The sequence below is a fragment of the Pedobacter sp. KBW01 genome, from assembly GCF_003852395.1.
In the GTDB taxonomy this organism is placed as follows: domain Bacteria; phylum Bacteroidota; class Bacteroidia; order Sphingobacteriales; family Sphingobacteriaceae; genus Pedobacter.
In genome coordinates this window covers 28187-143529 of sequence record NZ_QAJQ01000013.1, presented here as the reverse complement: position 1 = coordinate 143529, position 115343 = coordinate 28187, and the positions used below count along the sequence as shown (strand labels likewise).

The window sequence follows — 115343 nt, the reverse complement described above, 5'->3', positions numbered from 1 at the left end:
ACTTATCTCTGCGATATTTTCCATAAAACATACATACGTTTGCGGCGTTTAATTACTTTTGCAATATTATGCTATTTCAATTTATTACTGATTTCCTTAAACACCGTTTAACAGCAAAGAGCCGACACGGAACGCATTCGCCATTTGTGTATAAGCTCGCTGATGAGGTAATTTACGATTTTAACGACAAATCTGAATACAAAAACATAGAAGAACAGCGAAAAAAACTTTTTAATGACGATTCCATAATCACGGTTACAGACCTCGGTGCGGGCTCTCACTTGAATAAAAACCGTACAAAAAAGGTAAGCCAGATTGCCAAAAATGCATTAAAAAGTCCGCGTTTGGCCAAGCTTATTTATCGCCTGGCAAAAGATACCAACCCTAAAAGTGCGATTGAACTGGGTACATGCTTGGGTATTACCACTGCATATCTGGCCAAAACAAATGCCAACGCAGAGATTATTACCATTGAGGGCTGCCCGCAAACGGCAGAACTAGCCAGAAAGAACTTTGATGCGCTCGATTTAAATAATATTGAACTGCATGTGGGGAATTTCGATGAAATTTTACCCGATATTATTGCGCACCAACCCAACCTGGATTTTGTTTATATTGATGGTAACCACCGTAAAGATGCTACCTTGAACTACTTCCATTGGTGTTTGCCAAAAGTTAATGAAAATTCGCTCCTGATTTTTGACGATATTTACTGGAGTGAAGGAATGAAAGAAGCCTGGACAGAAATTAAAAATCACCCCGATGTTACCGTAACCATCGATTTGTTTTGGATCGGATTGGTTTATTTTAAAAAAGGACAGGCTAAAGAACATTTTAAACTTAAGTTTTAAATCCATGCAGGCAGAACCGAAATTAGCAGGTATTCAAAAACGATCGGCATTATTTATTTTGCTGCTCAGCCTCTTTTCGGGAATTGCAGCTTATCTGCTCTCGCTTCTTTTTAAGATGGATGCCCTCACGCACATTATGTTTGGGTGGGATGTATTCTGTCTGGTTCTTATTATCCTCCACTGGTACATGTTTTTTCATACTTCGGCAGCCGAAACCCATTTAAAAGCAAAAATGCAGGATGAAACCCGGGGCGAAATTTTTGCGATTGTGGTGGTTTCTACCTTTGCCGGTTTACTTGCGGTAATTTTGTTATTGATAAACAAAGATATTGAGCCAATAGATTTGGTCATCGCAATACTGGGTATGTTTTTATCGTGGTTTTTGGTACATACTACCTTTACTATGCGCTATGCCCATTTATATTATGGTGATAAGCGGAAGGAAAAATCAGAAAAGGGAGGTTCGGGATTAGAATTTCCGGGTGATGATGAACCAGACTTTATCGATTTTGCTTATTTTTCTTTTGTTTTGGGCATGACTTTTCAGGTTTCGGATGTCGAAATTTCTGACCGTACCATCAGGAGATTGTCGCTGCTACACAGTTTAATTGCCTTTATTTTCAATACCGTAATTGTAGCACTTACCATTAATGCGGTTGCAGGACTCAGTAAGTAAAACCATTGTAGCCCAAATTACGGCATTTCATAAAATTTGATTTTAATACTATTGTTATACTGTATCTATGCGTTACGTATACTTAAGCCATACTTATAGCTGGCCTTACAATTCCTTTAGAACAAGATAGATTTTTAACCAAATTCCTGGCACAGCTGTATGATCGGTGCTATCGATTTTTCATATTGGCTGGTTTTTGACATAGATGTTATAGCTTTTTTTCTATCTGTAAATCAATTGATTGCGTTTTTTAAACTGACGTTTCAGTTGTGTAACTTGTTTTTAAGTTGTATAACTGAAAAATAAGTTATATATTTGGTTATGGAAGAATTAACCAAGACAGAAGAGCGCATTATGCAGGTTTTATGGAAATTGCAAAAGGCATTTGTAAAAGATATTATCGAAGAACTGGATGACGAACCCAAGCCACCTTATAATACTATTTCATCGATAGTGCGTTTACTGGAGAAAAAGGGATACGTAAACTACAAGGCTTATGGTAAAACTTACGAATACTTTCCTGCCATTACAAAAGATGAGTATGCCAAAACAACCTTTTCGAAACTGTTTTCGGGGTATTTCGATAATTCTCCGGCCAGCCTTTTATCGTTTATGGTAAAAGAAGAAAAGTTAAGCGAAAAAGATATAGAAGAAATTAAACAGTTAATTAACCAAAACGACCGGTCATGATTTTAATTTATCTCCTTAAAGTTTCGGCATGTACAACGTTGTTTTTTGCCGTTTATCATTTTTTGCTTGCCAGGTTTACGTTTTTTAACCTCAACCGTGCCTATCTGTTATTGATGCTTGTATTGAGTTTTAGCATTCCGGCACTAACAATAGAAAGCCGCCACGAAGTACTGAGGAGCAATCAGGAGGTGCCAGCTAAAATAGGTTACAGCAACGATGGTTTTACAGAACAGGATATTGAAGCTGAAGGAGGTAGTGCCGAGGTAACCGTTAACTGGAATGAAGTGATAACATACGTTTACTACTCCATTCTTGCTTTTTTTATTTTGAGGATGTTCTTTATGATGGCGCGTATCCGGTTTCAGTTGCGCAAACAGGTAACCGACAGGGATGGTACCATTCTTTTAGTAAATAGCCAGTCGGACATTAAAAACTGCTCTTTTTTTAACCAGATTATTATCGATTCATCATTGCCATTTGAAGAAAAGAAACTGGTTGTCAAACACGAAATGGTACATGTAAAGCAGTTACATATTTTAGATAAGCTTTTGGTTAATCTGGTAACGGCCATCTTGTGGTTTAACCCTGTTATTTATTTCTGGCGCAATGCGATTGACCATAACCACGAATTTCTGGCCGATAGGGAAACATCCAAAGTTGCAGATAAAAAGGTGTACGCTTCGCTGCTTTTAAATCTGGCAATGCCCTGTCAAAACCTGGCGGTTAACAGTTTCAGTAAACTTCCATTAAAAAATAGAATTATGATGTTGTACAAAGAACCAAATGCAAAGCTGCAAAAGCTTGCCTATTTAGCCATTATTCCTGTTTTAATGATCTGCTGCATGGCATTTATAAACAGGAAGGAAATTATTGTAGAAAAAGCATTGGCTACGAACCAGACTTCTGCCGATGCACCAAAAAAACCGAATGTTTACGCGCTAAATTATTTAAAGAGCAGTATAGTAGTTAACCCGAAAGCACGTAATGCTTTTGACGAAGTAGAACCTGTATTGGTAATTGATGCCGGGCATGGTGGTAAAGATGGTGCGGTAACTGCTTTGGATGGACAAAAGGAAAAAGACCTGAACCTGCGTGCGGTAAATATTTTAAAAGAAGAAGCTGCCAAAAGGGGTATAAAAGTAATACTAACCAGAACTACCGATCAGTTTTTACCGCTTAGTGATCGTTTACCTAAACAAGAGGCTACTGCTTTTGTATCCATTCATCACAATGCCAATTCGCCAGCCAATACCCAGGTTCCTTTTGGCGGCATAGAAGTTTATGTTTCCAAGCTAAACAGCAATATTAAAATAGCTGAAGATTTAGGAGCAGGTATTTTAAGTAAACTGAAAAACCTAAACGGTTTAGCGGTGAGAGATTCGTTAAAGAATGCAAACTTATTCTTACTGAGAGAATCAAAAGTGCCAGCTATTTTAATTGAACTGGGTAATATCTCTGACAAAAAAAGTCTGGATTACATTAACGAGGATAAAAATATCAGACGTATTTGCAACCTGATTTTAGATGGATTTGTAGATTTTACTAAACGAGGCTGCTAAATAAAGATTATGGAATGGTTAACCTATCTGCTTAAAGTTACTGCCTGCACGGTATTATTCTTTGGGTTTTATGTGGTTGTTTTAAGAAAGCTTACTTTCTTTAAAATTAACCGTTTTTACCTGCTGGCTACTTTATTACTCAGTTTTGTTATTCCGGCTTTGCAATTTGAAGTTAAGCGCAAAATAGCCGTGGTAGAAACAGAAATACCGGCCAACGTGCCCGAATTAAAACCGATAAGTATGGCTCCTGCACAGCTTATCCAGCCGGTAATGTTAGAGTACGATCAAAAAAAAGCTGAGGCTAAAATGGATTGGTCGGCGCTGATGTCTTATGCTTATGTAGGCATAGCTTCGCTTTTATTGTTGATCTGTTTATGGCGATTACTTAGCTTATTGAGGCATACCAGAGGTTCAATCAAAAACAATGAAGGCTTAAAACTGGTACCCAAAACAAAGGGATTTACCAACTGCTCTTTTTTTAATTATGTTTTTATTGATGCTGATAAATTGAGTGATGTTGATTTAGCTGTTTTGCTTAAACATGAGCAGGTACACGCAAGGCAATACCATTCAGTGGATAAAATTATCCTAATGGTTTTTAAATCACTTTTATGGTTTAATCCCATTGTTTACCTGTATGATAAGGCTTTAGAGCAGGTACACGAATATGAAGCCGATGAAATTACCTCAGCCGATTTTGGAAACCAGGCCTATGCCGGCTTATTATTGAAACTGGCGGTAAGCAAAAGTGATATCCCACTGATCCACAATTTTGTTAAAAGCCCGGTTAAAGATCGGATTAAAATGTTGTTTCACGCTAAATCTAAGAATATGAAAAAGTTATTTTATGTGTTATCATTACCGGTATTACTGGGGCTGGTTTATGGCTTTACAGTTAGTTATGTTGATGTTGCACTTACCAACAAGATTGAAAACAAGCAATTGCAACTTGATTATTCTAATGGAAAATGGATAAAAGGTGTAATTGTGAAAACTCGTAAAGATCTAGAATCAGTATTCTTTACGCTAAAAGCTACGAATGGGACTTATACCATATCATCAGGGTTTGTTGATGTAAAAATTGGAATTGGCGATGAATTAAGTGTTTTTGTTGTGCCTAATATAATACCTCCACATCCAATTGGAGAACCAGATAGATACAAAAAATTCGAAAACACGTATATGCCAAAAGCAATAAAAAATATGGATGGCAATATAATATTCGAATATGAAGATTATAATACATGGAAAAAATCAGCTAGATATGCAAATCTTTTATCGGAAGCAAATCGTATCAAAGGCAAAAAAATAAACGGAATAATTGAGCAAGTCCATTATTTTGGTGTAGCCAAAATAGCAGATGGGGTGTTATTAAAAGTTGGTGAAAAGCGCTACCGGGTTTACATAGAACCCAAAATTATGCGAACTTTAACATTAAAGCCAGGCGAAAATTTGGGCGTACTTGTTAATAAAGTTGATGTTTGGCAGGATAGCAAATATCCGGTTATAATTGTAGCGCGAAGGGAAATGAAAGCAACTAAAGTTACAACAGAAATTAAAGAACAAAAGCCATTGCGGTTAGTAAGTTCTGATAAACTAAAAGATAATGCCAGATTTTTATTGCCTGTTAAGCCCAAAATTATTTCCTTTTCCAAAATGACAGGTAATGCGAAGCAGAAAGTTTCCATAATGGAGAATGCGGAAATTGATATTAACAATAACAAGTTAAATGCTAAATATGTTGAGCTGGATGAAATAAACGGTACAATGGTAGCAAAAAATGCTTCGTTTATAAATTCAAAGGATAATTATCGGTTGAAATCTAATCTCATTACTTTTAATCTAAAAAAAGGTGGCTTTAGTTTCGATAGTGGTAATGGAGTAATGAAGACTTTTAATGATCTTGATGATTTGATGAGTTCCATCTCTCAGAAACATTATTATGATGATGTTAAAGTACAATATAGTGCACAAGATTCAGCTCAGATGAGTCGCGATAAATCTGTTGTATCCCTATTCGGAAATGCTAAATTGATGTATAATGGAGTGGTTTTATCTGGCGCCAAAATTGTTTATAACAAGCATAACAATTCGGTAATGGTCAATAAAGCAACTATGATTTCAAGTGATAATAAGGTTATCAAAGCCGATAGTTTATTTTTCAATTTAAGAACGGAAAAGGCCAAATTATATGGTGCCGGTTTTAACCGATAGATGTTGAGATTTCTTTTCTTTTTGTTTGCACTATGTTCTGTTTTACCCTCCCGCGCTCAGTTTAGTATTTCAGGCAAAGTGGCAGATCAGGATTTTAAAGCCTTGCCTTTTATTACAGTTAAAATTTCCGGGCCTCAAAACCGGATAAACTATACACAGACTGATAGTTCAGGTATTTACCATTTTAGAAAAATGAATAGTGAGAGGTATTCTGTTATTTTTTCGGCGATTAATTTCAAGACTGTTAGCAGTGATTTAAATTTAACGGCCGATACAACCATTAATATACAGCTTTTTGCCGCAGAGGAAACACTTGCCGAAATTAGGGTTGCAGCAAAGCAGGTATTAATAGAAAAGAAAGCAGATAGAATAGTTTTTAATGCTGAGCATAGCATTGCTGCCATTGGAACCGATGCACTGGAGTTGCTATCAAAAGTTCCTGGAGTAAGGGTATTGAACGATAAGGTTTCACTGGTAGGAAAGGGTGGTGTAAGTGTGCTGATTGATGATAAGCTGATACAACTATCAGGCGATGATTTATCAAACTATTTAAAATCAATTTCATCGGATAACATTGCCAAAATCGAAATTATTACCAATCCGCCGGCTAAGTACGATGCACAGGGAAATAACGGCCTGATTAATATTGTATTGAAAAAAGTTAATGCTGAAGGTTTTAAGGGGTCCTTAAATGGGTCGCTTACAAGGGCTACTTATTTCACCGGGGCTGTTGGGGGAAATCTTGGGTTCCGTAAAAACCGTGTGGCGATAAATACAAACTTTAATCTCAGAAAAGGATCTATTGTGCCCTTTGAACTGAGCAATGTTTTTTATCCGTCGCAAAACTGGAACATTGTTAATAAAGACCGCAATTTTAGAACAGTACCCAGCGCATCAATTTCTCTGGACTATCAGTTTGCTAAAAAAGCCTGGCTGGGCGCATCCTATAGTGGAGGTTTAACCAATTTCCACTCGGAAGAAAATATTAAAACCAATATTTATGACAAAATGGGCGGTTTAGATTCGGTTTTGAACTCGGATGCAAATGCCCAAATCAGGTCTCATTACCATTCGGCCAATCTATACTTCAAACAGATTTTGGATTCGGCGGGAAAGCAACTCCTCATTAATGCCGATTGGTTTAAATATGGCGATGATAAGAACAGGTTTTTTAACAATACCAGCTTTTTTCGGGATGGTGGGGTTATTTCAAATTCATTCGCCGAATATTTATCGGGCAGTAAACAGGGCATCGATTTATATACTTTAACTGCTGACGCACATTTGCCTTATAAAACCTTCAATTTATCGTTAGGAGCAAAACTCAGCTTTATCGAAAATCAGAGCGATCTTGCTTTCTATAAAATACGAAATGGAGCCTACCAAATTGATGAGGCTCAGCGCAACCGCTTCAACTACCAGGAAAACACGCAGGCTTTATATGTTAATTTCAATAAAAGCATAAAAAAATGGGATTTTCAGGCTGGTTTGAGGGGAGAGTATACACATATTGAAGGTGTTTCGGTTAATGAGCAAAATGAGAATAGTTATTTCAAGCTTTTTCCTACGCTTTATATTACTTATCGGGCAAATGATAAAAACACATTTTCTGTTAATTATGGCCGCCGCATTAACCGACCTGCTTACCGGAAATTAAACCCTTTTCGCTGGTATAGCAATCAGTATGCTTATACGCAAGGCAATCCAGTTCTGCAGCCATCTTATAACGATAACATCGAGCTTTCCTATACGCATCATAGGTACAGCACTTCGTTGTCTTTCAGCAAAACCACAAATGGATTTAATGATGTTAACTTTATTGATGCCGCCACGAATATCCAGGTTTCTAAACCGGTTAATTTTATAACTGGCTATCATTATCAATTAAGTAATGCAATTACCTTTAACGCGATAAAGGGCTGGGAAAGTATCAGTCAGCTTGATGTTTTTTACAATGTAGCTAATTCCAGCATTAGGCAAACCTTAGGTAGTTTGAACGGATTTGGTGCTTATTTTTCTACCCTTAACCAGTTTGTTTTTAACGAATCGAAAACCATTTTGGGTGAGCTAAGTTTCTGGTACCAGTTTCCAACAATTGACGGGCTGAACAAAAATAAAAACCAATATAATCTTGATCTGGGGCTTAAAACTTTATTGCTTCATAAAAAGATACAATTGGGTATTACCGCCAGCGATGTTTTAAAAACAAACCAATACCGTTTTAGCGGCCTGGTAAACAACATCAGTCAGGAATACCATAACTATTACGATAGCCGTCAGCTGCGGATTACCTTCCGTTATAATTTTGGTAACGAAAAAATTAAGCAACTGGATAGGAAAGAGGGTAATGAAGAGGAAAGGAAAAGGAATAATTAAGGAGGTAAGATGGAAGAGATAAAGTAATTTCAGTGTTTTCTATGCCTCCGTGGCTCAACATTCTGGATGACAAGATAATCCCCATCATCCATATTGTTCAATCCTTTAAAACGCTTCGGCTAAACTGATATAAAACCCGCTTTGGCGTTTTTCGTTCGGCAGTTTTTCGCCTATACCATAATCGAGCCTAACACTCAGGCCTTTTGCCGGATCGAAAAAGTATCGGCCTCCAACGCCGTAGTTTGGCTTTAGCCCATTGCCATTAAATTGCCCATTAGCAAATACTTTACCCGTACCTGCAAAGGCTACAATACCAAAACGGTTCATAAAACGGTAGCGGATTTCGGCCTGTGCAGCCATTAAGTTTTCGTCGCGGTAACGGCCACTGTAATAACCCCGCATCATTTGGTCGTTTCCTAACTGCTGCAATAAATAAAATGGTGTGCTTTTACTTTGTATGGTATAAAATATTCCCTGTACACCCAGGACCACTTTAGGAGCTAAGCTAAAGAAACCACGGAGGTCGAGCTTTATTTGTGAGCCATTGAAACTTTCTCCGCCAAAAAAATCTGGAGCGTACTGGTAGGTTGCCCTACCAAAAAAACCTTTGGTTGGGTAATTGTTACTGTTGCGGGTATCGTAACTCTGCGATGCTCCAATCCAAGCTACCGAACCTCCTTCTTTATCCAAAATCTGTGGATTGGTGGTGAAAATGCCGCCAGCTTCCTTGTCTATAAAATGGTAATTCTCAAAACCTAATGAAACACCTGTATAGGCTTTGGGTAAGGTGTTCATTTCTGCATCGAAAAGTGTTTTAAAAACTCTTTGATCTAATTTATCCTCGTCTGACTTTTTAGCGTTATTGCCAATACCATAAAAATTAAATGGCTGGTTTTTAAAACGGATATCGCCAATAAAGTGGTATTTGTTTCCTTTTGTCCAGGAATCTCCCTTAAGCATAAAATTAGCTGTCTTTTTGGTAGAATAGGTGGTGTTTAATGCGAAATTGGAACTGCGGTTCAGCGTATCCTTGCGGTCTATATAAAATGAATAAATAGCACCAACACCAAATTCAAATCCGGTTTCCTGACTGTAACCAAAAGCGGGTAGAGGTAAGAAGCTGGCTTTGCGCGTAGTATCTTTTTCGTTCGAGAGCATTTTCCTGATGAGTTTCATTTGTGCAAAAGCACTTCCTGAAACGAGCGCAAGTAAAATAATCAGATAATATTTTTTCATCGGTGCAAAGAAAAGGAAATTTAGTTATATGTTGGTTAACTGGTTAATTGTTTAAATTGGTTAACTGACTCGCAAAGGGTTAGTTCATTGGTCATTTGTTCATTGATAACTGCAAACTGCCTATTGCAAATTGGTTAGTTCATTTGTGATTGATTATTAAAGCTAGGTCTTTGGTTATTGTATATATAAGGTATACCTTATAATACGTATTACTTCAAAAAGATCCTTCGACTTCGCTCAGGATGACGATCACAAAGTGATGATTGGCTATTTATGTGGATTAATCGACGCCAAACGCTACGCGCAAAACGCTAAACACATTTACGTTTTAACCTTTCGGCCTAAATACCTATTTTTGCGGCAAACAATACAAAACGAAATGAGCAATACTAGAGGACCAATATCTCAGTTTATGGAGCGCAATTATCTCCATTTTAATGCTGCGGCAATGATGGATGCGGCTAAAGGATACGAAACGCATTTAGATGAGGGTGGTAAAATGATGATCACACTTGCCGGTGCAATGAGTACTGCAGAATTGGGTATTTCACTTGCAGAAATGATCCGCCAGGATAAAGTGGCCATTATTTCTTGTACTGGTGCCAACCTTGAAGAAGATATTATGAACCTGGTTGCACATTCACACTATAAACGTGTACCAAATTACCGCGATTTAAGTCCGCAGGATGAGTGGGACTTATTAGAAAACCATTACAACCGCGTTACCGATACCTGTATTCCGGAAGAAGAAGCTTTCCGTCGTTTGCAAAAGCACATCCACAAAATCTGGAAAGATGCAGATACAGCAGGTGAAAGATATTTTCCTCATGAGTTTATGTACAAAATGCTGTTAAGCGGCGATTTGGAACAATACTATGAAATTGACCCTAAAAACTCATGGATGCTTGCAGCTGCTGAAAAGAATTTACCAATTGTGGTACCAGGATGGGAAGATTCTACCATGGGTAACATTTTCGCCTCGTATGTAATGAAAAATGAATTGAAGGCAACTACCATGAAAAGTGGTATTGAATATATGGGTTGGCTGGCTGATTGGTATATTGCCAACAGTGACGGCAAAGGAATTGGTTTCTTCCAGATTGGTGGCGGTATAGCGGGCGATTTCCCGATTTGTGTAGTGCCGATGTTATACCAGGATATGGAAATGGAAAATATTCCGTTCTGGAGCTACTTCTGTCAGATTTCAGATTCGACCACTTCTTACGGATCATATTCGGGTGCAGTGCCGAACGAAAAGATTACCTGGGGTAAACTGGATATCCACACACCTAAATTTATTGTAGAAAGCGATGCAACAATTGTAGCACCGTTAATGTTTGCGTGGATATTAAAACAATAATTGCAAGAAATAAATAAACCAAATTGGTTTTTGGTATGCCCATTTAAGATAATGCATCGAAAATGGGCATTTTTATTGCCTGAATGGCTCAAATCGACATTTGTTTAGAATGATTATAAATTGTATTTCCAGTCACTATTATGTCATGGGATTTATTAATAAGTTATACTTTTGTTCAAGTTTTGATGGGGCTATCTGGGTTCAAGCATCAATTTCACAACAAAAAGTAAATTAAATAAGTATAAAGTGTTCATTATGAGAGATATCTCGATGATTTTAAAAAGCGTTTGGAAGTCGTTATTCGTGTTTTCAGCAATTTCCGTAATAGCGGTTTCTACCGTAAATGCGCAGGATGCTAAAGAAGGAAGAACGCTTTTCAAAGCAAAATGTTCTTCGTGTCACGCGTTAGATCACAAAGTTGTTGGTCCGGCATTAACGGGAGTAAGTGATCGTCACCCTGAAGCGTTCCTGTTAAAATGGATTCCGAACAACGCGGCAATGATTGCTGCAGGTGATCCGGCAGCTGTTAAACTATTTAACGATAATGGTAAAGTACCAATGACTACTTTCCCTGAGTTAGATGAAGCAAAAGTAAAAGATATCTTAGCTTACATTAAAGAAGGCGAGCCTAAAGCTGCTACTCCAGCAGGTGGAGCAGTTGCTGCAAAAGACGAATCTACTTCAGGTTTATCAATTGCGGGTATTGTTGCCATTGTAATTGTAGCTATTGTTATCCTTGTAATTTTAGGTCGTGCAAGTAAATTACTTGAGCGTTTGATTTTACAAAAACAAGGTATCGAAATTGAAGAAGATGTGCCATTAAAAGTAGGTGTGCGCAAGATGTTCAAAAACAAGAAATTTGTGATGTTCTTTATCTTGTGTTTAATTATCTGCTTAGGTTCTTTCGGTTGGATGGGTATGTGGGAAACCGGTGTTCACACTGGATATCAACCAGTTCAGCCAATTAAATTCTCTCACGAGTTGCACGCAGGTATCAATCAGATCGATTGTCAGTATTGCCACTCCGGAGCATTTAAATCTAAAAATGCATCTATTCCATCATTAAACGTTTGTATGAACTGCCACAAAGCGGTACAGGCAAGAGATAAATATGATGGTGAGATTTCTCCTGAGATCAAGAAAATCTACAGTGCTTTAGGATACGATCCTGAAACACAGAAATACGATGAGAGTAAATCGAAGCCAATGGAGTGGGTACGTGTACACAATCTACCTGATTTTGCTTACTTCAACCACTCTCAACACGTGGTAGTTGCAGAAGATGCAATTCGTAAAGCAAAAGGATTACAGCCAACTGAGCCTGTTTGTTTCGCTTGTCACGGTCCGGTTAATACAATGGAAGAAATTTATCAATATTCTCCGTTAACCATGAAATGGTGTATTAACTGCCATAAAGAAACAGATATTTCTGGTCAGAAAAACAATGCTTTCTACGCTAAGGTTATCGAAGCGCACGAGAAAATTAAAAAAGGCGAGAAAATTACACCAGCTTTATTGGGTGGTTTAGAGTGTGGTAAGTGCCACTATTAATAGATTAGAGTTTAGTAAGAACATTCGAATAAACAGTAATATAGCTTAAATGGAAAGCAACAAAAAATACTGGAAAGGCTTAGAGGAGTATAACAATACACCCGATTTTGTTAAAAATAACAAAAACGAATTCGCCGAGCCACTTCCAATAGAAGATGTTTTAAATGAAGCAGGGTTAAGTACCGTTACCCCACGCCGCGACTTTTTAAAGGCGTTAGGCTTTGGTTTAGGTGCGGTTACATTAGCTGCCTGCCAAAGTACACCGTTAAAAAAATCAATCCCTTATCTGGTAAAACCAGAAGAGGTTACACCTGGTATTCCTAACTTTTATACTTCCAGCTTCAACGGCCAGAGTATTTTAGTTAAAACAAGAGAGGGGCGTCCAATTAAAATTGAACCGAATCCAAATGCAGGTTTATACAATTGCGGTACGGATGCAAGAGCGCAAGCTTCGGTTTTAGATTTATACGATGTATCTAAACTAAAAGCACCAGCTTTAGTAAAAGGTGGTCAGACTGAAGAAACTACTTGGGCAAAAATCGACAGCTTTGTAAAAGGCGAGTTGGCAAAAGCACAGTCTTCAGGTAAAAAAATCCGTATCGTTGCATCAACAGTAAACAGCCTGTCTACTAATGCAGTTATTGCAGCTTTTGTTGCCAAATATCCTGCTGCTAAACTGGTTCAATACGATGCTGTTTCTTATACAGGTATTATTCAGGCTAACCAAAACAGTTTTGGTAAAGCCGTTTTACCAAAGTATAACTTCGATAAAGCCGATTTAATTGTAAGTTTCAGTGCCGATTTCTTAGGTACGTGGATCAGTGGTGAAGAGTTTACTTCACAATACACTGCTAACCGTAACTATAAATCGTTAGAAAATAAGAAAATGAGCCGCCACATTCAGTTCGAAGGTGGAATGAGCTTAACCGGTACCAATGCCGATACCCGTGTTCCGGTTAAATTATCGGAAGAAGGACCTGCTTTAATTGCTTTATACAATGCAATTACAGGAAGTGCTTTACCAGGTGGAACGTTAGGTAACAATGCAACTGCTGATAAAGTAATTAAATTAGTTGCTAAAGAATTATTACAGAATAAAGGTAAAGGTTTAGTAGTTTGCGGTTCGAACGATGTTTCTACACAAATTTTAGTAAATGCCATTAACGCCGCTATCGGAAGTTATGGTACTACTATCGATTTAGATAACCCTTGTTTCTTATATGCAGGTAACGATGCCGAATTTAATGGCTTAGTTGCTGAAATGGGACGTGGCGAAGTTGGTGCAGTTTTATTCTTAAACAGCAACCCGGCTTACGATGCAGCAAATGCAAAAGCATTTACTGATGCTTTAGCTAAAGTTCCGGCAAAAATTTCATTCTCAGACCGTGCTGATGAAACAGCTACGCTTTGCGATGCAATTGCCATTAACCACAACTACTTAGAATCATGGGGTGATGCCAATGCTTACGAAGGATACTATTCTATCGTTCAGCCAACCATCAACCCGGTTTTCAATAGCCGTCAGGCAGAAGAGAGTTTATTAACCTGGGCTGATGCTCCTGTTAAAGATTACTATCAGTTTGTACGCAGCAATTGGGAAGCTAAAGTATTACCAGCTGCAGGTTTGAAATGGGAAGAGGTGTTAGAAAAAGGTGTAGTTACAACGCAAGCAAAAACTGCAGCAGCTTATAGCTTCACTTTATCATTAGCAGCAGTAGCAACTTCAATTACCAACAGCAGCAAAGCTTTGGCAAAAGAAGTAGAGTTACAGGTTTACGAAAACATCCCAATGCGTGATGGTAAAAATGCAAACAACGCATTCTTACAAGAGTTACCTGATCCGGTTTCTAAAGTAACCTGGGATAACTTTGTTGCCATTGCTCCAAAATTCGCAGAAAAATTAAAGGTTAAAGAATTTGATGTTGTAACTATAAAAGGTAGCAACGGATATTCAGTAGATCTTCCAGTATTGATCCAACCAGGACAAGCACAAGGAACTGCATCTATCGCATTAGGTTACGGCCGTACCAAAACTGGTAAAGCTGGTAACGATGTAGGTAAAAATGCTTTCCCTTTTGTTTCTTTTGTTAACGGAACAATGCAATATGCTACTTCGGTAACCATTACCCCAACAGGCGCTTACTACGAACTGGCTCAAACACAAACTCACCACTCTTTCGAGGGCCGTGCAGTAATTAAAGAAGCTACTTTTAAGGAGTACTTAAAAAATGCTGGTGCTGGTAACGAAAAAGGTGAGCACAAAGACTACGATCTTTGGGATCAATATGAAAAACCAGGTAACAACTGGGTTATGGCAATCGATTTGAATGCTTGTACTGGTTGTGGTTCTTGTGTTGTTGCCTGTAACGTAGAAAACAACATTCCTGTTGTAGGTCGTGATGAGGTTCGCCGTCGTCGTGAAATGCACTGGATCCGTATCGACCGTTACTATAGCTATGAAACCAAAGATGGTGATGTAACGAGAGAGAAAGAAATTGCAAAATTAGAAGACTTAGATCACGTTTCAGTTGTTCACCAACCAATGTTGTGCCAACACTGTGACCACGCACCTTGCGAAACTGTATGTCCGGTATTGGCAACAGTACACTCAAGTGATGGTTTAAACCACATGGCTTATAATCGTTGCGTAGGTACACGTTACTGTGCAAACAACTGTCCATACAAAGTACGTCGTTTCAACTGGTTCAACTACTGGAACGATTCTCGTTTCGATAACTATTTAAATAACGAGTTTACCCAATTGGTTTTAAATCCTGATGTAACTACACGTTCAAGAGGGGTTATGGAAAAATGCTCTATGTGTATCCAACGTATACAAGGTGGCAAATTACAAGCTAAACTGGAGAAACGTCCATTAAAAGATGGCGATATTAAAATGGCTTGTCAGGAAGCTTGTTCAGCAAATGCAATCGTATTTGGTGATGCAAACGATCCAAATTCAGAGGTTTCAAAAGCATTACGTTCTGAGCGTATCTACTACGTATTAGAAGAAATCAATGTGAAACCAGGTATCGGCTACATGACAAAAATTAGAAATACAGATACAACAGTACAAGCGTAAGCTTTAGTATAAAGAAAATACAAATTATGTCAGGACATAACGAATCAATACTTAGAGAACCATTAATTACCGGCGATAATATCACGTATGCAAAAATTACGGACGATATTTTGATGCCAGTAGAAAATAAGCCAAACAAAGCTTGGTGGATTGGTTTCATCGTTGCCTCATTAGGTGCTTTACTTTGGGTAGTAGCTGTAAGTTACACCTTCTGGAACGGTATCGGAGCATGGGGTTTAAATAAAACAGTAGGTTGGGCTTGGGATATCACCGGTTTCGTATGGTGGGTAGGTATTGGTCACGCCGGAACACTAATCTCGGCTGTACTATTACTTTTCCGTCAGAACTGGCGTAACTCAATTAACCGTTCGGCAGAGGCGATGACGATCTTCGCCGTAATCTGTGCCGCAACTTACGTAGTATCGCACATGGGACGTCCATGGTTAGCTTATTGGGTTTTACCTTTACCAAACCAGTTTGGTTCACTTTGGGTGAACTTTAACTCACCATTGGTATGGGATATGTTTGCAATCTCAACTTATTTCTCTGTATCATTATTATTTTGGTATACAGGTTTATTACCAGATATTGCTACCATTCGCGACCGTGCAGTGGGCACACGTAGAAAAATCTATTCTATCTTCTCTTTTGGATGGAGTGGAAGTGTTAAAACATGGCAACGTTTCGAAGCTGTGTCGTTAATCTTAGCAGGTATTTCTACACCACTTGTACTTTCGGTACACACCATTGTATCAATGGACTTTGCAACTTCGGTAATTCCAGGATGGCACACTACCATCTTCCCTCCATACTTCGTAGCGGGTGCGATTTTCTCGGGCTTCGCGATGGTGTTAACCTTATTATTAGTTGCACGTAAAGTATTGGGCTTAGAGAATTATATCACCATGTTCCACATCGAGTCGATGAATAAAATCATCATCCTAACCGGATCAATTGTAGGTGTTGCTTATTTAACTGAGTTCTTCATTGCCTGGTATTCAGGTTCAGAGTACGAGCAGTATGCCTTCATCAACAGATCTACTGGTCCATACTGGTGGTCTTACTGGATGATGATGACTTGTAACGTAATCTCTCCACAATTGTTATGGTTCAAAAAGATCCGTTTAAGCATTAAAGCTACCTGGATTTTATCAATCGTAGTAAACGTAGGTATGTGGTTTGAGCGTTTCGTAATTATCGTTACTTCATTACACCGCGATTATATTCCATCGAGCTGGGCTATGTTCTATCCAACCTGGGTTGATATCAGTGTATTCGTTGGTTCGATCGGACTATTCTTTACCTTATTCTTATTGTTCTTAAGGGTATTGCCATCAATCGCTATCGCAGAGGTTAAATTATTATTAAAATCTGCAAGTGAGCAAGCTAAAATGAAACAGATTAAAGAAGGGCATGAGAATAAAGAATACGTTGCTGAGTACGTAGAGTCTTTAGAAAAATTTGATAGTGTTAAACAAGAAGATTACGCAAAAATATAACAATGAGTGATATCAAATATATTTTAGGCAGCTTTGGCGATCCTGACGAAATGATGCATGGCATCGAAAAGCTTCAGGAAAATAACATCAGTATCCATGATGTATATACCCCAATGCCTATACACGGAATAGAAGCCAAATTAGGAATTAAAAGATCTAGAATCGATATCGCGGCATTTTGCTTTGGTATTACCGGTACTTGCTGTGCATTCGCTTTGATTTATTTCTGCGCAGTTATCGATTGGAGAGTAAACATAGGTGGTAAACCATCATTTGCATTGCCGGATTTTATTCCGATAATGTTCGAGCTTACAGTATTATTCTGTGCTTTCGGTATGGTGTTAACTTACTATGCTTCTACACACTTATTTCCAGGAAGAGCACCAAGAGTGATGGATTTACGTGCTACTGATGATCGTTTTGTAATTGCAGTTGATGCAAAAGATAACACGGCACATACTGTAATTGATGGATTATTAAAAGATGCAGGTGCTTTAGAAGTAAAGTATAATGAAAGGAAGTACATTAGCTATGAATAAGAATAAATTTGTTTACACGGCGTTTTTAGCTATCGCTTTTGCAGCTACCTTTTCTGCTTGTAAAGATAAACGCAGTACTGGCTTAGAATATGCCAGAAACATGTATGATCCGATTGCTTACAATCCGGATCAGCCAAACAAGAATTTTAAAGATGGTAAAACGGCACAATTGCCACCAGCACATACTAAACCGGTAGGTTTTACCGAGTATGATGAGTTTCCTAATACCCTTGAAGGATATCAGGCAGCAGGTGTGAGCATGGTTAACCCTTTACCTGTTGATACTTTAAATTTAGCTCAGGGCCAGCATTTGTTCGACGTTTTCTGTAGCCCGTGCCACGGAACAAAAGGAGACGGACAAGGACACCTGGTTAAAATTGAGAAATTTAGTGGTGTACCTTCGTACTTCTCTGGAAGTTCATCAAGAGGTGGAGATATGAAAGCGCTTACCGCTGGTAAAATCTACCACACCATTACCTACGGTGTAAATAATATGGGCTCGCATGCTTCACAAATTTCTCCGACTGATCGTTGGAAAGTAGTGATGTATGTTCAGGAATTACAAAAACAACAATAAGTAAAGCAGAATATAAATGGGAACTCACAATATTAATTTTAGTGAACAGTTTGAGTTTACAGGAAAAGTAAAAACCCTAAGTATAGTTGGTATCGTTATTGGTATTGCAGCTGTAGCCTTCGGTTTCTTAGCTGGCGATAAAGTAATGCACGAGCGTACTTTTGCCAACCTGTTGCTTATGGCATATTACTTTGCATGCGTTTGTATGTCGGGTACATTTTTCCTTGCTGTTCAATATGTAGCGCAGGCTGGTTGGTCTGCATCTATTTTACGTGTGCCACAGGCTATGGCAAAAACTTTGCCTATAGCAGCTGTAATACTTGTTGTAGTTATTACTGCAGGTTTATTTACACATAACTTATACCACCACTGGAACGCTGAAGGATTAACTGATCCAAACAGCCCACATTATGATTCGATCATTGCAGGTAAATCGGTGTTCCTGAATGTGCCTTTCTTTTTAGGTCGTCAGGTAGTTTTCTTGGGTGTTTACAGTATTTTTTCGATGCTTTTTGTTAAACTTTCTTACAACGAAGATTTAGCGGGTGGTTTAAATTCTTACAGAAAAAGCTTCAAAAATGCTTGTATCTTCTTAGTAATTTACGGATTTACAACACCAATTTTTGCTTTCGATACCGTGATGTCGTTAGAGGCACACTGGTTCTCAACCATGTTCGGTTGGTATAACTTCGCAGCAATGTGGGTAAGCAGTTTAGCAACTATTGCCATTATCCTGATCTTATTAAGAAGAGCTGGTTACATGCAATGGGTTAACAATAGCCACTTACACAACTTAGGTCAGTTTATTTTTGGTTTCTCTATTTTCTGGACTTACGTTTGGTTTGCTCAGTTCTTATTGATCTACTATGCAAACATGCCTGAGGAAACCGTGTATTTCTTCAAACGCTTTGAATATTACAAGTTCTGGTTTTTCTTAAACCTTGCAATGAACTTCTTAGCGCCAGTGTTATTGTTAATGGATAGAGATAACAAAAGAACCGATGCCAAATTATTATTCGTTTCTATCGTGGTATTGTTAGGTCACTGGGTAGATTACTACCAAATGATTATGCCAGGTGCAGTAGAAGATGGCCACAACGGTTTCGGAATTGTTGAGATCGGAACTGCAGTAGGTTTCGTAGGATTGTTTACCTTTACCGTTTTATCGGCATTGAGTAAAAAACCTTTGATTGCAAAAAATCACCCATTATTACAAGAAAGTTTGCATCATCAACTGTAATGATGATAAGATAGAGCAAATATTTAGTTATTATTATAATTAGCAGTACAGCGTACTACTTTTAAGAAAATGAGTTTAAGAAAGTTTATAACGAATAAAACGACCGCAGCTTTAGCAGTATTACTTACTGTTTTTGCAAACACTAGCGTATTTGCGCAAGATGCAGCAGCAGGTGCTGCCGCGGCACCGAAGGTTGATATGGGCGAGGTTTATAAATCGGTAATATTTTATATACTGATTTTCCTTGCCGTATGTTTATTCATTGCAATTATCGGTAAATCGATAAGGGTATATGAATTAAGCCGCGAAGCACAAGGTAAGCCTGTAGGCATTAACTGGAACAGGGTACATGCAAGTTTATTTGCCTTGTTTTTAGTGTTAGGTTTATATGGTGTATATTGGGAATATACAGTGCACGGTGCAATGTTACTTCCAGATGCAGCATCAGAACATGGAAAGAAAATAGATGAGATGTTCAATTTAACATTGATCATCACCACAATTGTGTTTGTGTTAACACACATCTTATTATTCGGATTTTCTTATATCTACAAATATTCTGCAAAAAGAAAAGCTTACTATTATCCACACAACAATACTATCGAGAAAATCTGGACTATCGTTCCGGCATTGGTATTAACAGTATTGGTGTTAATGGGTTTCTTAACCTGGAGATCAATTTTCTTCAAAGTTGAAGATCCAAATAACAAGCCATTACAAATAGAAGTGACATCTGAGCAGTTTAAATGGTCTATCCGTTACCCTGGAGCTGATGGTGTTGTAGGTACTAAAAACTACAAATTAACTACAGCTACCAACCCATTGGGTATCGATTTTAAAGATCTAAACTCTCGTGATGATGAAATGGCTGATGAAATGGTTATTCCGGTAGGTAAACCAGTTAAGTTAATCTTAACGAGTAAAGATGTAATTCACAGTTTTTACATGCCACATTTCAGGGTTCAGTTAAATACTGTACCAGGTATGAAAACTTACTTTGAGTTTACACCTACTAAAACGACTGCAGAGATGCAGCAAGAAACAAACGATCCTAACTTTAAGTACCTTTTCTTCTGTGCTAAAATTTGCGGTGCTGGTCACTACAACATGCAAAAAGTGGTACGTGTAGTTTCTGAGGCTGACTACAAAACCTGGATAGCTGAACAGAAAACATACTTAAACGATGATTTAAGAAAACAATTTAATTTGCCAGTGGCACCTGCACCTGTAAAAGCAGTAGCAGATTCAGCAGCTACAGATTCAGCAGCTGCTAAAACTAACCAAATGGCTTTAAATAAATAATATTAAGCAGGAGCGAACGAATTATGTCAACAATAGCATTACACGACGAACACAATCACGATCACGCTGATCATGGGCATCATAAAGAGACTTTGATTTCAAAGTATATCTTTAGTATGGATCATAAAATGATTGCCAAGCAATTTTTAATTACCGGTATTATTATGGCGGTAATAGCAATGGGCTTATCCATTTTATTCCGTATTCAATTGGCATGGCCAGATCAGAATTTCCCTTTCTTAGAAACATTTTTAGGTAAATGGGCTGAAGGCGGTCGTATTAAACCCGATTTTTATCTGGCATTGGTTACCATTCACGGTACCATCATGGTATTCTTTGTACTAACAGCCGGATTGAGTGGTACATTTAGTAACTTATTAATTCCTTTACAGATTGGTGCACGAGATATGGCTTCGCCATTCTTAAACATGCTTTCATACTGGTTCTTCTTTATGGCCTGTGTGATTATGATGTCATCATTCTTTATTCAAACCGGACCAGCATCTGGTGGATGGACTGTTTATCCGCCATTATCTGTTGTAGCTAAGGCTATGCCAGGTTCGGGTCTTGGTATGACCTTGTGGTTAATCAGTATGGTACTTTTCGTAGCATCATCATTAATGGGTGGTATTAACTATGTAAGTACAATCTTAAATATGCGTACTAAAGGTATGGATCTTTGGAAAATGCCATTACCTATCTGGGCATTCTTCTTAACTGCTATTCTGGGTATCTTATCATTCCCTGTGTTAGTTGCAGGTGTGGTGTTAATGATATTCGACCGTAGTTTCGGAACAAGTTTCTACTTATCTGATATCGTAATGGGTACCGATATTTTACCAAACGAAGGTGGTTCGCCAATTTTATGGCAACACTTATTCTGGTTCTTAGGTCACCCTGAGGTATATATCGTAATTATGCCGGCTTTAGGTATTTCATCTGAAGTAATCTCAGTGAACTCACGTAAACCAATCTTCGGTTACCATGCAATGGTTTATTCACTAATTGGTATTACCGTATTATCGTTCATCGTATGGGGTCACCATATGTTTGTTACCGGTATGAACCCGTTATTAGGAGGTGTATTTATGATCACTACCTTAATCATTGCGGTACCATCGGCAGTAAAAACATTTAACTACCTGGCTACTTTATGGCGTGGTAATATCCGTTTTACTCCAGCCATGTTATTTGCTATTGGTTTAGTATCATTCTTTATCTCTGGTGGTTTAACCGGTATCTTCTTAGGTAATGCATCTTTAGATATTAACTTACACGATACTTACTTTGTAGTTGCCCACTTCCACCTGGTAATGGGATCAGCAGCAATTTTTGGTATGCTTGCAGGTGTTTATCACTGGTTCCCTAAAATGTTCGGTAAAATGATGAATGCTAAATTAGGATACTTACACTTCTGGTTAACTTTCATTGCTGCTTACCTGGTATTCTTCCCACTTCACTTCTTAGGTTTAGATGGGGTACCACGTCGTTACTATGCATTTACTGAGTTCGAGTTTATGAAAAAATGGTTAACGGTAAACGTATTTGTTACCTGGGCTGCTATTATGGCTGCATTAGCACAAGTTGCGTTCTTATTTAACTTCTTCTACTCGATCTTTAAAGGTAAAGTTGCTCCTCAAAATCCTTGGGAAGCCAATACATTAGAGTGGACTGCACCAGTAGAGCACTTACATGGTAACTGGCCGGGAGAAATTCCAACTGTTTACAGATGGCCTTACGATTATAGTAAACCTGGACATGATGCAGACTTTATTCCGCAAACGGTTCCTTTCTCTCAAACCATGAGCTCTAACTTACCTCACGATTTTGAAGGAAATGCTGAAGCAGAAAAAATTCAGCAAGATTGGGAATTAGCTAATCCTGTTGAAGAAAATAAGGGCTAGTTTAAGCTTTAAATAAAATTTAGAAGGGGTATCTGATTAAGTTTCTGCTTATCCGGATACCCTTTTCATATTAATAGATATATGGTCAGCGGATCAGAACAACGTTTCATTAAAATTAATCTTATAACCATCGTAGTTACGTTATTGGTTATACTTGCCGGTGGTATTGTACGCAGTACAGGATCTGGCATGGGCTGTCCGGATTGGCCAAAATGTTTCGATCGTTATATTCCACCTACTGATGTATCGCAGCTTCCAGCCAACTACAAAGAAAAATATGTTGCTGGCAGACTTAAGAAAAACGAGAAATTTGCCAAATACCTCGAAAGTATGGGGAAGGTGGCGCTGGCTGATAGCATCAGGCACGATCAGAGCATTACCGTACCTGAGGAGTTTAATCCAACAAAAACCTGGACCGAATATTTGAACCGTTTGGCGGGTGTAGCTGCAGGTATCTTTTTGCTGTTAACAGCCATTTGTTCTTTTACTTATAGAAAAACAGCAAAGCGCATTATTGTATTAAGCATCCTTAATATTTTTGTGGTAGGCTATCAGGGTTGGTTGGGATCTATTGTAGTTTCAACTAATCTGGCACAATGGGTAGTAACGGTACACATGTTATTGGCACTTGTTATTCTTGCCATTTCCATTTATACTTATAATTACGCCAAGCAGCTCAATAAAGCACCTTCGGTAATTATGTACCGCATATTATGGCTAAAAGGATTTTTGTTCTTTACGTTAATCATTAGCCTTGTACAGATAGTTATTGGTACTGATGTAAGGGAAGCGATTGATGTAATTGCAAAGTCGCTTGCTTATGGTGCTAAAGATACATGGATTTCGAAGGTTGGAAGTGTGTTTTCTTATCACCGTGATCTGGCTATACTGGTGGTGGTAACAAACGGTGTTGTTTATAAAATGGTTATCGACCGTTTTAGTGGTAAAGCAGCCCCACTGTTAACAGCCAGATTTATTTTAATTACGCTCTTGATTCAATTATTAAGTGGTTTAGCTTTGGCATACATTGCTTTTCCGCCGGTAGCACAGGCATTACATATTTTGTTTTCTACGCTACTATTTAGTTTACAGTTTTACCTGTACTTGTTGGTTTACCGCACCAGTACATATAAACAATAATATTTAAGGGAATTGAAACAATATATTTCAGATTTTTCTAAACTCATCAAATTCAGGCTATCGTTTACGGTAGTGTTTTCTGCATCGATCTCTTTTCTGATTGGGCAGAAGATGCAGGTAGGTAGGGGGCATATTCCCAGTATAGATTGGGGAAATTGGTTGATTTTAATTGCAGGTGGTTTTTTGGTAACTGCAGCCGCCAATACTTTTAACGAGATTATTGAAAAGGATCTGGATAAGCTGATGTCGCGCACTAAAGACAGACCGATGCCTGCAGGTAGGATGACTACAGGGCAAGGATTGATTTTGGGTGTGTTTATGTCTTTTGTTGGTACCTGGTTGCTGGGTAAATTGAATTTAGAAACTGGTTTATTATCGGTATTCTCTATTTTATTATATGCTTTTGCTTACACACCATTAAAACGGAAATCGCCAATAGCAGTTTTTGTTGGTGCTATTCCGGGCGCATTGCCGCCACTTATTGGTTACCTGGCCGCATTTGGTAGCTTAAAAGCCGAAATGTTCCATGAAATAGATTATTACATTGCCGGTATTTTGTTTCTGATCCAGTTTGTATGGCAGTTCCCACATTTTTGGGCAATTGCATGGGTACTGGATGATGATTATAAAAAAGCAGGATTCAGGTTATTGCCTACTAAAAAACGTGATAAAGCAACAGCGCTACTTACATTTTTGAGTACTTTGATTTTAATACCTGTAAGTTTACTGCCAACCTTTTATGGCTTTGGTGGTTATTATATTGCAGGCTTATCGCTAATTGCCGGATTTATTTTCAGCTGGTTAGCTTTTAAACTTTTAATGAGCAGAGAAATGATTGACGCCAAGCGCGTGATGTTCTGCTCGTTTTTTTACATACCCGCTGTACAGCTGGGTTTATTATTAAATTTTATAGCAAAATAACTGATGGTTATCACAATGGAAAAGATCCAGGATACATTTGATCCAAAACCCAGAAAGTTTATTGTTTGGTTATTCGTAGTATCATCTACCATTATGTTTGGGGGCTTTACCAGTTACTATCTGGTATTTGCCGCATCTAAAGGTAAAGGGCATGGCTTAATATTGCCCGATGCATTTATTTACTCGAGCATGGTAATTTTAGCCAGCAGTATTACTTTATTTTTAGCAGCCAGGGCCCTAAAGAAGCTTAATTTCAGTTTACAACGTAACCTGCTTTGGGTTACTGTAATATTGGCCATTACTTTTGGTGTAATGCAATTTAATGCCTGGGGCAGTATGGTAAGAACTGGTGCTACCCTGGTGGGTAACAACGCCGCAATTTCTTTTATCTACGTAGTATCGGGCATGCACCTTTTGCACATTATTGCAGGTATAGGCTTTATTATTAATGCATTAATTGGCAGTTATAAAAATATTCCTGCTGCTAAAAGCCAGTACAGAATGGAAATTGCTTCTATTTTTTGGCATTTTATAGATATCCTATGGATATATCTATATGTTTTTTTACTTTTGAACCGTTAAATTTGTTAACAAACTATTATACTATTTCCAAATGAATGCAGTATCACAATTAGATCAAGTTAAAACCGGACCATGGAATGGTGGTCGTTCTCCGTGGTCGGTAGAATATGGTAAAATCATGATGTGGTTTTTCCTATTATCAGATGCTTTTACCTTTTCATCATTATTGATCTACTACGGCGCTCAGCGTTTTTCTAAATTAACATGGCCAGATCCTGATTTGGTTTTTCAATCTATACCAGGTATAAAAGATACAGGTGCACCACTAGTATTTGTGGGTATCATGACTTTTATATTAATTCTTAGTTCGGTAACGATGGTTATGGCTGTTGAGGCTGGCCACCGTAGGGCAAAGAAAGAAGTAATCTGGTGGATGGTAGCTACTATCATTGGTGGTTTCATGTTCCTGGGTTGCCAGGCCTTAGAATGGTCTCACTTACACCATGAAGGTTTCTGGTGGGGCAAAATTCCATCTTCTGAAGAATTGAAACACTTATTTGACGGCCCGGTTTCTTTAGTTGCTGCACAGCAATTTGCTAACTTATTCTTCACTATTACAGGTTTTCACGGTTTCCACGTATTTAGTGGAGTAATGATCAATGTAATTATTCTGATCATGACTATTAATGGTACTTTCGAAAGAAGAGGTCACTATTTAATGGTTGAGAAAGTTGGTTTATACTGGCACTTCGTAGATTTAGTTTGGGTGTTCGTATTTACATTCTTCTATTTGGTTTAATTTATCATATTATAAAAATATTTTTATGTCAGAACACGCACATACAACAGAAGGCCACGAGCATGGAGAACATGCAGGCATGAATAAAGCAAAAATCTGGAAAGTAGCTGGTATTTTATCGCTAATTACAGCTATTGAATTTATCATTGCACTTTGGGCAATTCCTGGTGGTCATATCCCACAACATATAGGTAACTACATCTACATTGCATTAACGTTAGTGAAAGCATTTTATATTGTAGCCTATTTTATGCACTTAAAGTTCGAAAAATTAGGCCTGCAACTTGCACTTACTGTTTCATTCATTTTCATTATTTACTTTATTGTTTTAATGCTAATAGAAGGTGGGTTTTTAAACCTGCACATGATGAGTCATTAATGAAAAGAAGTCCTATAAAAAAGGTATTAATCCTGGTAAGCATTTTAGCTATACCGGGATTTTTATTTTTTTACTTATTGCCACACTTTGCCAAAAACAGGTATAAGAGTTTACCAATCTATGGTGAAAAGGTTGTGGCTGCCACCTTCCACAGTGTAAAGGGAAAGAAAATTCCGGATACGATTTACCATCAAGTCCCCAATTTTAAACTCGTTAACCAGCATAACGATACCATTAGCTGGAAATCGTTCGAGAATAAGCTTGTGGTGCTTAACTTATTCCACACAGGAGCCACCAATCAATGGGCTAGCAAATACATCAAACAACTATCTGATGGTTATGAGCAAAAGCCTTTGGTTAAATTTCTAAGCTTATCAGTAGATCCGGCCGATCAAGGTAAGATAAAGGATTTTGCTGCTGGTTTTAAAGCAATAGAGGGTAAATGGGATTTTGTAGCCGGAGATACAGCTCAAACTTATCAGCTGATTAAAAAGGGGCTGTTACTCGATGTAATTGAAGATGATACCAGGGCCAAACCTACATTCATTTTTAGTAACAAAATTTTACTCATTGATAACCTGCATCGTATTCGCGGTATTTACGAAGCCGATAATCCAGAGGCCAATGCCAGACTCGAAGATGAAATCAAAGTATTGATAGCCGAGTATTTGAGGAATATTAAAGACGGCAGGTAAATAGTCCGGAGTACAAAGTGCACATGCTATAATCTGGTTATCGAATAATTATAAAATATAAAAGAGAATTAAAACTCATGGAAAATAGCCCAATTGAGAAAAAATATAACAAATGGATCATTATCCTATCCATTTTCATTCCTGTAGCTGTAGCCTTTTTATTTGTTGTAAAATTGAAAGATTTAGGTATTGATGCTCCTGCACTACCTTTTTTACCTCCTATATATGCAACTATTAACGGTATAACGGCGCTCTTGCTGGTTGTAGCTGTTTGGGCAATTAAGAACGGAAAGGTTACGTTGCATCAAAACCTGATGAAGATGGCTATTGGCTGTTCTTTATTGTTTTTGGTAATGTATATTGCTTATCACATGACTACCCCATCGACCAAATTTGGAGGAGATGGAACAGTAAAATATGTTTATTTCTTTATTCTTTTAACGCATATTCTGCTTTCAATTGCTATTATTCCTTTGGTTCTGGTTACCTATGTAAGGGCATTGGCAGCGCGTTTTGACCGCCATAAGAAAATTGCCAAAATTACATTCCCTTTATGGTTATACGTGGCTATAACAGGTGTGGTGGTGTACCTGATGATATCGCCATATTACCAATATTAACCTAATCCGTTAGTTTAAAATTCATTTCTTGTATTAATAATTGCACAATATTGTGTATAATTGGTTCGGTATTAAGTGTTGGAAGCAATTATGTATTAATGGATGCTGCAAAAATAGAAACAGGAAGGGATTTGATCTCGTTAATAGAAAGGGGACATAGCGCTGCCTTTACACGTTTCTACACTTCTTATTTTCAGAAACTTATTCTGGCTAGTGATAAGTACATTAGCGATATTCATACAGCTGAGGAAATTGTGCAGGATATTTTTCTTAAAATCTGGGAATTTCCTGATAGCCTTACTGAAGTTAAATGTGTAAAATCATATTTATACCGTTCGATTATAAATGCGTCTATTAATTTTGCCAACCGCCAAAAAAACCTGGAGCAACATCATTTAAAATTAGCTGCCGAGTTTTCTGATGGGTACTTCACCGATCTGGATGAAGAAAATGAAATGATCATTATTTTACGCGATGAAATAGAGAAACTACCTGCCCAATGCAAAAAAGTATTTAAACTGAGCAGATTTGATAATTTTAAATACAGGGAAATAGCATTGGAACTTAGTATATCGGAAAAAACGGTCGAAAACCATATCGGTAATGCACTTAAAACTTTAAGAAGCAAATTTATAGACGACCCTGCTTTAAATAGAAAAGCGAAAAGTTATTTAACCGTAATGGCACTTTATTTATATTAATTTTTTGATTTAAAAAGTTGTTTTTAGCCTATTGCAGATGGATTTTTTAAAATATATTTATTTTTTTGAGATTTATTTAGGGGTTTTTATGGTTTGGTTTGTCTTTATATTATAACTCCAACGAACTAAAAATGCTTAACCAATCAGAATACCTGGATTTAATTGTCCGGTATTTAAACAATCCGCAGGATGAAACTACCCGTGCTGCAATAGATACTTACCGGTCAGCATCTGCTGAAAATGAAGCATATTTTCGTGAAATGTCGAGGGTATGGGATTTATCTGCAAGATCTACTTCCTTAAACAGGATCGATACCAGGCAGGCGGAAGCCAATTTTAAACGCGAATTAAAAAAGCATACTTATAAACCTTTTACAGGCTTTATCTGGTTTCGCAATATCGCTGCTACACTAGTTTTGCTCGGAGCCGGGTATTGGTTTTATAGCCTGAACAATAAGCAGGTTTACCTTACCCTACAAACTGGAGCAAGCCAAAAAGATTCAATTCTGCTGGTTGATGGTTCGAAAGTTATTCTGGCAGAAAATACCTCTGTTAAATATCCTAAATCCTTTGCCTCATCATCCCGTGAGATTTATTTAATCCAGGGCAAGGCTTTTTTTAAAATAGCTAAAGATCCAAAGCGTCCTTTCAGTGTATTAATGGGCCAATCGAAAGTTAAAGTGCTGGGTACATCATTCAACATTAATTATTCGCAAAATAAAATCGATCTGGATGTGAAAACCGGCAGGGTATTGTTTTCGCCTTACACCAATGGTACATCATCCATTTTAGTGGCCGGGCAGGCTTTATCTTACAGCATTTCGAACAGGCAGTTTACCACCCGGCTTTCGCAAAATGCAGATGCATGGCTAAGCAACGAACTTGTATTTGTAGATACACCTTTAGAAGAGGTATGTAAACAACTCAGCCGTTACTATCAAAAGAATATTCTTTTAGAAACCAACCAGCCACTTGTTAAAAAGTTCAATGCAACATTTAAAGACAACAGTTTGTCAGAAGTTTTAGCTGTGTTAAAAGAAACCTATGGATTAAAGATTACTATAAATAAAGACACAATCACTTTAAAGACACCGTACACACAAATCAATTAATTAACTAAAATCAACTATGGAGAAAAAATTCTACCAAAGAAATGCTGGAATGAGTTTGCGCCAGCTGGCCTTGCTGGTATGTGCAATCTTTTGGGCAGTTTTGGCCAGGGCAGATGCAAGGCAAGCCAGCGGGAAACCCGAAAGGTTGGATAACTACCTGAAAAAAATTGAGCAGGCTTATAAAGTAAGTTTTGTTTATGATGCTGCTGAGATCAATAAAACTATGGTGCTCGATGTGCCATCTAAGTTATCTTCGATAACAGAATCACTTGATCAGCTTAAACAAAAAAATATCTCTTACAGGCTTGTTGGCAACCAGGTAATTTTAAAGGTTGTTGAGGTACCTAAAAGTAATGCGAAAAAAGAGGTAACCATAAAAGGTATTGTACGCGATAAAAAGGATGGTACGACCATGCCAGGTGTAAGCGTACGCGAAAAAGGTGCAACCAATGCGGTTTCAACTAACGCGCGTGGCGAATACCAGATTACCGTTAAGGATAATGCTATATTATCTTTTGCATCTGTTGGTTATAAAACCGTAGAGGTATCGGTAGCTGGTAAAACAGTAATCAACGTGAGCCTTGAAGAAGATTCGAAAGAACTGGGCGAGGTAAACATTGTTTCTACTGGTTACCAAAACCTGAATAAAAAACTATTTACCGGTGCGGCAACTGCCTTAAAGGGAGCAGATGTTAAACAGGATGGTATTACCGATGTAAGCCGGATGCTCGAAGGTAGGGTAGCAGGTGTATCGGTACAAAATGTTTCGGGTACTTTTGGTGCAGCACCTAAAATCCGCGTACGTGGAGCAACTTCAATTACAGGCGAAAATAAACCGCTTTGGGTAGTTGATGGTGTAATTCTTGAAGATGTGGTTAACATTTCTAACGAGCAATTATCATCAGGTGATGTAAGCACTTTAATCGGATCGTCAGTTGCCGGTATCAATGCCGATGACATTGAGAGCTTCAATATTTTAAAAGATGCTGCAGCAACGGCGCAGTATGGTGCAAGGGCGATGAATGGTGTGGTGGTAATTACTACTAAAAAGGGGCGTGTAGGTAAAACTTTAATTTCTTATACAGGTAACTTTTCTACTTATTTAAAGCCTACTTACGATAATTATAATATCATGAATTCGTCCGATCAGATGTCGGTGTATTCGGAGTTGGCACGTAAAGGTTGGTTAAACCACTCTAGTGCATCAAGGGCTACCGATGGTGGGGTGTATACAAAAATGTATCAGTTGATTAATACTTACGATGCAACATCGGGTGCATTTGGATTGGCTAATACTCCAGAGGCCAGAAATACATTTTTATCACGTTATGCTACGGCAAATACGGATTGGTTTGATGTACTTTTTAAAAACTCGCTGTTGCAGGAACATGGTATCAGTATTTCATCAGGAACAGATAAATCGCAGTTATATATTTCTACAAGTTACTTAAACGATAACGGTTGGGCGGTAGGTAATAGCGTAGAGCGTTATACAGGTAACGTAAACGCTGTATTTAACCTTTCTAACAAGCTTACCCTTAACTTTATTACTACAGGGTCTATCCGTAACCAAAAAGCACCCGGAACTGTCGGCAGGGTGAGTAACCCGGTTGAAGGAAAATATTCGAGGGACTTCGATATCAATCCATTTAGTTATGCTTTAAATACCAGCAGAACCTTAACCGCATTCGATCAAAACGGAAACCGCGAAAGTTTTACCAGAAATTTTGCCAATTTCAATATTTTAGATGAGCTGGATAACAACTCATTGGATTTGAGTATGCTCGATTTTAAACTTCAGGGAGGTTTAGGTTATAAATTTACCAAAAACTTTAAGTACGACTTTCTGGCTTCGATGCGTTATGTGAAAAGTGGCAATGAACATAAAGTAAGAGAAAACGCTAATATGGCCAATGCCTACAGGGCCAATGGCGATTCTTATATTCAGGATAATAACCGTTTTTTATTCCGCGATCCGGCTCACCCCGAATTACAACCGGTTGTAGTACTTCCGTACGGTGGTTTTTATAATACTACCGACGATTTCCTTAAATCGTACATGGTTAGGAACTCACTAGAATATGATAAGAACATTAACGATAAACATTTCATTAATGTTTATGCTTTCCAGGAAATGCGCATGGCCGACCGCCAGACCAGAAGCATGATTGGTTATGGTTACCAGTACGATAAGGGAGGTGTACCTTTTGTAGATCCAAACATTGTTAAACAGTCGGTACTTAATAACCTGAATTATTATTCAATGAACCACCGTTACGACCGTTTTGCTGCATTTATGACAAGGGCTGCTTACTCTTACGATGGTAAATATTCGTTTAACGCTACCGGCAGATACGATGGTTCGAACCAGTTGGGTAGCTCAGCTACAGCAAGGTGGTTGCCAACCTGGAACGTTTCTGGTGCCTGGAACATTGATAAAGAAAAGTTTTTTGATAACGATAAGCTTACTAAAATCTTAAACCGGGCTACCATACGGGCTACTTATGGCTTAACGGCCAGTTTAGGTAGCGCTACAAACTCGGCGCTGGTTTTAAGAAATGGAAGTGCATTAAGACCATATACCAGCGAAACCGAATCGGTGATGAATATCGAGTATATTGAAAACAGAGATTTAACCTGGGAAAAACAATACGAAACCAATATTGGTGTAGACCTTGGCTTTTTTAAAGATAAGTTAAATTTAACAGTTGATGTATACAATAGAAATGGTTTCGATTTAATCAGTCCACTAAGAACTTCGGGTATTGGTGGGCAGTATTTAACCACGGCTAACTATGCTGATATGAATTCGAAAGGTATTGAGGTAACCTTAAGCGGACCAATTATTAAAACGGAGGACTGGAACTGGAAGAGTAATTTAAACTTTGGTTACAACAGAAACAAAGTAACTAAACTCTCAAGCCCACAAAATATATTTAGCCTGGTAGCGGCCGATGGTGGTCCTCAGCAAGGCTATCCATACCGGGGTCTATATTCAGTTGATTTTACTGGCTTGAACCACGATACTGGTATCCCTGAATTTATCAATGAAAAAGGTGAGAAAAGTACCAATGTTTATATGCAGAGTTTAGAAACCAAATACCTGAAATATGAAGGTCCCACAGATCCGAAATTAACAGGTGGTTTTTATAATAGTGTAAGTTACAAAGGCTTTACATTGGGTTCGTTATTTACCTTTTCGGCCGGAAATAAAATCAGGCTGAACCCGATATTTGCCACTTCTTATTCAGACTTGGATGCATTGCCGAACGAATTTAAAGACAGGTGGACTTTACCTGGCGATGAGCTGAAAACCAATATCCCTTCAATTCTGGATATAGAAGCTGCAGCTAAAATAAGTGGAACATATCCTTACAATACCTACAACTATTCTACAGCTAGAGTTGCTGATGGTGGTTTTATCAGGTTAAAACAAATATCTCTTTCATATGCACTACCTGCAAAAATCCTGAAAACTATTGGCGCAAACAACGCATCAATCAGTGCTGTTGCCAATAACTTTTGGTTAATCTATTCGGATAAAAAGCTAAAAGGACAAGATCCTGAGTTTTTTGCCTCAGGTGGTGTAGCCTTGCCAATTCCAAAACAGTATACACTTTCGCTAAAAGTTGGATTCTAATTTAAATTGAACAGAAAATGAAAAAGAATAAAATATTCATATATATCGCATGCTCAGGCTTACTACTATCTGGTGGTTGTAAGAAATTTTTGGAGCATCAGCCAGACGACCGTACTGAATTAAACAGCCCGGTTAAAGTTGCCGAATTACTGGCCAATGCCTATCCACATGGCAGTTATCTTCCTTTTACCGAAGCCATGAGCGATAATGCCGGCGATAAAGGGATAACAGCCAGGGCTTTACCCAATTCATCTCCATGGAATTACATTGATCAGATTGACGCAACCTCAGTAGATACCCCTCCATTTTATTGGAATGCTTGCTATAAAGCCATTGCGGCAGCAAATTATGCTTTGGAAGCTATTGATAAAGGCGGCAATACTCCAGCATATTCGGCCAGCAGGGGTGAAGCACTTGTAGCCAGGGCTTACGTACACTTTATGTTAGTTACCTTGTTTGCTAAAGCTTACGATCCAGCTACAGCTGCATCCGATCCGGGTATTCCGTATGTTACCTTGCCACAAAAAATAGTAGAGGGTAATTATACCAGAGGCACAGTAGCAAGTGTTTATGCCAATATTGAGAAAGATTTAACCGAAGGATTACCACTGCTCAATAACAATAGCTACAGGGTGCCAAAGTATCATTTTACCACACAGGCGGCCCGTGCTTTTGCTACATGCTTTTATTTATTTAAAAGAGATTATCAAAAAGTAATCGATAATGCCAATGCTGTTTTCCCGGCGGCTACAATTACCGATAACCTAAGGGCCTGGAATACTACTTATAATGTATTGGGTTTTTATGAGTTGCAGGCATTGTACTCCAACTCTACCGAACCTGCCAACTTGTTGTTACAGGAAGCAAATTCGTATTGGGGAAGAAATTATGGTGCTTACAATTACGGATTAAGCTCGGGGGTATTGTCAACAGTGTATAATCCGGGTAACAACCCAACCGGAAAATCGCTGGCCATGGTTGCGAAAATTTTTGGTGCAAACGAAGCATTTTATAATATTCCTAAATTCAGAGAGCACTTTGTAAAAGAGACCATTAGTGCCAACTTTGGCGATGCCTACAATATGGTACCTTTACTAACTACCGAAGAGGTGTTGTTTAACCGGGCCGAAGCCAATGCCATGCTTGGCAACAATGCCCAAACCATTGCCGATTTGGATATTTATTTATCTAAAAGGATTATTGGCTATTCTGCAACTACCGATAAATTTACAGAAACCAAAGCTACTACATTTTTTACAGGCTTATCTGCTAAAGATGCTTTGGTGGCGACAGTTATCAACTTTAAACGCCAGGAATATATGCACGAAGGCTTAAGGTGGTTAGATATTGTAAGGCTGAAAATCCCGATTGTACATGTTCCAGCCAATGGTTTAAATACAATTACACTGGGAGTTAATGACCCGAGAAGGTTGGTTCAAATCCCACAAGATGCTGTTGCAGCAGGTTTAGCTGCAAATCCCAGATAACTATAAAAGCATATTATTATGAAAAAGACATTATTAATGGTTGCTTTAGCAACAATCTTTTTAGCAGGATGCAGCAAAAAAGATGATTTAAGTGCCAATATAGTTGGTTTGGGCGGCGATACCTGGACCAAGGGGCCAATAGATGAATGGATTAGTACAAACTATACTACTCCATATAACATTGAAGTAAAATATAAATGGGACAGGTCTGAACTGGGAGAAATTTATAAGAACGTTGTACCGGTTAAAGAAGAATTGGTAGTGCCCATTATGAGCATTATTAAAAGTACCTGGATAGTGCCATATGCAGCAATAAAAGGTGAAGATTTTATGAAGAAATATACCCAAAAACAGTTTTATCTGGCGGGTAGCCCTTCGTACAACAGCAATGGTACCATTACCCTGGGTACGGCAGAAGCGGGCCGGAAAATTGTTTTGCTTGACCTGAACACCTTTAATCCGGCCAATAAGCCTTCTGTGAAACAGATTTTACATACCATGCACCACGAGTTTGGCCATATCCTGAATCAGAATATTGCCGTGGTGCCTGATTATCAAAGAATCACGCCTTCTGATTATACCGCTACCTGGTTTAATATTTTTAGAGGTGCATACTCTACAAATCCGGCGCTGGATAAGATTATGTACGAGGCCGATTTTTGGGGAAAGGGTTTTATAACACCTTACTCAAGATCAAATAAGGATGACGATTTTGTGGAGACTTTATCAACTTTACTGGAAAGCGGACAAGCTAATTTTGATAACATCATAAATAATCTCTTTGTGTATGACGGGCTTTATATCAAAAGAAACGGAAAAGGGGTTTACGAACAAAATACCGATGCGAGGGCTAAGCTCTTAAAAAAGAAATCGATTGTGGTATCTTATATGAAAGATAGCTGGGGTATAGATTTAACTGATTTACAAATCAGAACTCAGTCTGCAATAGAAGCACAATCGGCAACTCCAGATTTTAACAGTTTATTGGGACCGGGTAAAACTTATAGTACCATTACCATAAACCCTCAAAAATTAACAGGTTTATCAACCAAGTTTTTAACGGCTTATAATACTGCAAATACAACCCTACAGGCTGGCAATCCACAAACCAATAAAGGTTATTATATCGACAATATTTCGTTAATTTTTACAGCGGCTAATAAACTTACTTTAAGGGTTAATTATATGGATCCAACGGTGGCTTTAGGTGTTGGTAACAATGGCGATTTCGATTACGATATCAGCAATGTTAATGGGGTGATTACCCTGACCTATGCTGCTTCACAGCCAACCACAGCTAATTATGCTAATGCCAGGGTTATCGAAACTTACATTCCTACTTTGCTAGCCTATTTCAACAGTCAGGCATTTAATGTTCGTTGGGTGGATGATATTGTACCACAATCGAAAAGTATATTCGGTGGTCTTGTAAAAACAACAGATGCAACCTCATATTTATTTGGAACATTGTAATAATTAAAGATCAAAAATGATGAAAAAGCATTTATTATACATACTCTTGTTTACATTGGCATTGGGTGCCTGTAAAAAAGATACAACAGAGCCGGCTATCGGTAATGTTGATGACCGGTTATCGGCAACCTTAACAGCGTATCAGACACAGCTAACCGGAGCACAATTTGGTTGGAGAGGTTTCTTATTGACAAACAGTAAAGTAGTTGGTACTTTTTTATTCAGTTTTACTGATAAAAACAGAACAACCATGTCTGCAGATTTTAATCCAACACCTGCTGAAAGTTCATATCGCCTTAAAGCACTGCAGCGCCCAACTTTATTATTCGATTCTTATTCTACCTTACATTTATTAGCAGATCCAACTCCGTCGGTACTAGGTGGTACTACTGGTAGCGGATATTTGGCAGATTTTGAGTTTGCATTCTTATCTTCCAATGCGGATACAATTAAGCTAGAAGGAACCTTTAATAAAAGTAAGCTGATTTTAGTCCGGTCGAAGTCTGCGGCAGAAAATAGTGATGCCTTGACTTCTCCTGAAGCTATGGCCACCACTTTATCCAAACTTAGAACTTACTTTAAAAGAACCACTATTGGTGGAGCGAACTGCGAGGTTAGAATTGACGTTGGGCAAAACATTATTGGCTTTAATTATCTCGATGCGGGCGTAATGAAAAAAGTTAGCAGCAGTTATTATGTTTCGGGTACAACCATAAATTTATTTACACCAATAACTGTTGGTACAGCTACGGTAAGCGAAATCAACGGAGTAAATTTTAATACAGGAACCGGATTTATCAGTGGCAGCATTAAAGGAGGGGAGGCTATAGAGATTAAAGAAGCGATTGTACCAATTGAATATGATAAAACTGCAGCGCAAAGGTGGTTTAATGCTCCAACTAACGGTGCTTATTGGACGTGTTTTAACGGATTTACGATTGATGGAGTGCCCGATGCCTATGGTTTAAGGACTATACCAGGGTTTAATTTTCTAATTTTTTACTCTAAATTCAATGTAGCTTATTCTCGTTTAGGCTTTATTGTAGGAGGAGCTTATGGCGCATATGGACCCGCGCCAATAGCAGCTTTCCCTGCTGATGGTACTATTAAATTTACTAATGCCGGATCATTTGGAACGGCACCTGTAGCAATCAGGAATATTGTAACAAATACACAAAATAACTTTTTCAAAGCCGCTGGGTTTTATGTTATTCAATCAGGCGAAAAATCGTATGATTTAGTTGCTTTCGATGATGCCAGAAGCTGGATTTCATTTGAATAATAAATAAATAGGAATTTGATTAAATTAACCGCACCTCTCAGCCCCGCCCTTAAAGCGGGGTTTTTAATTTTAACATTTTTTTTGGCCTGTAAAATTTCTTAATCATTATATTTGGTAGAGAAGTTTGACTATTACGTAACTAAATTGGTTTAGTAAAATAATTTCCAGGCTTTAACTAAATCTTTCTATTATTACATACAGTAGATAGCCTTATGACTAATTAAATTTATGGCGGTAAGCAATGTGGAAAAAGAACGTGCACTGATTAGCAAGATTGTGGAGGGCGATGAACAAGCCTTTTCTGTTCTGTTTTTCAAATACCTGCCCGTACTTCAGGTATTCGCCACAAAATTTACGAAGTCTGACGATGCCGCAGAAGAAATTATTCAGGATGCCTTTTTAAGGGTATGGCTTAACCGCGATAAACTGGCTGAGGTTGAAAATGTGAAGGCTTATCTGTATAAGTACGTATCAAATGAATGCTTAAGCTACCTGCGTAAAAAACTTAAAACCGATAAAATGGTTGATGCTTTTACTGCTAAACAAACGGATAGCCACAATAGCACCGTCGAAACCATTAATTTGAATGAGGTAACTAAAATTATTGCAGTTGCCATTGAAAAATTGCCGGATCAACGCCGGAATATATACCAGCTGAGCCGTCGCGATGGTAAAACTATTCCCGAAATTGCCGAAATACTCCGCATATCGCCAAATACTGTTAAAAATGCTTTGGTTTCGGCCTTAAAATCTATTCGCATTCACCTCGATCAGCATGGAATTGTCTTCATTTTTCCTTTTGTTTTCCTCTTTTTGAAAATAAAATAATTTTTTTTTAAATCCAGATAGTCCTAATTCCCTTTCACTGCTTCTTAGTATTGTAGCCCCATTATGGAACAACGTATAAATTACTTATTAAAACAGTTTACAGCAGATGCACTGAGCCCTGAAGAAAAGCAGGAGCTTTTAGTATTGGCAACAGATCCGGCCTCCGCAGTTAGCGATGAAATCGTAAAGATGATCATGGCTGAAGAAGCAGCTACTACTGAAGTAGCCGTAACTGAAAAATGGGAGGCTGTGCTGAATAATATACTGGCTACTGATAAACCGAAAAAAACACCACGCAGTATTTTGCTACGACCTTTAAAGTGGGCTGCAGCCGCGGCCGTGTTGGTTGTATTTTCGTTTACAGCCTATTTATCGCTAAATAAAAAGAAAGAACATGTTTTTGCCTCCGATGTGGCGCCGGGCAAAAATAAAGCCATCTTAACTCTGGCCGATGGCAGGAAAATATCACTAAGTGATGCGGCAAACGGCGATCTTATTGAGCAGGCCGGGGTATCGATTTCAAAAACCGCAAATGGCCAGCTGGTATATCATATCCAAAAAACAACTGGCGATATAGACGATTCGAAAGTAAATACCATTTCTACTCCAAATGGGGGCGAGTGGGAAATCAGGTTGCCTGATGGTTCTGTGGTATGGCTTAATGCCGCCTCGTCTTTGCAATACCCCTTAAATATTGGCTCATCAAAACAGCGTAAGGTTGAGCTAAGCGGCGAAGCCTATTTCGAGGTGGCCAAAGATAAAGCGCACCCGTTTATTGTTAAAACTTTAAAGCAGGAGCTGGAGGTTTTAGGTACACATTTCAACATCAACAGCTATGCGAATGAAATTGTAACCAGAACTACATTGCTCGAAGGTAGTGTGCGGATTTCTGATTTAAGCTCAAATGATATGCTTGTGTTGAAACCAGGTGAGCAATCGGTACTATCAAAAAACGGAATAGAAATTAAAAAAGCAAATACCGACGAGGCTATCGCATGGAAAAATGGGTATTTCATGTTTGATAACGAAAAACAGGAAAGTATTTTGCGCAAAATTGCCCGCTGGTATAATGTGGAAATAGAATATGCCGATCCTGAAGCGAAAGAAGTAATGTATTACGGAACGGTAAGCCGTTTTGAAAAAATATCAAAAGTGCTCAGAAAATTTGAGCAAACCGGCGAAGTTCGCTTCGATATTAAGGGCAATAAAATAATTGTCTATAAAGAATAAACGAGTAAAAAGATGATGGAGTAACTAACCTTTATCTATAAAAAAGAAATAACAAATTAATCAACCATAACCTAGCTAATCATGAATAGACCTCGACAAATCTCCTGATGATCCAAAGTTAAACGCATAAAAAAGGAGTGCTTGCAACACCCCCTTTTATTATCTGTTTAGCTATTCCGAAAACCGGAATCGATTAAAATCAATTATTTCTTGGATAACCGCGAAACGCTTTTTGGCGTCCAAACTTTCTTGCGTTCCGCACAAAAAACAGACTATTAAATGTACAAAATTTATATTAGAATTTTATGTACGCATCGCCGCTACATACCTAAATTACTATTAATGATGAAGTTAATTACGGTCGTTCTGCTTGCCTCGTTAATGCAGGTGAGTGCAGCTTCATTCGGCCAGCTGGTTACATTAAAAGAAAAAAATGTAACCCTCGAAAAAATGTTCCGCGAAATCAGATTGCAATCTGGTTATGATGTACTGCTCTCTACCAGTAAAATTAGTAGTACCACTACTTTTAATGCAAATTTTAGCAATTCGACCATTGAGGAAGTAATGGCAAAAATTATTGCAGGAAATGATTTAACCTACACAATTGAGGATAAAACCATCCTCATTAAGCCAAAAGAAAAAACAATTTTGGATAAAGTGCTTGGCTATTTTGTGGCTGTAAAAGTAAGTGGAAAGGTGAGGGATAAAAGTGGTTCTGTTTTGCCAGGAGTTAGCGTTAGGGAAAAAGGTGCAGCTAATGCAGTATCGACTAACACATCGGGCGATTATACCATCTCAGTAAAAGAGGGCGCTGTTTTAACCTTTAGTTATATTGGCTACAAAACACTCGAAGTACCTATTGGCAGTAAAACAACTCTTAATGTAACCTTAGAAGAAGATGCGGCTCAACTTAGCGAGGTGAATGTGGTATCAACAGGTTATCAGCAATTGGATAGAAAGTTGTTTACAGGATCTGCAACGCAGGTAAAGGCTGTTGATGCACAGCGTAACGGGGTGCCAGATATTAGCCGTATGCTTGAAGGGCAGGTTGCCGGTGTATCGGTACAGAATGTATCGGGTACTTTTGGTGCAGCTCCCAAAATCCGTGTGCGTGGTGCTACTTCTATCTCGGGCGATAACAAACCGCTTTGGGTAGTAGATGGAATTATCCTGGAAGATGTAGTTAATATCTCAAACGAGTCGCTTTCTACAGGTGATGCCAATACCCTTATCGGATCGTCGGTAGCGGGTTTAAATCCTGATGATATTGAAAGCTTCAATATTCTGAAAGATGCTGCTGCAACAGCGATGTATGGAGCTAGGGCAATGAACGGGGTAATTGTAGTAACCACTAAAAAAGGTCGCCAAACTGAAGGTGCACCAAGGATAAGTTACTCAGGTAATTTTACCACCTATTTAAAACCTACTTACGATAACTTTGATATTCTGAACTCCGCAGATCAAATGTCTGTGCTGATGGAAATGTATAGCAAAGGCTATTTTCAACATACTTCAGCCTCAAGAGGCGCAGATGGTGGGCCATTCTATAAAATGTATAATGCTTTATACGATTACGATGCGGCGACAGATACTTATGCGCTAAAAAATACAAATGTTGATAGGGCTCAGTTTCTAAACAGATACGCCAATGCAAACACGGATTGGTTTGATATTTTATTCAAAAATTCGTTAATGCAGGAGCATTCTGTTAGTATGTCATCGGGTACTGAGCGATTCCAGACTTACGCATCTACCTCATATCTGCACGATAATGGCCAAACCCTTGGTAGCAATGTAGATCGTTTTACCGGTAATTTCAGGGCCAACTTTAAAATGAACAGTAAATTAAGTGGTGAGTTTATCATTAATGGCTCAATCAGAGATCAACAAGCTCCAGGTAGTTTAAACCGTACTTCTGATCCTGTTTTTGGTACATTTTCAAGAAACTTCGATATTAACCCATATTCTTACGCTTTAAATACGAGCAGGGCGATGACCGCCTATGATGAAAATGGTGGATTGGAGTTTTTTAATAGGAATTATGCGCCATTTAATATTTTAAATGAGTTAGATAATAATTATTTAAAATTGGGTCAAATCGATTTTAAAGTTCAGGGTGGGTTAAAATATAAAATTATCCCTTCGTTAACCTACTCGGTTGATGGAGCTTACAGGTTTGCAAAAACTGAACGTAAAACCTACATTTTAGAAAATTCGAATATGGCGTTGGCTTTTAGGGCAGCTACTGATGCGACCACTATTGGCGATAACCCATTTTTATATACAAACCCCGATGATTTAACAAAATTACCTGTGGTAATCTTGCCAGAAGGTGGTTTTTACAATACTATTTCTGATGACCTGAAAAATTATTATTTCAGGCAGAATCTGGAGTTTGATAAAACCTTTAATAAAGATCACCGCCTAAATATTTTTGGCTCAATGGAGGTGAGGTATACAGACCGCCAAACTGCTAGTTTTGATGGAGTTGGCTATCAGTATGATAACGGTGGTATTGTAAATGCAAATTATCTGTATTTCAAAAAAGCGCAGGAATCTGGTGCTCCATATTATAGTATGGGCTACGGTGCAGACCGCTTTGCGGCATTTGCGTTAAGAGCAGCTTATTCTTATAAAGATAAATATAGCTTTAATGCCACAACCCGTTACGATGGTTCTAACTTAATGGGAAAAAGCAGAACCGCAAGGTGGCTGCCAACCTGGAACGTTTCTGGTGCCTGGAATGTTGATCAGGAAAACTTTTGGCCTAAAAACGATATCTTATCGTCAGCAAGGATTAGGGGAACTTATGGTTTAGTTGCGAATATTGGAAATGCAAAAAATTCGGCTGCAATTTTCTACAATCAATTGGCCAGACGACCTTACGATACGGAAAAGGAAACGCTTACCTATATTTCCAGCTTAGCCAACTCAGAGTTAACCTGGGAAAAATTAAAAGAAGCCAACCTGGGTTTCGACTTAACCTTTTTAAAGGACAGGTTAAGTTTTACCGCAGATTTATACACCAGGAATATTTTTGACCTGATTGGTACTATAAATACTTCTGGTATAGGTGGCCAATATGCAAAAACAGCAAATTATGGTAAAATGAAAGCAAAAGGATTGGAGTTAACCCTTGGTGGTACACCGGTTCAACAGGGCGATTTCAAATGGAGGACTCAGATTAATATGGCTTTCAATAGAAATGAAATCACCGAATTACAGAATACACCAAGAATTTTTGATCTGGTTAGTGATGTAGGCGGATCGATAGTAGGCAATCCTAGAGGCGGTTTATATTCTATTCAATTCGCAGGTTTAGACCATAATTACGGTTTCCCATATTTTATCGACGATGCAGGACTTAAAAGTTCTTATGTAAACTTACAGAGTACTAAAACAGGCTTCTTAAAATACGAGGGCCCAACAGATCCAACTTTTACTGGTGGTTATTACAACCAGTTTAGATACAAACAATTTAGTGTATCTGCCTTGTTCACATTTGCAACCGGAAACGTAGTCAGACTGGCACAAGAATTTTCTTCTGGCTATCCTGATATTTATTCGATGACGAAATCGATGTTAAACAGATGGATACAACCAGGCGACGAGGCTTTTACTACTGTACCATCCATCCTGGATCCGGTTACCGCGAGTAAGGTAATTACCAACACTTCGGGTTCGGTAATTTCAGCTGCTTATCCGTACAATTTATATAATTTTTCGACTGAAAGAGTGGCAAAAGGTGATTTTATCCGTTTTAAACAAATATCAGTTACGTACGACATCCCTAAAAAAATCACTTCAAAATTGAACATGTCTAATGCTTCGGTTTCATTTATAGGAAACAACGTTGCTTTGCTGTATTCAGATAAAAGATTAAATGGTGCCGATCCTGAATTTTTTGGAAATGGCGGTGTGGCGTTGCCAATACCTAAACAATACACAATATCATTAAAGGTTGGATTTTAAAAAAAAAGATTATGAACTTAGATAAACTAAAATATTTTGTATTTGGATCTGCCATCTTATTGTTAACTCCATCTTGCAATAAATATTTAGATACAAACCCTGATAACAGAACCGAAATTAATTCGGTTGACAAGGTAGCTCAATTGGTGGGGACTGCTTATCCAGCATATGATTATTTGACATTCACCGAGGCTGCATCTGATAATACAGAAGATAAAGGCCCAGGTATAGGTACAGTAACAGATATAACCAGCAGACCTTATTTTTGGCAGGATGTTGCCGGCTCAAACACCAATACCCCAACTAACTATTGGACAGGTTGCTACAGAGGAGTTGCTGCTGCCAATCAGGCTTTAGAAGCCATAGCACAAAATAACTTCGGTACAGCAGTATTACCTTATAAAGGTGAAGCTTTAGTAGCAAGGGCCTATGCACATTTTATGCTGGTTACTTTATTTGCTAAAGCTTATGTAATTGGTGGCGCTAATGATTCGCCGGGTATACCTTACGTAACCGAGCCGGAAACACAGGTAATTAAACAATATGACAGAGGTACAGTACAATCTACTTACGAGAAAATTGAGAAAGATTTAACCGAAGGGATGGCTTTGTTATCGGCATCGGCTTACTCTGTTCCTAAATTCCACTTTACACCTGCGGCAGCACATGCCTTTGCTGCACGTTTTTATTTATTTAAAGGCGATTGGCAAAAGGTAATCGATCAGGCGTCGGCAATTTCTACGGAGAGTTTTGCAAGCATCATCAGACCAATAAACAGCACTTTAGATGCAATGGCTTATGCCGATTATAAAGTTGCATTAACCAAAGACGATCAGAAATATAATTTATTGCTGGCTAACCAGTATTCTACCTATCAAAGAACCTATCCAAGATACGGATATGGTGCAAATTTGGTTAAAATGTTTGCGGCAGGTTACAATGTTACAGGTAAGGCCTATGCATTTAAAATTGCGTCTACTGGTGTGCCTAACTATACAACTGGTAAATATGCTGAGTTTTTCTATATCACCAACCAGGTAGCCAATACAGGCTTGCCTTACATTATGTCGCCGTTATTAACTACCGATGAGGCATTAATGAACCGTGCCGAAGCTTATGCCCGTTTAAATCAGTTCGATAATGCCATTAAAGATGTAAATACGATCTTAAGTGCAACGGTTAAAGGTTATGTTGCCAATGATGCCACTAATTTAGATAAGGTAAAAACTTTTTATGGTATTACCGATTCGCAGGAAGCCGTAATTAAGCTAATCTTAGAAACCAAGAAGGCGATCTTTTTACAAGAAGGAATCAGGTGGATGGATATTTTGCGTAACCGGATTACAGTTAAACACAATGTTTTAGATGCCGTAGGTAACGAAACATTTATTGAGCTGGCACCAGATGATAATAGACGTATGTTTCAACTACCTGAAGAAGCCAGACTTTCTGGTGTACCATTAAATCCAAGGTAATTAATTAGAAATATGATGAAAAAGAATATATTTAAAATATTTGCTGCATTAATTTTTGTTTTTGTAGTTCAATCTTGTAAAAAGGAAGATGCGGTAAGCATTGATCTGACGAAATACATCGATAACCCTTCAACACAAAACGATGTTGATAAATGGCTAAAGACCAATTTTTTAGATGCTTATAATATTGATGTGATTTATCGTTACAGCGATTATTATAAAGATTACGATAAAATAGTAAGCCCGGTAAACGTTGCGAAAGTGATGCCGCAAATGCAGACTGTGTTGGATGGTTTTATTGCTCCGTATAAAAAAGTTGCCGGACAAACATTTGTGAAAGAAAGGTTGCCTAAAGAGTGGGTACTTTATGGCTCAGGTGCTTATCAAAGCGATGGATCAATGATTTTAGCTACTGCATCAGCAGGTAAGCGCGTAACCATCTACGATTTAAATAACTTTGATATATCTAATGCTGATTTGGTAGTTCGAAAATTAAGAACAATACACCACGAGTTTACGCATATTCTGAATCAGATCGTTCCGATGCCTACTGATTTTCAAACCATTACAAAGGCTACTTACAACGCTACCTGGACTACTGTAGCTGATGCAACAGCAAGAGATAATGGTTATGTAACACCCTATGCTTCTAGTGAGCCAGGAGAAGACTTTGCAGAAACAACTACGCATTTACTTGTTTTGGGGCAGGCCTGGTTTGATGCTCGTGCAAATGCATCGACAGCTGCCGGTAAGCTTGCACTAAAGGCAAAGGAGGCTAGTGTGGTACAGTATTTCACAATTAATTTAGGTATCGATTTTAGAACCTTACAGCGCGAGGTACAAAATGTAGTTAGAAATACCTATAAATATTCTGCTTCTACTTTCCCTTATTGGATTGGCCAGGGTTTATTTAAAACCATTACCATAGATTTGTCGAACCCCGTATATACTTCTTCCGGAATCTCCACCAACTTTAGCACTGCTTATCAAGCTTCTGTTACAGGCGTTGCAGCTGTAGGTAATGCGAACAGGAAACTGAACTATATCAGATTGGATTTCTTATCTACAACTGCGGCCAATCTGTACTTAAATTATACCAATACTGCGGGTTCTACTTTAGAAGCTTTGTATGCCTTGAACATGACTTTTAATGCAACTACCGGTGCTACAAAATTTACTGTTGGAACACCAAGAGACACCACTACACCGTGGACAAATGCCACAGTAATTCAAGCAGGGGCTCAGCCTTTAATCAATTATTTAATAGGGAGCAATTTTATTGCCGACTGGATGCCAGCCAATATTGGCACTAATAATTTTAATAGTTACGGCGGCTTTTATGTAAGTGGTACCCCAGCAAATTATTTTTATGGCGTATTAGGCCAAACAACATTATAGGATATGAGAAAGATATTATATTTTTTTATAACACTACTGATCATTTCAGGGTGTAAAAAATCATCGTTTGTATCTGATTTTGATCAAACGCCCGAAGATAGGATGGCAACATCTATCGCTTTAGTCAGCAATACGCTCACCTCCGCTTCAAATGGCTGGGTGGCAACCTTATCCACGTCGGCAGGTGGTGGTTTTGGTTTTTATATGACCTTTGATAATCAACAGAACGTAAGCATGTATGCCGATTTAACAGACGATGCTTCAATAACAAGTGCTAATTCGACTTATAGAGTAAAAACAGGTTTAGGGGCCGATTTAATTTTTGATACCTATAATTACCTTTCTATGTTAGCCGATCCGAATGCGAGTGCTTTTGGCGGAACCCAACCTACTGGCTTTAAAAGTGATGTTGAATTTACCTATGTAAGATCATCTGCCGATAGTATTGTTTTTATTGGAAAGCAATATCGCCAGCTTTTAAAAATGGTTAAGGCTACAGCTGCACAGAAAGCTACTTATACCGCTGGTGGTTATAAAACGGCTATCAATAAAGTGAAAGATTATTTTGCTGCGGTTAAATATCCATATATAGAGATTACTTCAGGCTCAGCGGTTTTAAAAGTTGGCTTGAGTGTAAACACAAGTAGTGGATTGGCTTCAGGTAAAAGAGGTACTTTAACAGGTGTATTAGCCGATGGGGTATCGACAGCATCAGGTACAGGTAAATTCGCCTTTAACTTAACAGGCGCAGATTTTGTCGGTTCAGATTTTGTTTATCAGGGGATTACGTTTGTGCGTTTGGCCTGGAAAGATGCTGCCACTTTGGCTTTGTATGATTCTACTGGCAAAGAATATATCCTTAAATCAAATCCAGTACCACTAACACCGCTTGCTTTATTGTACGGCTTTCCAACTACGTATACCTATAGGAAAATTATGATTGGTGGCACATCACCTGTAGCTGGCGGAGCATTATTACCAAGTGGTGTTACCTCACAGTTTAATACGGTTTACCAGGCCATGGTAACCAGATTGGCTGCTTTAAGTCCGGCAAGAACAATAGTGGGTATTAGTTTTACTTTAACGGGTAATAGCACAGCAATATTAAATGTCAGTCCGAATAATGGCACCTCAACCTTTAGTGCAAATGCTACATTTAGTTATTCGATAACCGATGGAGTAATTACTTTAACTAAGCCTATTTATGATAGCAATTGGACAGCTAGGGGAACAGAATACGATGGTATAAAGAATTTCTTTTTATCAGGACCATTTAAAATCGACTGGGTAACAAGTACCAATCCCAGCAGTCCATTATTAGGTGGCCTTTATCGGGTAGCAGACGCCACGTCATTTTTCTATGGAACATTATAAAAGAATAAAATATTAAGTTTAATTCATCTCTCCCGTAACCCTTGCTGTAAAAGGCAAGGGTTTTTTTACGACATAATTTTTAAACCCGTACCCACGTTAATGAGTGAAGTCTCTAAAAACAATATAATGCATTAATAAACAAATTGTTGTGTTGAATTGGCGTTGATGAATCGGCTTTGTAGCAAAGTGTGTTCTGTTGCTCACAGGGTTAAATTGCTTGAGTGAGAACTACAAATTAGACTAAACGACTGTTTTTTCATTGGAACAACCGTTTAGTTTATCTAGGTCTTATTTGTTTGCTGAACAACAATGTTCAAGAATAGTGATGATTAGGTTAATGGAATCGCTTTCAATAGAAGATCAGTATCCCCATATTCATAATATAATTTATAACTAAATCTACTTAATGTTTTTGCCAAGATAAAGAATTAATATTATGGCAAGTATGTAAAGGAAATCACGCGTTTCAATAATCGAAATGCGTGATTTGTGTTCTAATAGTGTAAAATGGTCAATTTACAGAGGGTGAATCATTCGGTAAATAGTCACTACCGATCCGTTAATTATTTTGGCAATTTTAATTAATCCATTATTATTTGAATGAAAATAAAAACCATCTGAAGCTATAATCGTATAATTAGTATTGGCATAATATTTATTATCCAAAGGATTTTGGAACACTTCGAGGTCTTGGGAATAATCAGTTACAGTATCTTTGAGCTCAGACTCAGAGCTCCAATACATAATGGTAACCGGTAAGGGAGTTGGCAATGATAACGGTTCGTCATAAAGAGGTAAAATTTCGTTAAATTTTGGAATGCCTTCCATATCTCCTGGAGCAATTTTTTTTAACCATCCTGTCAAACTAGCAGCTAGACCATATTCAATCCCTTTATCAATACGACGATATTGACCGCTCGGATTTAGGCTGCCTGCCCTATAATCAGCTATTACAGCTCTAGTCCATCCTACGATGTATCCGATCAGATCTAATTGTATTATGGGGTTCTCTAATTTAGTTGGATCATAATTGTCTAACTCTTGAGAATTATGCCAATAGTTGTTTGAAGCTTTAGCTAAGTTTAATAATCCCAAATATAGTTCGCCTTCATTTTCTTCAAAAACTACTGTTTGGTATTGGGCTTGTATTGTATTAAGTCTATTTTCAAAGTATGTTTTTGCATCAGCTTGATTCAAATTGAGGTTATAACCGTCCGAAAAAATGTTCTTTAACTGTCCGACCATGTTTTTTTCTCTTACAGTTAACAAATTTTCATCGTCAAGTCTCGAGAGTTCATCATCCCATACATCTTCAACAGATGTTGGAGTCAAATTATCAACAGCACTTTGTAGTACTTCGACTGCGTCAGGTATAGGAACTTCATTGCCGCCATTAGAGTTAACATACCCAATTGAAAAAGAAATGACCTGCTTTGATATGGAGTTGTCATTAACAAGATTTGAACCATCTCCAAGCTGCCAGCCAGAAACACTATCGTTTGCCGTTAATGCTTTACTTCCCTTTAAAAAGTAGTCTAACCCTTCATTATGAACGATGCCGACATTCTCAGTATATTCTCTAAGCTTGGAATTATACAATTTTGTGTCGAGTAAAGGTTTTGCGTCTTGCTTCTTACAAGAAATGGTAACAGCCATAAAAATAGTGGCATAAAATAGGAACATAAAATAGTTTTTTCTCATTTTAATTTGTTTTTTTGTGTTTAAAAAATTACTCAAATATATATGTTATTATTATTGTTATATATAATTAATAATATTAATTATTATATTTATAATAATACATTCATTGTATTTTTTTATACTTTGTGAATGTAATTAATTGATCTCCTTTTGGAAAAAAATAATCTATATTCCTTGTTATATTCGTTTATTTTGTTCATATCCTACCACAAAGATCCAATATCTAGAAAGGACAAAGTTTCTTAATGCCTCTAATTGCACATGGGTGGGAGCAAACAAGAATCTTAGGCAGGATGCATTGAATAGTACAAACGAGATGGAGCGAGTAGCAAGAGGTAAGGATTGAGCACTTTTTGTACTGATTAATATATCAGACTATAGGTTTGGTATATTGAAGATTAGGTATGATAATAGTCAGAATAGGATCGAAAAGAATCGCACATTATTTAATGTTGTAACCGGTTAAAAGTGATTGAAATCTGGTGTTTTGAATATGAAAACGGATAGTTTTCATCTAGGAATTTCCAGTTTTTGATTAGGAATTATTTTGGCTGGAATTTATTTTGGCAATCTTTTTTAAACAGCGCCTTTTATGACATAATTTTTAAACCCCTCCACACGTTTATGCTTATATTTGTAGCGCATGAAAAAGAAAGTAATTTTTATCCTGTTTATACTGGTATTAACTTTTGCGGTAAGCCCTAAAGCTAATGCACAATGTTCTATGTGTACCATTAATGCTGAGCAGGGCGTTAAAAACGGCAATACACAAACGGCAGGTTTAAATACGGGGGTTTTATATCTGTTATCTATTCCATACTTAATGGCGGTAATTGTTGGGGTAATATGGTATAAAAAGTATCGTAAAAAAAATATCCACCTCAATATGAAAAGGGAACCTTTTAATTTAAATTAAAAGTATGTCTGGCACTACCTCAAAACTTTATGCCATTGTACACTGCAAGTGCCCACATTGCCGTAGGGGAGATATTTTTACCGGTAGCATGTATGGCTGGAATATACAGCATACTAAAGAAATTTGCGGGCACTGTGCACAGCGTATAGAAATAGAACCCGGTTATTTTTATGCCGCTATGTACGTAAGCTATGCCATGAATGTGATAGAAATGCTAGTGGCCAGCTTTGTTACCTATTTAATTTTCGGACCGCTTACCGATAGTACTTTCTGGCATTACCTCATCGTAATTTTTACGGGCTGTTTTATCCTGTATCCTTTTAATTACCGATATTCGAGGATCATTTTACTTCACGTTTTATCGCCAAATATTAAGTATAAGCCGTATTACGATAAGTAACTCTGGTTAATCGTTTAAATTGTATAAACTGGTTAATTGTTAGGTTATCTAATAAACAATTAAAATATTAACCGATTAGTTTTTAGACTCTTGTGTGGGCTTACGATTAACCGATTAAAACAATTAACCAGTTAACCTCAAGATATATGCTTAAAAAAGAGACCCTCAGTTTTATAAAAGATGTTGCGGAAAATAATAACCGCGAATGGTTTGCTGTTAATAAAGAGTTATACGAAGAAGCTAAACATGATGTTTTAAAACTTGTAAGTGCCATTATTCCCGAACTTGCAAAAGTTGACCCCATACTTTCGGCAGAGGCCGACCCTAAGAAATGCCTGTTGCGTATTTACCGCGATGTACGTTTCAGCAAAAATAAAGATCCATATAAAAATAATTATGGTATGTGGTTCTCCACCAAAAAAGGTGGAAACGAGCCCGGCTATTACCTGCACATTCAACCCGGAAAAAGCTTTATAGCCGGAGGTTACTGGATGCCCGATGTACCGCACCTAAAACTGATCAGGCAGGAGATTGATTACAATGCCGAAGACTTTAAGGCAATTATAAACGAAAAGGAATTTAAGAAAAGCTTTAAGCTGGGGGTTGATAATGCATTGAAAAATGCGCCTAAGGGATATGATCCGGCTGATCCGAACATAGAATTTCTGAAATTAAAAAGCTTCGAGGCTACAATGAAAATCGAAGATGAAGAATTTTTTAAACCTAACCTCGTTAATAAGTTGATAAGTTCTTTTAAAACGGTACAACCTTTAGTTGCATTTTTACGGAACGCCATTGAGCAGTAATCAATTAACAGTTATAAATTTTCAATAACCTTAAAACAATGATCAGTATTAAGATTTTAGCATCTTGATACCTGGTTCTTAACTCTTGAAAAAAATATGAAAAATACCTTTCTTGCATTTGCCTTTCTCCTCGTTATTTCTTCGCTTACTTCCTGCGTGGTGCTCTCACCAAAAAAGTACAAAGCTTTATTGGGTACAAAAGATTCGCTGTATACTGCCTTTAACGAAGGTTTAATTAAAATTGAAAACCTCGAAAAAGAAGTAAGCAAACTAAAAAAGGATACTACCCTGATGGCTGAAGAGCTTCGTGATTTGCAGAACAGTTACAATATGGTTGATGCGAATTATAAAAAACTTAAAAGCAATTCATCTTCAGAAATTACCAAACTCTCAGGCGATTTGGCTGCACGTGAAAAACGCTTAAAGGAAGTAGAGGAAGTATTGCGCAAGCGTGATGAAGCCACCAATGCGCTTAAAGAAAAACTACAACAAGCTTTATTGGGCTTTACCAAAAGCGGATTAACCGTAGAAATTAAAAACGGAAAGGTATACGTATCGTTAACAGATAAACTATTGTTCCCATCGGGAAGTATTATTATTGATGAAAAAGGTAAACAAGCACTTACCCAACTGGCCAATGTATTAAAACAACAGCCCGAAATTAATATAGCCGTAGAAGGCCACACGGATAACCAGAAAATAAACAACCTGGGTCAGATAAAAGATAACTGGGATTTAAGTGTTTTAAGAGCCACCTCAGTTGTGCGTTACCTAACCGAAAATGAAAAAGTAGAAAGTGTAAGGATGACTGCTACCGGTAAAGGCGAATTTCAGCCATTGGGTACAAACGCAAATGCGGATGGAAGAAGTAAAAATAGAAGAATCGAGATTGTACTTTCACCAAAGTTGGATGAGCTTTACAATTTGATTAAGTAGTATAAAATATTGGTTTTACGAAAAGTCTTGCTTTAAGCAGGACTTTTTTTATAGATTTTGATGGCGGCGGTACGATTTCAAAATCTTAAAGGTATGCTCAAATTCACTGCCGCTCAGGTTGGCATAATCGGGCATAGATAATTTGTGTACTGTTAAAAAATTAAGCAGTTCCTTAATCGTATTCGATACTTCTTCCGAGTCTTCGGTATGTTTTAAAGTATCTATTTTATTCAGCAGGAGTGAAATCTCAAACATTTTAAAATCATTTTTGCTGGTAAACTCCAGTCCAATGTTGGCTTCAATCAATGCCTGCTCATAGTTATGCGTGGCACTATAAAAATTAGCTTTAAAAACGCTAAAGCCTGCCAATATAAAATTGGTGTAGTAGGTATAATCGCTGCTTATAATCTTATCTACAAACTGGATAATGCGCTGTGCTTTTTTAAAGTAATTGAGCTTAATGTAAGTTTGCCCGAGGTGAATGAGTAAAAATGGCGAAAATACGGAGTGGCGTACATAAAAAAGATTAGGATACTTGCTTAGTATGGCCATTATAAAGCGATGGCACTCGGCATAGCTCTTTTGTGAGAACAGCGAAATTAAGACCATCCGGTAACACAATATTTCTGCAGAAGTCATTTCCTCGTTTTTACGGGGCGTACTGCGGTCTATATCCTGGCAAAGCCTGATAATTTTTTCTTCCAGGGTTTTGCTGTCGCCAGGCTTATTAGCCAGGCTATTGTAGAAATAGAGGATTAAATCGTAAGGGTTGATGGGAAAAAGTTCATTTAACCGCTTGTAATTTCTTTTTAGCGATTGCATGGTATTGGCCAGGGCATTTTTATCTACATCGATAAGGTTAACGTTACACTCTATCACATGCAGCATAATCTGGATATCCTCGTTGAGCACATTTTCAGAAATTGTTTTCACCGTTTCCTTGTACAAGCTACTCATGGTCCTTCCGGTAGCCATGATATCGATAAAATCCATCCCAATACTTAGCTTGTTAAAGTTTGAATTGGCTTTGCCCAATTCAAATTTAGAAACGTAGCAGATAAAATCGAAAGCGTTGTTTTTTTCGCTATTGCTAAAGGGAAGTTTGAAAATGTTTTTAAGGGCTGCGATTTCGTTTCTGTTAACGCAAAAGCGAATAGACCAGTTTAAAATGTGACACCTGAGGCTGCTCTGTACAGTAAAATTATTTAAAATGTATTCAAAAAATGATTTATCGGGCTTGTAAGCAAACTTATCGGTTATCTGAATAAACAGGAAATAAGTATAAATATCATCATTCAGAAAACGCACAATTTCTGTCGGAATGGCAGTACTTAGTCTTTTTTCCTCTATTATAATTCCTGCATGTAAAAGTTCTTCATACGCATCGGGGTAACAGTTAATGTAACTCAGTATTTTTTCTTTCGATACCCTTAGTTTTTTGCTGCCCTCAGAAATGGAGTCGCTTATTTTCTTCAGCAGGAATATTTTTTCGGTACTTTTTTTTGCGAGAAATACCCGTCTTTCGAGAAAATAGTTAATCAGTTCATAACATAACAGGGGATTATTCAGTTCGAGATGGTGGTTTTCATCTTTAAGCTTAAAATAAACCTGTAACCAGAAAGGGGTTTTAAACTGGGTTAAGAGGGGAGGGCTTACATCAGCTTTATGGATTACTTTATTTTCGATATTGCTGAGGGTGTAGAGGACTTCTTCGGTATTGAGAGAGGGGACGTTGCTTAAGGTATCGTCATCGTAAAAAAGACCCGTGTACCACAATTTAGTTAACGATGCCGACCCATAAATGGCGGGCTGGAGATTAATCCAGCTATTCGTTCGCAGGGCGAAAACAAGTTTAACAAAGTTGTTTTCTTCAATGCTATATAGGAAGTCGATAAAGGTTTTAAAATAATTGCTTTTGGTTAGATGTTCGTCAATGCCATCAACAATAATAACAAAACGCCCTTCACGTTTATCGGGGTTCTTTTTAAAAAAACCGATTAGCTCGCTAAGACTGTGAAATTTAAATTCTTTTAAAAACCATTCCTGTAAAGTAGTTCCGGCTTGTATTATGGTGTTAATGCTGGTCGAATTAACCATTAAAACGATATCATTTTTATAGAGGGCATTTTCGGAAAGGAAAAAATACTCAATCATGTGGGTTAGCAGTATCGATTTGCCCTGGCCCGGCTGTGCGCTTACAGTTGTAAACTGGTAATTGTTTTTTAAAAAGTAATCGAAATCAGGGTAGAAAAAGCTCCTGTTGGCAGTGGCATTAAAAGGAACGCCTGAGTTATTTTTATTGGCGATTAACGATACTTCGGTAATGGCATGTGTTTTTAATTTTAAATCCTGCCAAATACTTTGAACAGAAGTGGTCTGGCTTTCCTTGTCTTTACAAAACGAATCCCAATCGTTGTAGCCTATATATTGCGATAAGCTATTTAAGGTAAATAGTGAAAATTTATGCAATGTGTTGGCGAAGCCAAAGAAACGCTTAATCGTGGTTTCGCTTACATAATTTTTAGTTTCTTGAAATACATACTCAGAAATGATCTTACAATGTGCAGGGTCGATATTTCTCAAACCTGATTTTATAAGGACAAACTTCCTAAGTTCAATAAGGAGATCGTTAGCATTCATGAATTAACGTATGGGGATGACTAGCGCTAATGTCATCATAATTTCACAATTGAGGAAATCTATTCATTAAGAATGCGAGCTATGAATAAAATGAATGGATAAGGTTTTTGGAAAATGAATAGCAATGGATGAAATACCAACCTATTCTAGATTTAGATTTGTCATGATTATATAATGCACCTATAAAAACATTTACCTAACGGCAGCATTTACCCATAGTAAGTCTTCTAAACAACGCCTGACATGATGAAAACTCATACTTTTTCGTCCCGAATAGGGATAGTCCGCAATACCTGTGTTGCAATCATCATTTTATTAACGCTCTTCTATTCCAAATCGTATGCGCAAACAAAAGTTTTTGCAAATACTGTATCTGCACAGAGCCATGTAGATAATGCAACAAATGCAACTTTAAACAACAACAACTTCGCAACGGTTAATTCGTATGGTGGAGCGTTGCTTGGTTTAGGTAGCTATAACGGCGAGCTGGAGCTAAAATATCCGGCTGCGGTTTCAGCGGGTATCACCTCTTATATCAGAATAGATTTTGATGGAGATATCCTGAATAGGTTGTTAGGCGGTAGTTTAGGTGGTTTACTAGCCAATGTAGGCGGAACAGTTGTACTGGGGAACCACTCTTTTGAGATTGGGGCCAGAAATGGAAGTACCTCTATTTTAAGCGGAAGCAGTACGGCAGCTTTCTCATCAGAAAATCTACGGTTGGTAAAAGATGCAAATGGCTTCTTTTATGTTGCCATAACGCCAACTCAGGCTTATGACAGAGTATATATAAAAGATGTAACCAATGCTTTATTATTGGGAACATCGAACAGTACTAAAGTATATTATGCATTTTATACTTCCGGAATCGATCCTTGCGCCCAGGCATTTGCCACGGGTTATGAAGGAACAGGAATAACCCTCGATGCGCTTCAACTCGGTAGCTCAGGCGTTACCAATAGCGAAAGGGCAATTGATTCGGATCCCAATAACTTTTCTCAGCTTAGTTTAGGTGTACTTGGCGTGGGCTCATCCATTAGCCAAAATTTTTATTTTGACTCCCCATCGAACGCGGGTGATGATTTTTCGCTAAGATTTAATTCTACAGCAGCTTTATTAACAGCAGGAGTGCTGCAAAATATTACGGTAACCGCTTATAATGGCGGTACTGCGGTTTATACCGGTAATGTAGCTTCAACCATAAATTTAGATCTGCTTGGCCTGCTCAATAGCGGACAAGCGGTCTCAGTACCATTTTCGCCAGGTGTAGCTTTCGATCGTGTAAAAGTTACACTGGGATCGTTAGTTACTTTGAACCTTACACAAACCGTTAATGTGTATGGCGTAACGCGTTCTGCAGGCAGGCCAACCTTTACTGCCCCGGCAAGTAACGCCATAGCCGCATGTTACAATACTACTGTAGCTTTACAGGCTACTACGCCTAGTACCAACGAATTAATTTGGTACGACGTAGTAGAGGGTGGAACTGCGCTACAAACGGTTGCCTATAACGGTACTTTTACTACACCGGCATTAACCGCCAATAAAACTTATTATGTTGCAGCAAGGCGATTAGGTTGTACCGCCGAATCGGCAAGGGTACCTGTAGTAATTACGGTGAATCCACAAATTATTTTTAACGGATCGACCTTAACCAATGCTACGGCAGGTTTTGCTTACGCTAAACAATTAGATGTTGCAACAGGTGGTACACCAGGCTATACTTATGCCTTAGCTGCCGGCAGTACATTGCCAGCCGGTTTAACTTTATCCTCAACAGGTGCCATTACCGGAACGCCAAGTGTAGCCAATATCTACACTTTTTCTGTTGTAGCTAAAGATACCAAAAACTGTACAGCTACCGCGAACTATACTTTAACTGTGACAGCAACTTTGGTACTTACGCCAGGTGCTTTGCCTAACGGTATAACAGGAACAGTATATCCAACTCAAACCATTCCGGCTGCAACAGGTGGAACCGGGCCTTATACTTATTCGGCAACAGGCGTTCCTCCGGGATTAACCTTTAATCCTGCCACCAGAGAAATTAGCGGAACACCAACCCAACCTGGAATTTATACTATCCCGGTTACGGTTGTTGATGCCAATGGCAATACGCTTACTTCTAGCTATACCGTAAAAATTACAGATCCTTTATTGTTACCTGCAGCAACATTAGCTGATGGAACAACAGGAACGGCTTATACTACGCAGGTTATACCGGCTGCAACAGGAGGCACCACGCCTTATACCTATTCGGCAACAGGTCTTCCTCCGGGCTTAACCTTTAACCCATCAACCAGGGCAATTACGGGTACACCAACAACAGCGGGTACTTATACTGTACCGGTTACCGTAACCGATGCTGATGGCAAAACGGTAACAACCAATTATAGCATTAAGGTAAACAATCCTTTATTGTTGCCTGCAGCTACTTTGCCTGATGGAACAGAGGGAGTAGTTTATGCTACCCAAACTTTACCAGCCGCAACAGGTGGTGTTGGTCCGTACACTTATGTGGCTACCGATTTACCTGCTGGATTGGCTTTCAACCCAGCTACCAGAGAAATTACAGGTACACCAACACAGGCGGGTAATTATGCCATTAGTGTTACCGTTACGGATAGCCAGGGTAAAACGGCAAGTAACACATATCCAATTAAAGTAAACGGAACATTAAGTCTGCCAACCAAAACTTTACCGAATGGTATTGTTGGAACATCTTATTTACCACAAACTTTACCGGCGGTAACAGGTGGAACTTCGCCTTATACTTATGCAGCAACTAATCTGCCTCCTGGATTATCGTTTAACCCAACCACAAGAGAAATTACCGGTACGCCAACACAAGGTGGTACTTATAATGTTGCTTTAACTGCAACTGATGTAAATAATAATAAAGCAACAACATCATATACGATCACAGTAACTGTAAATGATCCGGTAGTTGCATCTGCTACAGTATGTTCGGGCAGTACAGCTACCTTAACGGTAAGCAATTTGCAGCCAGGTGTAACTTATAACTGGTATGCCTCAACAGGTAGTACACCATTAGCAACCAACAACAACGGTACTTTTGTTACACCGGCAGTGAGCTCAGCAACTGTGTTCTATGTAGAAGCGGTTTCGGGAACAGCGGTAAGCTCAAGAACATCTGTTTCAGTTTCGGTTAACCCGCCAGCTACTTTGGCAACGGTAACCACCAATAACCAGAATATTAATTCTGGTCAAACCACAACATTAAATGCAACTGCCGATGCAGGCAATACCATTGCCTGGTTTGATGCACCAACAGCTGGAACACAGGTTGGAACAGGAAATTCGTTTACCACTCCGGCTTTAACAGCAACTAAAACTTATTATGTTGAAACAACCAGCGCAAGCGGTTGTAAAAGCGCAAGTCGCGTAGCGGTAACTGTAACCGTAATTAACGGTGGTGGTGCAACAGCTTGTAACGCAGCAAACTCGCAAAACTCTGGAATTACCGGAATTTGTTTATTGTGCGGAATTACCGGTGCCGGAAATTCTACTGATGCTGATGCAAGCAACTTTACGCGGATCAACTTAGCGGTAGGTGTAGGTGCAACAGGTTACCAACAGTTAATTTTCCCTGCGGCAGGTATAGCTACTGATAGCATTCGCTTAGATTTGGCTTTACCGAGCGGCCTGGCTGATGTAGGTTTGCTAAGCAATATCACCGTTACCGTATTTAATGGGACAACGGTTGTAAAAACAACACAAATCAGTGCTTCATTATTAAACCTTCAACTTTTATCGGCTAACCGTTTTGCAGCAACTGTTGCAGCTGGTGGTGTGTATGATAGGGTACAGGTAAGCTTCGGGGCTGTAGTTTCGGCATTAAGCAGCTTAGATATTTATGGTGCAACCGTAGTTTATCCAAATCCAACCTTTATTTCTGGTGCACAAACCATTTGCTCGGGTAGTACTGCAGCATTAAGTGCAACAGCAAACGGTGGTACTACTTTAGCCTGGTTCGATGCGCCTACAGGTGGCACTCAGGTAGGTACCGGAGCAAACTTTACTACTCCGGCTTTAACTGCAACCACTACTTATTATGTACAAGTTAGCAAAGGAAGCTGTTCAAATACAACAAGAGTTCCTGTAACGGTAACTGTTAACCCGGCAATTGTATTTGCAGGCGCAACTTTAACCAATGCAACAATTGCTTCGGCATATAGCAAACAGCTTCCGGTAGCCACAGGTGGTACCGCAGGTTATACTTATGCTTTAGCGGCAGGCAGTACCTTGCCAGCTGGTTTAACTTTATCGCCAAGTGGTTTAGTAAGCGGAACACCAACTGCAACGGGCAACCCAACTTTTGATGTGGTGGTTACCGATAGCAAAAACTGTACAGCAACGGCTACTTTCGCCTTAACTGTAACACCGGCCCTGGCTTTGGCACCTGGTGCATTGCCTAATGGCGTAACAGGTACAGCCTATACTACAAACGGAATTCCGGCTGCAACTGGTGGTACGGGTCCATATACTTATGCAGCAACAGGTGTGCCTCCGGGATTAACCTTTAACCCTGCAACAAGAGAAATTACAGGTACTCCGACACAAACCGGAACCTTTACTATACCGGTTACCGTAACTGATGCCAATGGTAATACCATTACTTCCAGTTACACCCTTAAAGTAACCGATCCGCTGGTATTACCTGCAGCAACTTTGGCTAACGGAACTACCGGAACAGTTTATCCAACACAAACTATTCCGTCGGCAATAGGTGGATCAACACCTTATACTTATGCAGCTACTGGCCTTCCTGCCGGATTAACCTTTAACCCTGCAACCAGAGAAATTACTGGTACACCAACAGCTGCCGGAACGTTCACTGTACCGGTAACGGTTACCGATGCTGACGGAAAAACAGCGACAACCAACTATACCATTACTGTAGTTAATCCTTTATTGTTACCAGCAGCAACCTTGCCTGATGGAACAGAGGGAACAGTATATGCCACACAAACTTTGCCAGCAGCAACAGGTGGCGTTGGTCCATATACTTATGTAGGTACTAACCTCCCTGCCGGATTAACTTTTGATCCTGCAACAAGAACCATTTCGGGCACTCCTACACAAGCCGGAAATTATTCTATTGGCGTAACTGCTACTGATAGCGAAGGCAGAACCGCAAGTAACACTTATGCACTAAAAGTAATTGGTGTACTATCGTTACCAGGTGCAACCTTGCCAAACGGTGTAGTAGGTACTGCTTATCCAACCCAAACTTTACCAGCGGTAACAGGTGGTACCGCACCATATACTTATTTAGCAACAGGCCTTCCTCCGGGATTAAGCTTTAATACCGCAACAAGAGAAATTACAGGTACACCAACTGTAGGCGGAAACTATACCATTTCTTTAACTGCTACCGATGCGAACGGAAACAAAGCAACAACAGCATATAGCTTAACTGTTACCGTTAATGCACCAGTAGTGGCAGCAGCTACGGTTTGTGCCGGCAGCCCTGCTACCTTAAGTGTTAGCAATTTGCAAGCAGGTGTAACTTATAACTGGTATGCATCAACCGGAAGCACGCCACTGGCCACGAACAACAACGGTACTTTTGTAACACCAGCAATAACTTCAGCCACCGTATTTTATGTAGAGGCGGTATCCGGAACTGCAGTAAGTTCGAGAACAGCCGTAAATGTTTCGGTTAACCCGGCTGCAACTTTAGCAACGGTTACAACCAACAGTCAGGTAATTAACAGCGGTCAGTCTACTACTTTATTGGCTACTGCTGATGCGGGTAACACCATTCAATGGTACGATGCTGCAACAGGAGGTACCCAAGTTGGATCAGGTACTTCGTTTACCACACCGGCTTTAACTGCCAATACCACTTATTATGTAGAAACTACCAGCAGCAATGGCTGTAAAAGCGCAAGTCGTGTAGCAGTAACTGTTACTGTTTTAAACGGTGGTGGTGGAACAGCTTGTAATGCTGCCAACGCACAAAATTCGGGTATAAACGGAATTTGTTTATTGTGTGGTATTACCGGTGCAGGAAACTCTACTGATGCCGATGCAACCAACTTTACCAGAATATCGCTGGCGGTAGGTGTAGGCGCTTCGGGTTATCAGCAATTGATATTCCCATCGGCTGGCGTGGCTACCGATAGCTTACGTTTAGATTTAGCCTTGCCAGGTGGCTTGTTAGATTTAACCGCCCTGGGCAACGTTACGGTAAATATCCTGAATGGCTCTACAGTGGTTAGAACGGTTCAGTTAAATTCATCATTATTAAATCTTCAATTACTTTCGGGTAACCGTTTTACGGCAACATTAGCTGCAGGTGGCGTTTATGATAGGGTACAGGTTAGCTTCGGCGGATTAGTTTCGGCTGTAACCAGCTTAGACATATACGGTGCAACTGTAGTTTATCCAAGCCCAACTATAACTGCCGGCGCACAAACCATCTGTGCAGGTAGTACAGCTTCATTAGCGGCAACAGCAAATGGAGGTACTACATTGGCCTGGTTCGATGCTCCAACTGGCGGCACACAACTTACCACTGGCGAAACATACACCACACCAGCTTTAACAGCTACTACTACTTATTATATTCAGGTAAGTAAAGGTTCTTGTCCAAACCCAACACGTGTTCCGGTAACTGTAACGGTAACTCCAGCACTTCCAACACCAGTATTGGCTACTATTGTCAATGTTTGTGAAGGCTCATCAGCTACATTATCTGTTGCCAATCCAGATGCTGCGGTAACTTACAAATGGTATGATGCTGCAGTGGCGGGTAATCTGGTATTTACCGGAGCTGTGTTTCAAACTCCGGTCTTAGCTGCTGCTACAACTTATTATGTAGAAGCATCGCAAGGTAACTGTACCAGTGCTGCACGTGCTGTGGCTGCGGTATCAGTAAACCCTCGTCCGGGATTACCAGTAGTAACCGCTAGCTCATCAACAGTAAGCGCTGGACAGACAGCAATTTTAACAGCAACATCGGCTGATGCAACCAATACCTTTAACTGGTATACTTCTGCTGCTGCAACTACACCGGTATATGTAGGTGCTACTTATGTAACGCCACCATTAATGGCTACCACAACTTATTATGTAGAATCGGTTTCTACCAACGGTTGTGCATCAGCTACGCGTGTACAGGTTACCATTACGGTAGATGGCAGCGGATCTCCAAACCCGGTTCCTTGCGAGGCTGCAACCACGCAGGTTAGCGGTGTTACAGGTGTAGCCTTATTATCGGGTGTATTTAATCCGGCATTGGCTATTGATAACGATACACAAACAGCTTCATCACTGGTAATGCCGGTGGGAGCATTGGGTGCATCTGTTTATCAAAGAGTAGGTTTTGGATCATTATCTAAAGTTGGCGATACCGTACGTGTATTGGTATCATCGCCAGGAAAACTATTATCACTTTCGTTATTAGGCAACGCATCAATCACAACCTATGTTGGAACCAACAGCAATGGTGATTCGAAACTGTTGAATGATAACTTAATTAATATTCAATTGTTAAGCGGCAATACACAGGCTTTAATCACTTTTGTACCAACAACCGTGTTTGATGGTGTAGAAGTTAGGTTAAACTCTGGCTTATTAGGTGCATTAACTTCAATAAACTTAAACTACGCACAACGTATATTGGTTGCTCCAACAGTAACGGCAGCCAATGTTACCGCTTGCGTGGGCTCAACAACCCAATTGCAGGTAAGCAACCCATCAGCAGGATTAACCTACAGATGGTACGATGCTACCGGCACTTATTTAACCGGTAAAGATGGTATTATATTTACCACGCCAGTTTTAACCAGCGACACTAAATTCTATGTTGCAGCAGTTTCTGCAACTGGCTGTGTAAGCTACAAAACAGTAGTTAACGTAACTACTAACCCTGCTCCGGTAACACCTGATTTACTTTCGGCACTGGTAAATACTTGTCCGAATACATCGGTTACCTTCCAGGTTAAAAATCCGGTTGTGGGTACAACTTACAACTGGTACGATAGTGCAGTGTCGAACACCGTATTATTTACTGGTGACAACTTTACTACACCATTAATTACAGCAAATACCAGCTATTTTGTAGCAGCGGTAAATAGCTGTGGTACTTCATCAACCAGAACGGAAGGTAAAATTGTATTGGGTACTATAGATATTCCGGTAATTACGCCACCTTCCGTAACCATCAGCGAAGGTTCGGTTGCAGTGTTAAAAGCAACTTCGAGTACTGCAGGAGCAACCATTAACTGGTATACCACGCCAAATGGTTTGGTGCCAGTATACACCGGTGAAACTTTTGTTACACCGCAATTAACTGCTACTACAACTTACTATGTAGAAGCTACCGTGGCCGGTGGTTGTACAGCTACCAGCAGGGCTACTGTTACGGTTACTGTTATTCCTAATGGTACGCCGGTTACTACACCTTGTGGCGCTGCTACAACAACAGTGGCCAGTGGTGTAACAGGTGTAGCTGTTTTAGCTGGCGTTTTCAACCCAACTTATGCAGTTGATAATGATGTAAATACCGGATCAAGTCTGGTTATCCCGGTAGGTTTATTGGGCGCTTCGGTTTACCACCAGGTTGGTTTTACGGGATTATCGAACGTAGGTGATACCTTAAAAGTGAAAATTACTACGCCTGGAGCATTGCTTTCGGTGGCGGTATTGCCAAACTTAACGGTAACTACTTTCCAGGGAACCACCAGCAATAACGATGCTGTTTCTGTATCTAATCCATTAATCAGCTTAAAACTGTTATCAGGCGGAACTTCTGCAATCTTAAGCTTTGTTCCAACCAGTAAATTCGATGGTGTAGAATTAAGATTAAGCTCTGGATTGCTAGGCGCATTAACTTCAGTTAATTTAGATTATGCGCAACGTGTAATTACGACACCTACAGTAACATCAGCAACTGCAAGTGCTTGTCAGGGTTCGTCGGCTACATTAGGCGTACAAAATCCACAGGCTGGTGTAGTATATAAATGGTACTTAGGCACTACATATCAGGCCGGAAAAGATGGCGCAACTTTCACCACCGACCCAACTTTAACTGCCGGTACTTATACTTATTCGGTAACAGCAACGGCTAATGGTTGCGAAACGGTAGGCACCAAAGTGGTAGTAACCATATTGCCTCCGGCAGCACCTCCAATTGCTTCGACTACCAACCCGGCTACGACTTGTATCGGTACACCTGCAACATTAAGCGTTCAGGCCGTTGCAGGTATCACCTATAACTGGTACGATGCAGCGGTTGGCGGAAACATGTTGGTTACCAACAACAGCAGCTTTACTACCCCAGCATCTCTTGCAGTTGGTCTGCATGATTATTATGTAGAATCGGTAAGTGGAGCAGGTTGTACAAACCCAACCCGTACAAAAGTTTCTATAACCGTTAATCCATCAGCAACTGCTGCCGATTTAACTGTGACCGGAACAACATCATTATGTGCTTCGGGTACAGCAGTACTAACTGCAGCCAGCACTACAGTAACCAGTCCGGTGTTTACCTGGTACAGCGATGCTGCTTTAACACAGGTTGTTAATGTGGGTGCGGTATTCAATACAACAGCCATTACAGTTACTACTAAATACTATGTTACCGTTAGCGGTACAAATAAATGTGCAAATACCCCAGGTAATGCAAAAGAGGTTACGGTTACCGTTAACCCGGTTGCTGGTCCGACTGATATTAATTTAACCGGAATAAGCACCATTTGCGGTGGTTCAACAGTAACCTTAACTGCTACCAGCACTACGGTTACCAACCCAATCTTTACCTGGTATAGCGATGCAGCTTTAACTACGGTTGTAAACACAGGAGCAAGCTTTGTTACGCCTGCACTTAATGCTACCACCACTTATTATGTAACTGTAAAAGGCGATAATAAGTGCGAGAATACAGCTGCTACAGCAAAATCGATTACCATAACAGTTAATCCAAAAGCTACAGATTCAGATATTGCCATCAGCGGAATAACTTCAATTTGTAAAGGATCTACCGCGGCATTATCTGCTTCAACAACAACCGTAATTAATCCGGTATTTACCTGGTACAGTGATGCAACTTTAACTACAGTAGCTTATGTAGGTACAAGCTTTACTACGCCTGCACTAAACGCAACCACTACTTACTATGTAACTGTAAGGGGAGATAATAAATGCGAGAATTTACCGGCTAACGCAAAAGTGGTTACCGTAACGGTTAAAGAGTTTGCTACCGCTGCCGATATTGCCGTAAGCAATGCCCGTATCTGTTCGGGTACTACCGTAATGTTGATGGCTTCGAGCACAACAGTTACGCAACCGGTATTTACTTGGTACAGCGATGCCTCACTAACAAGTGTAGTGTTCACCGGACCAACCTTTACGGTAAACGGCTTAACTGCTACTACCAATTATTATGTAACGGTTAAAGGTGCAAACAAATGCGAAAACGGTGCTGCAGATGCGAAAGTGGTAACGGTTACTGTTAATCCTTTGGCAACCTCAACCGACATTATCCTTAACGGAAGCACAGTGGCCTGTGCCGGATCATCAGCTGTGTTGAGTGCAACATCTCCAACAGTAACTAATCCGGTGTTTACCTGGTACAGCGATGCCGCTTTAACCAATGTAAGTTTCATTGGTGCAAACTATACTACACCAGCTTTAACCAGCACAACTACTTATTATGTAACGGTTAAAGGCGATAATAAATGTGAAAATGCACCTGGTACAGCAAGGGTAATTACCATTACGGTAAATCCAGTGGCAACAGCAGCCGACATTACTGCTGCTAACACCACCATCTGTTCAGGATCTGGTACTACATTGGTAGCCAGCACCACCACAGTTACCAACCCAACCTTTACCTGGTATACCGATGCCAATTTAACATCCGTAGCCTATGTAGGTACATCGTTTGTTACACCAACATTAACTGCAACTACTACTTACTATGTTACAGTTAGAGGTGATAACAAATGTGAAAACTCAAAAATTACTGCTAAAGTAGTAACGGTTACGGTTAATCAAAGTGCTGTTGCTGCAGATGTTACCTTATCAACACCTACATTGATATGTGGATCGGGTACTGCAGTAATCAACGCAAGCTCTACTACGGTTACTAGTCCTGTATTTACCTGGTACAATGATGCTTCACTAACCAGCGTTGCATTTGTAGGTCCAATATTTACAACACCTGCATTAACAACTACTACTACGTATTACGTAACAGTTAAAGGAGCTAATAAATGCGAAAACACAGCTGCTAATGCTGCAAAAGTAACTATCAAGGTTAACCCAATAGCTGTTGCAAGTGATATTCTTGTAAATGGATCGACCAATATTTGTGGCGGATCTGCAGCAGTATTAACAGCCAGCAGTACAACAGTTACCAATCCGGTATTTACCTGGTATAGCGATGCTGCTTTAACTAATGTTGCTTTTGTAGGTGCGGTATTTACAACGCCAACATTAACAGCAAACAAAACCTATTACGTTACAGTAAAAGGCGATAATAAATGCGAAAACAGTGCGGCTACTGCTAAATCTGTAAACATTGTTGTTAACTCCGTAGCATCAGCAACTGATGTAACGGCAGCCGATGCTACAATCTGTTCAGGTTCATCAGCTAGTTTGGTGGCCAGTAGTACAACGGTTACTAACCCAATATTTACCTGGTACAGCGATGCTGCCTTAACAACACCAGTGTTTACAGGCGCTACCTTTAATACACTAGTATTAACGGCAACAACTAAATATTACCTTACTGTAAAAGGAGATAACAGATGCGAAAGTTCTGCCGCCAATGCTAAGGTGGTTACTGTAAATGTAAATGCGGTTGCAACTGCTGCCGATATTACCTTATCAACGCCAGCTAAAGTATGTGGTTCTGGTTCGGTAGTGATCAACGCCAGTTCTACTACAGTTACCAGTCCTGTATTTACCTGGTACAACGATGCCTCACTAACCAGCGTTGCATTTACTGGCCCGATATTCACCACGCTAAACTTAACCACTACAACTACCTATTACGTAACGGTTAAAGGTGCCAACAAATGTGAAAACAGTGTAGCTAATGCTAAGGCAATAACGGTTACTGTTAACCCAATTGCAGTAGCAGCCGATATTACGGTAAATGGTTCTACTTCGGTTTGTGCAAACACAGCAGCTACGTTAGCGGCTACCAGCACAACGGTTACCAACCCAATATTTACCTGGTATAGCGATGCGGCCTTAACTACCGTAGTGTTTACCGGACCAGTATTTGTATCGCCTGCATTAAGCACCAATACTACTTATTATGTAACGGTTAAAGGTGATAACAAATGTGAAAATACGGCTGCAACAGCCAGATCGGTAAATGTAGTGGTTAACGCAACGCCTTCTACACCAACAGTATCTGCTCCGGTAGGTGGTATTTGTGCGGGCGATGCTGCAACATTAACCATTACCAACATTCAGCCAGGAGTAACTTACCAATGGTACGATGCTGCAACCAATGGCAACCTGTTATTCGCAGGTACTACGTTTAATACAACTGCACTTACTGCCACAACCGATTACTACGTAATTGCAACTGGCACCGGCGGCTGTACCAACAATGGTGGCAGGGTTAAAGTAACGGTTACCGTTAATGCAAAACCAACTGTACCAACAGTAGCTTCATCATCGGTAAGTGTTTGTACCGGAAGCCCTGCAGTATTAACCGTTACCAACCCGCAAACGGGAGTTACTTACAACTGGTACACTGCTGCAATTGGCGGGTCGCCAGTTGGAACAGGAGTTAATTTTACTACTCCGACGGTAAATGCCAATGCAACTTATTATGTTGAAGGTGCTAACGGCTCATGTACATCAACCTCAAGAACTCAGGTAAATGTTACCGCCTTGCCAGTACCGGTTGCGCCTGCATCGGTAACAGCAGCAAACGGTACACTTTGCGCAGGTAGCTCAACCATACTAACCGTAAATAATCCGGTAACAGGCTTAGTTTACAGATGGTATGCTTCAAGCTCTGGAGGTGCAATGTTAGCAGAAGGTATTACGTTTACCACCCCTGCATTAAACGCTACTACTATTTACTATGTAGAAAGTATTGCAGTAGGTGGTTGTGCAAGTCCAACCAGAACAGCGGTTACCGTAAATGTACTTCCAGTACTTGATAAGCCTGTGGTAGTGGTACAAAGCACAACACCTAACAGTGTAACATTTGGCTGGGCTGCGGTTGCCAATGCCACAGGTTATGAGGTTTCATTAGACAATGGCTTATCGTGGATTAGTCCAACAAGCGGATCGACTGGAACAAGTTACACCGCGCTAGGCTTAAAACCTGATCAAAGTGTTACCATTATTGTAAGGGCAAAAGGCCAGTTAGATTGCCAAACCAGTGCAAACTCTACTCCGGTTACGGGCAAAGCATCTAATCCTTTTGGAAACCAGGTGTATATACCGAATGCATTTACACCAAATAACGATGGTAAAAACGATGTATTCTTAATCTATGGCAATACCATTGCAAGTGCTAAAATGAGCATTTACACCCAATGGGGTCAATTGATATTCCAATCAGATAACGTTGCTAACGGATGGGACGGAACCTTTAAAGGTGTTAACCAGCCAACAGGTGTGTACGTTTACATGGTTGAAGTAACCTTTGCCGATGGAACAAGTACCCTGAAAAAAGGAACAGTAACGCTGATTAGATAAGAAGAGGATTAATAATAAACAGATAAAATCATAGACCATGAAAATACTATCGGCTTTAAAAATATATGTTGCCATGTTCGGATTACTGCTGTGTACAGCAAAATCCTTTGCGCAAACCGACCCACATTTTTCTCAATATTATGCTTACCCGTTATGGCTGAACCCAGCTTTAACGGGGGTAATTGATGGCGATTACCGTGGTTCGGTAAACTTTAAACAGCAATGGAGTGCGCTAAACAGCTCTTTCTTAACTGGTGGTGCCTCATTCGATATGGCGCCTAAAAAGAACTTCGCATTTGGCGCTACAGTATTAAATCAAAGAGCAGGGGAGCTGGATTTTAACTACCTAACCGCCCTTGTTTCAGGATCGTACCGCTTACGCTTTGGCGCAGAAGGCTTGCAGATGATCAGTTTTGGTTTACAAGCCGGTATTATCAACCGCAGTTTCGACTTCTCGCAAGCCAGGTTTGGTAACCAATTTAACCCGATTTCGGGCTACGACGGTGGCATGATGAGCGGTGAAACTTTATCATCACAATCTTCATTGGTGCCTGATGTTAATGCTGGTGTAATGTTTTTCGATGGTAACCCCAATAAAAGTGTAAACGTTTTCCTGGGGGCAAGTGCTGCACACTTAACGCGCCCAATGGATCGCTTTTCGGGCAGTAATTCAAGAATGCCGGTTCGCGTTACCGCTCATGGTGGTGCAAGAATCCGTGCATCGCAATTGTTAGATATTGTACCGAATGCTTTGGTTATGTACCAGGGAAATACAAACGAGGTTTCGCTAGGTGCCTATGCACAGCTAAACGTTAACCCATCAGCAAATATTTTGTTTGGGGGTAATTACAGGGCTAAAGATGCTGCAATTGCTTTTGTTGGCTTACAGCTAAAAAACATGGTTTTCGGATTGAGCTATGATGTAAATACCTCGAGCTTTAACCGTGCATCAAATAGCAATGGTGGTTTAGAATTGTCTATTTCTTTAATCGGCCGCAACGGAATCATTGGTCCAAACTTCTTTTGCCCACGTTTATAATTATTTCAGATGAAAAAAACATCATGGTTTTCGAATCATGATAGCTTCATCACCATTGAAACCAAATTTAGAAAGATGAAAAAAATATTACTCTTTTTGCTAGTGGCATTTGGCAGTTATGCAAACGCACAGTTTGTAGTAAATTATAAAAAGGTTGCCGATACTTATTTTGAAAATAAGGATTACTATGCGGCATCTACTTTTTATAAACGAGCATTAAAAATTACCGGAGATAGCACTTATGCTATTTTACCCTATGGTAAAGAAAGAAAAACAGCTTCTGATAATAAAGCGATAGAAGATTATGAAGGATCGGTTTATAACCTGGCAGAATCGAGCCGTTTATACCGTGAATTTAACGAAGCCGAAAAATACTATGCAGTTGCCATAACTTTTAGCAATACCCGCTACCGTAAAGCTCTTTTTTATTATGCAGAAAGCTTACGCGCAAATAAAAAGTTCAATCTGGCTATCGACGCTTTTCAGCAATATATCCAAAGAAACGGAAATGATCCGCTGGCTAAAGAGGCACAAAAAGAAATCGAATCCTGTAAATTCGCCATCGAGGAAATGCGTTTTCCACGCATGGTGCAGGTAAAAAAACTTCCTGCTAACGTAAACGGTTTAGGCTCTAACTATGCCCCGGTTAAACTGAATAACGAATTTTATTTTACCTCTTCACGCCCTGTTGCAGTAGCCGGGAAACGCGATTTGGTTAAAACCGATGCAGGCGATGTGCAGGTTTCCACTAAAAGCAACCCTTTCATCAATAACATTTATACCGCTAAAGGTGAATTAAGTGCCAGCGATATTGCTGTTAAAATGGTAGATATCAATTTCCCAAAGAATATTGAAATAGCTGCACCGGCTTTTTCGCCCAATGGCAGTGTGGCTTATTTTACAGCCTGGAAGGACAAAGAAAAATATGGTATTTACAGTGCTAAGAAAACAGGCGATAAGTGGTCAGACCCACAACCAGTTGGTTTGCAGGTAAACAGTAAAGATTTTAATTCTTCGCAACCTTTTGTAACCAGCGACGGTAAATTCCTGCTTTTCTCATCAGATAGGAGCGGTGGTTACGGGAAATTCGATTTATGGTACTGCGCTATCCGCGAAGACGGATCTTTAGGTCAGGCCGTAAACTTTGGTCCGAACATTAATACTGAAGATGATGAGCGTGCGCCTTACTATAATACTTTAACCAAAAAATTATTGTTCAGTACAGATGGCAGAACCGGTTTCGGAGGTCTTGACTTTTTCGAGTCGGAAGGCGATCTGGTTACCTGGTCTACTCCAAAAAACCTGGGCTATCCTTTCAACTCATCAAAAGATGATCTTTATTTCACTGCAACTGATGACAGAGGAACAAGAGGTTATATCAGTTCTGATCGCGAATCATCATGCTGTTTAGAACTTTTTGAGGTGAAAAAAGAGTACCTCTCTATTTCAGGTATTTTAACCGATTGTAAAACCAAAGCACCTTTAGCCGATGCTGCTGTAACCCTCACCAATGCAGAGGGACCGCAAAAGTTTACTACCGGCGCAGACGGTGTTTACAGGTTTAAAGTAGATTCGAAAAGACCAATTAAATTGCTTTTTGCTAAAGACAACTATTTTGCCATTACCCGCAATTACCCATACGAAGAACTTGCCAAAGCAGATACCTTGATTTATAAAGATTATTGCCTTAGTCCTTTTAAACTGGGTATCCCGATGGCTTTGGATAATGTGTATTACGAATTTAACAGCGCTGAGTTAACCGAGCCTTCTAAAAAGGTATTGGATTTCTTAATCCCGATTATGGAAGATAACCCGGAAATGGAAATTGAATTAGGTTCTCATACTGATAATATTGGAACCGACGAATATAATCTCGATCTATCAAACAGAAGAGCTAAATCATGTGTTGATTATCTGGAGAGTAAAGGTATTGCTGCTTCGAGGATGACTTCTAAAGGTTATGGCGAGTCGATGCCGATAGCTCCAAACGAGATTGTGGTTAAACGCAAGAAAAAGGATAATCCTGAAGGCAGGGCCAAAAACAGAAGAACAGAATTTAAAGTAACCAAAAAATAATATAAAATTAGCATCCCGGTGAGCCATCTTCTTTTTAGGAGATGGCTTTTTTGTTTTTATCGCCCTTTTTAAATTAATCTTTGTAATTTTCCGCCTACCATTTAAACACAATGAAACTTCATATCCAACCAACAATAATTTTTAGAACACCTAAGTTTTCATATCAAACAGAACTTACTGATTGTTGGGAGGAGTTAAAAGAAGCTATTTCGATTTCTTCGGCAGCCTTTTACGAAACGATAAAAGAGGTAAAGGCTAGCGAATTAGCCGGTCTTCCACCTAAAATCCATTTTACCATCTGGAAGTATTTTAACAGGTCTAAATTCCGTGCAACCCCTTACGGTACCTTTGCCAGCTTTAGTTTATTGGATAATGGCATAAAGCCCGTTGCTGAACCTATTGTTGTGCAGGAAGCATTGCAGGTACGCGAACTGGTTGACTGGCCGCAAAAAAACAATATCGGGTTTCAGCTGGCCGAAATATTACCTAAAAACTGCATGCTTTTTAGCAACAGCAGCTATTACTTAACACCAAACAGCATTCGCTACATAGCTTGTGCCGATGGAGTGTTTGAGCTGGCAGAACTCGATTACGATAATACAGTAAAGCAGATTTTAGATAGCTGTTTAGCACCTATCAGCGTTAATGATCTGGTTAAGGCACTACAACTGGAGCATACTGAACTTGAAGGTTTATTTGGCTTACTGCAGGATATGCACGACCTGCAACTCATTTTTACTAATTACGACCCTAACATTATAGGCGCTGATTATTTTGAGCGTATTGGCTTTAACGATACTACCGGTCTACCTAAATATCTCCTTGCCCAAAGAGCCGTTCAGTCTGGAAATATTGAAGAGCGATTGCTTCAGGCAATTCCGGCATTAGCTAAATTAATGCAGGATATTTTGCCTGCCAAAGATCAAGGTGCGCTTGGGCAATTTACCACACGTTTTAAAAGGAAATTCGAAGATCAGGAAATTTCGCTATTGGTGGCCTTAGATCCCGAAACGGGCGTGGGCTATGATGAACTGGAACAGGCAGGGCAAAACGACGATTTTATAGCCAGGCTAAATAACAAGCCCTCAAAAAAAACAACAGAAAGCGAGCAGGTTAAAAACCAGTTGCGTGCAAACCTCTCTTCGCAAGGTTTCGAAAAAGGAAAAACCATTTTTTTGAACAAGCTTTCTTTTACGCCGAATGAAAAAATCTTGCCTCTGCCCAATTCGCTGAGTATGATCATGTCAGTTCAAGACGATCTTATTTTTGCCGAGCAGATAGGCGGAGCTACATCAAATGCTTTAACCGGCCGTTTTACGATGGCTGATGAAGCGGTTGAACGTTATACCAAAAGTATTGCCCGTATCGAACAGGAAGCTAACCCTGACGTTTTGTTTTTCGATGTAGCCTATATGGTCGAGACTACTGTGGATAACGTAAACAGGAGAAAACTGATTTATAACCACCAGTTGTCTATCTTAAATTTCGACACATCGGCTGCTCCTTTAGTTTTGAATGATATACAGCTATCGGTACGGGGTACAGAAGTTATACTCCGCTCTAAACGGTTAAATAAGCGGTTAATACCGCGCCTGGCCTCAGCCTATAATTATTCCCGTTCCGATCTTTCGGTATTCAGACTACTTTGCGATTTGCAACACCAGGGTTTGCAGAGCAATCTTTCCATTCCGCTCGATAGCATATTCCCCGATCTGGATTATTATCCGCGCTTGCAGTACCAGAATATCGTTTTGAGCAATAACAAGTGGAAAATCAAAAAGGAAAATCTTTTAGGCGCTGATAAAAAGTATCTGCCGGTTGATCGTTGCCGCGAATACCTGACCAAATTAGGACTAAGCCCATATTTTAAAGCAGGAGTAGCCGATCAGAAGCTGTGTTTTGCACTCGATAGCGATGAAGATCTGAATGCCTTTCTCCAGTACATGCAAAAACAAAGCAGCATTTATTTGGAAGAAGTTACCTTTCCTGAGGAAAGTGCTGTTGTTGATGAAAAATCGAAGCCTTATCTTTCGCAGTTTATCTTAAGTCTTACTCATAACCAACAACTTTATACTGGAATTACAGCCCATGCAGGATCTGCAGCAGTAACCCGTTTTTTTCCGCCGGGTAAGGAGTGGCTGTATTTCGAAATATATTCGCACCAACAGCGGTCAGATCAGGTTTTAGCCGAAGTTATTGCACCTTTCATTGCCAGTCATGAAGCTGATATCAAAACCTGGTTTTTTATAAGGTACAATGAAAATGGAAACCACATCAGGTTTAGGTTGCGGTTGCAAAACGAACTTAGGGCGCAGGCACTAATTGCCGACCTGATGGAAGACCTGGCTATACTTTTAAACAGTGGCCTGGTTTCGGATGTGCAGATTAAAACCTATAAACGGGAGCTTGAGCGTTACGGAAGTGATAATATTGAAAATGTAGAAAAACATTTTGCCGTCGACAGCGCATTTGTACTTTCGCTTTTTGAAACCCAGCCCAATCATTTTGATAAGTATAAACTTTGTGCAGCTTTGGTATCAACGCTGGTTGTTTCGAAAATAACCGACCGCCCAACCCTGTTTAAAATGATTAGCGGAATTTCTGATGCATTTAACCGCGAACATCATTTAGATGCAACTGATTTTAAACAGCTGAACAGTCAGTACCAGGAATTCAGAAAAGCTCCTTTTGGCGGATTAAACGAAGATCAGCAGCAGAACTTTAATGCTTTATCTGCTTCATTGATTGGTATGCTAAAACATACCCAGTCAACACAGCAGGCAAAACTATTTAGCGATTTAATGCACATGCATGTAAACAGGCTGTTTAATAAAGATCAGCGTACGCATGAAATGGTGATGTATTATTTCCTGGTAAAGGAAATTCAGCGTCAAAATGCAATGGCCCGTTAACGGTTTAACCTGGCCATTGGATTTACAATATTTACATCTATTTCTGTAATATACCGGTTTAACGGGTCTTTATAATACCTGAACATATAATCCTCACCATAAAAATTGTTCAGGCGTTTCGCAATATTTTCAATTCCCACATGGTGACTTTCTGTTTGCTTGCCCTTATTATCGTTAATCATGTTGATGGTGGTGATATTCAGGTTATTGTTCTGGTAAACAATCTTTATCTGTGCCGGTTGGGTAGAATGCGAAACATTCCCATGTTTAAAAATGTTCTCTACTAAAGTTAACAGGATAAGAGGTGGAAATCTGAGTCCGAATAAATCTCCGGTTACCTCAAGTTCGAGGTTAATGGTATTGGCGGTACGGAGCTTGTGAAGATTAATCAGGTGCTCAATTTGCTCAATTTCTTCACTTAAAGGAACTACCTCTGATGCTTCAGGCCGTTTAAGGGCATAGCGCATCATTTCGGCAAGGTTCATAATGGCATCAGCAGCCATAGGAGCCTTTTTTCGGGCGTCATTATAAATAAAATTTAAGGTATTAAACAGGAAGTGAGGGTTAATCTGACTGCGCAGGTAATTATTCTGCGATTGTACAAAATCATTTTCCAACGCCTGTTTTTCAATTTGAGTAACCAGGTTCTGCCTTTCCAGCGCCTCTACCTTCTTTCGCTCTTCTAATGATTTATTAATATAAACGTAACCGGTAGCAAAACCAATAAATAATAACGAGCGGTAAATACAGTTTAAAACAAAATTCATACTGAGCGCAAGCGGCACCTCAACCTTAAACAGGTGGAGTTGTACAAGCAGGAGCCCGAGTAAATGGGTAGTAATAATATATGTACAAATGGCAAGTGCAATTAGCAGGAAAATCTTTAAAATTTTTAAGGTGCCCTTACTTCCGTCGAGTACCTTATTCAGAAAAAAGGAGTAGGTATAAAAAACAGAAATATTGGTTAAATAGATTACCACATAAATGGCGGGCGGTTGAAATCTTTTGCTCAGTAAGCCTAGAATAAATACTTCGTAAATGATGTAAATACCCCACACAATTAGATGAGACTTATACTTTTCGTAGAAGGTTTTTAAATTTAAAAGATTCATTTTTTTGCTTTTAATCTATTGAAATGCGGTTTTTATCTCCCAAAAATGGGGGTTTGTGTAAAAAAATAGTGGTAGTTGTTTTTCTGCCGCACCTTTACAGAAATTAATAACAACAATAAAAAATCACATCTAAAATAATATACCATGAAAGCGCAACACACAACTAAACTTGCAAAAAAAACTGTATTTGTTTATAAAAACATTAAAGATCAAAACAACTTCAGTACTAACCCAATTACCGATCAAAGCCAGACTATTGCAACAAACGGTACCTGGATTTTTGCTATCTAGTTAACAGTTCGCTTTTAATAACTTTTAATAATTCACGAACGGGCGATTTTTTTTAATAGCCGTTCTTCATATAATTCTAACATTTAAAGTATATTCAATCATGAAAATGCAACAAACAGCCAAATTGACTAAAAAAACAGTATTCGTTTATAAAAGTATCAAAGACCAAAATAACTTTGAAACCAATCCAATTACCGATCAAAGTCAAACAATTGCCACTAATGGTACCTGGAGCATCATTGTGCTTACTACTACTGGTTTCTAGTCGATTTTAGTAAACTACTTTGAACATAGGCAAAGAAAGCATCTTTATAACCTTCGCCAATTTGTATCATTTCATTGTTTACCAAACGTATAATATTGCCATCAACCTTTTTTATGGCAGTTTTGGCAACAATATTTGATTTGTTTACCCTGATAAACGCATGAGTTTCAAGCGCTTTTTCGATCTCCTTTAATGTAAGGTAGGTTGTATGGGTTTCAGATTTGGTAATTATCTGGATGTAATTTTGCAAAGCCTTGATGTAAAGTATCTCATCAATGGCAATGTTTGAAAAAGCATACTTATGATCGCCTTTAATGTAAAGGGCAGCAACCTGATCAGCTTCTTTCGGAGTAGCTTTTGCAGCGTTGGCCTCTTTCTTTAAAATCCGGTCAATGCCTAATGCAAATTTTGCAAAGGAAATTGGTTTAAGTAAGTATTGATCCGATTGTACATCAAATGCTTGTAGGGCGTAGTCTGGATGTGCGGTAGTAAATATCAGGTATTTCGCTTTCTCTCTGATGTTTTTAGCCAACTCCAGACCGTTTATGCCTGGCATGTCAATGTCCATAAACAATAAATCAATCTCATCGTCAACACTAATTTCTGTAAGTGCCTGTACAGGGCTGGTAAAAGTCTTAAAAACCGTTAAACCAGGCATTTCGGCAATGTGATCCGTTAGTACCTCAATTGCATGTTGCTCGTCGTCAATAACAACGCATTTTAGATTCATGATTATTAAATATGTTTGTTTTTATGATTTGATTGCAAGTTAAATAAAAATGCATTGATTTAATAATAGGGCTAAAAAAAACTTCTCCCCGGTTTTATCTGAAAAAACCGGGGGTTTCGTGTAAAATTCTCCGGGGTTGATGTAAAAAACTTACCAGCCTAACTTCTTTTTCTAATCTTTAAACTGTTTGCCAAAAACAAATAATTGGAAGTGTTAAAAAGCTCCCGATGAAAAACATCTGCCTGCCCAATCTTGTGTAGCCTGTAGATAAGTAAATTAAAAACAGGCCATACAATACTGGGTTAAAAATTAACAATAGAAAAACAAGAAAAGTAAATAATACCGAAAAACAAGAAAAATATTCCCCTACATCTATCTTCCTCTAAAATGAAACACAACGAATACGAGTACTTACTTAATAAGATCTACTACAACGGGATCCTCAAAAAACAGGGGGTGAACGCAGATATTTATCAGAGAATGCAGAATGAGTACAGCAATCTCGATATGAAAAATTTGGTAGAAGGTAAGCTGGATAGCGAATACGCTTTTAGAAAATCTTTTTTGGTTGTGCGTAATTACGTTCAGCAGGCGATTAAAGATGGGATGAAAAGTTTTCAATTTACCATGCGCGCCGGTGATATTACTAAACTGACTTATATGGTTGATATGTTGAACAGGAATTTTTTCGATAAACAAAGTTTAGATCAGATCATCATCACGGCTAACTCGGTATTCAATCAATATAACTTAAAAAATTAACTACCAACAAAGATATTACCATGGAATTAAAAGACGAAATCGGGCAATTTGCCGTAAGAATTAAGAAAATGCTTCCACAAGTTCAATCTGAAGATTTAACGCGGAATGCCTTAGTAATGCCTTTTATTCAAATTTTAGGCTTCGATCCTTCTGAGGTTCAGTCTGAAGCAGTTTTAGATTTTGGGGTTAAGAAAAGTAAAAAGGTAGATTACACCATTATGAAAGATGGCGAGCCAACTATTTTGGTTGAGTGTAAACACCATAACGATAATTTAGATATCCACGATTCGCGCTTATCTAAGTATTTCCGTAAAACAAAAGCTAAATATGGTTTATTAACCAATGGTTTAGTGTACCGTTTTTACACAGAGAAAATGGTTAGATCAAAGAAAAACCAGGAGCCTGCGTTTGAATTTAAAATCACTGATACTAAAGCTGCAACTATTGCTAAAATGATCGAAGAGCATAAAGATTACTTTAATGTAGATCAGAAACAAGGCGTATTAGCCAGCTAATAAAATATTAATTTTAATCTAAGAGTTCCCGAAAATTCTTACCTAAGGTCCTGATGTAAATCGGGACTTTTTTTATGCCTTGATTTTTTATTAAACCACAAAAAAGGGGAGTACCACAAATGGTCTCCCCTTTAAATATATTAGCTTTAAGATTGCTTAAATTAGCTCTACGCTTCTGCTAACGAAAGCAGTTAACTCAGCTCCGGTTAACATGCCTTGTGCCAACAAGGCTAAATCTACTGCTTGCTTAGCTAAGGTACTTTGCTCAGCCTCTTCCGATTTAAGGATTTTACCAATCAACTTATGGTTACCGTTAATGGCAACTTTGTAATTGTCTGGCATCTGGCCATAAAAGCCCATTCCGCCACCCATAGCAGCCATATCTTTCATACGGCGCATAAACTCATCCATTGTAATGGTAACAGGTAACTCTTCAGGGTGTAAAGCCACAATTTCTACATGCATACCAGGTTTGGTAATGGCTTTTTCGAAAATGCCGGTTACTTCCTTAACCTGATCTTCGGTTAAAACGTGCTCGTTTTGCTCATCTTTTTCAATCAGCTTATCAGCAACGCTCGAATCAACACGTTTGATTGATGTTTTTTCAAGCTTCTGCTCTAACTGATTGATGAAATGGTTATCAATTGGCGAATCCAGTACCAGTACATCGTACTCTTTTTTATTGGCCGATTGTATAAAGGCATCCTGTTTAGCAGCATCGTTGGTGTATAAATAAACCACGCTACCATTTTTATCGGTTTGTAAAGGCGATACTTTCTCTTTGTATTCTGGTAAGGTATAAAGCTCGTTTTTGGTGTTGCCAACCAATGCAAAATCTTTAGCCTTATCATAAAATTTCTCTTCGCTAATCATTCCGTATTTAACAAAAAGACCAATGTCTTTCCACTTATCTTCGTAAGCTTTACGGTCTTTTGCAAATAATTCAGCAAGTTTATCGGCTACCTTTTTGGTAATGTAGTTATTGATCTTTTTAACGTTGCTATCGGCCTGTAAGAAACTACGTGATACGTTTAACGGAATATCCGGCGAATCGATTACACCATGCAATAACATCAAAAATTCAGGTACGATATCTTTTACCTCGTCGGTAATAAACACCTGGCGCGAGTATAATTTGATTTTGTTGCGTTGCATTTCAAAGTCGTTTTTCAACTTAGGGAAATACAACACACCGGTTAAGTTAAACGGATAATCTACATTTAAGTGGATCCAGAATAAAGGCTCTTCCGAAAATGGATATAATTCGCGGTAAAAATTCAGGTAATCTTCGTCTGACAAATCTGCAGGCGCTTTTGTCCATATAGGGTTGGTGGTATTGACGATGTTATCAACGGTTACATCGCTGTATTTTGCTTTACCTTCTTCATCAACACCATCTTCAACAGATTCTGTTTTGGTACCAAACTTAATTGGAACAGGCAAAAATTTAGCGTATTTATCAAGAATTTCCTGAAGTTTTGATTCTTCTAAAAACTCTTCCGAATCTTTGTTTACATGCAGGATAATATCTGTACCGCGACTGGTTTTGGTACCTTCGGTAATTTCGAATTCGGTACTGCCATCACAAACCCAACGTGCAGGCTCAGCGTCATCCTGGTATGATAAAGTTTGGATTTCAACCAAATCTGCCACCATAAATGCTGAATAGAAACCTAAACCGAATTTACCGATGATTTCGTTGGCATCTTTGGCGTCTTTGAATTTTTCTACAAACTCGCTTGCACCTGAAAATGCTACCTGGTTAATGTATTTTTTGATTTCTTCGGCAGTCATACCCAAACCATTATCGCTGATGGTAATGGTTTTTGCTTCTTTATCAACAGCAACCTGTACCAATGGCTGGCCAACTTCGCCGTTAAACTGGCCCAAAGAGCCTAATCTTTTAATTTTTTGAACTGCATCTACCGCGTTAGAAACCAACTCACGAAGAAAAATTTCGTTATCAGAGTATAAAAACTTCTTAATTATCGGGAAGATGTTCTCAGTATGTATCGAGATATTTCCTTTTTCCTGTATGCTCATATGTGAATAAATTGTTTAATCTATATCCTTGCATAACAAGGGTTGTTCCAAAGGGTTTTATTTGCCAAAATGACAGATGGAAGAGGGAGAGGGAATGGCGCTAAAAAGAAAGCCAAAAAACGCTGGGTTCTTTGGCTTTAAAATCGTGTATGTTACGCTTAATTCAAAAGAAAACTAGGTTGATCTTCTTCAAGCGAAAGGATTTTTGAAATTTTCTTCAACAACACATCCATCTGGAAAGGTTTAGATAAGAAATCATCCTGACCATAGTTTAGCGTGGTAAAATCTTTGGGATCGTATAAGCCCGAAATCAGTAAAATCGGAATCTTTGAAGTGCTTTCAATAGACTTTAACTGCTCGCACAAAATACGCCCATCTATATGTCCAAGCGAAATATCCAGTAAAATCAAATCAGGGTTAAACTGCGCTATCCGGTTGAAAATTTCTTCCCCGTCATTTAGTGCAGAAACTTTAAAGCCGCCAATTTCCAGTATCAATTGTATGGTTTCTAAAACCTCAATATCATCATCTACTACCAGTATTCTCTTCATATGTATTCGCAATTATATGCTGTTAAAAGTATAACAAAAGTTTGTGGGCTTATGTTTACAATCTTAAGCATATTTTAACAATTTATTATAGCTTTAAAGTAGATTTTGATTTAACTGGCTTGCTGAATGATGCCCTCTTTGTGCAAAATAAAATTAAACAGCTCATCAATTGGTTTTTGTAAAATTTTGCCGGGCTCAATGCCGTTTTCTACCAATACCGAAATGAGTGCGTCCTGATAATAGTAGGCAATAGAACCTACAAAATGGCAGGGTACATTTTTATGTTTGGGATAATCTTTAACGTTGGTATCTACAAATTCCTGAAAGCCTTTTCTTAATATTTCCTGAATAAAAGGGTGGTCTTTGTGGTTAGCCATAAAACGGCTAAAACCTGCTAAATATATATTTGGAAATGGTTTTTGGTACACGTTGGTAATAATCTGCTCTTTTTCTGCAGGGAAGGTTTTTTTAAACTCTGCTGCTAAGTTTGAAGGCATTTTATTGTATAAGTAACTTAACAATACTTTTTTTCCAAAGAAGGTACCCGAACCCTCATCGCCTAGAACATAACCCAAGCCGTGGTGGCCATCGTGTATTTTCTTACCGTCGAAATAACAAATGTTAGACCCTGTACCTAAAATACAATTTAAGCCTTCGGCATTTCCGCAGGTAGCATACACTGAACCTAAAAGATCATGATCTACAGAAATAAAAGCTTTGGTGAAAATGGTTGATAGCCCGTTCGAAACCACTTCGTGCTTATCAGGAGAGGAGCAACCCGCCCCAAAAAAATAAATCTCTTTAACCTCATCTGCATATTGGATTAAGGATTCGTTTTTAGAAATTAACTTGGAAATTTCCTGCTCACTTAAAAAATAAGGGTTTATTCCCGGCGTGCTAAACTTAACTGTTTCGCCATTGTGGTAGCCCATCCAATCGGTTTTTGAAGAGCCACTATCTGCAACAAGTATCATGGATTAAATATAAAGATAAATTACAGAATTTTAAACTTGAAATAATTTCGTTACCTCATTTTAACGCTTATTAGCAGTATTTTAACCACCATGTGCTTTATTAAAGGTTTTTAATCAATAGTTTACGCATTTTAACCAACAATCAGATATTATTGTGTTTTTAATTACAAAAATAGCTTTAATAACAGTCCCTAATGTTTTTTAACCGTAAACAACAATTTTTTATTTGTGCGTTTCAGATTAATCCCGCCCGGCTTATTTAATCAAATCAATACTTCCGCTAATTGCTTTTAATGTGGTTTCGGCTATTTTGGCCTGATACTGCATTTCAATGAAACGGTTTTGTGCATCAATGGCATTACGCTGCGCTTCTCTCAGTTCTAACGGGGCAATGCTGCCTAAGCGATATTTCGCTAAGGTAATATCCAGATTTTCTTTGGCAATATCTACATTTCGCTGCTCAAGCTTAATCAAATCCAGATAGGTATTGTAATTTTCGTATGCGGTAAGCAATTGCGAATTTACATCCAGCTTCGTTTTGTTTAGGGTAATGGCAGAGTTATCTATCTCTATTTTTGCATTCCGCTCTTGCTGGCGCTGTAAAAAGCCATTAAACAAATTAATACTTGCGGTAACGCCATAGGTAAATCCGTTTGCAGCAAATTTTTGGTTAAAGCCTGTTGGGCTGGTACTGTTTGCCCTGCTGTAACCCGAATTTAAGCTTACCGATGGGTACCTAGCCCCGCGGATTGATTTTAGATTTAGAGCAGCAATGCGCTGGTTAATAAATGCGTTTTGCACATTTGGGTTCTGTTGTTCGGCCATTTCGGCCATTTTACTAAACGAAATACCTTTATCTACATCAATTTTATTTTCTACCGAAAATGAAGTGCTAATATCCCTCACCATTAACTGATTTAAACGTACCCTGGCCACCTGCAAAGTGTTTTTTGCCTGCAGGTAGCTTGAAGTATCTGTATTGTAATCTACCTGTGCGCTTAATACATCCAGTTTTGAGCCGCGGCCGAGTTGTAATTTTGTTTTGGCAATATTGGCGCGCAAAACGGAAACATCCATAGCACTATCAGCAGCGATAACCAGCTGTTGTTGCCTTACCACATCGTAATAAGCAGTAATTACATCGGCTACGGTAGTTAAAATGGTTAAACGGGCATTCAGCTCGCCTTGTTTTTGCAGCTCCTTCAGGCGGTCGTAATTGGCGAACATGCTAAAACCATCAAAAATGGTCCAGTTTAAATCGGCACCATAACTGTTATTGGTACTTTTGGCACCCGTAATTACCCTATCTGGCCCGGTTGCAGGCGTTTGCCGCGTATTTTGGATACTCCCGCCATTGGTATAACTTCCCGAAAGATTAGGCAACATACCTGCATTACCAATATTGGCATTGTTTTTTGCAATGTCGATCTGATTTTTGCTGATTTTAATATCGTAGTTATTCTGTAAAGCAATGGTAATGGCTTCTTGCAGGCTTAGCTTTTGCTGTGCAAAACCCGAAAGCGATAAGCTTATCAGCAGGATAAATATTCTTAATTTCTTGCTCATCTTATTCTTCTATATGTAAAGCTTACTGTTCAAAACGATGGGCTTCTTTTAATTCTTTATTCGGTTTGTAAGGTTTGGCCCAATAAGAGTAAATGGCTGGGATTACAAACAGTGTTAATACCAAAGAGAATAACGTACCACCTACAATTACGGTTCCCATACTCATTCTGCTTTTTGCAGCCGCACCCAAAGCAAGTGCAATAGGCAAGGCGCCAATGGCAATGGCCAAACTGGTCATTAAAATAGGGCGTAAACGTGAAACTGCAGCTTCTCTGATGGCTTCGGGAATGGCCATGCCTTTTTCTTTAAGCTGGTTGGCAAACTCTACAATTAAGATGCCGTTTTTAGTTACCAAACCAATAAGCATAATGGTACCAATCTGGCTGAAGATATTCCAGCTTTGGCCACATAACCAGAGCGATAAAAATGCTCCGGCAACGGCCATAGGTACTGTTAAAATGATAATAATCGGATCTTTAAAGCTTTCGAACTGTGCCGAAAGGATTAAATAAACCAGCAACAGGGCCAGGCCGAAGGCAAAGAATGTGTTAGATGAACTTTCTTTAAAATCGCGCGATTCGCCACTCAAGTCGGTTGAGAAGGTTTCGTCTAATACTTTTTTAGATATGGCATCCATGGCATCTATACCTTCGCCAATACTTTTACCCGGCGCTAAGCCTGCCGAAACGGTAGCCGCAATAAAACGGTTGTTCCGGTACAATTGTGGCGGGCTGCTTTCTTCTTTAGCGGTAACCACATTATCGAGCTGAACCAGTTCGCCTTTATCATTACGTACATAAACCGAGCTCAAATCCAAAGGATCTTTTCTGTCGCCGCGATCGAACTGGCCAATTACCTGATACTGTTTCCCGTTCATAAAAAAGTAAGAAAACCTTTGCCCACTGAGTCCTAAATTTAAAGTTTGTGCAATGGCTGAAATAGAAACACCTAAATTTTTGGCTTTGTCGCGGTCGATGGTCAGGTTAATTTCCGGCTTGTTAAATTTCAGGTTCACATCCGAAACTGTAAATGTAGGGTCTTTGGCTACCGCATCCATAAACAATGGAATTTTCTCACGTAGCTTTTCAAAATTTTGTGCTTGAATAATGTAACTGATGGGTAAGCCGCCCCGGCGACCAACTGAAATGGTAGGCTGCTGGCTCACAATTGTTTTTCCTTCTGTGTATTTTTTGGTTATCCGGGTAAGCATATCTGCAATATCCTTTTGCGAACGTTCACGGGTTTCCGGATCCGTTAAACCCATCCTCACAAAACCTGAGTTTACAGCACCCGAGCCACCAAAACTTGGTGAGCTGATGGTAATGTTCACATTCTTTTCTGGAACAGAATCAATCACCAACTGGTTCAGTTTCATGATAAACTTATCGGTATAGGCAAAAGAAGCTCCTTCTGGCGTAGATACGTTAATGTTGATGGCACTGCGGTCATCATACGGGGCAGTTTCTTTTGGCAGTATCTTCCAGAAAAGAAAAATAAGGCCCATACATACCAGGATAATCGGTACGGAAAGCCATCTTTTATCTAAAAATTTATTCAGGTTCGATTCGTAGGCATCGTTTAACTTTACAAAATAAGGCTCAGTCCAGTTGTAGAAACGCGATGGTTTATGCCCGCCTTTTTTCATCAGGTAGGCATTTAGCATCGGTGTAAGGGTAAGCGAAACGAAAGCTGATACCAATACCGCAGCACCGATTACCACCCCAAATTCCCTGAACAAACGACCCACAAATCCCTGTAAGAAAATTACCGGTAAAAACACTGCGGCAAGTGTAATAGAGATTGATATTACAGCAAAAAAGATTTCGTTTGATCCTTTTATGGCAGCTTCAAATGGCGACATGCCTTCTTCTACCTTTTTGAAGATATTTTCGGTAACAACGATACCGTCATCCACCACCAAACCTGTTGCCAGTACAATGGCCAGTAAACTCAATACGTTTATCGAAAAGCCAAAGGCATACATGATAAAAAACGTGAAAATGAGCGACACCGGAATATCAATCAACGGCCTGAAGGCGATGGCCCAGTCTCTAAAAAACAGGTAAATAATTAAAATTACCAGTACCAGCGATAAACCGATGGTTTCGGCAACTTCGGTAACCGAACGTTTGATAAAAAGGGTATTATCTAGGGCTACTTTTAATTTAATATCCTGTGGGATATCGGCCTTTAATTTATCGAAACGTTTGTAAAACTCTTTACTGATATCGAGATAATTGGCTCCGGGTTGAGGGATAATAGCGATGGCTACCATCGGTCTGCCCGATTCGCGTAAAATAGTCTCCTCGTTTTCAGGCCCCAGAACGGCATAACCCACATCTTTTAATTTAATTACCTGGTTGCTGTCTGATTTGAGGATCAGGTTGTTAAACTGGCTTTCGTTGGTCAATTTACCAAGGGTTTTTACGGTCAGTTCGGTAGTGGCCCCGGTAATTTTTCCCGATGGAAGCTCTACGTTCTCATTGTCCAGAGCGGTAACAATATCCTGCGAGGTTAAGCCATAAGCGCTCAGTTTATTCGGATCCATCCAAATACGCATGGCATATTTACGCTGCCCCTGAATTTGAACACTACTTACTCCCGGAATGGTTTGAATACGATCTGCAATTACATTTTCGGCAAAATCACTTAACTCGAGTGTATTGCGCTTATCACTCTGGATCGTCATCGATAAAATCGGGTCAGAGTTGGCATCGGCCTTGCTTACAACAGGTAATCCGTCAATATCTTTAGGCAAGTTTCTGGCTGCCTGCGAAACTTTATCACGAACATCATTGGCTGCCTCTTCAATGTTTTTATCGAGATTAAACTCAATGGTGATGTTACTGGCTCCCTGGTTACTGGACGAAGAAATATTCCTGATCCCATCGATCGAATTGATCGATTTTTCAAGCGGTTCGGTAATCTGCGATTCAATGATATCCGAGTTGGCACCAGGGTAGGAGGTTCTTACCGAAACCACCGTCGGATCGATAGAAGGGTACTCGCGCACCCCCAGAAAGGTATAGCCAATTATCCCGAAAAGGACAATCAGCAAGTTCATCACAATGGCCAGAACAGGCCTTTTTATACTCGTGGTGGAGATGCTCATAATTATTCTTTAACCAAATGAACTTTAACCGGCGCATCTTTCTTCAAAGCCATCGAGCCTGTGGTTAAAACTGTGTCGCCTGCTTTTAATCCCGAAGTAATTACAATGTTTTCATCGGTACGGGTACCGGCCTCTACATTAACTTCCTTTGCTTTGCCATCTTTCTGTATATAAACAATTTTGCCTTTTAAAACCGGAATAACAGCTTCGTTAGGGATCAGGATCGCATTTTGAAGGGTGTTTAAGGCCAGTTTAATTTTGGCAAATGAGCCCGGCAATAGTGCATTATCGGCATTTGGCGCCAAAGCCCTGATTTGTAAAGTGCGTGTTGCTGCATTAATACCCGGCTCTATGGCATATACTTTTCCTTTGTTCTGTTTGGCAGAACCATCGGTAGTAAAAATAATTTCAGAATTTATTTTAACCTGACTGGCGTATTTCTCTGGTACGGAGAAGGTAACCTTAACCGGATTGGTGCTCACCAGATTGGCAATTACGGTGGCAGGTGTTAAATAGGTTCCGGCAGAGATACTGCGTAAACCCACCCGGCCTGTAAAAGGCGCCCGGATAGTAGTTTTTGCTAATTGCGCCCTGATTAATTGCGCTTGTGCCTGTAAAGATTTTAAATCTGCCAGGGCCGTGTCGTATTCTTCCTGACTGATTGCCCCCTTGGCCAGCAGTTGTTTTGCCCGATTTTCGTTGGTGGCAGAAAGTTTTTGCTTGGTTAGCGCATCCTGCAATTGCGCCTGTATATCTCTATCGTTTACTTTTACCAGCACACTTCCTTTAGCTACAGTGGTGCCTTCCTGGAAATAAATTCCGGTAACCAACCCCGATACTTCACTTTTTAATACTACCGATTCATTGGCTTCAATGGCGCCGGTTACTTCCAGGTCGTTGTTAAACGATACCGGTTTTACCACAATACCATCTACCACAAGCGGCGCCGATTTTCCGTCTTTATCGCCTGCTTTACCTTTTCCTGCACCGGCAGAAGCTCCGCCTTTTCCCTCTAGTTTTTTGTTTGCGTTAATTCTGTAATATACCAGATAGGCCAGGCCCAGAGCTAAAACAGCATAAAAAATATACCTTTTCTTCATGTTTAAATTTGTGTCGTGCTTGTTCCGGACATTAAAATAGCATTAATACCCTAGCATTAGAGGGCAAAAATATCCAAATAGTTTAGTCCTAAATTTGTTGTATTAAGGATGTTACAGCGCTACAGCTTGGAGTTTGCAGTTTTCAGCTGGGAGTTAACTATTCGTGAACAAGATGTAATTGGCATTTATATGCTACAACTTAGTTAGAGGCAAGAATTATGGTTGACGTTTATAGTTTGGCTGACCAAAAGACCATTAACTATCAACTGTGATACAATGAAAATTTTACACCACATTTAGCTATTTCATACTGAAAACCCATCAATAAATCTAAATTTGCAGCAAAACACAGTGAATATGTTTAATAAAAAATCAATTTTAAGTTTAGTTTTACTACTAACGTGTATTATGGCAGCGAAGGCGCAGGTAAAAATAGGCTTTGAGGTTTCTTTTAAAGAACCACAAGCACATTATGCAGAGGTGCAGATGAATATTTCTGGACTGGCAAAAGATTATGTAGATGTAAAGATGCCGGTATGGACCCCTGGTTCTTACCTGGTACGCGAATTTGAAAAAAGTGTAGAAGAGTTTAAAGCTTCTGCAGCCGGTAAAGCGGTTAAAGTAGAAAAAGTAAGAAAAAATATTTGGAGAATCTTTTCGGCAAATGCCAAAGATATTCAGATTAATTACCGCGTTTATGCATTCGAAATTTCTGTTCGTACTGCATTTATCGATGAGTCGCATGCATTTTTATCGCCTACTGCAATTTTTATGCACCCTGATGGCATGATTAAATCGCCAAGTACGGTTAAAATTATTCCTTTTAATACCTGGTCTAAAGTTTCAACAGGCTTAACCCCGGTTACAGGCGAACAGTTTACTTATAAAGCTACTGATTTTGATATTTTATATGATAGCCCGATTGAAGTAGGTAACCAGGATACTTTTGAGTTTACTGCTGCGGGTGTTCGCCATGAAGTGGCCATGTATGGTGGTGGTAACTACGATAAAGAAAAACTTAAAGTAGATATGGCTAAAATTGTAGAGAAAGAAACTGCAGTTTATGGCGAAAACCCTAATAAATACTATCTTTTTATTGTACATAACTTTTTAAAAGGTGGCGGTGGTTTAGAGCATTTAAACTCTACTACTTTAGGCGCTACCAGAAATGCTTACAATACTGTCGAAGGTTATAAAGGCTTTTTAGGTTTGGTTGCGCACGAATATCACCACCTTTGGAATGTGAAACGTTTGCGTCCTGTTGCTTTAGGCCCTTTCGATTACGATAACGAGAATTACACCACTAACCTTTGGGTGGCCGAAGGTTTTACCTCTTATTATGAGAATAAATATTTGCACCGTGCAGGTTTTACTGATGTAAACGAATTTTTGAAAGATTTAGCAGGAGGTGTAGGTACAGTTTTAAATACACCTGGTGCCAAATACCAATCAGCCGCTTCTTCTAGTTACGATGCCTGGATTATCGGTTATCGTCCGAACGAGAACTCAAAAAACAATTCAATTTCTTACTACAATAAAGGTGAGGTAATTGGTATTTTGATGGATCTCGAAATTATTAATGCTACAAAAGGCACTAAAAGTTTGGATGATGTAATGAAAGCCATGTACTTGCAGTGCAAAACTTTAAAACGCGGCTATACCGATGCCGAATTTAAAGCCATGGTTGAAAAAATATCGGGAATTAGTTTTACCAATTTCTGGGCAAAATACGTTAACGGTGTTGATGATGTAGAGTATGTAAAATATTTCGGCTATGCTGGTGTTGATGTTGCGACCGAAAATGCCACTCCAGGGAAACCCGTTACCGGTGCTGCAGTTCAGTTGGGTAATATTGGTTTAGAAGTAACTTCGGTTGTCCGAAATTCGGCTGCCTGGATAAATGGTTTAAACGTTAACGATGTTATTGTGCAAATTGATGGATTGTCGTTGAGTGAAGCATTGAAAAGTGTAAAACTGAAAGATCCTAAATTTTCGTTAGATATTTTGCCGCTTATTACCAATAAAAAAGCAGGCGATCAGCTAAGCGTTAAAGTAATCAGGGATGGCCTGGAGAAAGAATTTTCTTTAACCCTTAAAGAAAATCCAAATGTACGCTTAAAGGCAACCGTTAACGAAAATGCAACAGCCGCTCAAAAAGCTGTATTGAAAAAATGGACAGGAGTTTAGTTAACAGTTTTCAGTTAGCAGCGCTCAATTGGGCATAAAAAAATCCCGTAAGNNCTTACGGGATTTTTTTATGCTTAGCACCCTGCGCGCTACGTTTCGCTTAGAAAGTATATCTAAAACCTAAACCAAATCGGCCGGCATTAAAATCACTGTCGTTGCTGCCCAAATAAATTCTTGGTCTCCAATCTAAAGCTAAAGCCAATGGTGCACCACTAAATTTATAATCTAAACCAACCATCGGAACCAGAAAAAAGTTAGAACCACCATCATACAATTGAATTGAAGGACCTCCACCAATATACCAGTCTAAACCTCTTGCGCCTGGAATTGAAGAATTGTACTGTAAAAAGCCCTGGATAATTGTAGAGTTACCACCAAATAGAACATCACCCTGAATAGCAGCTTTTGGACTAAAATGGTGTCTGATAGATGGACCTACCAAAGTAGCACCATCACCAAAATCGATACCTAAACCTAAGCCGGTTTTATAGTTTTGAGCTTTAACGTTTGTTGTACTCAGTGCGAATAATGCAATGCATCCTAAAATTGTAAATAACTTTTTCATAATTGATATGTTTTTGTAAAATAATTATCAGCTTAACAACTTTAATGCCGTTTCTGTTTTTAAGGTCAAAATCAGGAACGATTAAAAAACAATGCTTGCATAGTAATTTTGTAATTGCTAAGTTTAGTTTTAAATTTTTGATCAGAATAAATACAGCTTTTGGCTAAGCAGGATGTATTATTTTAATTAAAGAGACACATAATGATCAATCTTTATGATTGATTTTTTAACTTAACCAAATAATAACAATTCATATGGCGGCAGAAATTAAACGGGTTTTTGATCTTTTGAAATATAGCCTCGAAAATCCCAAGAAGGAATTCATCAGCGGAAAAATTAAGGGGAAATGGATAAATTATAGTACAGCCGATTTTTGTACTGCGGTAGATAATTTAAGTCGCGGATTAATTAAACAAGGTATTAATAAAGGCGGAAGAGTGGCTGTAATGTCGCACAACCGGCCCGAATGGAACATTGCCGATTTTGCTGCCAACCAAATAGGGGCTTACCAAATTCCATTATACCCAACACTGGCCGAACACGATATTCAGTTTATATTAAAGGATGCTGAGATTTCGATCGTATTTGTGGCCGACGAAGAATTGTATAAAAAAATAAAACCCTGTGCCGATGCCATAAATCCGGCCATTAAGATTTATAGTTTCAACGAAATTGCCGAAGCGGAAAACTGGAATGTACTGATAGCTGATGGCAAAGTGGCGACAGAGATCAACCTCGACGATTATCGGGCAAAAGTTGAACCCGAAGACGTTTTAACTTTGATTTATACTTCAGGTACAACAGGCACCCCTAAAGGGGTAATGCTAACGCACAATAACCTGGTGGCCAACTTTGTCAACTCATCAGTTGTAATACCCGAAGGTGTTAAAAAAGGGCTTAGCTTTTTGCCTTTGTCGCATATTTTCGAACGGATGATCATTTATTTGTACCTGTTCAACTCTACTGCAGTGTATTATGCTGAAAGTATGGAAACCATTGTTGCCGATATTCAGCATGTAAAACCTAATGCATTTTCTACCGTTCCCCGTCTGCTCGAAAAAGTGTACGATAAGATTATGGAGAAAGGCAAAGCTTTAACAGGTGTTAAAAGAGGCATTTTCTTCTGGTCGGTTGCATTGGCCGAGAAATATTCGGTTAACGCAGGTGCCTGGTATAATTTAAAACTGGGTATTGCCCGTAAACTGGTTTTTAAAAAATGGCAGGAAGCCCTGGGCGGAGAAATTGTGGTAATTGTATCAGGTGGGGCAGCGTTAAACCCGCGTTTAGCCAGGATTTTCTGGGCAGCTGGTATGCCGGTTTTCGAAGGCTATGGTTTAACCGAAACTTCGCCTGTAATTACCGTAAACCATTTTGGAGGCACCATGTTTGGCACCGTTGGCGAAGTAATTAAAGGTGTAGAAGTAAAAATTGCGGCAGATGGCGAAGTACTAACCCGCGGGCACCAGGTAATGAAAGGTTATTACAACCGCCCTGATTTAACCAGCGAGGCGATAGATGAGGAAGGCTGGTTCCATACAGGCGATATTGGCGAACTGGTAGATGGTCGCTTTTTAAAGATTACGGATCGTAAGAAAGAAATGTTTAAAACAGCAGGTGGTAAATATGTGGCACCACAGATGCTCGAAAATAAATACAAAGAGTCGATCTTTATCGAACAGATTATGGTTTTGGGTGAGAACAGGAAATTTCCTTCGGCGCTTATTGTGCCTAACTTCGAAACCTTAAAAACCTGGGCAGGCCGAAAAGGCATTAGCTTTACAGTAATAGATGAGCTCATTAAAAACGAGCAGGTTTTAGCTAAATATAACGAAGTTATTGAAGCGGCAAATGCAGGTTTTGGTAAATGGGAGCAAGTAAAAAGGTTTGCTTTATTGCCTAAAGAGTGGAGCATTGATGGTGGTGAACTTACGCCAAAATTAAGCTTAAAAAGAAAAGTGATTACAGAGAAAAATAACGAAGTAATTGAAAAGATATATAAAGATGCTGAGAACTACAAAGCCCCTCAATAATTTAAAAAGGTCGTTAACCTACCTCAGCGTGGTTGTTTTGTTGGCGGGTTGTGTAACCGGGCAATTAGGTAAGAACAACAGTGGCGAATATAAAAACGGTATGGTGGTTTCTGCCCATCCCAAAGCTTCGCAGGTTGGGGTCGATATTTTAAAAAAAGGTGGTAATGCAGTTGATGCCGCGGTTGCAGTGCAGTTTGCTCTTGCCGTTGTTTACCCCAATGCTGGTAATATAGGTGGCGGTGGTTTTATGGTGTACAGAGGAGCAAATGGCGAAACAAATGCTTTAGATTTTAGAGAGAAAGCAGCGGCAGCAGCAAGCAGGGATATGTATCTGGATGCTTCAGGTAGTCCGATAGTAGACAAGAGTTTGTATGGGCATCTGGCTGCAGGCGTACCCGGGTCGGTTGATGGCATGGTCGAAGCGCATAAAAAATACGGAAAGCTGAGCTGGGCACAGGTGTTACAACCAGCAATAGATTTAGCGCAAAGCGGATTTAAAATTACTAATCGTCAGGCCACCGAGCTGAATAGTTTGCACAGAAAGTTGATGGATTTTAATCCTAACGGTACAGCGCTTGTAAATTTAGAGCATACCTGGCAGGAAAATGATGTATTGGTACAAAAAGAACTGGCCAATACTTTAAAACTTATTCAGGAAAAAAGCAGGGCTGGTTTTTACGAAGGTGCTGTGGCCGACTCGGTTGTAGCCGAAATGCAACGCGGTAAGGGCTTAATTACCAAAGCAGATTTAAAAAATTACCATGCCACCTGGCGTAAACCCATTACAGGCAATTATAAAGATTATAAAATTATTACCATGCCGCCAACGAGTAGCGGTGGCATTGCCTTAATTCAGTTGCTCCAATCAGTAGAGCCTTATCCTTTAAAAAAATGGGGACACAATGCCGATTCAACTGTGCAGGTAATTGTAGAGGCTGAACGGCGGGTATATGCAGACCGGGCTACACATTTAGGCGACCCCGATTTTTATGCGGTTCCGCAACAACAGTTATTAAATACTGACTATAATAAAAACCGCATGGCAAATTTTAACTGGGCTGCTGCAACACCAAGTAGTGCAGTACTGGCCGGCGAAATTAAAGGAAAGGAGCATGAAGAAACCACACATTTTTCTATCGTAGACCGCGATGGCAATGCAGTTTCGATTACCACAACCTTAAATGGCTCGTATGGCTCATTAGTTGCAGTAAAAGGTGCAGGTTTTCTGCTTAATAACGAAATGGACGATTTTTCGGTTAAACCCGGTGCACCAAATATGTATGGTTTGGTTGGTGGCGAAGCCAACGCCATTGCACCAAATAAAAGAATGTTAAGCTCGATGACACCAACCATTATTGAAAAAGACGGAAAATTATTTATGGTTGTGGGTACCCCGGGAGGTTCAACCATTATTACTTCGGTATTCCAAACCATTATTAATGTAATTGACTTCGGTATGTCGATGCAACAAGCAGTAGCGGCTAAAAAATTTCACCACCAGTGGTTACCCGACGAAGTGTATGTAGAAAAAGAGGCAATTGATAGCCTGGCCACCCAAAAATTAAAGGCTAAAGGTTATAATATTGTACCAAGAGGATCGATTGGAAGGGTGGACGCTATTTTGAGGACCCAATGGGGTAACTATCAGGGTGGGGCAGATCCGCGGGGGGATGATAAGGCCATTGGCTGGTAGCTGAATATCGCTTCAATTTTTTATCTTAGCAATGGGCAATCTGTTACCGTTTGGATTGCTGCCCGTATGATTTAAAGTTTAAAGAGATGAAGAAGCGTATATTTAATCTTGCCTTGAATTATGCAGATTTACCTAACGTAGATTCAGCTATCTCTTTTGGCCCCTTTATACAATACCTACACTATAAAATTAAAGAAGAGCAAACCGTAAAGTCTGCACTTTATCGCAATGCATTAAAAGAATTTGAAAAGCAGGGAATCGACAATCAGGTTATTGCGCTCGAAGAGGTTTACCAGCACGAGTTATTGCTCGAGCATATGTATGCCTGTCTTTCGCCGGTATCTTTAGCCGAAGATCAACAGGCCTGGGGACTTTGTGCGCCCATGCAACCCATTACTTTTTATGGTACTGAGCTGATGTATGAACTGCTCGAGCATGAAGAAAAAGATCAGAACAGTTTCGCGGGTTCAAGAACAGCTGAACAGCTCCAGCGGGATCGCCTGCATTTTATATATTCCTTTATTCTGAACCAACTATATGCTTTCCATGCGCCATTAAAGGAAAAATACCACTCGGGCATCAATTCAGATACCGGTTTGCCGGGCTATTTTCACATTGGAGTAAATACGGGTTTTATTGAGGTAAAAGCTAAACAACCATTGCCCGAACTCAGTTACAGGGAATTGCAACAATATTTGAGTGAAGAATCGGGGCTTGATAAGTTGCAGCAAGCGCTACCGCTATCACTTTTCGAACTCAGGGGCATTTCGGTGCTAACCATAACCGATGTTACCGCAAGACAGGCAGTAGAAAATATTAAAGCTGTGCGGTTGAGCCGTGCTCCGGGCAACGAGGGTGTAGCTTATTCAGAAGTAATTCAATCGCTTAAAGTCCTGGTGAAAAATGCCAATATCCAATTCGATCTTTTTCCCTTTGTAAGGGTTAACAATAAAATGGTTTATGGTTATGTAAAAGGAGGCAGCGGATTGCTTTTCTCGGTATGGGGAGAAGAAACCTTAAGTCCCGAAGCTTTTCAGCAAATTGCCGAGGGCTATGCGGCGAACCCCAATTCCTTTTATTCGCCCGATATCTGGGCCGAAAGCAGAGAGATGTTCCCCTGGTTAGAGCGGTTTAGAGAACTCAATGTAAAATCGATGGCGCTTTTACCAGTATTCCATAATCAGGTTTTAGTTGGGGTATTAGGCATGCATACCTGGGTTGGTGAAACTTTCGATGAAAAGAAAATTACACTATTGGAACAGGTGTTGGCACCTATTGCACAGCTGTTGCAGGTTTATATTGATGAATTTAACCTCGAGATCGAAAACATTATCAAAGAGAAATATACATCTATACAACCTGCAGTACAATGGAAATTTAACGAAGCTGCCTGGCATTACCTGCACGATAAGAAAAAGAATTTGCCCCTGCGCACTGATGATATCAGCTTTACGGATGTTTATCCATTTTATGGGGCAATAGATATCAGAAACTCTACAACCGAAAGAAATTTAGCCAGCAAAGCTGATCTTAATCTGCACTTGAGCCTGCTCCGCGATACACTCCAACAACTCAGTAAAACGTATAGCGATGCCTTACTTGTCGAAATTATTTTTAATTGCAACAAATGGAATAATACTTTGCAGGGCGAGGAGTTGAATACAACCGATGAGAACAGCCTGAATATTTTCCTCAACGAAGAAACCACCGATTATTTAAAGCTCATTTCGCTATCGCATCCCAATACGGAGAAGATTATCGATCAATATCTCGAAAACATTGCTGTGCAGGGGGGCAAGGTGTATAAAAACCGGCAGGCTTTAGAAATGTCCATGCAGTTGATTAATACCGATATAAATAATTACTTCGAAGCTGAACGCGAAAAGCTGCAGGAATCTTTTCCCTGTTATTTCGAAAAATTCAGGACCGATGGTGTGGAGTACGATATTTACATTGGCCAGTCTATTGCTCCAGACCGGATTTTCAATCATTTTCACCTAAAGAACCTGCGTTTGTGGCAACTTTCATCAATGGCAGCAATTGCCAAAATGGTGCAGCAACGCCAATCCGATCTGCCCGTTAAACTGGCTACTACCCAGTTGATTTTTATCCACAATCATCCGATCGATATCAGTTTTAGGATCGATGAAAGAAAGTTTGATGTTGAAGGTGCCTACAATATCAGGTACCAGATGATTAAAAAAAGGATCGACAAAGTACTTATCCGCAACTCCGAAGAGCGGCTAACCCAGCCTGAGAAACTGGCCTTAATCTATTTCAATAAAAGAGACATAGACGATTACCTTCCCTTTGTAAAATACCTGCAGGAAACAAGTGTGTTGGGTGCTGAAACCGAAGATCTTGATTTAGAAGATCTGCAAGGTTTAAGCGGCTTAAAAGCCTTGCGTGTAACCATTTTATAGGAAACCCAAGCAGAGTATCTTCAATAAGTTACATAGCTTCCTTTTGGCCTATTCTTCCTGTTTCTTTATATTAGCAACAGCTAACCCAAACCATCTATTGCTATGCGCAAACTATACTTCCTGTTTTTAATTCTAACAATCACCTTAAACTTACAGGCCCAAACCAATGAGGCCAGTCTGGTAAGTCCGCTGATTAACCAATATCAGTCAGACAAAAACATGTTTAACCGGAAATATAACTTCAAGCGTGCGGAAGAATATTTTAAACGGATGACACAATTTTATGCGGGTTGGCAGAAACAGTTAAGTACCCTACCTTTCAACAAACTCACGGTAAATGAAAGGGTAGATTATATTTTGCTCAAACGCGATATCCGTTCTGATTCGGCCAGTTTGCAACAGAACTATGCCGAATTTAAAACCAGCATTTTTGCCTTGCCTTTTGCCCAAACATTGATTGATTTTGAGGCAAAGCGTAGAGTTGGTCAACAGCAGGATGGCAAAGCTATGCAACAACAATTTGAACAGCTGCGCGAAGATATCAGGAAAACCACAAAGGCCGTAGAACAGAAAAATTTGGAAATTACGCCAGTGCAGGCTTCCTGGGCACAGCAAACCGTAAATCAATATTTAGCAGTATTTACCGAAGCTTATAAATTTTACGATGGTTATGACCCACAATTTACTAAAGCTACAAAAGGAGTTTACCCGGAAGTAACAGGTGCTTTGCAGGCTTATGCCGATGTACTGGGTAAAATGGCCAGACCTTCTAATGCGGCAGATGATGGTAGCGGTATTATCGGTAATCCGATAGGCCGGCCAGTCTTATTAAGCAAATTAAAAGATGAAATGATTGCTTACACGCCCGAACAGATTGAAGCCATTGCCATGAGGGAGTTTGCCTGGTGTGATGCCGAAATGCTCAAAGCCTCGCAACAAATGGGTTTTGGCAACGATTGGAAAAAAGCGCTCGAAAAAGTAAAAACCGATTATCCGGAATTGGGCAAACAACCAGAACTGGTTTACGAACTGGCCAATGAAGCCATCAATTTTGTAGAAAAACATAACCTGATTACCATTCCGCCATTGGCTAAAGAGGGGTGGCAAATGAGGATGTTAACCCCGAAAGAGCAATTGTTTGCCCCGTTTTTCCTTGGTGGAGAATCTGTGCTGATTGCCTACCCGACAGAAGACATGAGCGAAAAGGCCAAAATGATGACCTTACGAGGTAACAACAGGCACTTTTCAAGGGCAGTAGTATTTCACGAGCTTATTCCGGGGCATAACCTGCAATATTTTATGCAAAGCAGGTACAAGCCCTACCGTAAAGTGTTTAGTACACCTTTCTGGACCGAAGGCTGGTCGCTTTACTGGGAAATGTTGCTTTGGGACCAGAATTTTCCGAAATCTCCTGAAGATAAAATCGGGATGCTTTTTTGGCGCATGCACCGGTGCGCACGAATCATTTTTTCGATGAACTATCATCTGGGCAAATGGACACCTAAACAATGTATCGACTTTTTGGTAGATCGGGTAGGTTTTGAGCGTGCCAATGCTGAAGCCGAAGTACGCCGGTCTTTTACCGGAGGTTACGGGCCGCTTTACCAAATTGGCTACATGTTAGGCGGGCTCCAGTTCAGAGCTTTACATAAGGAACTGGTACAAAGTGGTAAAATGACAAATATTCAGTTTCACGATCGTATATTGCACGAAAACAATATGCCGGTAGAAATGGTAAGGGCTTTATTAACTAACCAGCAACTGCCCGAAAATTTCAGTACCCGATGGAAATTTGCGGGCGACATTAAATAACGTAAGGCAAGTATTGAATATACCTTTTCTTCTTTAAAGCTGTGGAAAAGTGGAGAAGTATTTTTACTTGCTTGTAGGTTTTGGTATAACTATTGCAATAGTTAAATAACGCTTATTCAACGTTATATATAAAAACTATGAAATTACAACTATTAAGAACGCTTCCAGTTGCTTTAGCTGGATTGCTTATCGGATCGGCTGCTTCTGCTCAGGAAAAACCGGCAAGTTCAGCTACTTTCAGAACATGGTCTATCGGTGTTAACGCGGGTGTATTAACTCCGCTTTCTCCACTTGGTGGCAAAAACGACTTTAGTAACAACAAATCTGGTTTCGGTTATGGTCTGTACATTAAAAAACAGATTACTCCTTATTTCTCACTTCGTTTAGATGGAGTACGCGGTAAATTAAAAGGCGATAATACCGAGCCATACGAAAGTGGTGTGGTAAACAATTCGCCGGTAAAAGCTTTCGATACCCAACTGGCTTATTCAGGAAGTTTAAATGCAGTAGTAAACATGTTTAACATCGATATGTTTAAGAAAGAAAATGCATTACAGCTTTATGCTTCGGCAGGTGCCGGTATTGCAGGTTATAAACCTACCATTACCACTGCAGCAGGTACTTCTTTGTACGCTGGCGACAAAAACATTCAGGAATTAATTATTCCGGTTGGTTTAGGTGCCAAGTTTAGAATTTCAGATGCCGTTAACTTCGATTTAGGCTGGACCATCAATTTTGTTGATGGCGATAACTTAGATGGTTATTACAGAGGAGGAAATGACAAATACAACTACGCTTATGCCGGTTTGGAGTTTGCTTTAGGTAGCGGAAAACAATTGGCTTTCCACAATCCGGTTGCTTTAACTTATGATGAAGCGGTGAGTGCAAAACAAACTGCTGAAGGTTTAAAAAGTGATTTAGATGCACAGAAAGCTGAGAATGCAAAACTACGTTCAGAAATGATCGATTTGCTTAAAGATTCGGATGGTGATGGTGTTGCTGATAAATTAGATAAATGCCCGAATACGCCTTCTGGTACTGTAGTAGATGGAGCAGGTTGTCCGTTAAAAACTCCTGAAAAAGTAGTAGAAAAAGTAATCGTAACCGAAGAAGACCGTAAGGTAGTTAACGAAGCGATTAAAAATCTTGAATTTGATTTAGGTAAAGCTACTATTCGCTCTAAATCTTATGCATCATTAAACAGGGTTGCCGCTTTATTAATTGAGAAAAACTTTAGCTTAAAATTAGCTGGTCATACCGATAATACCGGTTCAAAAGAATTGAACTTACGTTTATCGAAAGACAGAGCCGAATCTGTTAAAGCCTATTTAGTATCGCAAGGTGCAAATGCATCACGTATTGAAGCTACGGGTTATGGCATGGGCCAGCCAATTGCTACCAATAAAACAGCAGCCGGCCGTCAACAAAACCGCCGTGTAGAGTTTACCCTTTACTAGTCTGTTTTTAAATGAAAATAAAAAAGTCCCGGTGCAAACCGGGACTTTTTTGGCTTCCAAAAATGGTTACTTTATCAATCTCCTGATTTTTGTTAAGTCGCTATTTTTGAAATTAAAAGAAATCGGTGTGTAATTTTGGTACAACATCTCACTACTGTAGCTGTTATATATGCTAATAAATTTATCTGAACTACTTTTGGTAAAAACAAGATAATTAACATTAGATCCCTTTTTTAAGATCAGTTCATTTAATGTTTTAACAGGAACAAATTTAACCGGATAATTATAAGCTTCTGAAAGATCCTGATCTTTGTCTTCATCAACTTTTTCTGACATGGTAAACATGTTAAACTTTATTTTAACATAATCAGGGACATAAAGTGTATCCTTTGCCAAAGAAGTGAGCTTAGTTTTATCTTCCATCTCAAAGAACATTTTTCTCTCTTTTCTAGAAATGATGCCTTCATTCAACTGCTTTAGATAGCCTTTCAACATACCTGGCGACCAATTATAAAGTAATGCATTATTGTATAAAAAGGAAATCATTTCTTCTTCTCTTTTTTTAGCGCCTTTAAAGCTAAATGGATTACCAATTGCTGCAAAAAGGGTTTTGTTATCAGGGTAAACGGTAATATCTCCCAAATTTATATCATCTCCCTGTTTACCATTCTTCTTAAAGTAAGGCATCGTTAAAGAATAAAAGAACCGAATAACTGTTGTATTGCCCGAACTTTGTATATATCCATTAAATGTAAAGAGCGAATAACCGGGCTTTCCAATATATTTGCCCAATTCTTCAGGTTTGATAATTAAAAAAGGCGTTACAGTCCAGGTTGTTTTGATTGCTTCATTAAAATTTTCCAGTTCTGTGTAATCTTTGTATTGGAGGGTGAAAAGTGTAATGGTGTTTTTGAAGGTTTTAAGTTCTTCATCATTAATATCACTTTTTCCTTTAAAAGTTACCTGGGCTGCCAGGCTTAAAGAATAGCATAGGCAGACTGCTATAATAAGCAGTTTCTTAGTTGACTTCATACGAGCGCTTTGCGTTTGGTTTAAGCGCCAATAATAGTCATCTTTTTGAGATTATTTTTAAAGTTGAAAACAAAAAATCGAATTTATTTAATCGATAGAATCCTTTTTTTAATCTCACTTAAATCGTTCATCTCAAAATTTGGTAAATTCGGGTAAAATCGCTGGTAAATAATCTGATTATCCTTACTGTCGTAAACGCTGATAATTTTATCATCAGATCGTTGCGTATAAATCACATATTTAACAGGTGTATTCTGATTTAATATTAAGCTATCAAGATCCTTGTTGGATAAAAATTTCAGCTTGTAATTGTACGGCTCAGCAACAACGCCCGACTGTGGTAAAAGTGCCAGTTTCGACGAAAATTCTGCTCTAATATATTCCGGAATATACAAGGTTTCTTTTGCCAGTTCGGGTAAACGTACTTTATTGTAAAACTGGTAATCTATCCCACGGTTTTCTGCAGCCAGTAATCCATCATTAATTTGTTTTAAATAACCGCTTAAAAAGCCCGGCGACCAATTCTGGAAATGCGATTTGTTGTAGAGGTTCGATAAAAGATAGTTTTTAATGTTCTTTTGTGAGCCATACTGCTTGTCTTGTATTTCAACCAGCATATTGGTCGATCTGTCGGCGAACAGGGTAACCGTTGCCAATACACTTTCTTCCTTTATTCTTGGTTTTTTACCGGGTGTTATCAGTTTTAATGTATATACAATGTTTGCCATCGCTGTACTATCTGTTTTTTCGAGGTAGCCATCAAAATAGAAAAAAGAATAATTGGCCACTGTATCGTAGCGCGATAGTTCTTCGGGCTTAATAATTTTATAAGGCGTAATGGTCCAGATTTTTTTAATGGCCTTATCAAATTTTTCAAGCTCGGCATAATCTGCATATTGCAGGGTAAAAAAGGTCATTGTCTTTTTAAAAACCTCCAGTTTCTGGCTATTGGCAGCCAAATTACCGAAGTAAGATACCTGACTTTTACAAATCAAGCCCCATAAAAGGAAGGAGCAGAACAGGAGGAGGTGCTTCAAGTTTGGCATATTAAGTCGTTTTCATTTGTGTGTTTCGATTATAAGAAAATTTTGACAATTATTTTGATTTTTTCTATTGCATTAACAAAATACATTCGTTAGCTTTGTTATGCAAGCATAATAAATTAAGGAATGAAACAACAACAAACAATAGATTACCATGTTAAGTTTGCCTGGCAAAACATGTTCAATAAATATAACCAAATGGCTTCAAGTTTTGGTATTACACAGGCTATTGGTTATATGCTTATTAACATTAACGACGAAGAGGGTACTGCTGTTTCTAACCTTGCTGCCCTGCTGGGCGTTAAAGCCACCAGCCTTTCGCGCATGTTAAACAATATGGAAGAGGCTAATCTCATTTATCGCGAAACATCCGTTGGCGATAAACGTTCTGTAAAAATTTTCCTGACTGACTTTGGTAAAGAAAAAAAACAACTGGCTAAGGGTGTTGTACGCAAATTTAACGAGTATTTGGATGAGCACTTCACCAAAAAAGAAAAGGAAACATTCATTAATCTATTGATAAAACTAAATGAGATTACGGTAGCTTATACCGTTGATTAATCAGGATATAATCTGGAGCAAAATAAATTCACTTTGTACAGGTTTAATCAGGCCTAAAGAAAAATATATAAAGTAATGAAACGAAGCATTAATAAAGTTGCTGTTTTGGGTTCAGGTATTATGGGGTCGCGTATTGCATGCCACTTCGCCAATATTGGTGTAGAGGTTTTGCTATTGGATATTGCCCCAAAAGAGCTGAATCCCGAGGAACAGGCAAAAGGACTAGCGCTGGATAACCCAGCTGTAAAAAACCGGATTGTAAATGCCGCTTTGCAAACAGCTGTTAAAACAAATCCATCGCCGGTTTATACCAAAAAAGCATTAAATAAAATCAAAACCGGAAATTTCGACGATGATATGTCGAAAATAGCGGGTTACGATTGGGTAATTGAGGTAGTTGTCGAAAATCTGGATATTAAGAAAAGGGTTTTCGAACAGGTAGAGCAGTTCCGCAAACCGGGCACTTTAATTACTTCGAACACTTCGGGTATTCCTATTCACTTAATGGCCGAAGGCAGAAGCGAAGATTTTAAAGCTAATTTCTGCGGAACCCACTTTTTTAATCCACCACGTTACCTCAAATTGCTCGAAGTTATCCCAACGCCGCATACCAAACCCGAAATCGTTGATTTCTTAATGCATTATGGCGATAAATTTTTGGGAAAAACCACTGTTTTGTGTAAAGATACCCCAGCATTTATAGCTAATAGGGTAGGTGTATACTCGATTATGGCGCTGTTGCATCTGGTAGAAAAACTTGATTTAACTGTAGAAGAAGTCGACAAATTTACCGGGCCAGCTTTAGGCAGACCTAAATCGGCTACTTTCCGTACTTCGGATGTAGTGGGTTTAGATACCATGATTAAGGTGGCCAAAGGTCTTTACGATAATTGCCCAGATGATAAAGCGCATGATTTGTTTAAGCTTCCGGCTTATGTGCAAAAAATGGAAGAGCACAAATGGCTGGGCGATAAAACGCAGCAGGGTTTTTATAAAAAAACAAAATCGGCAGATGGTAAAACCGAAATTCTGGCGCTCGATTTAAAAACGCTGGAATACAAACCCCAGGAAAAAGTAAAATCGGCCACTTTAGAAATGACCAAGCCGGTTGAAAACCTGCGCGAGCGGATGAAGATTTTTGCTAAAGGAAAAGATAAAGCCGGCGAATTGTTCCGCCACTCTTCTTTTGGCTTGTTTGAATATGTATCAGACAGGATTCCCGAAATTTCTGATGAACTCTACCGCATTGATGATGCCATGCGTGCAGGTTTCGGTTGGGAGCTTGGGCCATTTGAACTTTGGGATGCCGTAGGTGTTAAAGAAGCGCTGGAAGGCATGGAGCAATATGGAAATAAAGCTGCAACCTGGGTACACGAAATGCTTGCTGCCGGAAATACTTCGTTTTACAAGGTAGAAAATGGCGTTAAAAAATATTACGATATTCCATCTAAAACTTATAAAGCTTTACCGGGTACCGATGAGTTTATCATCTTAGACAACCTTCGAGAAAATAAAACGGTTTGGAAAAACTCAGGTATTTCTATTATCGATCTCGGCGATGGCATTCTGAATGTAGAGTTCCATACTAAAATGAACACCATTGGTGGCGATGTAATTTCGGGAATCAATAAAGCCATTGATATGGCCGAAAAAGATTACCGCGGTTTAGTAATCGGTAATGATGGAGCTAATTTCTCGGCTGGTGCCAACGTGGGAATGATTTTTATGATGGCGGTAGAGCAGGAGTGGGATGAATTGAATATGGCGATCCGCATGTTCCAGAATACTTCAATGCGCATTCGTTATTCTTCTATTCCGGTGGTGGTTGCGCCACATAACCTAACATTGGGTGGTGGCTGCGAATTTAGCTTACACGCCGATCACGTTCAGCTTTCGGCAGAGACCTATATGGGACTGGTAGAATTTGGTGTGGGCGTAATTCCTGGTGGTGGTGGTACCAAAGAGTTTGCGCTGCGTGCATCTGATGAATATAAAGACGATCAGATTGTGCAGAATGCCCTGAAAGATCGTTTCCTAACCATTGGTATGGCTAAAGTTTCTACTTCGGGTTATGAGGCGTATGAGTTGGGCTATTTGCAAAAAGATAAATTCTCAATTTCTATGAACCGCAATCGCTTGTTGGCCGATGCAAAAGCAAAAGCCATTGAACTGGCCGATGCAGGTTACACCAAACCAGTTCAACGCAATGATATCAAAGTTTTAGGTAAACAAGGTTTGGGTATTGTTTATGCCGGTGCAAACAGCATGTACGCTGGTCATTTCATTTCTGAACACGATAAGAAAATATCCGAGAAACTGGGTTATGTAATGTGTGGTGGCGATTTATCTGCTCCTACAGAAGTTACCGAACAATATCTGCTCGATCTGGAAAGAGAAGCCTTTTTATCGCTGGCAGGTGAAAGAAAGTCGTTGGAGCGGATTCAGAGCATCATTACAAAAGGGAAACCGTTGCGTAATTAGGTATGAGAGATTAGATTTGAGATGCGAGAACGTAACAGGTCTCAAATCTAGCATCGCAAATCTTATATCTCAAATGTAAACAATAAACGATTTGAATTTATCATTTGAGCAGGTCTCAAATCTTAAATCTCAGATCTCAAATCTTAAAAAAAAATGGAAGCATATATAATAGCAGGATACCGTACAGCAGTGGGTAAAGCACCCCGCGGTGTATTCCGTTTCACAAGGGCCGACGATTTAGCTGCAGAAGTAATCAGGGCTTTGGTTGCCTCGGTTCCGAATTTAGATAACGAACAGATAGACGATGTGATTGTAGGTAACGCTACGCCAGAGGCTGAGCAAGGTTTAAACATTGGCCGCATGATCTCGTTAATGGGCTTAGATACTGATAAAGTTCCGGGTGTTACCGTTAACAGGTATTGTGCATCAGGTTTAGATACCATTGCCACCGCTGTAGCGAAAATTAAGGCAGGAATGGCCGATTGTATTATAGCAGGCGGTGTAGAGGTAATGAGTGGTATGCCCTTTGGTGGCTGGAAACTGGTGCCAAATGCCGAAGTAGCTAAAAATAACCCCGATTGGTACTGGGGAATGGGTTTAACCGCCGAAGCAGTAGCCAAAGAGTATAAGGTAAGTCGCGAAGATCAGGATGTCTTTTCATTAAAATCGCACGAAAAAGCAGTTCATGCGATAAAAAACGGTCATTTAAAAGATGGTTTGCTACCCATTACGGTAAACGAAAATTACCTGGATGCCAACCTGAAAAAGAAAACCCGTTCTTACGTGGTTGATACCGACGAAGGTCCGCGAGCAGATACTACACTCGATAAACTAGCGAAACTGAAACCGGTTTTTGATGCCGTTGGAAGCGTAACAGCAGGTAATTCTTCTCAAACCTCAGATGGGGCAGCCTTTGTTTTGGTAGTTTCGGAAAAGAAAATGAAAGAGTTAAACGCCGAGCCTATTGCGCGATTGGTAAGTTACGGTGTTGCAGGTGTTCCGCCACGTATTATGGGGATTGGTCCGATTGAAGCCATTCCAAAAGCATTGAAACAAGCTGGTTTGAAAAAAGAAGATATCGATTTGATTGAACTTAATGAGGCTTTTGCTTCACAATCATTAGCGGTAATCAGAACTCTGGATTTAAACCCTGATGTGATTAACGTAAATGGTGGGGCAATAGCATTAGGTCACCCGCTGGGCTGTACAGGTGCAAAATTAACAGTGCAGATTTTGAACGAGCTTAAAAGACAAAACAAAAAATACGGAATGGTTACCATGTGCGTAGGAACCGGGCAAGGCGCTGCGGGGATATTTGAACTTTTATAGACAAGAGAAGTTAGATAATCTCACATCTAATGTCTGATATATAAACTAATTGATTTGGGTTTGAATTTGGGCAGGTCTCAGATCTCAAATCTCATTTCTCAAATCTCATAACAATGGAAACAACTGAAAAAAAGACAATTAAAGGTGGCGAATTCTTAATTAAAGATACCACTTATCAGGAAGTATTTATCCCTGAAGAATTTGATGAAGAGCAGCAGATGATTGCACAAACCTGTCGCGATTTTCTGGAGGCAGAGGTTTATCCGAACTTAGATAAAATTGACAAGCAGGAAGATCCCGAGTTAATGCCTTCGTTGCTTACCAAAGCAGGCGAGCTGGGTATTTTAGGTGTTTCAGTGCCTGAAGAATACGGCGGTTTTGGTAAGAATTTTAATACCTCTATGTTGGTTGCTGATGTAGTTGGCGCAGGACATTCTTTCGCCGTTGCACTTTCTGCACATACCGGTATTGGTACTTTACCTATCCTGTATTACGGTAACGAAGCACAAAAGGCAAAATATATTCCAAAACTGGGTTCGGGCGAGTGGAAAGCAGCCTACTGTTTAACTGAGCCAAATTCAGGCTCGGATGCCAATTCGGGTAAAACCAAAGCCAAACTGAGCGAAGACGGTAAACATTATATCATTACCGGTCAAAAAATGTGGATCACCAACGGTGGTTTTGCAGATATTTTTATCGTTTTTGCAAAGATTGATGATGATAAAAACCTCACCGCATTTATTGTAGAAAAAGAATTTGGTGGCATTACCATGAACCCCGAAGAACATAAAATGGGTATTAAAGGTTCATCAACCCGCCAGGTGTTCTTTAACGATTGTGCTGTGCCAGTTGAGAACATGTTGAGCGACAGAGAGAACGGCTTTAAAATCGCCGTGAACATTTTAAATATTGGTCGTATTAAATTATCGGCTGCGGCAATTGGGGCTTCAAAAGCGACATTAAGTACGGCCATCAATTATTCGAACGAAAGGATTCAGTTTGGCAGACCAATTTCTAAATACGGTGCTATTCGTTATAAAATTGCAGAAATTGCTTCGAAACTTTATGCTGTTGATGCGGCAAACTACCGCGCCGGACAAAATATTGATGATACCTACGATCAGCTGGTTGCCGGTGGAATGGAATCGGGCAAAGCCAGATTAAAATCGGTTGAGCAGTTTGCAGTTGAGTGCGCTATTTTAAAAGTTTGGGGATCGGAAGCGTTGGATTATGCAGTAGATGAAGGCGTACAAATTTATGGTGGTATGGGCTTCTCTGCCGATGCACCGATGGACAGGGCCTATCGCGATGCCCGTATTAACCGCATTTTTGAAGGTACCAACGAAATTAATCGTTTGCTTACGGTTGATATGATGCTTAAACGCGCCATGAAAGGTGAGTTAGACCTGATGACTCCGGCCACGGCAGTTGCTGCTGAGCTGATGAGTATCCCGGATTTTGGAGAAGAAGACACCACCTTGTTTGCTGCAGAGAAAAAAGTATTGTCGAACTTGAAAAAAGCGACTTTAATGGTGGCTGGTGCTGCGGTACAGAAACTGATGATGACTTTAAGTAAAGAGCAGGAAATTTTAATGAATATTGCCGATATGGCCAGTTATGTGTATGTGGCCGAATCTGCCTTGTTGAGGACTGAAAAACTGGTTGCCATGCGTGGCGAAGCAGCAGTTGCAGGTCAGCTTGATTTATTGCGGATTTACCTGGTAGAGGCTGTTGACGGCATTACCAAAGCAGGTAAAGAAGCATTATGGGCTTTTGCTGAAGGGGATGAGCAACGCATGATGCTGGTTGGCTTACGCCGCTTTACCAAAATGGAGCCATTTAATGTTAAAGATGCACGCCAAAGAGTAGCACAACAGTTAATTGAAGCAAACAAATATATCTTCTAAGGTAAAAGGTTAGCAGGTTGAGGGTTTAAAGGTTAAGTGTATAATGCACTTAACCTTTTTTTGTTAGAAAAGCTTAATCCTGGCGCCCTTGCTCCTGGTCTAAAGGCTACCCTTGTTTTACAGAAGCTTACCATTGACGGAGCCAATAGAAGAACCGTCATTGCGAGGAGGAACGACAGCCTGTCCCGCTTAATCGGGAAAGCAATCTTACAACGATCGCTAGTTGAAACTGAAGTAATGCTTTTTCCCACCCATAGTAGTAAGATTGCTTCGTACCTCGCAATGACGACCCTGAAATGGGCTGTCATTTATATTGATTTTTATAAAATAAATTAACGCTCAGTATGACAAAAGTTAAAAGTGTAAAACAGGATTACAGGTTGCGAAAGGCTAGAAAATTGCGCTTCAAAAAAGAATGGGCTGTTACTTTATGATATTAAAACCTTACTTTCGCGCATGATTAAACTTAGATTGCTTACCCTGCTCTTTTTGGCTATAGTTACAGTTTCAGCTTGTAAAAAAGACGAGGATCCTGAAAAGCAGATTACCGAATTTATCCAGAAGAACAATATCAACGCAACTAAAGATGCATCGGGATTATATTACCAGATCATTAAACCAGGCACAGGTTCTTTTACTTATCCGGCCAATACTAAAATTACCATTAAGTACGAAGGCCGTTTGTTAGATGGCAGTGTTTTCGATAATGGCGGCGGTAAAGAACAAACCTTTAATCTGGCCGAATTAATAGAAGGCTGGAAAATTGGCATTCCTAAAATACAAAAAGGAGGCGAAATCAGATTAATCGTTCCGCCAGGTTTAGGTTATGGAAGTAGTGCGGTAGGTCCAATTCCAGGTAACTCGGTGTTAGATTTTACCATTCAGCTTTCTAATACACAATAAGCAGCAATAATAAAGGTTGAGGCAAAAGTTTAAAGCAGGGCTGATATTATTAATTAAGCTGCTTTGGGCTAACTGCTTTGAACTTCATGCCCCTTAAATTGTTAAAATTGGTTAAAAATTGTAGCATCCGCATTAAAAGCTTATTTTTGCGGGTGATGGCTAAGTTTAAATATATTATCCTATTAGTTTGTATTACAGCTTGCTTTGCTGCTTGTAAAAAGAACACGCCGGTAGAGGACTACGATCCGGTACCGCAGTTTAAGGCAGATACAACTGCGATTCGTGCTTTTGTTAAAGCTAACAATATTACCGCGATTAAGGATTCTTACGGTATTTTTTACCAGATTATTGAGCCCGGATCAGGTAGTGTAAGCTATCTGGCTTCAACCAAAATTACTGCCGATTACGAAGGCCGGTTGTTAAACGGAACCATTTTCGACAGCACAAAAGGTACTCCTACTTCATTTTCGTTAGGAAATGTGATTGCAGGCTGGCAAATAGGAATTCAGAGAATACAAAAAGGAGGCAAGATCAGGTTAATTATTCCTTCTTATTATGCTTATGGAACACAATCGCCCTCAAGCTCAGTTCCGGCAAATTCAGTGCTCGATTTTACAATAACACTTACAGACGTACAATAATAAATGAACAAATTTACTCAACTTAGCCTGTTTGCACTTTTATTGGCTACAGTGATTTTCAGCTCTTGTAAAAAAGAGTATGATTCTATTGAAACTATAGACGATGCGGCCATTCAGGCTTACCTGAAAAAGAATAATTTAAGTTTTGAGAAAGATGCCACCGGCTACTATTATAAAGTTACTACTGATGGAACAGGTGATGTAATTAAGAATTCTGATTCGGTATACTATTCTTATACTTTTAAAACATTATCAGGTCAGGTATTAAATCAAACATCTGATTTAATGATTCCTGGTACTTTTTTGGGTTACACCGATCAATTTAAAATTAATAGTAACACGGTTAACTATGTTTTTAAACCAGTAAGAGAAGTATTATCCAAACTGAAAAGAGGTGGTAAAGGTACTTTGATTATGCCTTCAAACATGGCTTTCGGTAAAAACGGATTAAGTTTATTAAATATAGGTTCTAACGAAAACGTTATTGTTGATTTAGGTATATATTCTCAAACCAAAAGACATGAGGTTGATGAGTATGAGATAGAAAAATTTATTGCTAACAATAAATTAACAATGATAAAAGACCCATCGAGGGCACGTTATAGTATAAGCACGGCAGGTACTGGGTCAGACATAATTAATGTTAACTCTTCAATCGTAGCAAACTATACTGTAAGATACCTGGATGGCTCTGTGATCCCGCAAGCCTCAAATCAGATAACAGATATTTTAAGTAACTTATATAAGGGTTGGCAATTAATATTGCCTGGTAAAGTAACTGCTGGAGGAAAACTTCGTTTAATTATTCCATCTGATTTAGGAAATGGAATACCATTAGATTTCGATATTGAAATTGTAAGCGTTACCAACTAGAATAGCTTTTCAAAAATTTGTATAAAAATGCCCAATATCCATTGGGCATTTTTTTTGTGATATATTTTTTTACATTCTACGATTTTTCAATCGACATTTTTTGAAACTTACTTTTTAGTTGTACGTTTAGTTAGTAAGGTAAAACATACAATTTAATTATGAAAAACAAATTTAATTTACGCTGCTTAATACTATCTATATTAGCCGTAATCTCGGTCAGTTCCTGTAAAAAGGATGCAAACGTTAAAAAACCTGAAGAAAAGCTTTTAACAAACGCTGTAAGCATTGAAAATGGATATCTAAAATTCAGAGATCAAAAAGCTTTTGATTCAATTGGAACTATTATTTCGAATTATAGTCCTAAACAACTAGAAGCATGGGAAACTTCATTTAAGGGTTTTACCTCCTATAGGAGTTTGTATAATAATATTCAAAAAGAGTACTCCGAGGTTAACGATTCAAAAGCTTTTGATTTATTTCAAAAGAAGTATTCTGAAGTGGTTACAATAAGGCCAGATAGTTCGATTACATTTAAACTAGGGACACCATATTCTGCTATTTTTATGAACACCTTAGGTGAATTTAAAGTTGGAGATCAATTTAGAAAGTATACAAAAGCCAATAGTTTAATACTTTATACAGGTGCTCACAGAAATGAATCTGAACTAAAAAATACATCTGATATGACTGTAGTTCCTGTAAAACGGATGCTTATGACTACAAATAATACGCTATCTATTGCGCCTCCTCCTGGCCAAAGCTTTAATAATGGAATGTTATCTCAGAGACTTTTATATAATGGAGATAATAAAAGGCGTGTTTATATCGAATTGTGGCATGAATTTACTCCACCAGAGCATCTCGTGGCTTTTGGCTCGTCACGTTTGTACTTTTCGGTGCTCCAGGAGCTTAAAAAAACTTTTGGCGGATGGCGCTCAAATGAAACCGACTATTACTCTAACGGAACTAATTTACAGTTTACAACCTCAGCAAATAATGGTGTTCCATTTTATAGCTTTAATGGTAGTTTTGGCCCTCATCAAGGGGTAAATGGACCAGTAATCTATAATATGCCATCTTTTCCAGGGCCGTGTAACTCGGTTACAGGTACAGCTCGGTTTACAACCGGAGGAGTGCCCGATGCCCCAACTGTTTATTATTAATTTAAAGCCTCTTTAAAAACTTTTAAAACCCTTTCCCTTGCAAAAGTATGCTCAACTATCGGTTGGGCATATTTTTTTGTGCCAAATTCTGGCACCCATTTTTTAATGTATTCAAATTTCGGGTCGAATTTTTTGGTTTGCAGCTCAGGGTTAAACACCCTAAAATACGGAGCTGCGTCGTTACCAGAACCAGCAGCCCACTGCCAGCCACCTACATTACTGGCCATTTCGTAATCTAAAAGTTTTTCGGCAAAATAAGTTTCGCCCCAGCGCCAGTCAATAAGCAGGTGTTTGGTTAAAAAGCTTGCTACAATCATACGCACGCGGTTATGCATCCAACCGGTTTGATTCAATTGTCGCATACCTGCATCCACAATCGGGTAACCGGTATTGCCCTCGCACCAGGCTTTAAATTCATCCTCATTGTTTCGCCATTTAATTTTGTCGTATTGCTTTTTAAACGAATCGGCAGCCGAATAAGGGAAATGCCAAAGAATGGTCATGTAAAACTCACGCCAGGCCAGTTCAGAAAGCCAGATATTCGATTTTGCTTCAATGGCATCACGTACAGCCTTGCGGATACTTAATGTGCCAAAACGTAAATGTAAACCGATATGGGTGGTGCCATCTATGCCCGGGAAGTCGCGTTGCTGGGCGTAACTATCCAGTTTACTTTGATAACTAATTATAGGGAAACTGAGCTTGCTTTTGGCAAAACCCATTTCTTTCAATGAAGGTAAAGGAAGGTTTTTGCAAGGCAATAGATTTTTATAATATTTTTGAGTGGGGTAGGCTTTGGTATAAAATGGATTTAATTTGGCATGCCACTGCTTGTAAAAAGGGGTGAAAACGGTATAAGGTGTTTTATCTGCCTTTAAAATTTCGTTCTTTTCAAAAATAACCTGGTCTTTATACGTTTTAAAAGCAATTTTCTCGCTGGTTAAAAACTCGGCCATGTTATCGTCTCGTTCGCGGGCATATGGCTCGTAATCGTGGTTCGTGTAAACTGCTGCTACTTCGTATTCAGCTAAAATATCCGTCCAGATTTTTTCGGGTGTACCATACTTAACCAGAAGGTCTGAGCCATGTTTTTGCAGTTCCTTTTTTAAGTCTTCTATAGTTTGATAAATGAAGGTTAGCCTTGCATCATCTTCCGGCAGTTTATCCAGAATATTTTTATCGAAAATGAAGAGTGGTAAAACCGGATGCCCGCTTTTTAGCGCGTGGTAAAATCCGGCATTATCTGTTAAGCGTAAATCGCGGCGGAACCAAAAAATAGAAATGGCTTTATTCATATAAAAGGAATGTTGTTCAAAGGTAATAACAGCAAAGCACTAAGCTGGTTTATTTCTTACTCCTTTTATTTCGAAATACTTTCAGTAACCTGGCTGTTGTGTTTCGATTTTCGCCATTCCCAGGGTGGCGTGGGGTTGGTTTCTTTCCATAATCCCACTTTGTTTTTTCTGGCGGTTATTTCCAGTTGGGCATAAACAGGGTTGGTAGAATATTTTTTAAAGTGCCAGGCCATGCCTTGCTTAATCATTTCCTGGTTTACTACCTGTTTTTTATTGTTTATTACTACGGCAATTAACCTGCGATAGCGGTCGTACTTTTCGGCATAAACCGTTACATTTTGCCCAAAACATAAATCAGATAAAGCTTTCTTTGCATTGTTGCCAAAAGGTTGTTTACCTCTTTTCTCCGGACAATCTATATGCGCCAAACGTACTTTTGTTGGTGTGTTTTGGTAAAGAATTTCCATGGTATCGCCATCCATAATTCGGATTACCCTGGCAATGAAAATACTTTTCTTTAAATCGGGAGCCTGAGCATAAACGCCCTGGTTACTGACAAAAACCGATTGAAAACATAAAATAAAACCCAGTAAAATTAATCTTCCCATCCACACAATGTTTTTCCGTCGTTTTTTGCTTTTTCCAATGTTGTTTTTAAAATTTTATGCTGGCAGGTGCTTAATCCCTTACAATCTGATTTGAGGTGATATTTTTTTGCGCTATTGCTGTTGCAAATATACACTGTTGTGGAATCGGTGCAAGTGGTGTTGATTAAAAAGAAGAGGATGATGAGGGACGTTTTCATTTGATTAAATTTTAGATGATTTAAGAATATTTTGGTAAGCAAGCAGTTAGAGTAGTATTTTTCGTGTAATCATTGTTTGATATTATATTGCGATTATGATATAAGAAGTGGTCTTTTCATAAATTTGATGTGTTATTTAGTGATTACTTTATCATTATTAATGATAAAAGGGTAGTTCTATACTTGGAATAAGTGTTCTCAATAGCTCACTCAACAATGGTGATAAGCTAAATATTAAGCCAATTAGCATAACGGCTTTAATGATAAAATAATTAAAGTTATCATCTTCCATTTCCTGATGCTCATCTACTTTTAGTTTAATCACTTTTATTAGAAACTTAGTCACAAAGACCCACACAAAAAACCAGATAAAGCCCACACCAATAATTAACGATACTGATTTAACTAATTGAAGACTAAAGTTAGCTGGGTTAATTTTAGTCAGATTATCTATAACTTCAATTACAGTATTTATTACTACAGAAATTATGTTTGTGCCAGTTAAAAAAAGTGCAGCATACCATATTCCAAATGAGACCTTGATTCTTCCATCATTATTGAGCTTTGATTTAAACCTTTTTGTAAAAAAGTGAATGATAAATAGTAGCAGTAGAATGGATAGGATAACCGATACTGAAATTGTGATTAGTTTTAATGAGTTCATATTATTTTGATTTTAGAGAAATGCGCCAGTAATCTGTATTTGAAATTTCATCAGAAAGAACACCAGGTTTAATGTTTTTTACTGTTGTCTCCCAGAAAACATACCTTTGGTTATTATATTCGAAAGCAGTCCCATCATAGGGCAGGTTTATACCTAGAATCGAATGGCTGTAATATGAACTGCTCAATAAAGCGACATTATAATCATAATGTGAGAGTACCATATAAAGAAACAATGTTCTTGTGTCACAATCACCATTCAAATTGGCAACAAATTCTACAGGAGTGTTGATACCATATTTTTCGAAACCATCACACCTGGCATTAGGACTAGAAAGATATTTTGTAGTAAATTCATCCTGATAATATCGTGCGTCACAATCATTGGGAAGAATTATTGTATAAGGAATGGTCTGTACAAATGAAACTATTATCTCAGCAAATTCCATTGGATTTGATTTATTCGCTTTTCTAATGGAGTCGAACATAGAATATAATCCAGATAATTTGTACTTATCATTCTCTTTCAGTGAAAAAATTATTTTGTCATAATTATTTTCACTATCTCCCGCAATATCTAGATTTTGCTTGTACGAATGTGCTTGGTGGGGATTTCGCTAAAAGT

79 protein-coding genes (1 of these 79 cut by a window edge) are annotated in these 115343 nt (G+C 39.0%); 60 read left to right on the top strand and 19 right to left on the bottom strand.

What is annotated here, in order from left to right; all coding sequences use genetic code 11:
• Positions 1–24, bottom strand: the 5' end (the start) of a protein-coding gene (locus tag DBR40_RS14875; protein ID WP_124560546.1) for a transglutaminase-like domain-containing protein. The gene continues 840 nt to the left of window position 1, outside the view; the window shows 24 of its 864 coding nt (coding positions 1–24); its start codon is at positions 22–24; its stop codon lies off the left edge, out of view.
• 44 nt (positions 25–68) lie between these two features.
• Between DBR40_RS14875 and DBR40_RS14870 the strand changes: the two genes are divergently transcribed.
• The 6 genes from DBR40_RS14870 to DBR40_RS14845 all read left to right on the top strand — a co-directional run bounded on the left by DBR40_RS14870 (position 69) and on the right by DBR40_RS14845 (position 8366).
• The gene (locus DBR40_RS14870; protein WP_124560545.1) at positions 69–851 is read left to right on the top strand and encodes an O-methyltransferase; all 783 of its coding nucleotides are present in this window, start codon (positions 69–71) and stop codon (positions 849–851) included.
• 4 nt (positions 852–855) lie between these two features.
• Positions 856–1527 carry a DUF1345 domain-containing protein gene (locus tag DBR40_RS14865; RefSeq protein ID WP_124560544.1) on the top strand — a complete coding sequence of 224 codons (672 nt, stop codon included), beginning with the start codon at positions 856–858 and terminating at the stop codon, positions 1525–1527.
• Between the two features lie 321 nt (positions 1528–1848).
• Positions 1849–2217: a BlaI/MecI/CopY family transcriptional regulator gene (locus tag DBR40_RS14860; protein WP_124560543.1), complete on the top strand. Its 369-nt coding sequence runs from the start codon at positions 1849–1851 to the stop codon at positions 2215–2217.
• Positions 2214–3776 carry an N-acetylmuramoyl-L-alanine amidase gene (locus DBR40_RS14855; RefSeq protein ID WP_124560542.1) on the top strand — a complete coding sequence of 521 codons (1563 nt, stop codon included), beginning with the start codon at positions 2214–2216 and terminating at the stop codon, positions 3774–3776. Before DBR40_RS14860 ends, DBR40_RS14855 begins: the two co-directional genes overlap by 4 nt.
• 9 nt (positions 3777–3785) lie before the next feature.
• Positions 3786–5990 (top strand): M56 family metallopeptidase, encoded by a 2205-nt coding sequence (locus DBR40_RS14850; RefSeq protein WP_124560541.1) that lies wholly within the window; start codon positions 3786–3788, stop codon positions 5988–5990.
• On the top strand, positions 5991–8366 hold the full coding sequence (locus DBR40_RS14845) for an outer membrane beta-barrel protein (protein ID WP_124560540.1): 2376 nt from the start codon (positions 5991–5993) through the stop codon (positions 8364–8366). It abuts the gene before it with no gap.
• A gap of 105 nt (positions 8367–8471) precedes the next feature.
• On the opposite strand, the gene DBR40_RS14840 is transcribed toward DBR40_RS14845, so the two are convergent.
• Positions 8472–9602 carry a BamA/TamA family outer membrane protein gene (locus DBR40_RS14840; protein ID WP_124560539.1) on the bottom strand — a complete coding sequence of 377 codons (1131 nt, stop codon included), beginning with the start codon at positions 9600–9602 and terminating at the stop codon, positions 8472–8474.
• Positions 9603–9981: 379 nt separating this feature from the next.
• Between DBR40_RS14840 and DBR40_RS14835 the strand changes: the two genes are divergently transcribed.
• The 28 genes from DBR40_RS14835 (at position 9982) to DBR40_RS14700 (ending at position 47704) form a co-directional block, all read left to right on the top strand.
• Positions 9982–10962 (top strand): deoxyhypusine synthase family protein, encoded by a 981-nt coding sequence (locus DBR40_RS14835; RefSeq protein WP_124560538.1) that lies wholly within the window; start codon positions 9982–9984, stop codon positions 10960–10962.
• A 255-nt stretch (positions 10963–11217) separates the two neighbouring features.
• Positions 11218–12513, top strand: coding sequence for a c-type cytochrome (locus tag DBR40_RS14830; protein WP_124560537.1), 1296 nt, complete (start codon positions 11218–11220; stop codon positions 12511–12513).
• Positions 12514–12562: 49 nt separating this feature from the next.
• The gene (locus DBR40_RS14825; RefSeq protein ID WP_124560536.1) at positions 12563–15595 is read left to right on the top strand and encodes a TAT-variant-translocated molybdopterin oxidoreductase; all 3033 of its coding nucleotides are present in this window, start codon (positions 12563–12565) and stop codon (positions 15593–15595) included.
• Positions 15596–15621: 26 nt separating this feature from the next.
• Positions 15622–17094, top strand: coding sequence for an NrfD/PsrC family molybdoenzyme membrane anchor subunit (nrfD, locus tag DBR40_RS14820; protein ID WP_124560535.1), 1473 nt, complete (start codon positions 15622–15624; stop codon positions 17092–17094).
• Between the two features lie 2 nt (positions 17095–17096).
• Positions 17097–17633, top strand: a complete 537-nt coding sequence (locus DBR40_RS14815; protein WP_124560534.1) for a DUF3341 domain-containing protein — start codon at positions 17097–17099, stop codon at positions 17631–17633.
• Complete coding sequence (locus DBR40_RS14810; RefSeq protein ID WP_124560533.1) at positions 17605–18210, top strand: c-type cytochrome; 606 nt, start codon at positions 17605–17607, stop codon at positions 18208–18210. Before DBR40_RS14815 ends, DBR40_RS14810 begins: the two co-directional genes overlap by 29 nt.
• Before the next feature lie 16 nt (positions 18211–18226).
• Positions 18227–19450 carry a quinol:cytochrome C oxidoreductase gene (locus tag DBR40_RS14805; RefSeq protein ID WP_124560532.1) on the top strand — a complete coding sequence of 408 codons (1224 nt, stop codon included), beginning with the start codon at positions 18227–18229 and terminating at the stop codon, positions 19448–19450.
• A 69-nt stretch (positions 19451–19519) separates the two neighbouring features.
• Positions 19520–20752: a cytochrome c oxidase subunit II gene (locus DBR40_RS14800; RefSeq protein ID WP_124560531.1), complete on the top strand. Its 1233-nt coding sequence runs from the start codon at positions 19520–19522 to the stop codon at positions 20750–20752.
• A gap of 116 nt (positions 20753–20868) precedes the next feature.
• On the top strand, positions 20869–22656 hold the full coding sequence (locus DBR40_RS14795; RefSeq protein ID WP_124560530.1) for a cbb3-type cytochrome c oxidase subunit I: 1788 nt from the start codon (positions 20869–20871) through the stop codon (positions 22654–22656).
• Positions 22657–22737: 81 nt separating this feature from the next.
• Positions 22738–23796 carry a COX15/CtaA family protein gene (locus tag DBR40_RS14790; protein WP_124560529.1) on the top strand — a complete coding sequence of 353 codons (1059 nt, stop codon included), beginning with the start codon at positions 22738–22740 and terminating at the stop codon, positions 23794–23796.
• 12 nt (positions 23797–23808) lie between these two features.
• A complete protein-coding gene (gene cyoE, locus DBR40_RS14785; protein WP_124560528.1) occupies positions 23809–24717 on the top strand; it encodes a heme o synthase in 909 nt (302 codons plus the stop codon).
• 15 nt (positions 24718–24732) lie between these two features.
• Positions 24733–25299 carry a heme-copper oxidase subunit III gene (locus tag DBR40_RS14780; protein WP_124560527.1) on the top strand — a complete coding sequence of 189 codons (567 nt, stop codon included), beginning with the start codon at positions 24733–24735 and terminating at the stop codon, positions 25297–25299.
• Between the two features lie 31 nt (positions 25300–25330).
• Complete coding sequence (locus DBR40_RS14775; RefSeq protein ID WP_124560526.1) at positions 25331–26038, top strand: cytochrome c oxidase subunit 3; 708 nt, start codon at positions 25331–25333, stop codon at positions 26036–26038.
• 25 nt (positions 26039–26063) lie between these two features.
• Positions 26064–26417 carry a cytochrome C oxidase subunit IV family protein gene (locus tag DBR40_RS14770; protein ID WP_124560525.1) on the top strand — a complete coding sequence of 118 codons (354 nt, stop codon included), beginning with the start codon at positions 26064–26066 and terminating at the stop codon, positions 26415–26417.
• On the top strand, positions 26417–27112 hold the full coding sequence (locus tag DBR40_RS14765) for an SCO family protein (protein WP_124560524.1): 696 nt from the start codon (positions 26417–26419) through the stop codon (positions 27110–27112). Before DBR40_RS14770 ends, DBR40_RS14765 begins: the two co-directional genes overlap by 1 nt.
• A 77-nt stretch (positions 27113–27189) precedes the next feature.
• On the top strand, positions 27190–27732 hold the full coding sequence (locus DBR40_RS14760; RefSeq protein ID WP_124560523.1) for a DUF420 domain-containing protein: 543 nt from the start codon (positions 27190–27192) through the stop codon (positions 27730–27732).
• 50 nt (positions 27733–27782) lie between these two features.
• Positions 27783–28433 (top strand): RNA polymerase sigma-70 factor, encoded by a 651-nt coding sequence (locus DBR40_RS14755; protein WP_233603899.1) that lies wholly within the window; start codon positions 27783–27785, stop codon positions 28431–28433.
• Positions 28434–28564: 131 nt separating this feature from the next.
• The gene (locus tag DBR40_RS14750; RefSeq protein ID WP_124560522.1) at positions 28565–29545 is read left to right on the top strand and encodes a FecR family protein; all 981 of its coding nucleotides are present in this window, start codon (positions 28565–28567) and stop codon (positions 29543–29545) included.
• A 16-nt stretch (positions 29546–29561) separates the two neighbouring features.
• Complete coding sequence (locus DBR40_RS14745; protein WP_124560521.1) at positions 29562–33185, top strand: SusC/RagA family TonB-linked outer membrane protein; 3624 nt, start codon at positions 29562–29564, stop codon at positions 33183–33185.
• Positions 33186–33202: 17 nt separating this feature from the next.
• The gene (locus DBR40_RS14740; RefSeq protein ID WP_124560520.1) at positions 33203–34672 is read left to right on the top strand and encodes a RagB/SusD family nutrient uptake outer membrane protein; all 1470 of its coding nucleotides are present in this window, start codon (positions 33203–33205) and stop codon (positions 34670–34672) included.
• A gap of 18 nt (positions 34673–34690) precedes the next feature.
• A complete protein-coding gene (locus DBR40_RS14735; protein WP_124560519.1) occupies positions 34691–36145 on the top strand; it encodes a substrate import-associated zinc metallohydrolase lipoprotein in 1455 nt (484 codons plus the stop codon).
• 16 nt (positions 36146–36161) lie between these two features.
• Entirely contained in the window at positions 36162–37427 is a 1266-nt protein-coding gene (locus DBR40_RS14730) for a DUF4302 domain-containing protein (RefSeq protein WP_124560518.1), read from the top strand.
• 228 nt (positions 37428–37655) lie between these two features.
• The gene (locus DBR40_RS14725; RefSeq protein WP_124560517.1) at positions 37656–38255 is read left to right on the top strand and encodes an RNA polymerase sigma factor; all 600 of its coding nucleotides are present in this window, start codon (positions 37656–37658) and stop codon (positions 38253–38255) included.
• A gap of 63 nt (positions 38256–38318) precedes the next feature.
• Entirely contained in the window at positions 38319–39485 is a 1167-nt protein-coding gene (locus DBR40_RS14720) for a FecR family protein (protein WP_124560516.1), read from the top strand.
• Positions 39486–39827: 342 nt separating this feature from the next.
• Positions 39828–43457: a SusC/RagA family TonB-linked outer membrane protein gene (locus DBR40_RS14715; RefSeq protein ID WP_233603898.1), complete on the top strand. Its 3630-nt coding sequence runs from the start codon at positions 39828–39830 to the stop codon at positions 43455–43457.
• Between the two features lie 11 nt (positions 43458–43468).
• On the top strand, positions 43469–44932 hold the full coding sequence (locus tag DBR40_RS14710) for a RagB/SusD family nutrient uptake outer membrane protein (RefSeq protein ID WP_124560515.1): 1464 nt from the start codon (positions 43469–43471) through the stop codon (positions 44930–44932).
• A 15-nt stretch (positions 44933–44947) separates the two neighbouring features.
• Positions 44948–46330: a substrate import-associated zinc metallohydrolase lipoprotein gene (locus tag DBR40_RS14705; protein WP_158674057.1), complete on the top strand. Its 1383-nt coding sequence runs from the start codon at positions 44948–44950 to the stop codon at positions 46328–46330.
• 3 nt (positions 46331–46333) lie between these two features.
• Positions 46334–47704: a DUF4302 domain-containing protein gene (locus DBR40_RS14700; RefSeq protein ID WP_124560513.1), complete on the top strand. Its 1371-nt coding sequence runs from the start codon at positions 46334–46336 to the stop codon at positions 47702–47704.
• A gap of 516 nt (positions 47705–48220) precedes the next feature.
• On the opposite strand, the gene DBR40_RS14695 is transcribed toward DBR40_RS14700, so the two are convergent.
• A complete protein-coding gene (locus DBR40_RS14695) occupies positions 48221–49405 on the bottom strand; it encodes a hypothetical protein (RefSeq protein WP_124560512.1) in 1185 nt (394 codons plus the stop codon).
• 643 nt (positions 49406–50048) lie between these two features.
• Here DBR40_RS14695 and DBR40_RS14690 point away from each other — a divergent pair.
• From DBR40_RS14690 to DBR40_RS14675, 4 genes are all read left to right on the top strand, one after another.
• The gene (locus tag DBR40_RS14690) at positions 50049–50321 is read left to right on the top strand and encodes a hypothetical protein (protein WP_124560511.1); all 273 of its coding nucleotides are present in this window, start codon (positions 50049–50051) and stop codon (positions 50319–50321) included.
• Between the two features lie 4 nt (positions 50322–50325).
• Positions 50326–50721, top strand: coding sequence for a DUF983 domain-containing protein (locus DBR40_RS14685; RefSeq protein ID WP_124560510.1), 396 nt, complete (start codon positions 50326–50328; stop codon positions 50719–50721).
• 146 nt (positions 50722–50867) lie between these two features.
• On the top strand, positions 50868–51527 hold the full coding sequence (locus tag DBR40_RS14680) for a DUF2461 domain-containing protein (RefSeq protein WP_124560509.1): 660 nt from the start codon (positions 50868–50870) through the stop codon (positions 51525–51527).
• A gap of 96 nt (positions 51528–51623) precedes the next feature.
• Positions 51624–52463 carry a flagellar motor protein MotB gene (locus tag DBR40_RS14675; RefSeq protein WP_124560508.1) on the top strand — a complete coding sequence of 280 codons (840 nt, stop codon included), beginning with the start codon at positions 51624–51626 and terminating at the stop codon, positions 52461–52463.
• A gap of 48 nt (positions 52464–52511) precedes the next feature.
• Here the strand turns inward: DBR40_RS14675 and DBR40_RS14670 are convergent, their stop codons facing one another.
• Positions 52512–55103, bottom strand: a complete 2592-nt coding sequence (locus DBR40_RS14670) for a hypothetical protein (RefSeq protein ID WP_124560507.1) — start codon at positions 55101–55103, stop codon at positions 52512–52514.
• Between the two features lie 243 nt (positions 55104–55346).
• On the opposite strand from DBR40_RS14670, the gene DBR40_RS14665 reads away from it, so the two are divergent.
• The 4 genes from DBR40_RS14665 to DBR40_RS14650 all read left to right on the top strand — a co-directional run bounded on the left by DBR40_RS14665 (position 55347) and on the right by DBR40_RS14650 (position 74834).
• The gene (locus DBR40_RS14665; RefSeq protein ID WP_124560506.1) at positions 55347–68807 is read left to right on the top strand and encodes a putative Ig domain-containing protein; all 13461 of its coding nucleotides are present in this window, start codon (positions 55347–55349) and stop codon (positions 68805–68807) included.
• A gap of 37 nt (positions 68808–68844) precedes the next feature.
• Positions 68845–69846 carry a PorP/SprF family type IX secretion system membrane protein gene (locus DBR40_RS14660; protein WP_124560505.1) on the top strand — a complete coding sequence of 334 codons (1002 nt, stop codon included), beginning with the start codon at positions 68845–68847 and terminating at the stop codon, positions 69844–69846.
• A gap of 75 nt (positions 69847–69921) precedes the next feature.
• Positions 69922–71922 (top strand): OmpA family protein, encoded by a 2001-nt coding sequence (locus tag DBR40_RS14655; protein WP_124560504.1) that lies wholly within the window; start codon positions 69922–69924, stop codon positions 71920–71922.
• Between the two features lie 110 nt (positions 71923–72032).
• The gene (locus tag DBR40_RS14650; protein ID WP_124560503.1) at positions 72033–74834 is read left to right on the top strand and encodes a lantibiotic dehydratase; all 2802 of its coding nucleotides are present in this window, start codon (positions 72033–72035) and stop codon (positions 74832–74834) included.
• Here DBR40_RS14650 and DBR40_RS14645 read toward each other — a convergent pair.
• Positions 74831–75946 carry a sensor histidine kinase gene (locus tag DBR40_RS14645; protein ID WP_124560502.1) on the bottom strand — a complete coding sequence of 372 codons (1116 nt, stop codon included), beginning with the start codon at positions 75944–75946 and terminating at the stop codon, positions 74831–74833. The genes DBR40_RS14650 and DBR40_RS14645 overlap by 4 nt on opposite strands.
• Before the next feature lie 144 nt (positions 75947–76090).
• On the opposite strand from DBR40_RS14645, the gene DBR40_RS26715 reads away from it, so the two are divergent.
• Positions 76091–76237: a hypothetical protein gene (locus DBR40_RS26715; RefSeq protein WP_158674056.1), complete on the top strand. Its 147-nt coding sequence runs from the start codon at positions 76091–76093 to the stop codon at positions 76235–76237.
• Positions 76238–76337: 100 nt separating this feature from the next.
• Complete coding sequence (locus DBR40_RS26710; RefSeq protein WP_158674055.1) at positions 76338–76502, top strand: hypothetical protein; 165 nt, start codon at positions 76338–76340, stop codon at positions 76500–76502.
• Here the strand turns inward: DBR40_RS26710 and DBR40_RS14640 are convergent.
• Entirely contained in the window at positions 76489–77232 is a 744-nt protein-coding gene (locus tag DBR40_RS14640; protein ID WP_124560501.1) for a LytR/AlgR family response regulator transcription factor, read from the bottom strand. The two genes, DBR40_RS26710 and DBR40_RS14640, sit on opposite strands and share 14 nt — an antisense overlap.
• A 387-nt stretch (positions 77233–77619) precedes the next feature.
• Here DBR40_RS14640 and DBR40_RS14635 point away from each other — a divergent pair, with 387 nt between their 5' ends.
• Both DBR40_RS14635 and DBR40_RS14630 read left to right on the top strand, forming a co-directional pair.
• Complete coding sequence (locus tag DBR40_RS14635) at positions 77620–77994, top strand: hypothetical protein (protein WP_124560500.1); 375 nt, start codon at positions 77620–77622, stop codon at positions 77992–77994.
• A gap of 20 nt (positions 77995–78014) precedes the next feature.
• The gene (locus tag DBR40_RS14630; RefSeq protein WP_124560499.1) at positions 78015–78509 is read left to right on the top strand and encodes a type I restriction enzyme HsdR N-terminal domain-containing protein; all 495 of its coding nucleotides are present in this window, start codon (positions 78015–78017) and stop codon (positions 78507–78509) included.
• Between the two features lie 156 nt (positions 78510–78665).
• Here the strand turns inward: DBR40_RS14630 and htpG are convergent, their stop codons facing one another.
• The 6 genes from htpG to DBR40_RS14600 all read right to left on the bottom strand — a co-directional run bounded on the left by htpG (position 78666) and on the right by DBR40_RS14600 (position 87855).
• Complete coding sequence (gene htpG, locus DBR40_RS14625; protein ID WP_199748353.1) at positions 78666–80552, bottom strand: molecular chaperone HtpG; 1887 nt, start codon at positions 80550–80552, stop codon at positions 78666–78668.
• Between the two features lie 158 nt (positions 80553–80710).
• A complete protein-coding gene (locus DBR40_RS14620; RefSeq protein WP_039471507.1) occupies positions 80711–81103 on the bottom strand; it encodes a PleD family two-component system response regulator in 393 nt (130 codons plus the stop codon).
• Between the two features lie 110 nt (positions 81104–81213).
• On the bottom strand, positions 81214–82077 hold the full coding sequence (locus DBR40_RS14615) for an N-acetylglucosamine kinase (protein WP_124560498.1): 864 nt from the start codon (positions 82075–82077) through the stop codon (positions 81214–81216).
• Positions 82078–82332: 255 nt separating this feature from the next.
• The gene (locus DBR40_RS14610; protein ID WP_124560497.1) at positions 82333–83643 is read right to left on the bottom strand and encodes a TolC family protein; all 1311 of its coding nucleotides are present in this window, start codon (positions 83641–83643) and stop codon (positions 82333–82335) included.
• Positions 83644–83665: 22 nt separating this feature from the next.
• Complete coding sequence (locus tag DBR40_RS14605) at positions 83666–86755, bottom strand: efflux RND transporter permease subunit (protein WP_124560496.1); 3090 nt, start codon at positions 86753–86755, stop codon at positions 83666–83668.
• A gap of 2 nt (positions 86756–86757) precedes the next feature.
• On the bottom strand, positions 86758–87855 hold the full coding sequence (locus tag DBR40_RS14600; RefSeq protein ID WP_124560495.1) for an efflux RND transporter periplasmic adaptor subunit: 1098 nt from the start codon (positions 87853–87855) through the stop codon (positions 86758–86760).
• Between the two features lie 408 nt (positions 87856–88263).
• Here DBR40_RS14600 and DBR40_RS14595 point away from each other — a divergent pair, with 408 nt between their 5' ends.
• Positions 88264–90042: a M61 family metallopeptidase gene (locus DBR40_RS14595; protein WP_233603897.1), complete on the top strand. Its 1779-nt coding sequence runs from the start codon at positions 88264–88266 to the stop codon at positions 90040–90042.
• A 100-nt stretch (positions 90043–90142) separates the two neighbouring features.
• Here DBR40_RS14595 and DBR40_RS14590 read toward each other — a convergent pair whose 3' ends face one another.
• Positions 90143–90607, bottom strand: a complete 465-nt coding sequence (locus DBR40_RS14590; protein WP_124560493.1) for a hypothetical protein — start codon at positions 90605–90607, stop codon at positions 90143–90145.
• Positions 90608–90861: 254 nt separating this feature from the next.
• On the opposite strand from DBR40_RS14590, the gene DBR40_RS14585 reads away from it, so the two are divergent.
• The 5 genes from DBR40_RS14585 (at position 90862) to DBR40_RS14565 (ending at position 100022) form a co-directional block, all read left to right on the top strand.
• Positions 90862–92637 (top strand): AMP-dependent synthetase/ligase, encoded by a 1776-nt coding sequence (locus DBR40_RS14585; protein ID WP_124560492.1) that lies wholly within the window; start codon positions 90862–90864, stop codon positions 92635–92637.
• Positions 92609–94330, top strand: a complete 1722-nt coding sequence (gene ggt, locus DBR40_RS14580) for a gamma-glutamyltransferase (RefSeq protein WP_124560491.1) — start codon at positions 92609–92611, stop codon at positions 94328–94330. The genes DBR40_RS14585 and ggt overlap by 29 nt, the downstream gene beginning before the upstream one ends.
• Positions 94331–94416: 86 nt before the next feature.
• The gene (locus DBR40_RS14575; RefSeq protein ID WP_124560490.1) at positions 94417–96753 is read left to right on the top strand and encodes a GAF domain-containing protein; all 2337 of its coding nucleotides are present in this window, start codon (positions 94417–94419) and stop codon (positions 96751–96753) included.
• Between the two features lie 102 nt (positions 96754–96855).
• A complete protein-coding gene (locus DBR40_RS14570; RefSeq protein ID WP_124560489.1) occupies positions 96856–98565 on the top strand; it encodes a DUF885 family protein in 1710 nt (569 codons plus the stop codon).
• 137 nt (positions 98566–98702) lie between these two features.
• Positions 98703–100022, top strand: coding sequence for a DUF6089 family protein (locus DBR40_RS14565; RefSeq protein ID WP_124560488.1), 1320 nt, complete (start codon positions 98703–98705; stop codon positions 100020–100022).
• A 66-nt stretch (positions 100023–100088) separates the two neighbouring features.
• Here the strand turns inward: DBR40_RS14565 and DBR40_RS14560 are convergent, their stop codons facing one another.
• Complete coding sequence (locus DBR40_RS14560; RefSeq protein WP_124560487.1) at positions 100089–101054, bottom strand: hypothetical protein; 966 nt, start codon at positions 101052–101054, stop codon at positions 100089–100091.
• 83 nt (positions 101055–101137) lie between these two features.
• On the bottom strand, positions 101138–102091 hold the full coding sequence (locus DBR40_RS14555) for a hypothetical protein (RefSeq protein WP_124560486.1): 954 nt from the start codon (positions 102089–102091) through the stop codon (positions 101138–101140).
• A gap of 132 nt (positions 102092–102223) precedes the next feature.
• On the opposite strand from DBR40_RS14555, the gene DBR40_RS14550 reads away from it, so the two are divergent.
• The 8 genes from DBR40_RS14550 to DBR40_RS14515 all read left to right on the top strand — a co-directional run bounded on the left by DBR40_RS14550 (position 102224) and on the right by DBR40_RS14515 (position 111955).
• Complete coding sequence (locus DBR40_RS14550) at positions 102224–102658, top strand: MarR family winged helix-turn-helix transcriptional regulator (RefSeq protein ID WP_124560485.1); 435 nt, start codon at positions 102224–102226, stop codon at positions 102656–102658.
• A 75-nt stretch (positions 102659–102733) separates the two neighbouring features.
• Positions 102734–105139 carry a 3-hydroxyacyl-CoA dehydrogenase/enoyl-CoA hydratase family protein gene (locus DBR40_RS14545; protein ID WP_124560484.1) on the top strand — a complete coding sequence of 802 codons (2406 nt, stop codon included), beginning with the start codon at positions 102734–102736 and terminating at the stop codon, positions 105137–105139.
• 153 nt (positions 105140–105292) lie between these two features.
• A complete protein-coding gene (locus tag DBR40_RS14540) occupies positions 105293–106468 on the top strand; it encodes an acetyl-CoA C-acyltransferase (protein ID WP_124560483.1) in 1176 nt (391 codons plus the stop codon).
• A 113-nt stretch (positions 106469–106581) separates the two neighbouring features.
• A complete protein-coding gene (locus tag DBR40_RS14535; protein WP_124560482.1) occupies positions 106582–108375 on the top strand; it encodes an acyl-CoA dehydrogenase family protein in 1794 nt (597 codons plus the stop codon).
• A 456-nt stretch (positions 108376–108831) separates the two neighbouring features.
• Complete coding sequence (locus DBR40_RS14530; RefSeq protein ID WP_124560481.1) at positions 108832–109278, top strand: FKBP-type peptidyl-prolyl cis-trans isomerase; 447 nt, start codon at positions 108832–108834, stop codon at positions 109276–109278.
• 155 nt (positions 109279–109433) lie between these two features.
• Entirely contained in the window at positions 109434–109919 is a 486-nt protein-coding gene (locus DBR40_RS14525) for an FKBP-type peptidyl-prolyl cis-trans isomerase (RefSeq protein ID WP_166207484.1), read from the top strand.
• Between the two features lie 3 nt (positions 109920–109922).
• The gene (locus tag DBR40_RS14520) at positions 109923–110792 is read left to right on the top strand and encodes an FKBP-type peptidyl-prolyl cis-trans isomerase (protein WP_124560480.1); all 870 of its coding nucleotides are present in this window, start codon (positions 109923–109925) and stop codon (positions 110790–110792) included.
• Between the two features lie 158 nt (positions 110793–110950).
• On the top strand, positions 110951–111955 hold the full coding sequence (locus tag DBR40_RS14515) for a hypothetical protein (protein ID WP_124560479.1): 1005 nt from the start codon (positions 110951–110953) through the stop codon (positions 111953–111955).
• Here the strand turns inward: DBR40_RS14515 and DBR40_RS14510 are convergent.
• The 4 genes from DBR40_RS14510 to DBR40_RS14490 all read right to left on the bottom strand — a co-directional run bounded on the left by DBR40_RS14510 (position 111952) and on the right by DBR40_RS14490 (position 115167).
• Entirely contained in the window at positions 111952–113250 is a 1299-nt protein-coding gene (locus tag DBR40_RS14510) for a cryptochrome/photolyase family protein (RefSeq protein ID WP_124560478.1), read from the bottom strand. The two genes, DBR40_RS14515 and DBR40_RS14510, sit on opposite strands and share 4 nt — an antisense overlap.
• A gap of 65 nt (positions 113251–113315) precedes the next feature.
• The gene (locus DBR40_RS14505; protein ID WP_124560477.1) at positions 113316–113858 is read right to left on the bottom strand and encodes a thermonuclease family protein; all 543 of its coding nucleotides are present in this window, start codon (positions 113856–113858) and stop codon (positions 113316–113318) included.
• 354 nt (positions 113859–114212) lie between these two features.
• On the bottom strand, positions 114213–114719 hold the full coding sequence (locus DBR40_RS14495) for a hypothetical protein (RefSeq protein ID WP_124560475.1): 507 nt from the start codon (positions 114717–114719) through the stop codon (positions 114213–114215).
• Position 114720: 1 nt separating this feature from the next.
• Complete coding sequence (locus DBR40_RS14490; protein ID WP_124560474.1) at positions 114721–115167, bottom strand: hypothetical protein; 447 nt, start codon at positions 115165–115167, stop codon at positions 114721–114723.
• Between the last annotated feature and the right edge of the window lie 176 nt (positions 115168–115343).

Bases quoted from the DNA above. Each gene is read 5' to 3' on its own strand.
- DBR40_RS14595 (WP_233603897.1), top strand. From the start codon at position 88,264: ATGGCAGCGAAGGCGCAGGTAAAAATAGGCTTTGAGGTTTCTTTTAAA.
- DBR40_RS14680 (WP_124560509.1), top strand. From the start codon at position 50,868: ATGCTTAAAAAAGAGACCCTCAGTTTTATAAAAGATGTTGCGGAAAAT.
- DBR40_RS14845 (WP_124560540.1), top strand. From the start codon at position 5,991: ATGTTGAGATTTCTTTTCTTTTTGTTTGCACTATGTTCTGTTTTACCC.
- DBR40_RS14705 (WP_158674057.1), top strand. From the start codon at position 44,948: ATGAAAAAGAATATATTTAAAATATTTGCTGCATTAATTTTTGTTTTT.
- DBR40_RS14615 (WP_124560498.1), bottom strand. From the start codon at position 82,077: ATGATACTTGTTGCAGATAGTGGCTCTTCAAAAACCGATTGGATGGGC.
- DBR40_RS14805 (WP_124560532.1), top strand. From the start codon at position 18,227: ATGGGAACTCACAATATTAATTTTAGTGAACAGTTTGAGTTTACAGGA.
- DBR40_RS14830 (WP_124560537.1), top strand. From the start codon at position 11,218: ATGAGAGATATCTCGATGATTTTAAAAAGCGTTTGGAAGTCGTTATTC.
- DBR40_RS14550 (WP_124560485.1), top strand. From the start codon at position 102,224: ATGAAACAACAACAAACAATAGATTACCATGTTAAGTTTGCCTGGCAA.
- DBR40_RS14515 (WP_124560479.1), top strand. From the start codon at position 110,951: ATGAAAAACAAATTTAATTTACGCTGCTTAATACTATCTATATTAGCC.
- DBR40_RS14740 (WP_124560520.1), top strand. From the start codon at position 33,203: ATGAAAAAGAATAAAATATTCATATATATCGCATGCTCAGGCTTACTA.
- DBR40_RS14730 (WP_124560518.1), top strand. From the start codon at position 36,162: ATGATGAAAAAGCATTTATTATACATACTCTTGTTTACATTGGCATTG.
- DBR40_RS14675 (WP_124560508.1), top strand. From the start codon at position 51,624: ATGAAAAATACCTTTCTTGCATTTGCCTTTCTCCTCGTTATTTCTTCG.
- htpG (WP_199748353.1), bottom strand. From the start codon at position 80,552: ATGAGCATACAGGAAAAAGGAAATATCTCGATACATACTGAGAACATC.
- DBR40_RS14600 (WP_124560495.1), bottom strand. From the start codon at position 87,855: ATGAAGAAAAGGTATATTTTTTATGCTGTTTTAGCTCTGGGCCTGGCC.
- DBR40_RS14685 (WP_124560510.1), top strand. From the start codon at position 50,326: ATGTCTGGCACTACCTCAAAACTTTATGCCATTGTACACTGCAAGTGC.
- DBR40_RS14525 (WP_166207484.1), top strand. From the start codon at position 109,434: ATGGCTAAGTTTAAATATATTATCCTATTAGTTTGTATTACAGCTTGC.
- DBR40_RS14735 (WP_124560519.1), top strand. From the start codon at position 34,691: ATGAAAAAGACATTATTAATGGTTGCTTTAGCAACAATCTTTTTAGCA.
- DBR40_RS14640 (WP_124560501.1), bottom strand. From the start codon at position 77,232: ATGAATCTAAAATGCGTTGTTATTGACGACGAGCAACATGCAATTGAG.
- DBR40_RS14855 (WP_124560542.1), top strand. From the start codon at position 2,214: ATGATTTTAATTTATCTCCTTAAAGTTTCGGCATGTACAACGTTGTTT.
- DBR40_RS14695 (WP_124560512.1), bottom strand. From the start codon at position 49,405: ATGAGAAAAAACTATTTTATGTTCCTATTTTATGCCACTATTTTTATG.
- DBR40_RS14655 (WP_124560504.1), top strand. From the start codon at position 69,922: ATGAAAAAAATATTACTCTTTTTGCTAGTGGCATTTGGCAGTTATGCA.
- DBR40_RS14510 (WP_124560478.1), bottom strand. From the start codon at position 113,250: ATGAATAAAGCCATTTCTATTTTTTGGTTCCGCCGCGATTTACGCTTA.
- DBR40_RS14635 (WP_124560500.1), top strand. From the start codon at position 77,620: ATGAAACACAACGAATACGAGTACTTACTTAATAAGATCTACTACAAC.
- DBR40_RS14810 (WP_124560533.1), top strand. From the start codon at position 17,605: ATGAAAGGAAGTACATTAGCTATGAATAAGAATAAATTTGTTTACACG.
- DBR40_RS14575 (WP_124560490.1), top strand. From the start codon at position 94,417: ATGAAGAAGCGTATATTTAATCTTGCCTTGAATTATGCAGATTTACCT.
- DBR40_RS14835 (WP_124560538.1), top strand. From the start codon at position 9,982: ATGAGCAATACTAGAGGACCAATATCTCAGTTTATGGAGCGCAATTAT.
- DBR40_RS14665 (WP_124560506.1), top strand. From the start codon at position 55,347: ATGATGAAAACTCATACTTTTTCGTCCCGAATAGGGATAGTCCGCAAT.
- DBR40_RS14760 (WP_124560523.1), top strand. From the start codon at position 27,190: ATGGAAAATAGCCCAATTGAGAAAAAATATAACAAATGGATCATTATC.
- DBR40_RS14850 (WP_124560541.1), top strand. From the start codon at position 3,786: ATGGAATGGTTAACCTATCTGCTTAAAGTTACTGCCTGCACGGTATTA.
- DBR40_RS14565 (WP_124560488.1), top strand. From the start codon at position 98,703: ATGAAATTACAACTATTAAGAACGCTTCCAGTTGCTTTAGCTGGATTG.
- DBR40_RS14530 (WP_124560481.1), top strand. From the start codon at position 108,832: ATGATTAAACTTAGATTGCTTACCCTGCTCTTTTTGGCTATAGTTACA.
- DBR40_RS14560 (WP_124560487.1), bottom strand. From the start codon at position 101,054: ATGAAGTCAACTAAGAAACTGCTTATTATAGCAGTCTGCCTATGCTAT.
- ggt (WP_124560491.1), top strand. From the start codon at position 92,609: ATGCTGAGAACTACAAAGCCCCTCAATAATTTAAAAAGGTCGTTAACC.
- DBR40_RS14570 (WP_124560489.1), top strand. From the start codon at position 96,856: ATGCGCAAACTATACTTCCTGTTTTTAATTCTAACAATCACCTTAAAC.
- DBR40_RS14775 (WP_124560526.1), top strand. From the start codon at position 25,331: ATGAATGCAGTATCACAATTAGATCAAGTTAAAACCGGACCATGGAAT.
- DBR40_RS14660 (WP_124560505.1), top strand. From the start codon at position 68,845: ATGAAAATACTATCGGCTTTAAAAATATATGTTGCCATGTTCGGATTA.
- DBR40_RS14620 (WP_039471507.1), bottom strand. From the start codon at position 81,103: ATGAAGAGAATACTGGTAGTAGATGATGATATTGAGGTTTTAGAAACC.
- DBR40_RS14715 (WP_233603898.1), top strand. From the start codon at position 39,828: ATGATGAAGTTAATTACGGTCGTTCTGCTTGCCTCGTTAATGCAGGTG.
- nrfD (WP_124560535.1), top strand. From the start codon at position 15,622: ATGTCAGGACATAACGAATCAATACTTAGAGAACCATTAATTACCGGC.
- DBR40_RS14585 (WP_124560492.1), top strand. From the start codon at position 90,862: ATGGCGGCAGAAATTAAACGGGTTTTTGATCTTTTGAAATATAGCCTC.
- DBR40_RS14605 (WP_124560496.1), bottom strand. From the start codon at position 86,755: ATGAGCATCTCCACCACGAGTATAAAAAGGCCTGTTCTGGCCATTGTG.
- DBR40_RS14840 (WP_124560539.1), bottom strand. From the start codon at position 9,602: ATGAAAAAATATTATCTGATTATTTTACTTGCGCTCGTTTCAGGAAGT.
- DBR40_RS14825 (WP_124560536.1), top strand. From the start codon at position 12,563: ATGGAAAGCAACAAAAAATACTGGAAAGGCTTAGAGGAGTATAACAAT.
- DBR40_RS14545 (WP_124560484.1), top strand. From the start codon at position 102,734: ATGAAACGAAGCATTAATAAAGTTGCTGTTTTGGGTTCAGGTATTATG.
- DBR40_RS14860 (WP_124560543.1), top strand. From the start codon at position 1,849: ATGGAAGAATTAACCAAGACAGAAGAGCGCATTATGCAGGTTTTATGG.
- DBR40_RS14780 (WP_124560527.1), top strand. From the start codon at position 24,733: ATGGAAAAGATCCAGGATACATTTGATCCAAAACCCAGAAAGTTTATT.
- DBR40_RS14725 (WP_124560517.1), top strand. From the start codon at position 37,656: ATGGCGGTAAGCAATGTGGAAAAAGAACGTGCACTGATTAGCAAGATT.
- DBR40_RS14535 (WP_124560482.1), top strand. From the start codon at position 106,582: ATGGAAACAACTGAAAAAAAGACAATTAAAGGTGGCGAATTCTTAATT.
- DBR40_RS14710 (WP_124560515.1), top strand. From the start codon at position 43,469: ATGAACTTAGATAAACTAAAATATTTTGTATTTGGATCTGCCATCTTA.
- DBR40_RS14865 (WP_124560544.1), top strand. From the start codon at position 856: ATGCAGGCAGAACCGAAATTAGCAGGTATTCAAAAACGATCGGCATTA.
- DBR40_RS14645 (WP_124560502.1), bottom strand. From the start codon at position 75,946: ATGAATCTTTTAAATTTAAAAACCTTCTACGAAAAGTATAAGTCTCAT.
- DBR40_RS14650 (WP_124560503.1), top strand. From the start codon at position 72,033: ATGAAACTTCATATCCAACCAACAATAATTTTTAGAACACCTAAGTTT.
- DBR40_RS14795 (WP_124560530.1), top strand. From the start codon at position 20,869: ATGGATCATAAAATGATTGCCAAGCAATTTTTAATTACCGGTATTATT.
- DBR40_RS14540 (WP_124560483.1), top strand. From the start codon at position 105,293: ATGGAAGCATATATAATAGCAGGATACCGTACAGCAGTGGGTAAAGCA.
- DBR40_RS26710 (WP_158674055.1), top strand. From the start codon at position 76,338: ATGAAAATGCAACAAACAGCCAAATTGACTAAAAAAACAGTATTCGTT.
- DBR40_RS14720 (WP_124560516.1), top strand. From the start codon at position 38,319: ATGGAACAACGTATAAATTACTTATTAAAACAGTTTACAGCAGATGCA.
- DBR40_RS14495 (WP_124560475.1), bottom strand. From the start codon at position 114,719: ATGAACTCATTAAAACTAATCACAATTTCAGTATCGGTTATCCTATCC.
- DBR40_RS14790 (WP_124560529.1), top strand. From the start codon at position 22,738: ATGGTCAGCGGATCAGAACAACGTTTCATTAAAATTAATCTTATAACC.
- DBR40_RS14590 (WP_124560493.1), bottom strand. From the start codon at position 90,607: ATGAAAAAGTTATTTACAATTTTAGGATGCATTGCATTATTCGCACTG.
- DBR40_RS14750 (WP_124560522.1), top strand. From the start codon at position 28,565: ATGCTTAACCAATCAGAATACCTGGATTTAATTGTCCGGTATTTAAAC.
- DBR40_RS14770 (WP_124560525.1), top strand. From the start codon at position 26,064: ATGTCAGAACACGCACATACAACAGAAGGCCACGAGCATGGAGAACAT.
- DBR40_RS14490 (WP_124560474.1), bottom strand. From the start codon at position 115,167: ATGGAATTTGCTGAGATAATAGTTTCATTTGTACAGACCATTCCTTAT.
- DBR40_RS14520 (WP_124560480.1), top strand. From the start codon at position 109,923: ATGAACAAATTTACTCAACTTAGCCTGTTTGCACTTTTATTGGCTACA.
- DBR40_RS14630 (WP_124560499.1), top strand. From the start codon at position 78,015: ATGGAATTAAAAGACGAAATCGGGCAATTTGCCGTAAGAATTAAGAAA.
- DBR40_RS14670 (WP_124560507.1), bottom strand. From the start codon at position 55,103: ATGAATGCTAACGATCTCCTTATTGAACTTAGGAAGTTTGTCCTTATA.
- DBR40_RS14700 (WP_124560513.1), top strand. From the start codon at position 46,334: ATGAGAAAGATATTATATTTTTTTATAACACTACTGATCATTTCAGGG.
- DBR40_RS26715 (WP_158674056.1), top strand. From the start codon at position 76,091: ATGAAAGCGCAACACACAACTAAACTTGCAAAAAAAACTGTATTTGTT.
- DBR40_RS14800 (WP_124560531.1), top strand. From the start codon at position 19,520: ATGAGTTTAAGAAAGTTTATAACGAATAAAACGACCGCAGCTTTAGCA.
- DBR40_RS14610 (WP_124560497.1), bottom strand. From the start codon at position 83,643: ATGAGCAAGAAATTAAGAATATTTATCCTGCTGATAAGCTTATCGCTT.
- DBR40_RS14870 (WP_124560545.1), top strand. From the start codon at position 69: ATGCTATTTCAATTTATTACTGATTTCCTTAAACACCGTTTAACAGCA.
- DBR40_RS14690 (WP_124560511.1), top strand. From the start codon at position 50,049: ATGAAAAAGAAAGTAATTTTTATCCTGTTTATACTGGTATTAACTTTT.
- DBR40_RS14765 (WP_124560524.1), top strand. From the start codon at position 26,417: ATGAAAAGAAGTCCTATAAAAAAGGTATTAATCCTGGTAAGCATTTTA.
- DBR40_RS14505 (WP_124560477.1), bottom strand. From the start codon at position 113,858: ATGGGAAGATTAATTTTACTGGGTTTTATTTTATGTTTTCAATCGGTT.
- DBR40_RS14815 (WP_124560534.1), top strand. From the start codon at position 17,097: ATGAGTGATATCAAATATATTTTAGGCAGCTTTGGCGATCCTGACGAA.
- DBR40_RS14745 (WP_124560521.1), top strand. From the start codon at position 29,562: ATGGAGAAAAAATTCTACCAAAGAAATGCTGGAATGAGTTTGCGCCAG.